The organism is Pseudomonas sp. FYR_2 (assembly GCF_043106425.1).
Taxonomy (GTDB): Bacteria; Pseudomonadota; Gammaproteobacteria; order Pseudomonadales; family Pseudomonadaceae; genus Aquipseudomonas; species Aquipseudomonas monteilii.
Genome location: NZ_JBICMM010000006.1, coordinates 56,836 through 139,433, shown reverse-complemented (window position 1 = coordinate 139,433; position 82,598 = coordinate 56,836). Strand labels below are relative to the sequence as shown.

The window sequence follows — 82,598 nt, the reverse complement described above, 5'->3', positions numbered from 1 at the left end:
TCTCACGCAAGTCTCGGCCTTGCCCAGATCCCTGTAGGAGCGGCTTTAGCCGCGAACACCGGCAACGCCGGTGCCATCCACCGCGCCACCTGCTTCAAATAACCCAAGCAATCATGAAATGTGCGTCATCTATGCCTGACGAATCGCGGAGCAATGCTACGCTCGCGGAAATACTCAGCACGGATACCCACCATGGAAATGAACTGGCACCAGGCTTTGCAAGAGAGCCTGAGCTGGCTGGCAATCGCCTCGTTCATCACCTTAGTCTGCTTCGCAGCAGCTGCCACACTGGCTGTGCGCTGCACGCGTTGGGGCAGCCAGTTCTGGCAGCTTGCCGGGCCCTATTTCAGTTTCAGGCGCAGTTGGCGGCCGCTGTTGGTGTTTGCGTTGCTGCTGGTGTTGACACTGTTCTCTGTACGGCTGAACGTGCTGTTCTCGTTCTGGTACAACGGCTTCTACAGCGCTTTGCAGGGCCTTGATCAAACCGCGTTCTGGTACTTGCTTGGCGTCTTTGCCGTACTGGCTACCATTCATGTGTTGCGCTCGCTGTTCACGTTCTATGTAACCCAGGCATTTAGCATTCATTGGCGGGTCTGGCTCACCGAGCGCCTGACCCACGACTGGATGAAAGGCGATGCCTACTACCGCGGCCAGTTCCTCGCCGAGCCGGTGGACAACCCCGACCAACGTATCGAGCTGGATATCAACGCCTTCGTCACCAACTCGGTGAGCCTGGCGTTGGGCGCGGTCAGTGCGCTGGTTTCGCTGGTGGCATTCACCGGCATTCTCTGGGGGCTGTCGGCACCGCTGACGGTGGCCGGGGTGGAGATCCCCCGGGCGATGGTGTTTGCCGTGTACCTGTATGTCATCGTCGCCACCTGGGTCGCCTTCCGCCTCGGGCGCCCATTGATCCGCCTGAATTTCCTCAACGAAAAACTCACTGCGAACTTCCGCTATGCGCTGATGCGCTTGCGTGAGAACGCCGAGAACATCGCCTTCTACCAAGGTGCTCAGGTGGAGCGGGGCACCTTGCTGGGCCGCTTCGCTGCCCTGATTGTGAATGCCTGGGCGCTGGTGTTCCGAAACCTCAAGTTCAGTGGCTTCAACCTGGGCGTCAGCCAGGTTGCCGTGGTGTTCCCGTTCATTCTGCAGGCGCCGCGTTTCTTCAGCGGAGCGATCAAGCTGGGCGACGTCATGCAAACGTCCCAGGCATTTGGCCAGGTGCAGGATTCGTTATCGTTCTTCCGTGAGTCATATGATGCGTTTGCCCAGTACCGGGCGACCCTCGACCGTCTGACCGGGTTTCTCGATGCCAATGAGCAGGCGAGCGCATTGCCACGCGTCCTGACCGAAGACCAGGCGCATGCGCTGCAGATCACCCGCCTGCAGGTGCTGCGTCCAGACGGGCACGCCCTTATTGCCGACCTGGACCTGAGCCTGCACGCGGGTCAGGCGCTTTTGATCAAAGGGCCATCGGGCAGTGGTAAAACCACGCTGCTGCGCGCCCTGGCGGGCCTTTGGCCGTATGCCGAAGGTGAGGTCAGGCGGCCAATGGGCCATCAGGCACTGTTCCTGTCGCAGCGCCCGTACCTGCCTCTGGGTGACTTGCGTACTGTCATTGCCTACCCGGCAGCCAGCAAGCCTGAGGATGAGGTGCGGATGCAGCAGGCGTTGCGCCAGGTGAACCTGGCTCACCTGGCCGAGCGCCTGGACGTCAGTTGCGACTGGTCACACATTCTTTCAGTGGGTGAGCAGCAGCGTCTGGCATTCGCCCGGGTACTGTTCAACCGGCCGCAGGTGGTGTTCCTCGACGAGTCCACCTCGGCGATGGACGAGGGCCTCGAACATGCCTTGTATGCGTTGTTGCGCTCGGAAATGCCGGGTGCACTGCTGGTCAGTGTCGGCCACCGCAGCACGCTGGCAGCGTTCCATACCCATCGGCTGGATGTGGATGGGCATGGCGGTTGGTCGTTGCTGGAGCAGGAGGCTGCGCTGGCCTAGTTTGCGTCCGGGTGCTGATCACCGTCCAGCACGGCGATCAGCCGGGCGCTTTCCAGGCTTAGCGCAGCAGTATCAACCCCGCCAAGGTGGCGCCAGCGAACCCCGCGCCCACCAGAAACGTTGCCTGAAATCCTGCGCCATCCCACAGCAACCCGGCTACCACGCTGGCGGCCAGCAGTGCCACGCCGGTCAGCAGGTTGAACAGGCCGAAGGCGGTACCACGCAGGTGGGCCGGGGCACTGTCGGCGATCATGGCCGCGAAGACACCTTGGCTGAAGCCCAGGTGCAGGCCCCAGGCCGCCACCCCCAGGGCCAGCCCGCCCCAGCCCGGTAGCAGGGCCAGCAGCAGGTCGGCAGCGATCAGCAAACCCAACCCGGCCATCAGCACGCCTCGGCGCCCCACCCGGTCCGACAGCACCCCGGCAGGGTAGGCCGACAGTGAGTAGGCCAGCGCCATCAAGACCAGCACCGCCGGCGCCCACAGCGGTGCCAGGCCCATGTCCTGGGCACGCAGCAGCAGGAACGCTTCGCTGAAACGAGCAAGGGTGAACACCGTTGCCAGGCCGATCAGTCGCCAATACGCCGACCCGAGTTGCACCAACTCGTGCAGTGCCAACGGTGTGCGCACCGGCCGTGCGGCAGGCGGCGTTTCAGGTTCGCGAACGAAGGCGATGAGAATGTACACCGCTACAAATGCCGGGATCACCGCTACCCAGAACACGGTTTGGAAATGGCTCGCGGTCAGCCACATCAGCACGATTGCCAACAACGGCCCGAGGAAGGCGCCCACGGTATCGAGCGCCTGGCGCAGGCCGAACGCCGCGCCTCGCAGCTCGGCGGGGGTGACATCGGCCACCAGCGCATCGCGCGGCGCCCCGCGAATGCCTTTACCGACCCGGTCCACGAAACGTGCTGCGGTCAGCCACTCCAGCCCGGAGGCAATGGGGAACACCGGCTTGGTCAGCGCAGCCAGGCCATAACCGAGCACCGTCAGCAGCTTGCGCTTGCCCAGCCGGTCGCTGAGGGCGCCGGAAAACACCTTGGTGATCGATCCGGTCGCTTCGGCAATGCCTTCGATAACGCCCACAGCGACTACCGACGTGCCGAGCACGGTAACCATGTACAGCGGCAGTAGCGCATGGATCATCTCCGAGGAGATATCCATGAACATCGACACGAAGCCCAGCGCCCAGACGCTACGAGGGATCTTCGGCAGGCTTCTGGAGGTATGTGCAGAGCGGCTGTCTTCATTGCTGCGCATCTGGGCTCCCGACAGAGTTGCTACGTTCGAAACTGTAAGAGCCTCCTTGCAGGATGCAAATCGGATGAGTGGGTAGCGGCAATGGCCAGTGTGCTCACCACCCAGGTCGCTGGGTGGTGGCGTGTAGCCTGAGCGCCGTGACACGCGCCGGTTGCCGAGGCTACTGCGCGGCCCGCCGCAGGCACGCTCGTTCAGGGGAGCCGTTACAGGCCCTGAAGCACTTCACGAAAAACGTCCGGGCGAGAAGCTGCAATGTGGAGTAGGGACCGAGCGGCACCTGATGGCGCGCGCCTACCTTGCTCCCACTCCTGAAGCGTGCGTACTGAAACGCCCAGCAACTCGGCAAACTTGAGCTGGGAGAGCCCCGTTTTGCTCCGTGCCTCGGCGGCCTTGGTCACCTCTATCTGATGTACTGCTCCATAGCGGCCAGCTTTCACGTTGCGTATGGATTCCAGCAACTCCTCACCGATGTTACGGCTGGCATCGCGCAGCATCAGCTCTTTTTCAGTCAGGGGCATGGTTGAGCTCCTTGGCAATCTTGCGCAACACATGCGCGGGTATGTTTTCAGTAGCGCTCTTGCAGTAAATAAGCAATGCGACCAAGGCGCCATTGGCGAGTTGGGCCGTGTAGATCACACGTGCTGCTCCTCGCTTGCCCTTGCCGTCCAGGCTCCAGCGCACCTTGCGGCATCCGCCTGAGCCGGGAATCACAGAGCCGGCATCGGGATCATTCGCAAGGTAGGACATGAAGGCTCCGTGCTCTTCTTCAGTCCAGTATTCAGGCCATTGCCTTGAGAAAAGTGGCGCTTCAATGATTGTCAGCATACTGCATCCCTACGTCTTTGACGTAGTTATTTTGCTATGTTCGGCTGAGCTCAAGAAGCGCAGGGATGTATCGACGGGTTTCTGATGAGCGTTGGCGCTGAAGTCGCCGGAGCCGCTGCGCGGCCTTCCGCAAGCAAGCCAACGCCTACAAGGCTGCGCAAGACTTCGTGCGTTGCGAACAGCAACTGCTCTACCTCGGGTTTCAGCAAAGTTCCGTTACAAACATGTAAACTTCGTAAATAAGATTTACTCGCATTTGCGTCTCTCTATATTTACCTCCCCTGTTGGCCACCAAACTGTGTTTGTGGGGCCGGTGGGCGAGGGCTCCCGGTTTCCAACAGGGATGTGCCTTTTCGCTCATGAATCGCAGGAGATGTACCCATGCAGTGCAGAACTTCACCCAATAGCCTGGCCCTGGCGTTCGTCGCGCTGGCGTCGCCGGCCATGATGGCCACCGCGGCTGAAGCCGAGGAGCAGCGTACGGGTGAGGTGCTGGAAGTGCCGGTCGCCGACAACGCGCTGGTGATCCAGGACACCCTGATCACCGCCGAGCGCGAGGCGCACCAGGCCTTGGGCTCGTCGATCATCACCGCCGAAGACATCAAGCGCCACCCGCCGACCAATGACCTGTCCGACATCATCCGCCGCGAGCCCGGCGTCAACCTGACCGGCAACAGCGCCAGCGGCGCACGGGGCAACAACCGTCAGATCGACCTGCGCGGCATGGGCCCGGAGAACACCTTGATTCTCATCGACGGCAAACCGTCCAGCGCCCGCAACGCCGTGCGTTATGGCTGGAACGGCGACCGCGATACCCGAGGTGAAACCAACTGGGTGCCGGCCGAAGCGGTCGAGCGCATCGAGATCCTGCGCGGCCCGGCTGCCGCACGCTACGGTTCCGGCGCCATGGGCGGGGTGGTCAACATCATCACCAAGCGCCCCACCGACGAACTCAAGGGCAGTGTCAGCCTGTATACACAACTGCCGGAAGACAGCGCCGAAGGCGCCAGCCGCCGCGCCAACTTCAACCTGGGTGGCGGCCTTACCGACAACCTCGGGTTCCGTCTGTATGGCGGCTTGGCCAAGACCGACGCCGACGACCTCGACATCAACGCCAACCACGCCAACAGCGCACTGGTTGCCGGACGCGAAGGTGTGCGCAACAAAGACATCAATGGCTTGCTGAGCTGGAAGCTCAACGACGAGCACCGCCTTGAAGCCAGTGCAGGCTACAGCCGTCAGGGCAACATCTACGCGGGCGACACGATGAACAGCAACGGCGGCAGCGATGTCGCGTTGATTTCCAGCCTGTATGGCCACGAAACCAACATCATGCAGCGCAGCACGTACGACCTGACCCACTTGGGCGACTTTACCTGGGGTACCAGCAAGACCACCCTGGCTTACGAGTACGTGCGTAACTGGCGCCTCAACGAGGGCCTGGCCGGTGGCCCGGAAGGGGCGATCAACGACAGCGGCGCGGCGATGTCGCGGCTGCGCAACACCCGTTTGAGCAGTGAGGTCAACCTGCCGTTCAGCATGGGCAGCACTGAACATGTGCTGACCTTGGGCGGTGAATACCTGTACGAGTCTCTCAATGACCAGGGCTCGTTCCGCCCGCAAAGCTTCGACCCGAGCGGTTCGGGCAATGATGCGATCAGCGGCTTCGATCGCAGCGATACGAAGATGACGGCCAGAAGCTATGCGTTGTTCGTCGAGGACAATATCGTCCTGGGTGATACGACCGTGACGCCCGGCCTGCGCTTCGACCATCACGAGATGTTTGGCGACAACTTCAGCCCAAGCCTGAACCTGTCGCACAAACTGACCGAGGCACTGTCGGTCAAGGGCGGCATTGCTCGTGCCTACAAGGTACCGAACCTGTACCAGTCCAACCCCAATTACCTGCTCTACAGCCGTGGCCAGGGCTGCAGTGTGCAGCAGACCAACTCCGGCGGCTGCTACCTGCAAGGTAATGCCGACCTCAAGCCAGAGATCAGCGTCAACAAGGAAATCGGCCTGCGGTACGACCGTGGCACCTGGCGTACCAGCGCGACCTATTTCCGCAACGACTACAAGAACAAGATCATCGGCGGGACCGATGTGCTCTACGCCATTAACAGCGGTCGCCGCGTGACCCAGTGGGAGAACGCGGGCGAAGCGCGGGTGGAAGGTATCGAAGGCAACTTCTTCATCGAACTGACGCCGACCCTGGACTGGAACACCAACCTGACCTGGATGCTCGACAACGACAACCGCGAAACCGGCGAGCCGCTGTCGGTGATCCCGGTGTACACCGTCAACACCACCCTCGACTGGCGGGCCACCGAGCAGCTGTCGTTCCAGGTAGCGGGCACCTACTTTGGCAAGCAGAAGTCACCGACCTACAACTACCGCACCCAGCAAGACTACGACAAGACCGCGCAGCAGGACGTCGAGGCGTATGGCCTGGTGGACGTGAGTGCCGGGTACAAGTTCAACGCCAACTACGACGTGCGGGTAGGCGTGAACAACGTGTTCGACAAGCAGATCCTGCGTGGCGGCAACGCCAGCAGCTCGGGGGCCAACACCTATAACCAGCCGGGCAGGGCGGTGTTTGCTGCGCTGAATATCAACTTCTGACAGCGGGGGCCGTTTTGCGGTCCGATCGCGACACAAGGCCGCTCCTACAGGCGATTCGCATTCCCTGTAGGAGCGGCCTTGTGTCGCGATCGGGCTGCAAAGCAGCCCCAGATGCCCTACCTGTCCATGCCACGGAGCCCCGATGATGAAAGCCCCCGCCTGGCTACAAATACTCTCCCGCAGCACCGCCGCACTGCTCGGCGGCTATGCCCTCAGCTACGCCGCCACTGCCTGCCTGGCCCGCATCCTGCCGCTGTCTGCCACCGACGCGGTCATCGTCGCGACCCTGCCCGCGTTCATTTTCTACACCGCCACCATCCTCTGGGCCTTCGCCAGCCATGATGCCTTGCGTGCCTGGGCGCCGCTGGTATTGGCCGTGCCCCTGGCCCTGGTCGGTTTCTGGCCGCAAATACTGGAGCGCCTGGCATGAAAAACACCTTCACCCAGTCGATGGCGTGGCTGCACACCTGGGCCGGCTTGATCTTTGGCTGGCTGCTGTTCGCCATTTTCGTTACCGGGACGCTGGCAGTGTTCGACAAGGAGCTCAACCACTGGATGCAGCCGGAGATCCCGGCTACTCAGGTGTCCCAGGCCGCCGCCGCGCAGCGTGCCATCGCCTACCTGCAGGCCCATGAGCCGAAGGCCGGCAACTGGGGCATCAGTCTGCCGAGCGAGCGCTCGCCAGGCCTGCGCGTGTCCACCGGCGAGCGGCGCTACGGTGGCGGCGTACAGCTCGACCCGCGCACCGGCGAAGCCATTGAGGTGCGTGACAGCGTCGGCGGCAACTTTTTCTTTCGCTTCCACTTCATCCTCGACCTGCCACGCAACTGGGGCATCTTCGTGGTCGGCGCGCTGGCACTGGTGATGCTGGCCGCATTGGTGACCGGCATCGTCATCCACAAGAAGATCTTCAAGGAGTTCTTCACCTTCCGGCCAAACAAGGGCCAGCGCTCGTGGCTGGATTTTCACAACGCCAGTGCGGTGCTGCTGCTGCCGTTCCACCTGATGATCACCTATACCGGCCTGGTGATCTTCATGCTCATTTATATCCCTGCCGGGGTGGATGCACGCTTTGCCGGTGACACCCGCGCCTACTTCCAGGCACAGGGTAATGCCCGCCTGGAGCAACCCCGTGGCCTGGCCAGGCAGCCGGCCACCCTGGTCGATGTGGCGCCGTTGCTGGCCCAGGCCGAGGCGCGTCTGGGGCCTATTGGCGGCTTGAACATTCGCAACCCCAACACTGCAGCGGCGCGTATCGAAATCCGCCCCGAACTGGGCAACCGCATCGCCCTCGCCAAGGGGCAGGCCATGGTTTTCGACGGCGTCAGCGGGGCGTTACTCAGCGATGTGCCTGAATGGCGTGCGGCACCGCTGACCCAACGGGTCATGGTCGGCCTGCACTTCGCCCAGTTCGGCGGTTACCCGATGCGCTGGCTGTACTTCATGTGCGGGTTGGTCAGTTGCCTGATGATCGCCAGCGGGTTGGTGTTGTTCTGCGTGAAGCGTGGGCGTAAATACGCCAGCGCCACCGCCGAAACATCGGCACGGCGTTGGCACCGGGTGGCCGAAGTGTGCAACGTGGGCTTTATCAGCGGCCTGCTGCTGGCATGCGTGGGGCTGCTGTGGGCCAGCCGTTTGCTACCGGTGGATTTGATGCAGCGGGAAAGCTGGGAAGTGCGCGCGTTCTTCGGCGTATGGCTGCTGGCGCTGTTGCATGCCGGCGTCAGGCCGGCGCGGTGCGCCTGGGTCGAACAACTGCTGCTGGCGGCATTGCTGTGCATCGGTCTGGGTGCATTTGGCGGCCTCGAAGACACGATGCGTATGGGCGTAGCGGGCTGTGCGCTGGTGCTGGGAGTGTTGCTTGGTCTGGTGGCCTGGCGGGTGTGGCAAGCACAGCCAGCGCAACAGAAGATCAGGGTGGGCCGGCAACAGAAGGAGGCCAAGGCATGATGATGTGGATCATAGGTGGCGTGGTGTTTGCCTACGCCGGCATGCTTGGGCTGTGCCAAGGGCTGGAGCGGCATTACAAGCAAGTGTGGAGCCGGGCGTGCCCACCCGCGCTGCGTGTCGGCCTGCGCAGTGCAGGTTGGTTGGCGTTGCTGGCCAGCCTGATGATGTGTGCCCAGGCCTGGGGCTGGGCCATGGGGCCGGTGGCCTGGTTCGGCGCGCTGTCGCTGGCGGGGTTGCTGCTGGTGATGCTGCTGCCGTACTGGCCGCGGATGGCGGTCGGGTTGGTGGCCGCGGTGCCGGTGTGGGGCCTGGTGTCACTGATAGCTTGACCGGGCCTCATCGCGGTAAAGGCTGGTACGACATAGTTGCAGCCAAAAGCTTCGCAGCGTGTTAAACCATGGGCCCCAGCCTGCTGCGAGAGAGCCCCGGTGAAAACCGTCCGCCTGACCCTGATCTGCCACGCCCTGACCCAGGCCCAGAAGGTCGGGCGCCTGCACCGGACAGATGACGGCATCTTGCCGTTAACGCAACAGCCCGACGCCATGCTGCCCGGCATGCAGCTGCTGGCTGCGCCAGAGCGGCGAGCCTGCGAGACGGCTACATGGCTGGCGGGGCAGGTGCAGGTCGAACCGGGCTTGGCCGATTGCGACCTGGGTCACTGGCAGGGGCTGGCGTTGAAGCAATTGCAGGCTGAGCAGCCTGGAGCATTGGCGCAATGGTTACAGGACCCGGCCAGTGCGCCGCACGGGGGGGAGTCGTTCGCCGCCCTGTGCCAGCGCCTGGCCGCCTGGCTGGCAGCCTTCGACAGGCCGGGCGATTGGCTGGCGGTGACCCACCCCATGGTCATGCGCGCTGTGTTGGTAGAGGTGTTGGGGTGCCCGATGAAGGCCAGCCAGCGTATCGACGTGCTTCCCCTGTCACGCCTGGATCTGAGTTTTACCGGGCAGTGGCGCCTGCGCCTGGAATGAGGCTCAGAACGCCAGCTTGTAGCCGATCAGCAGCAGCATCGCCGCCAGGCACGGGCGCAGTACGCGGTCGGAGATCCGCCCGGTGAGGTGGCTGCCCAGGTAGATGCCCGGCAGCGAGCCCAGCAGCAGGTAACCCAGCAGCGACCAGTCCATGTTGCCCATGCCCGCGTGGCCCAGCCCTGCTACCAGGGTAAGGGGCACGGCGTGGGCGATTTCGGTACCGACCAGGCGGCGGGTGACCAGGAACGGGTACAGCAGGAACAACGCCACAGTGCCCAGGGCGCCAGCACCGATGGAGGTGAGTGTGACCATTACCCCCAGCACAACGCCGGTGAGTACGGTGAGGATGTTCAGGCTGCGATCGCTGAGGTGGTAGTGGTCACCGGCATGACGGCTGGCAAAGGCCTGCAGGCGCGATTTGAACAGGATGGCCAGCGCGGTCAGGATCAGCACCACCGCCAGGCCTTGCTTGATGATGGCATTGAGCGCCGAGGTGTCGGTGTGCAGGGTGCTGAGGAACCACAGGGTCAGCGCAGCGGCGGGTACGCTGCCCAGGCTGAGCAGGCCGGTGATTTTCCAGTCGATGTTCTTCTGACGCGCATGCACCCAGACGCCACTGGCCTTGGTGATGGCGGCATAGAGCAGGTCGGTACCGACGGCCGTAGCCGGGTTGATGCCAAACCACAACAGGATCGGGGTCATCAGCGAGCCGCCACCGACGCCGGTCATGCCGACGATGAAACCCACGACCAGGCCAGCAATGGTGAAACCAAAAGAACCTACATCCATACGCTACTCGACTGCCCAACGTTGCCCGTTATCGGATGCAGCCAGCATATAGATTTTTTTATAGCCAAATAGACTTGTTCGTTATTAGGTTATAACCGAGGCGGCTTAACGATCCGTCATCACCACCATCACATGCGCATCGCCGCCGTCCTCGCTCTCGGACAGATAGATATGCCCCACCTGGCTGTCGAAATACGCCGTTTCCTGTGGCCCGATGCTCACCGCTTCGCCGGTTTCGAACTCGATGCGCACGCGCCCGCTCAGCACCAGGGCGAACTCTTGCCCGGGGTGGCGGATAAAGTCGTCGAACTGGCCGCGTTCACGGGCGATGATGCGGGCATAAGCCGGCGTCATACGCCGCTCGGGGAAGTCGCCGGCGATCGGGTGGTAGTCATAGGTGCCGGTCGAGTAGCCCGCTGCCGCCGGCAATGAATCGACCACCACGGTCACGGGCACCGGGGCGTTGACCGTGGCACCGGAGCGGAACAACTGGGCAATGTCGACATTCAGCGCCCGCGCAGCGGCGGCGAGCTTTTCATAGCTGACCGACACCTGTGCCAGCTCCATCTTCGACAAGGTGGACAGCGGTACGCCACTGGCTTCGGACAATTGCTTGAGGGTCATCTGGCGCGCCTTGCGCACCTGGCGCAGGCGCTGGCCGACTACGGCGCGGTCAAGCAGGGGTAGGGCAGCGGGCATTCAGCGTTCTCGGCATACGGCGTTGGTCGGGCATCTTACCTTGGACACTTGCGCATTTCTAAATTCTCATATATTAGAATTCTCATAAATGATAATTTTCTTGGCAGGAGCGTGCATGACCCCGATCTACGACACCCTGATCATCGGCGCCGGCATTGCCGGTGCCTCGCTGGGCTATCGCCTGGCTGACCAGCAGCGGGTGCTGCTGATCGAGCGCGAAGCACAGCCTGGCTACCATTCCACCGGGCGTTCGGCGGCCATGTTCATGGAGGCCTACGGCACTGCGCAGATCCAGGCGCTGACCCGCGCCAGCCGGGCCTTTTATGAAGCCCCGCCAGAGGGCTTCTGCGAGCACCCGCTGCTGGAGCCGCGCGGCTGCCTGTATGTGGCCAGCGTGGAGCAGCGCGAGCTGCTTGAGCAGGCCCACGCGCAGAACTTGGCCAATGGCACCGAGGTCAGCCTGCTTGACCGTGATGCCGCGCTGGCACTGGTCCCCAGCCTGCGCAGCGAAACCCTGGCGGGCGCAGTGCTGGAGCCGGGCGCGATGGACCTTGATGTGCATGCCTTGCACCAGGGCTTCTTGCGCGGTTATCGCGCTGCCGGTGGTGAGCTGCGCTGCAACGCCGAGCTGGTCCAGGCCGGGTATCTGGACAACCTGTGGCAGGTGGAATTGGCTGATGGCAGCCGTCTGCAGGCACGTCAGCTGGTCAATGCCGCGGGTGCCTGGGCGGACCGGGTGGCCGAGCAATGCGGTGTGGGGCGCATCGGCCTGCAACCGTGCCGGCGCAGTGCTTTCACCTTTCCTGGCCCTGCCGACCAGGACTTCGCCCGCTGGCCGGCGGTGATTGGTGTCGACGAAAGCTTCTACTTCAAACCCGACGCCGGGCAGTTGCTCGGTTCGCCTGCCAACGCCGACCCGGTAGAGCCGCAGGATGCTGCGCCGGAAGAGCTCGATGTGGCGTTGGGCATCTACAACATCGAAAACATGACCACCTTGACGATCCGCCGCCCCAGTCACACCTGGGCCGGGCTGCGATCGTTCGTTGCGGACGGCGACCTGGTGGTGGGTTTCGATGCACACGCCCCCGCGTTCTTCTGGCTGGCGGCGCAAGGTGGTTATGGCATCCAGTCGGCAGCGGGGGCTTCGCGCCTGGCCGCCGACCTGCTGCTTGGCCAGCCCCTGTGCTCCAGCCTTGTCAGCCAGGGCGTGGCGCCCGAGCGCCTGTCCCCAGCCCGTTTACAGCAACCTTGAAAGGAGCATCCCATGAGCAATGACATCCAGCGTTTCCCCAGCAGCCTGCCGTTCCCGTTTTCCCGTGCAGTGAAGGCCGGTGGTTTTCTGTTTCTCTCTGGCCAGGTGCCGATGAGCGCCAGCGGTGAAGTGGTGCGTGGCGACATCCAGGCCCAGACCCGCGCCGCCTGCGAGCGCATTGCCGAAAGCCTGGCGGCTTGCGGCGCGCGTTTCGACCAAGTGATAAAGGCCACGGTATGGCTGTCGGACATGAGCCACTTCGCCGGTTTCAACGAGGTGTACAAGGAGTTCTTCGGTGCCGCGTTGCCGGTGCGCTCGACAGTGGCCTCGGCGTTGGCGCTGGGGGTGGATGTGGAGATTGAAGTGCAGGCGTTTGTCGGCGATCTGTAACTGAGCGGAGGCCGCTCCCGCAAAAGCGATGCGGTGGCAGCAGGACAACAACAATAAATCCAGAGGTTCACATGCAAGAGCAGCTGAAGATTGCCGGCGCATTTGTCGGCGTGATCGTGGGGGCGGGCTTCGCTTCGGGGCGGGAACTGTTGTTGTTCTTTGTCGATTTTGGTGTGTGGGGGTTGGTGGGGGCACTGGTCAGTGCAGCCCTGTTTACCTTCCTTGGCATGGCCCTGGCCGGGTTGGGCAACCGCCAGCAGGCCACCTCGCACAAGGACGTGATACAGGCCATCTGCGGCCGCCACCTGGGCCTGTTCGTCGACTGGCTGATCACCTTTTTCATGTTCGCCGTCACGGTGGTCATGCTGGCCGGTGGTGGCGCGTTGCTGGAGCAGCAGTTCGGCATTCCGGCACTGACCGGCAGTGTGCTGGTGACGCTGGTGGTGGTGGCGATTGTGTGCCTGGACGTGCGCAAGGTGATCCTGGCCATCGGTGCCATCACACCGCTGTTGATCCTGGTGGCTTCGGCGATTGCACTGTACGCCGTGTTTACCCGTGCACAGAGCTTCGCCGCGCTCGACCAACTGGCCAGCCAGCAGCAGGCCGGTACCCGGCACTGGCTGTTGGGCGCGTTCCTGTATGTGTCGTACAACATCGTTGCCGGTGCGCCGATCCTGGCCATTCTGGGTGGTTCGGCCAAGGTCGAGAAAACCGCAGTGTGGGGTGGCCTGCTGGGTGGGGCGGCGCTGGGCGGCCTGATGCTGGTGATGAGTGCCGGGCTATTGTCGCGCCTGGACAGCGTGGCCGACTTGCCCATGCCGATGCTGTCGATTGCCAACGAAGTGTCACCGCTGCTGGGGGTGGTAATGTGCCTGATCATCTTCGGCATGATCGTCAACACGGCGGTGGGTACGATGTTTTCGTTCCTTTCGCGGCTGCTGCCGGCGGGCACGGCAACGTTCCGCTGGGGTTCGGTGATAACCGGGGTGGTGGCGTTTGGCTGCAGCCTGGTGGGGTTCATCAGTCTGGTGGGGGAGGTGTACCCGTTGTTTGGCTACCTGGGTTTCGTGCTGATGGCGGCGGTGTTGCTGGCCTGGGTGCGGCGGGGCAGGGCCACGAAAGCGGCTGTGGCATAAAAATGGGGCGCAGAGCGCCCCTCTTCGGGCCCATCAGATTCTGAAGCTGCCCACCAGCTGCTTCAAGCGCCCGGCCTGCTGGGCCAGCTGGTCGCAATGACGCAGGGTTTCGTTCAGGTTTTCCACGCCCTGCTGGTTCAGGGCGTTGATCTGGGTGATGTCCAGGTTGAGGCTCTCGACCACGGCGGTCTGCTCTTCGGTCGCGGTCGCCACAGACTGGTTCATGCCATCGATTTCGCCAATGCGCTGGGTCACGCTGGCCAGGCGTTCACCGGCCTGGTTGGCTACCTGCACGGTCTGCTCGCTGGACACCTGGCTGGTGTTCATGGTTTGCACCGCTTCGCGCGAGCCTACCTGCAGGCTGGTGATCATGCGGTGGATCTCTTCCGCCGACTCCTGGGTACGGTGTGCCAGGTTGCGCACTTCGTCGGCCACCACGGCAAAGCCACGGCCGGCTTCACCGGCACGGGCCGCCTCGATCGCGGCGTTCAGTGCCAGCAGGTTGGTCTGCTGCGAAATACCCTTGATCACGTCGAGAATCTTGCCGATTTCGTCGGTGCTGGCGTTGAGCGTTTCGATCTGCGCGCACGACTCGCTGATGCGCTGTGACAAGGCGGTCATGGCACTGATCGCCTCTTCCACCACTTCACGGCCGCCGTGTGCCTGCTCGCTGGCGCCGCTGGCATGCTGCGAAGCATCGGCGGCGTTGCGGGCGATTTCCTGGGTGGCGGCGCCCAGCTCGTTGATGGCTGCCGCGACACTGTTGGTGCGCATGCTTTGTTCTTCCGAGCCGGTGATCGACGCGTTGGATGCGCTGACCACCTTTTCCGACAGGTCGTGCACCAGGCGGGTGGCCGAGGACACTTCGCTGATCGAGGCATGGATGCGCTCGACGAAGCGGTTGAACGAGGTGGCCAGTTCGCCGAACTCGTCCTTGTTCTGCACGGTCAGGCGGCGGGTAAGGTCGCCTTCACCCTCGGCGATGTCGCGCATGGCTCGGCCCATGGCGGTCAGCGGGCTCATCAGCACCGGGATCAGCAGGCCGAGCAGGCCGGCGATGGCAGCCACGGCAATCAGCATGGCGATGATAGCCGAGGTACGGAACTGGCTGAGTGCGGCGTAAGCCTTGTCCTTGTCGATCGACAGGCCGATGTACCACTGCGCCGACGGCAGGCCGGCTACCGGGGCGAAGGAAATGATGCGGTCCTGGCCGTTGAGGGTGACATCCTGCAGGCCGGCGGCAATCCGCAGGTTGCTGCCAGGGTAGATGTCTTTGAGGTTCTTCATCACCTGCTCTTTGTCGGGGCTGACAATCACCTGGCCATTGGCGTCTGCCAGGAAGGCGTGGCCGATGCCGCCGAAGTCGACCGAGTTGATGATCTCGACCAGGGTGTCGAGGGTCACGTCACCGCCGACCACACCGATCAGCTCGCCGTTGCTTTTGCTCTTCACCGGGGTGGCGATGGTGACCATCAGGCCGCCGACCGCGCCTTGGTAGGGGGCGGTCAGCACGGTCTGCCCGGCACTGGCGGCGGCGCCATACCAAGGGCGCTGGCGCGGGTCGTAACCGGCAGGCATCTGGGCGTCCGGGCGCTGGGTGAACGCACCGTTGGCCTGGCCCAGGTAAGTGAACAGGAAATTACGCGTGTAGGACGGCTGCTCGATCAGCCCGGTCAGGGTCTCGCCGGCACCTTGCTGGCCGATGTCCTGGGCCAGGTTTTCCAGCACCAGGATGCGCCCGCTCATCCAGTTCTGCACGCTGCTGGCGGTCAGTGCACCGGATTGCTGCACCGACGCTTCGATGTTCTGGCGGATGGTGTTGCGTTGCAGGTAGTCGTTGTAGAGCGTGAACAGGGCAAATGCCAGGACCACGACGCCGCAGGCGCTGAGCAGGATCTTGTGGCGAAATTTCAGGTTCATGTTTCGAGACCTTGAGCCAATGAGGGGAGGGCGCAGCGCGCTCATGACGCACTGCGGGGCCTGTCGACCGGGATATCGGCTAAAGGGCTAAAAGATTGAAGTACTTACAGGAAATTCTTATGGCCGTTTCGACAGACGGTAATCAACGGTTACTCAACTGCTGGATCAACAGCCGTGCGGCTTGCTGCAGCGGTTGTTGCTTGCGCCACAAGATGTGTACCGGCAACTGCAACTCGTTGCGTGTATTGCGAAAACCCAGGCGCACCAGGCGTCCGCTGGCGAGCAGCGGCGCAACCCGCGACAACGGCAGGTCGCCCCAGCCCAGGCCTGCTTCCACCATTTGCAACGCCAGGTCGAAGCTGTCGGTTGACCAGTGCGCTGCGCCGATCAGCGGGCGCGGGTCGGCCATTGGCAGGTCGCGGCTGCGCACCAGAATCTGACGCACCTGGGTCAGGTCTTCGAGGTAATGGATGCGCCCCTCGCGCAAGGCCGGGTGGGCCGGCGACAGGGTGGCCACCAGCGACTCCATGCCGATGTGCTGGAAGCCTCGGCGGGCGTCGACCTGCAGGCCTGCAAAAGCCACGCAGAGGTCGGCGCGGCCACTGTCCAGCAGGTTCAGGGCTTCTTCCTGCGGGGCGCTGAGCAGGGCGATATCCAGCAGCGGATGGCGTTCGCCAAGGCGTGCGATGGCCGCCAGCAGTGGCCGGTGGTCGATGTCTGGTACCACGGCCAGAGTCAGGCTGCTTTCCAACCCTTTTGACAGCTCCAGTGCGTGTACCTGCAGCAAACCCAATTGTTCGCCAATCAGTCTGGCGTGTGGTTCCAGGGCCAGGGCTTGGGCAGTTGGGCGAACCTCACGCGAACCACGTTCGAACAAGCTGTAGCCCAGTTCCGCTTCAAGGTTGCCGATAGCCATGCTCACGGCTGAAGGCACGCGCTTGAGGGCGCGTGCGGCAGCAGAAAACGAACCGCAGTCGAGCACGGCTAGAAAAAGCTGGATGTTGTCGCTGGAAAAGTTCATGGCAGCCTCCTGTCAGTAGATCTGACAGCTGCTAACTTTTGCTGTCAAGCATGGTGAAGCATGATCGCGCCCCATCGTTTTTGTCATTGGAGGTAACCCCGAGTGCAGGGATTGAAACGCAAGCTGGTCTACGTAACTTTTTATGAACTGATCGGGTTGTGCATGTCGACCCTCGGGCTGGCTTACCTGTCGGACACCCAGGCGTCGCATACTGGGCCGCTGGCGGTGATGATCACCACCATCGCCATGTTCTGGAACCTGGTTTACAACACCTTGTTCGAAGGATGGGAGAGGCGCCAGGCCAAGCGTGGGCGCAGTGTGGCGCGGCGGGTGGCGCATGCCATCGGCTTTCAGCTGACGCTGGTGGTGTACCTGATTCCGCTGATTGCCTGGTGGCTCGACATGACACTGGTGGAGGCGTTGCTGGTGGACATGGCGTTCATCGTGCTGGTGCCTTGCTACACCTTTGCCTACAACTGGGCGTTTGATCGGGTGTTCGGGCTGCCAAGTTCCGCGATGGCCGCTGCCTGATGTTTCTCCTGTGCCGCCCCTAAGGCGGCAGGCGAATGATCAAAGGTGCTTGCTGCTTCACTTGCTGTTCTACCGGTTGCTCGACGGGCCGCGGCACACTGGCCAGCAAGCTGTCCTCAACCTGCCCCGACAGGTAGTACACCCCCGCCATGGCCCCGCTCTGGCGGTTTTCCATCAACTCCTGCCATTCCTGGTTCAGCGCCACGTTGAGGATCACCCGCAACTGTTCGACCATCTGCGGGTGATCGCGGTCATGGGTCATCATGCCGTAGCCGGCCGCCGCAATCGAAATCATCGCCCCCGCCACCTTGCCCACCGCCGACGCCACGGCACTGGCGATGCCGCGCGGGGCCAGGGTAGCGCCGAGCTTTTCGCTGGCCTGGGTGGCCACCGAGTTCAGCCCGACATCGGTTCTTCCGGGGCCTTTGCTGGCCTGCTCATGCAAGTGCTGGCGCATGGCTTGCCAGGCCGGTTGCTGGTCCAGCGACTTGGCCCGAAGCAGTTGATACAGGCTGGCATTACGCGCATCCGGCGGCCCCAGGTGGATGGCGGGGATGCGGTTGAGGCGCTGGCTGACCTGCTCGGGCGGCGCGTTGTAGCGGCTGATGATGGCGGGTAGCTGCTGGCCGAGCAGCTGCAGGTACAGCTCGCAGGCGCGGTCGCGGATGCCCTCGGGGTTGATCTGCTCGGCCACCGGTTCGATCACCCGCTCGTGGTATTGCTCCTGCAGGTACAGGGCCAGGCGCTTTTGCGCAGGTTCACGGCCTTCACCGCTGTCGAGCTTGTACCAGGCCACTTTGAGGGTGAGCCACTGCTGGGTCCAGTAACCGGTGAACCAAGGGATGAAGTCGCTTTCGGTGCGCTGTTGTACCTGCTCCTTCCATACCCGCATGGAGCGCCGGGCATAGTCGTTGGCCGAGCCGGCGGCGCCGACCGAAGCGTCGATCAGTTCCTGGTCGATGCGTTGCCAGGCGGCGGGCGTGAGCGCTGCGGGCGGTGGCGGGGCAGGCGGACGCTTGCTCGCGCAGCCGGTCAGGGCCAACAGCAGGCACAGCAACAGAAGGACTCGAGCACTCACGCAACCGCCTCCCTGATAGAGGCTGGGGTGGTTCTCGTAGTATAGGGTGGGGTTGTTGGGGCTGCTGCGCTGGCCATCGCTCGCTCAGCACAGACATAAGTTTCTGTCGGGACGCAGTCTCTGTGGGAGCGGGCTTGCCCGCGAACACGGGCGAAGCCCGTGCCATCGACCGCGTCAGCTTCTTCGCGGGCAAGCCCGCTCCCACAGCGGAACGCTGATTCATTCCAGGTCGAGCTTTTCTTCCAGGCGGTCCAGGTGCTTGTGCATCAAATCCAGCGCGGCCTCGGCATCGCCTTGCTCCACGGCATCAATGATGGCCGCATGCTCTTCCCATGCACAGTGGTCGCAGCACGGTGATTCGTAGCGGGCGATGATCAGCGAGGTCATCGGCACCAGCCCATTGAGGAACCGTGCCAGCGGCGCATTGGCCGCCACCTGCGCCAGTTTCAGGTGAAACTCACCGCCCAGGCGGATCGCCGCGCAGCGTTCACCGCTTTCGTGGTGCTGGCGCTCGCGCTCTACCAGTTGCCGCAGCTGGCGCACCTGCGCCGGACGGGCGCGCTGGGTGGCCAGGGTAATCAGCGTGGTTTCGGCCAGGCGCCGGGCACTGAGCACCTGACGTGCCTGATCCGGGTCGGGCGCGGCCAGGTGCGCGGTGTGGCTGGGGCGCTGCACCACCACCTGCTGGTCGGACAGCCGCCCAAGCACACGACGAATCACGGTGCGACTGACACCAAAGGCATGGCCCAGCGCCTGCTCGGGCAGCAGCGCGCCCGGAGGCAGGCGCTGTTCGAGAATGGCGTCGAACAGCCGGGGGTAGATCTGCTCGGCCGACAGGCGGGTTTCGCCGGCCGCAAGCAGGGCGGGCAGGTGAGGGGCGGCGTTCATGGTCGCTCTCCTGGGGTCATGGATGCGGGTGTTCGTCCGGGATGTTCAGCGAAATGCCCATGCGCTGGCCTTCGGCGAGGATGTGCTGGCGCATCTGGGCACTGGCCTGGGCGCTGTTGCGTTCACGTATGGCACGTACCACTGCTTCGTTCTCCTTCAGCCGAGCCGCCAGGTGCTCGGGCGAGTTGCGCAGCATGTCGGCGCTCTGTTTCAGGGCATTGCCGGTCTGCTGCACAACGCTCTGGAAGATCGGGTTGGTGGTGAGCGCGAACAGCGCTTCATGGAAGGCGATGTAGGCCTTCACGCCGGCTTCGCTGTCATCGGCCTCCAGCGCTTCGCGCATGTCCATCAGGGTCAGGCGTAACTGGCCGATGTCCTGGCTGTTGGCCGATTGCGCCACCAGGCCAACGATGAAGGGCTCAAGGGTGTAGCGCAGTTCCAGTACGTCGGCCAGGCTGGCCGCAGCGCTGGTGTCGATGCCGGGTTCCTCGAGGGTGGCATCGGCGTCCAGTACCAGTACGCCCTTGCCTGGCAACGAGCGGACCAGGCCCAGGGTCTCCAGCACGGTCACCGCTTCGCGCAGGCTAGGGCGGCTGATGCCCAGTTGTTCGGCCAGCTCGCGCTGGCCCGGCAACATGTCGCCGCTGCGCCATTGGCCCCGGGCCAAGGCCTGGCGCAGTTTTTCCACCACTGAGTTGACGACGGTCGATGAGCTGATCACGGTTCGCTCCTGCAAGGGCCGGCATGATCGCCGGCCGCTCTGGTTCAGAATTCCTGTTGATGGTGCGTGTTGGGCTGTTTGCGCGGCGTGGGGGCAAAGCCGGGTTTGCCGTCGAGCACGTTCTGCGCGCGCTCCAGGTCAATGTCCTTTTCCCAGCGGGCGATGGCCACGGTGGCCACGCAGTTGCCAATCAGGTTGGTCAATGCCCGGCCGATGCCCATGAACCAGTCCACTGCCAGCACCAGCACCAGGCCAACCACCGGAATCGCGGGTACGGCGGTCAAGGTGGCGGCCAGGATGACCAGCGCCGAGCCTGGGATGCCGTGAGCGCCCTTGGAAGTCACCAGGGACACCAGCAGAATGGTCAGCAGGTCGGTCATTTCCAGCGGCGTGCCGGTGGCGTTGGCGATGAACACGATGGCCAGGGTCAGGTAGATGGAGAAGCCGTCGAGGTTGAACGAGTAACCCGTCGGGATCACCAGGCCGACGGTGGAGCTGCCAATGCCCAGGTGCTCCAGCTTGCGCATGATCTGCGGCAGCACGGCGTCGGAAGAGGCGGTGCCCAGCACGATGGTCAGCTCTTCACGCAGGTACTTGATGAGCGGCAACAGCTTCAGGCCCGACAGGCGCATGACCGTCCCCAGCACGATCAGCACGAAGCCGGCACAGGTCAGGTAGAACAGTGCGACCAGCCCGCCCAGGTGCTGCAGCGATTCCAGGCCGTATTTGCTGGTGGTGAAGGCGATGGCGCCGAACACGCCGATCGGCGCCAGGCGCACGATCATGCCCATGATGCGGAAGATCACATGGCTCAGCTCGTTGATCAGCCGCGAAATGCCGGCGGCCGAGTCACCCACCAGGTTCAGCGCACTGCCGAACAGGACCGAGAACAACAGCACCTGAAGAATGTTGTTGTCAGCGAAGGCACCGATCACCGAGGTGGGGATCAGGTCCATGAAGAACGCCGTGGCGCCGTGAATGTGCTGGCCGCGCTCGGCCAGGCCGTTGGCATCGGCGGTGGACAGCTGGTCCAGGTGAATGTTGGCACCGCTACCAATGCCACTGCTGAAGGCGAACACCAGGCCGATCACCAGCGCCAGGGTGGTCAGCACTTCGAAGTAGATCACTGACTTCAGGCCGATGCGCCCGACCTTTTTCAGGTCGCCCGCGCCGGAGATACCGCTGACCACCACGCAAAATACGATCAGGCCGATGAGCATCTTGATCAGCTTGATGAAGCCGTCGCCAAGGGGTTTGAGTTGCAGGGAAAGGTCGGGAAAGCTGAGACCGCAGGCGATGCCGAGGGCAAGGCCGAGCACGACTTGCAGGAAGATCGAACGCGAGCACCATTTGAGCATGGGATTGATCTCTGATCGGTGTCCTTGCTTCGGTAGCCGCACGGGGCGAAAGAGCGCAGGACTTAATTATTGTGGTCTTACCGGTTTGTTCAGCGCGAGGCCATAAAAGCGCGAAAAATCCGACTTTGCAAGGGTTTTCGGCCTTACCGGTCTGACCAGTTATGGGGCAATCTGGCCTGCCAGGCTCTACTTCAGTGCATGCCGTGAAGTGGGTAGGCGCGAATCAGTTCAGGGCTTGGCCAGTGCCTGCTCCACTGCTGCAATCAGCTTGCCAAGATCCTTGGGCGGGGCGTTGTGAATGACGCCGAACAGGTAGGCGCGCTGCTCCTCTTCGTCGTCCGGCTCGGCGAAGAAGTCCTTGGGTTTGACGCCCAGCACCTGAGCAAACGCCATGAGTGCATCGATGCTGGGGGTATAGGTACTGGTTTCGAAGCGGCTGATGGTCTTGGGATCGAAGCCGGTCCGTTCGGCCAGTTGTGCCTGGGTCAGGCCCGCCAGCTTGCGGTAGCGGCGCAGGGCGGTACCCAAAGCTGATCTCGTCATCACTTAATTCCCATTTAGAATCAAGAACTTAACGATATCTATCAGCATGGCGCAACGCCATGATTGATCACCTTTGTTTTATTTATGTGATGAATTTCGTAGAATTCAGTGCTTGACCGGTCAGTCATCGTCAACTTCCCTGTGTGGTTCGGCCTCGTGCCCCAACGGCGGGAAGCACATGTGCCATTTGGAGCGGATCGCTACGGATCGGTTCCGGTGGCTGTCGATGGGCTGGGTACCGGCACGTCAGTGAATGGAGTCTCATCGTGCGTCTCAACTTGCCGGTTACCCCGGTCGAGCAACGTTTTCCCCCTGATCAGCGGCTGATTTCTGCTACCGATACCGCCAGCCTGATCACCTACTGCAACCCCGAATTCGCCGCTATCAGCGGCTACAGCGAGGCCGAGCTGATCGGTAGCCCGCACAACCTGGTGCGCCACCCGGACATGCCGCCGGCGGTGTACGCGTTGATGTGGCGCTACCTGAAAGCTGGCAAGAGCTGGATGGGCATCGTCAAGAACCGTTGCCGTAACGGCGACTACTACTGGGTCAACGCTTACGTCACGCCGATCCTCGAAGGCGGGCGTGTGGTCGGCTACGAGTCGGTTCGGGTGTGCCCCACGCGTGAGCAGGTGGCCCGTGCCGAAGCCCTGTATGCGCGGCTGCGTAATGGCCAGGCGGCATTGTCGGTGCCGCGTCGGCTGAGCTTGCTGGCGCAGGCGCTGGCCTTGCCACTGGCGGGCGGGCTGCTGGCACTGGGTGTCAACCAGTTGTGGCCTGGCCTGGTGGGGCAGGGGCTGACCCTGGGGCTGTTCCTGGCCTACGGCCTGTGGGCACGCGATGCCCTTGGCCGGCAGTTGCAGCAGGTTGTGCAAGGCGCCGACGGTGCCTTCGCCGACCCGGTTGCAGCCTTGACCTACAGCGACTTGCCGGGTGCCGCCGGGCAACTGCAACTGATGCTGATCAGCGAAGAGGCACGCCTGAAAACCGCATTGACGCGGTTAAGCGACCTGGCCGGGCAAATGGCCGTGGCCGCCCACGATGCCGGGCAGCTGTCGCGCGGCACCGAGGCCGCGCTGCTGGAGCAACGCGCCGAAACCGACCTGAGCGCCACGGCGATGAACCAGATGGCCGCCTCCATCGGTGAAGTGGCCAACCATGTCCAGTTGACCGCCGCCGAGGCACACACCGCGCACCTGCTGGCCGAGCAGGGCAGCCAGGTGGCAGATGCCAGCGGTGCAGCCATTCGTACCTTGGCCAGCACCGTGACGCAGATCAACCAGGCGGTCAGCCAGCTGGCCGGTCAGACCGGTGCCATCGCGGAGGCTGCCGGAATGATCCGCGGCATTGCCGAGCAAACCAACCTGCTCGCCCTCAACGCAGCCATCGAGGCAGCGCGTGCGGGCGAGCAAGGGCGCGGCTTTGCCGTGGTTGCCGATGAAGTGCGGGCGCTGGCCGACAAGACCCGCCAGTCGACCCTGCATATCCAGGCCATCATCGATGCGCTGCGCAGTGGCGCCGAAGAAGCCGTGGCGATCGCCAGCCAGGGCATCGAAGGTGCCGAGCTGGGTGTTGCCCAGGTGCAGGAAGCGCGACAGGCGCTGCATGGCATTCGCGATGCGGTGCAGCGCATCAGTGACATGAGCCAGCAGATGGCGACCGCTTCGCAGCAGCAGTCGGCAGTGGCCGAAGACGTTTCGCGGCAGATCAACGGCGTAGCCGGTATTGCCCAGCACAGCGCCCACAGCGCCAACGTCGCCGCCTCGCGCGGCGCCGAACTGGAACAGGTGTGCGCCGGATTGCGCGCCCTGGTGGAGCGCTTCAACCGCTAAGGCAGGATGCTTTATGGATGATATCTATCGCGCGGCCGTGGACGCGGCCGCGATCTTTTCGGAAACCGACCTGCGTGGGAACATCACCTACGTCAACCAGCAGTTCTGCAGCATCTCGGGCTATAGCCGCGAGGAGCTGCTGGGTGCCAACCACCGCATCCTCAACTCCGGCCTGCACGAGCCGGCGTTCTTCGTTGGCATGTGGCGGGCCCTGGCCGCCGGGCGGGTGTGGAAGGGCGAGATCTGCAACCGGTCCAAGGACGGTTCGCTGTACTGGGTCGACAGCACCATGGTGCCCTTGGTCGACCCGCTGACCGGCCTGGTGCGCAAGTACGTGTCGATCCGCTTTGACGTCACCGAGAAGCGCCAACTGCTGCACACCTTGCAATGGCGGGTGGGGCACGATGTGCTCACGGGCCTGCCCAATCGCGCCTACCTGTCCGACCTATTGAATCAGGCCCTGGCCTACTCGCGGCGTGAAGACATCCCGCTGGCGGTGTGCATGCTCGACCTGGATGGCTTCAAGGCGGTCAACGACGGTTACGGGCACGCGGTGGGCGACCTGCTGCTGGTGGAAGTGGCCCAGCGCCTGAAGCGCATCCTGCGCGGGGGTGACGCCGTGGCCCGGTTGTCGGGCGACGAGTTCGTGCTGATCCTGCGCGACGTCGATGATGAGCGAAAGCTGCATACAGCCCTGCGGCGGGTTTTGCGGGCATTGGCGGTGCCCTGTGTGGTTCGGGGGCACACGCTGTCGCTCAGCGCCAGTATTGGCGTGACCCTGTACCCGCTGGATGACGAAGATGCCGATACCCTGGTGCGTCATGCCGACCAGGCCATGTATGTGGCCAAGCAGCGCGGGCGCAACCGGTATCACGTGTTCGACGTGTCGCAGGAGCAGGAGCTCAAGGCCACTCACCAGACAGTGGCGCGGGTGCGACGGGCCCTTAACAACCAAGAGCTTTGCCTTTACTACCAGCCCAAGGTCAACCTGCGCAGCGGCCAGGTGCTGGGCTTCGAGGGCTTGCTGCGCTGGCAGCGGCCAGGCCGTGGCGTGGTGCCGCCCGGCGATTTCCTGCCTTGGGTAGAGCAGACCGACCTGATCGTTGAGATCGGCGAGTGGGTGCTCGATCAGGCCTTGACCCAGTTGCAGGCCTGGCAGCAGCAAGGGCAGCCCTGGTCACTGAGTGTGAACATCGCCGCGCGGCATTTGCAGCGCAGTGACTTTGCCGAGCGCCTGCAGCAGCTGCTGGCAGCGTACCCGGCGGTGGACCCGGCCAGGCTGGACCTGGAAATTGTCGAATCCGTGGCCATCGACAACCTGCAGCACGTCAGCCGTTGTCTGGACGCCTGCCGCGCACTGGGCGTGCGCTTCTCGCTGGACGATTTCGGCACCGGCTATTCGTCGTTGAGTTACCTGAAACGCTTGCCGACCCAGACGATCAAGATCGATCAGTCGTTCGTGCGTGACATCCTCCATGATCAGGACGACCTGGCGCTGACAGCGGCGGTGATCGGCCTGGCCCGGGCCTTTGGCCGGGAGGTGATCGCCGAGGGGCTGGAGAGCGTCGAGCACGGCCGGGTGCTGATGGGGCTGGGCTGCGAGCTGGCGCAGGGGTACTGCATTGCCCGGCCGATGCCGGCCGGTGAAGTGCAAGCCTGGGCACAGGCTTACCGGCAACCGGTGCAGTGGCGTAATCCGTGAGTGGCCGTGCAGGTCAATAGATTCATCGCTCACGCAGCCGCTTGTAGAGGGTGGTCCGGCTGATCCCCAGGCCGCGCGCCACTGCTGACAGGTTGCCATTGGCGTGTTCAACCAGCGTCTGCAGGTCTACCGCATCGGTCGCCACCCGCACAGGCACTTGCAACTCGGCCAGAAACCCTGCAGGCAGGTGCTCGACGCCGACTGGCCCGTTGCCCGCCAAGGCCAGTGCCACCTGCAGCACACTGACCAGTTCGCGCACATTGCCAGGCCAGGGGTGCTGATCGAGCAACTCGATAATGGCCGGGGGCAGCCGCGCCGGTTGCCCAGGCTCGCGGTAGCGGGCATGCACCTGGTCGATCAACTGCCGCCGGTCTGCACGCTCGCGCAGCGGCGGCAGCACCACTGTCAGCCCGGCAATGCGGTAGTACAAATCCTGACGAAAGCGCCCGGCACGCACCTCTTCGGCCAGGTCGCGGTTGCTTGCCGACACCACGCGGATATCCACCGCCACCGGTTCGCCGCTGCCCAGCGGCTGGATGCTGCGCGATTGCAACACGCGCAGCAGGCGGGCCTGGGTAGGCAGCGGCATGTCGCCGATTTCGTCGAGAAACAGGATGCCGTGGTCGGCCTTGCGGATCAGCCCCGGGTTGCCTTTGTGGTGGGCACCGGTGAACGCGCCTTTGTCGTAGCCGAACAGCTCCGACTCCACCAGTTCGGCCGGGATTGCCGCGCAGTTTACGGCGACCAAGGGCTTGTCGGCGCGGCTGCTGGCACGGTGCAGGGTTTCCACGAACACTTCCTTGCCCACACCGGTTTCACCCTGCACCAACACTGGAATGTCCTTTTCCAGCAGCAGGCCGGCCTGCACTCGCGCTTTTTCCAGGCGCGGCTCGCCGTTGTCAGGTTCAGGGCGGCGGGGCGTTTCGCGTGGCGGTTGCCACTGACAATGAAAGCGGTTGCGCCCGGTGGCCTGGAGGGCGAAGGGCTGTTGTCGGGGATGGCTGAGCAACTGCTGCAGGGGCAACTGGAACAGCTGCTCGATGTTCTGCTGCAGCGGGTTGCCGCCGAGCAGGCTGTCGGCCCGGTGGTTGGCGGCCAGCACCTGCCCATGCTCATCGAACACCAGCAGGCCGGCCCAAGGGCTGTCGAGGTTGTCGGAGGCGCTGTTGAAGATCAGTTGTGCATGCTGGTCGGCATGCGCGGCGAGGATCAGGCGGTTTTCCAGGCTCTGGCCCATCATGCGGACCAGGCCCAGTGTCTGGCTGGTCGGCAGATAGCCGTCGCTGGCCACGTCGAACACCCCGACCAGTTGCCGTGCAGCGTCGAACAGGGGGGCGGCGGCGCTGGACATGTAGCGGTTCTGGCGCAGGAAGTGCTCGTCCTGGCCGACGTGAATGGCCTGGGCACAAATCAGCGCGGTGCCCAAGGCATTGGTGCCAACGCCGCGCTCGTGCCAGTGGGCGCCGGCGCTGAAGCCATGCTGCTGGCGCGGCTCGATGAAACGCCGCGAACCCCAGCTGTCGAGCAGGCAGCCGCTGGCATCGGCCAGCATCACCAGGTAGCTGGCGTTGCCCAGCAGGTGTGCATATTGCGGCAGCACTTCCTCGCGGGTCAGGCGCAGCAGGGCCTGGCGTTTTTCCAGCAGTTCGCTGAGTTCGGCGCGGGTCAGGCAGTCGAAGTCCGGTGCGTGCTGCGGTTGCAAACCGTGATCGCGGCAGCGGGCCCAGGATGCCTGGATGAGCTGGGCGTGGGTCGAAGCGGATGCGGCCATGGGCCTGTCCTGTGTGGTTGTTGTTATGGGCGGACCGCTGTTCAGTGTTGTTCACGGGTGTTCATTGTCAAACCGGCAGGTGTTCAGTTGTTCAGTGATTGTGTTCACTTGTGAACCTCCGATTTGCGTGGCATGCCGCCCAGGCCCCGAGCCAGAGCATCGGGGAGCAACTGGCACGGAACTGGCTGTGCCTGGCAGACAACAACGACAAGAAGGCCATGCCATGTCCCTGGTGCTGGAGCAGGTCAGCCGCAGCGTCGACAACCAACCGTGGATCGTCGAGGCCTCGCTGCGTTTCGAACCTGGTTCGTTCAACGTGCTGCTGGGCCGCACCCTGGCTGGCAAGACCAGCCTGATGCGCCTGATGGCCGGGCTCGATTGCCCGGACCGGGGCCGGGTGCTGATGGATGGCCAGGACGTGACGGGTGTGCCGGTGCGCCAGCGCAACGTGTCGATGGTGTACCAGCAGTTCATCAATTACCCGACCTTGAGCGTGTACGAAAACATCGCCTCGCCACTGCGCCAGGCGCGCATGGCCGAGGCGGACATCCGCAGGCGTGTGCAGGAAACCGCCGAGATGTTGCGCATCGAAACCTACCTGCAGCGCCTGCCGCTGGAGCTGTCCGGCGGCCAGCAGCAACGCACGGCGATGGCCCGGGCGTTGGTCAAGGATGCCTCGCTGATCCTCTTTGACGAGCCGTTGGTCAACCTCGACTACAAGTTGCGCGAAGGCCTGCGCCAGGAGCTTCGCGAGCTGTTCGCGGTGCGCCACTGCATTGCTGTTTACGCCACCACCGAGCCCAACGAGGCGCTGGCGCTGGGCGGCACCACCACCCTTGTGCATGAGGGCCGTATCGTGCAAAGCGGTCCCACCGCCGAGGTGTATCAGCGCCCGGGCAGTGTGCTGGCGGCCGAGCTGTTCTCCGAGCCGCCGATCAACCTGGTGCCTGGCCGTATCAGTGGCAACGAGGTGAGCCTGGCCCAGGCCGTGCATTTTGCCCGCAATGCCGACTTGCAGGCGCTTGCCGAAGGCGACTACCGCTTTGGCGTGCGCCCCAGCCATATCACCCTGGTGCCGGCCCACGACGATGACCTGGAACTGGCGGTGCTGGTGGAGCTGGCCGAGATCAGCGGTTCCGAAACCTTTCTGCATGTGCGCAACGAGCATTGGCGCATGATCCTGCACCTGCCCGGGGTGCACGAATACCAGGTGGACACGCCGATCCGCGTGTTCATCCCCACCCACAAGCTGTTCGTCTTCGACAGCGCCGGGGCCTTGGTGCAGGCCCCGGGGCTGCGCCAGGCAAGGAGAGGGTGATGGCTGAAATCCGCCTGCGCCAACTGGCGCACAGTTACAGTCGCCAGCCCGCCAGCGAGGCGGACTATGCCCTGCACGCGCTGGAGCATGTATGGGAGCAGGGCGGCGCCTACGCGTTGCTTGGGCCGTCGGGCTGCGGCAAGTCGACTTTGCTCAACATCATTTCCGGGCTGCTGACGCCGTCCCATGGCGAGGTGCTGTTCGACGGCAAACCGGTCAACCAGCTGTCACCGCAAGCGCGCAACATTGCCCAGGTGTTCCAGTTCCCGGTGGTGTACGACACCATGACGGTGTTCGACAACCTGGCCTTCCCCTTGCGCAACCAGGGGCTGGATGAAGCCCGGGTGCGTGCCCGGGTGGAAGAAATTGCCGAGGTGCTCGACCTGTCTGCCGTGTTGCGCAGGAAGGCGCGCAACCTCAGCGCGGACGAAAAGCAGAAAGTCTCCATGGGCCGCGGCCTGGTGCGCGATGACGTGTCGGCGATCCTGTTCGACGAGCCGCTGACGGTGATCGACCCGCACCTGAAGTGGAAGCTGCGGCGCAAGCTGAAGCAGATTCACGAGCAGTTCAATATCACCATGATCTACGTCACCCACGACCAGCTGGAGGCATCGACCTTCGCTGACAAGATCGCAGTGATGCACGGTGGCCGCATCGTTCAGTTCGGCACCCCGCGTGAGCTGTTCGAGCGGCCTCGGCATACCTTTGTCGGCTACTTCATCGGCAGCCCGGGCATGAACCTGATCGAGGTGCGCGCCGAAGCCGATGGGGTGGCGTTTGGTGATGTCCACCTGGCTTTGCCCGATGGCCTGCGCGAACGGCTGGCGGCAACGACAGGCGGGCGCTTGCAAGTGGGCATCCGGCCAGAATTCGTGCAGCTGTGGGACAGCCCGTTCGATGACGCCATCCCCGCACGCGTCCTGGATATCGAAGACCTGGGCACCTACCGCATCGTCACCATCGAAGCAGGCGGTGTCGCGCTGAAGGTGCGCCTGGGCGAGGACCGCCCGTTGCCTGTGGATCAGGCCTGGGTCAGCTTCCCGGCGCAGTGGTTGATGCTGTACGTCGACGATGTGCTGCTGGAGGCCGGGCCATGAACAAAGTGCCGAACAACAAGGCCTGGTGGCTGGTGCTGCCGGTGTTCCTGCTGGTGGCGTTCAGCGCGGTGGTACCGATGATGACCGTGGTCAACTACTCGGTGCAGGATATTTTCGACCAGTCCAACCGCTACTTCGTCGGTGCCGACTGGTACCGCCAGGTGCTGCGCGACCCGGCGTTGCATGACGCGCTGCTGCGCCAGTTCATTTATTCCGCCTGCGTGCTGCTGATCGAGATCCCACTGGGCATCGGCATTGCCCTGACCATGCCGACCAAGGGGCGCATGGCGTCGGTGTGCCTGATCGTCATGGCCATCCCGCTGCTGATCCCGTGGAACGTGGTGGGCACCATCTGGCAGATCTTCGGCCGTGCCGACATCGGCCTGCTTGGCGCTACCCTGGCCAAGCTCGGGGTCAGCTACAATTACGCCGGCGACCCGTTCGACGCCTGGCTTACGGTGCTGGTGATGGACGTATGGCATTGGACGTCACTGGTGGCACTGCTGTGCTATTCGGGCCTGCGCGCCATCCCTGACGTGTACTACCAGGCCGCGCGTATCGACCGTGCTTCGGGCTGGGCGGTGTTCCGCCATATCCAGCTGCCCAAGCTGAAGAACGTGCTGCTCATCGCGGTGATGCTGCGCTTCATGGACAGCTTCATGATCTACACAGAGCCGTTCGTGCTGACCGGTGGCGGGCCGGGTAACGCCACCACTTTCCTCAGCCAGACCCTCACGCGCATGGCCGTGGGGCAGTTCGACCTGGGCCCGGCGGCGGCGTTCTCGCTGGTGTACTTCCTGATCATCCTGCTGGTGTCGTGGCTGTTCTACACAGCCATGACCCATGCCGACAAGGACTAGCCCATGAGCACGCGCAAAACGCTGGCCTTGCTGCTTTATTTCTTTTTCCTGCTGGTGCCGATCTACTGGCTGCTGAACATGTCGTTCAAGAGCAACACCGAAATCCTGGGCGGCCTGACCCTGTGGCCGCAGGCATTCACCCTCGACAACTACCGGGTGATTTTCACCGATGCCAGCTGGTACAGCGGTTACATCAACTCGCTGTACTACGTGTGCCTGAACACGCTGATTTCGTTGCTGGTGGCGCTGCCGGCGGCCTATGCCTTCTCGCGCTACCGCTTCCTAGGCGACCGGCACCTGTTCTTCTGGCTGCTGACCAACCGCATGGCGCCCCCGGCGGTGTTCCTGCTGCCGTTCTTCCAGTTGTACTCGTCGATCGGCCTGTTCGACACCCATATTGCTGTTGCCCTGGCCCATTGCCTGTTCAACGTGCCGTTGGCAGTGTGGATCCTAGAGGGTTTCATGTCGGGCGTGCCAAAGGAAATCGACGAAACGGCCTACATCGACGGCTACAGCTTTCCGCGCTTCTTCATGAAGATCTTCATTCCGCTGATTGGCTCCGGTATCGGCGTGACGGCGTTTTTCTGCTTCATGTTTTCCTGGGTCGAGCTGCTGCTGGCGCGCACCCTGACCTCGGTGAATGCCAAGCCGATTGCTGCCGTGATGACCCGCACCGTGTCGGCCTCGGGTATCGACTGGGGGGTGCTGGCGGCGGCGGGGGTGCTGACCATTTTGCCGGGCATGCTGGTGATCTGGTTCGTGCGCAACCATGTGGCCAAGGGCTTTGCCCTGGGCCGGGTGTGAGGAGGGCAACGCATGGAATGGATGGCCTGGACCTTGCCGACGGCGCTGTTCTTCGCCGCCGTTGGCGTGCTGCTGCTGGGCATGACCCTGCTTGAGCTGCGCCGCCCTTGCGTGGCGCGGCGGGGCTTCTTGCCGCTGGTCACCAGCCGGGGTGACCGCTTGTTCATCGGCCTGCTGGCCAGCGCCTACCTGCATTTGCTGGTGGTTGGCGTCAGCGAGTGGCCGTTGTGGGTGGCCTCGCTGCTGTCGCTGGCGTGGCTGGTGGTGGTGCTGCGCTGGGGCTGAGCGAGCGGCCCTGTGGAATAACAGAAACGGGAGATCACAATGTTCGATAACAAGCACAAGACGCGACATTTGACCCTGGCCGCGTTGCTGGTGCTGACCAGCGTGCATGGCACAGCCTGGGCTGACCAATACGAGGATGCAGCGAAGAAGTGGCTAGGCAGCGAGTTCAAGCCTTCGACGCTGACCCCGGAACAGCAGATGGCCGAGATGAAGTGGTTCATCAAGGCCGCAGAGCCGTTCCGTGGCATGAAGATCAACGTGGTGTCTGAAACCATCACCACCCATGAATACGAGTCCAAGGTGCTGGCCAAGGCCTTCAGCGAAATCACCGGCATCCAGCTGACCCACGACCTGCTCCAGGAAGGCGACGTGGTGGAGAAACTGCAGACACAGATGCAGTCGGACAAGAACATCTACGACGGCTGGGTCAACGACTCCGACCTGATCGGTACGCACTTTCGCTACGGCAAGGTGGAATCGATCACCGACCTGATGGCCAACGAAGGCAAGGACTACACCTCGCCGACCCTCGACCTGAAGGACTTTATCGGCATTTCCTTCACCACTGCACCGGATGGCAAGGTCTACCAGTTGCCCGACCAGCAGTTCGCCAACCTGTACTGGTTCCGCGCCGACTGGTTCGAGCGGCCGGAGCTTAAAACCAAATTCAAGGAAAAGTACGGCTACGAGCTGGGTGTGCCGGTGAACTGGTCGGCCTATGAAGACATTGCCAAGTTCTTTACCGAAGACGTCAAGGAAATCGACGGCAAGCGCGTCTATGGCCATATGGACTACGGCAAGAAAGACCCGTCGCTGGGCTGGCGCTTCACGGATGCCTGGTTCTCCATGGCCGGCGGTGGCGACAAAGGGCTGCCCAACGGCCTGCCGGTGGATGAATGGGGCATTCGCGTGGAGGACTGCCACCCGGTGGGCTCCAGTGTCACCCGTGGCGGCGACACCAACGGCCCGGCCGCTGTATATGCCACCCAGAAGTACGTGGACTGGATGCGTGCCTATGCGCCCAAGGAAGCGCAGGGCATGACCTTCTCCGAGGCGGGGCCGGTGCCGGCGCAGGGCAACATCGCCCAGCAGATCTTCTGGTACACCGCGTTTACCGCCGACATGACCAAGCCCGGATTGCCGGTGGTGAATGCCGATGGCACACCGAAGTGGCGCATGGCGCCCTCGCCGAAGGGGCCTTATTGGGAGGAGGGGATGAAGCTGGGCTATCAGGACACGGGTTCGTGGACGTTCTTCAAGTCCACCCCCGAGAAGCAACGCCTGGCAGCGTGGCTGTATGCCCAGTTCGTCACCTCCAAGACGGTGTCGCTGAAGAAGACCATCGTCGGCCTGACGCCGATTCGTGAGTCGGACATCAACTCCCAGGCCATGACCGACCTCGCGCCCAAGCTCGGTGGGCTGGTCGAGTTCTACCGCAGCCCGGCACGGGTGCAGTGGACGCCCACTGGCACCAACGTGCCGGATTATCCGCGCTTGGCGCAGCTGTGGTGGAGCCACATTGCCGAAGTGGCCAGTGGCGAGAAGACCCCGCAGGAAGCGCTGGATGGCCTGGCGCGGGACCAGGACCGCATGATGGAACGTTTGCAGCGGTCCAATGCCCAGGCCACCTGTGCGCCCAAGCTGAACCCGGAGAAGGATGCCCAGTACTGGTTCGACCAGCCCGGTGCACCGAAACCGAAGTTGGCCAACGAGAAGCCCAAGGGCGAGACAGTCAGCTACAACGAGCTGTTGAAGTCGTGGGAGGCGGCCAGGAAGTAATTGGCTGAGTACCACGTTGGCTTCTTCGCGGGCTCGCCCGCACACAGGTACTGCATCGCTCTCAAGGGGAGTGGGGTTCCTGTGGGGGCGGGCAAGCCCGCGAAGAGGCCAGCAAGGCCAATGTATGAACCACAGGCAAAAAAAACGGCACCTGCCAGAGGTGCCGTTTTCATTTCACGCCGACTTACTTGTGCAGCTCTTCCGCCGCATACAGCGTGTTTTCCAGCAGGCAGGCACGGGTCATCGGCCCGACGCCACCCGGCACCGGCGTGATCCAGCCGGCACGTGGCAGGGCGGTCTCGTAGACCACGTCGCCGACCAGCTTGCCGTCTTCCTGGCGGTTGATACCCACGTCGATGACGATAGCGCCTTCCTTGACCCACTCACCCTTGACCAGGCCCGGCTTGCCGGCAGCCACGACCACCAGGTCGGCGCGCCCGACATGGCCAGCCAGGTCCTTGGTGAAGCGGTGGCAGACGGTGACGGTGCAGCCGGCCAGCAGCAGTTCCATGGCCATCGGGCGACCCACGATGTTGGACGCGCCGACGATCACTGCGTTCATGCCGTACAGGTCCTGACCGGTGCTTTCCAGCAGGGTCATGATGCCTTTCGGCGTGCACGGGCGCAGCAGCGGGATGCGCTGGGCCAGGCGGCCGATGTTGTATGGGTGGAAGCCGTCCACATCCTTGTCCGGGCGAATGCGCTCGAGCAGCAGCGAGGCGTCCAGGTGCGCCGGCAGCGGCAACTGCAGCAGGATGCCGTCGACAGCCGGGTCGTCATTGAGGCGGTCGATCAGCTCGGTCAGGGCCTGCTGCGAGGTTTCGCTGGGCAGGTCGAACGCCTGCGAAATGAAGCCGACCTCTTCGCAGTCCTTGCGCTTGTGCGAGACATAGACTTGGGAGGCGGGGTCGGTGCCGACCAGGATCACTGCCAGGCCCGGCGTACGCAGGCCTTGCTGGCGACGCTCCACGACACGTTGAGCGATCTGCTTGCGCAGGTTGGCGGCGATCGCCTTGCCATCGATTAGGTGTGCAGTCATAGACGCGTGATTAACCATCGAGAAGGAAACAATAAAGAGCGCGCATTCTCGCACGACACGGCCCACGGGCAAAGGCGGGTGGTCGGGCAAATCCCCTAACCCCTTAAATAATTTAAATTTTTTTTAAAAAGGTGTTGACGAGTTACAGGGTCGACTATAAGATTCGCCGCACTTGTCGGGCACAGCCTAGCACTGGTTGGCTAAGTCGGGCAGAATGAGTGGTTTAGCAGTTATCTGTTAAGGTCTCGTTCGGTTAGGCTTCAAGCTTAAGCGCCCGTAGCTCAGCTGGATAGAGCATCCGCCTTCTAAGCGGATGGTCGCAGGTTCGAGTCCTGCCGGGTGCGCCATTAGGCAGCTTTGGCACGCAAGTAGCTGTAATGCAATATGGTGGGCGTAGCTCAGTTGGTAGAGCGCTGGATTGTGATTCCAGTTGTCGTGGGTTCGATTCCCATCGTCCACCCCATATTCTTCAAGGGCGCCTCGATAGCATCTGGCGCCTTTGTTTTAAGCGTTACGCGGACGTGGTGAAATTGGTAGACACACTGGATTTAGGTTCCAGCGGCGCAAGCTGTAAGAGTTCGAGTCTCTTCGTCCGCACCATGCTTCTGTAAGGTTGTACCGCAACATCGCAAGACTGCAATATGGTGGGCGTAGCTCAGTTGGTAGAGCGCTGGATTGTGATTCCAGTTGTCGTGGGTTCGATTCCCATCGTCCACCCCATATTCTTGAAAAGGCGCCTTGATCGTGAGATCGGGCGCCTTTTTGTTTTGGGGTTGTGGTGGTGTGGATGCCTTGGGTGCCCTGGCGCTCGATCTCGCAGGCGCTGAAAATGTCATGGCGAACCACCTTCCGGCCAAATCGCATCCCCGCCCCTTGTAATCCTCTAGTGACACCCCAATAAAAGCTGTTAGATTTCAGCCGGTTGAAACACCGGCCTGCTTGACAGGCAGAGGAATAGCCCGATGATTGCAAAAGAAGCCCGTCAGGCCCTGGCGCTGCAGCGCTTTGCCGAAGCCAACCCGCAGCTGCTCGAGGAGATCCGCGAGCTGGATGCGCGCGAACAGGCCCAGCAGATCGAGTGGGCGTTCGAAGATGCCGCCGACGAGCAGGGCATTCAGCCTTGGGAGCTTGCGCTGCAACTGATCGCCGAAACCCCGGAGCAGCTGCAGGCCATGCGCCTGGAAACGCACCGTGACGTGGCCGAGGCGCTGGGGATGGAATGGGAAGAGTACTGCCAGTTCAACGAAATCGACCCTGAATAAAGGAAGCGAAATCGTTGTTGGCAGTTGTTTGACAAGGTATTTCGGCTGTAGGGCGCCCCGGGTGTCGTGCGGCCCTTATTGAAACAGGCCTGGCGGTGCGCCGTGCGGGCCTTGAAAGTTAATCGACCGGCGTGGTTTCCCGTCGTCCCGAGTGGGGTGACTTCTGCTGCGCGACTCACTAGAATGCTTGCCCTTGATTCTGGAGTCGGGCTAACGCCGGCTAACGTCTGTGCAACGAGGAATATCCATGCAAGTTTCTGTTGAAAACACTTCCGCTCTCGAGCGCCGCATGACCATCGCCGTTCCGGCCGAGCGCGTCGAGAACGAAGTCAACAAGCGTCTGCAACAGACTGCCAAGCGCGCCAAAGTTGCCGGCTTCCGCCCAGGCAAGGTGCCAATGAGCGTGATCCGTCAGCGCTTCGAGGCCGATGCCCGTCAAGAGGCTTTCGGTGACCTGGTCCAGGCTTCCTTCTACGAAGCCATCGTCGAGCAGAAGCTGAACCCGGCTGGCGCTCCGGCTGTAGAGCCCAAGTCCTTCGAAAAGGGCAAGGACCTGGAATTCGTCGCCATCTTCGAAGTGTTCCCTGAGTTCACCGTTGCCGGCCTGGAGTCGATCAACGTCGAGCGCCTGAGCGCCGAAGTGGCTGACGCCGACCTTGACAACATGCTGGAAGTGCTGCGCAAGCAGAACACCCGCTTTGAAGCCGTTGAGCGCGCCGCGCAGAACGACGACCAGGTCAACATCGACTTCGTTGGCAAGGTTGACGGTGAAGTGTTCGCCGGTGGTTCGGCCAAGGGCACCCAGCTGGTACTGGGCTCCGGCCGCATGATCCCGGGCTTCGAAGACGGCCTGGTTGGCGCCAAGGCTGGCGAAGAGCGCGTTGTCAACGTGACCTTCCCAGAGGACTACCAGAACCTGGACCTGGCTGGCAAAGCCGCCGAGTTCACCATCACCGTCAACAGCGTTGCCGCCCCTGTGCTGCCAGAGCTGAACGAAGAATTCTTCGCCCAGTTCGGCATCAAGGAATCGACCCTGGAAGGCTTCCGCGCCGAAGTTCGCAAGAACATGGAGCGTGAACTGCGTCAGGCGATCAAGACCAAGGTCAAGAACCAGGTCATGGACGGTCTGCTGGCCGCCAACCCGATCGAAGTGCCAAAAGCCCTGCTGGAAAACGAAGTCAACCGTCTGCGCGTGCAGGCTGTTCAGCAGTTCGGTGGCAACATCAAGCCAGAGCAACTGCCAGCCGAGCTGTTCGAAGAGCAAGCCAAGCGCCGTGTTGTGTTGGGCCTGATCGTTGCTGAAGTGGTCAAGCAGTTCGAACTGAAGCCGGACGACGCCAAGGTTCGCGAAATGATCGAAGAAATGGCTTCGGCTTACCAAGAGCCTGAGCAGGTCATCGCCTGGTACTACAAGAACGACCAGCAACTGAACGAAGTGCGTTCGGTTGTGCTGGAAGAACAAGTTGTAGATACTGTTCTGCAGAAAGCGACTGTGACCGACAAGTCGGTCTCGTACGAAGATGCCGTTAAACCAGCACAGGCTCCTGCCGAAGCTGAGTAATACGGTTCTCTCGTAGGAAACCCCCACAAGCCAGCCTTCGAGCTGGCTTGTGCGTATTCAAGCCATGACTATTTGGGAGTGAGCGCAGGACATGTCCCGCAATTCTTATATTCAGCAGAGCTCTGACATCCAGGCCGCAGGCGGCCTGGTCCCGATGGTTATCGAGCAGTCCGCCCGTGGCGAACGCGCTTACGACATCTACTCGCGCCTGTTGAAGGAGCGTGTAATTTTCCTGGTCGGCCCGGTAGAGGACTACATGGCCAACCTCGTCGTTGCGCAACTGCTGTTCCTTGAGGCTGAAAACCCGGACAAGGATATCCATCTGTACATCAACTCGCCGGGTGGCTCCGTCACCGCCGGCATGTCGATTTACGACACCATGCAGTTCATCAAGCCGGACGTTTCGACCATCTGCATCGGCCAGGCCTGCAGCATGGGCGCCTTCCTGCTGGCTGCCGGTGCCAAAGGCAAGCGTCACTGCTTGCCGAACTCGCGCGTGATGATTCACCAGCCGTTGGGCGGCTTCCAGGGGCAGGCGACCGATATCGAGATCCATGCCCAGGAAATCCTCAATATCAAGGCCCGTCTGAATGAGCTGCTGGCCTACCACACCGGCCAGGACCTCGAGACTATCAAGCGCGACACCGAGCGTGACAACTTCATGAGCGCCTCGCGCGCGGCCGAGTACGGCCTGATCGACTCGGTCTACGACAAGCGGCAACTGGCCTCCTGAACCGGGGTGCCAGAGCAGGTAGGTGCGCAAAGCGCCTACCTGCGGACTTGAAAAAGCCCGCAATTGCCTTCATCTTGTGTTGCAAGCCTACCGGATTGGATCGATCGAATGACTGACACCCGTAACGGCGAGGACAGCGGCAAATTGCTTTATTGCTCCTTCTGCGGCAAAAGCCAGCACGAAGTGCGCAAACTGATTGCCGGGCCCTCGGTATTTATCTGCGACGAGTGCGTCGACCTGTGCAATGACATCATCCGTGAGGAGGTGCAGGAAGCCCAGGCCGAGAGCAGCGCGCACAAATTGCCTTCGCCGAAAGAAATCAGCGGCATCCTGGACCAGTACGTCATTGGTCAGGAGCGCGCGAAGAAGGTGCTGGCCGTAGCGGTGTACAACCACTACAAGCGCCTGAACCAGCGTGACAAGAAGGGTGACGAAGTCGAACTGGGCAAGAGCAATATCCTGCTCATCGGGCCGACCGGCTCGGGCAAGACCCTGCTCGCCGAAACCCTGGCACGCCTGTTGAACGTACCGTTCACCATTGCCGACGCGACCACCCTGACCGAAGCCGGTTATGTGGGTGAGGACGTCGAGAACATCATCCAGAAGCTGTTGCAGAAGTGCGACTACGACGTGGAAAAGGCCCAGATGGGCATTGTCTACATCGACGAGATCGACAAGATCTCGCGCAAGTCGGACAACCCGTCCATCACCCGTGACGTTTCGGGCGAGGGCGTGCAGCAGGCGTTGTTGAAACTGATCGAAGGCACCGTGGCTTCGGTTCCGCCGCAAGGTGGCCGTAAACACCCGCAACAGGAATTCCTGCAGGTTGATACCCGCAACATCCTGTTCATCTGTGGTGGTGCGTTCTCGGGCCTGGAAAAGGTTATCCAGAACCGCTCTACCAAAGGTGGTATCGGTTTTGGCGCCGAAGTGCGCAGCAAGGAAGAGGGCAAGAAGGTTGGCGAGTCCCTGCGTGAGGTCGAGCCGGACGATCTGGTCAAGTTTGGCCTGATTCCGGAATTCGTCGGCCGTCTGCCGGTGCTGGCGACCCTCGACGAGCTGGACGAGGCTGCGCTGATGCAGATTCTCACCGAGCCGAAGAATGCCCTGACCAAGCAGTACGCCAAGCTGTTCGAGATGGAAAGCGTCGACCTCGAGTTCCGCAGTGACGCACTCAAGGCCGTTGCCCGCAAGGCCCTGGAGCGCAAGACTGGCGCCCGTGGCCTGCGTTCGATCCTCGAAGGCGTGCTGCTCGACACCATGTACGAGATCCCTTCGAAGAAGGACGTCAGCAAGGTGGTGATCGATGAGAGCGTCATCGAGGGTACCTCGCAGCCGCTGATGATCTACGAGAACAGCGAGCCGCAAGCCAAGGCCGCGCCAGACGCCTGATTCAGGCAAAGGCCGGTTCACGGTTGCAAGCAAGGAGGGGGCCTACGGGCCCCTTTCTGCTTTTCCTGCGCTAGCGCTTGTAATTTCCCAAGCGTGCCCCCACATTAGGTCCAAGCATCATTTCCACCGGTTTCCGGCCATAAGGCCGCTGTAGAGGCGAAATCATGAAGACCACCCTCGACTTGCCTCTTTTGCCATTGCGCGATGTCGTTGTTTACCCGCACATGGTTATCCCGCTGTTCGTGGGGCGCGAAAAATCCATCGAGGCCCTTGAGGCCGCGATGACGGGCGAAAAGCAGATCCTTCTGCTGGCCCAGAAAAACCCGGCCGACGACGACCCCGGCGAGGACGCCCTGTACCGCGTCGGTACCGTGGCCACCGTGCTGCAACTGTTGAAGCTGCCTGATGGCACCGTCAAGGTGCTGGTCGAAGGCGAGCAGCGTGGCGCTGTCGAGCGTTTCACCGAAGTAGAAGGGCACATCCGTGCCGAAGTCTCCCTGATCGACGAAACCGACGCCGCCGAGCGCGAGTCGGAAGTGTTCGTGCGAACGTTGCTGTCGCAGTTCGAGCAGTACGTACAACTGGGCAAGAAGGTCCCTGCCGAAGTGCTGTCTTCGCTGAACAGCATCGAAGAGCCAGGGCGTCTGGTCGACACCATGGCCGCCCACATGGCCCTGAAGATCGAACAGAAGCAGGAAATTCTCGAAATCGTCGACCTGCCAACCCGTGTCGAGCACGTGCTGGCGCTGCTGGATGCCGAAATCGACCTGCTGCAGGTCGAAAAACGCATTCGCGGCCGGGTCAAGAAGCAGATGGAGCGCAGCCAGCGCGAGTACTACCTGAATGAGCAGATGAAGGCCATTCAGAAAGAACTCGGCGATGGCGATGAAGGCCACAACGAAGTCGAAGAGCTGAAAAAGCGCATCGAAGCCGCTGGCCTGCCCAAGGATGCCCTCACCAAGGCCCAGGCCGAGCTGAACAAGCTCAAGCAGATGTCGCCAATGTCGGCCGAGGCCACCGTGGTGCGTTCGTACCTCGACTGGCTCGTGCAGGTGCCGTGGAAGGCCCAGAGCAAAGTGCGCCTGGACCTGGCCAAGGCCGAGGAAATTCTCGATGCCGACCACTATGGCCTGGAAGAGGTCAAGGAACGCATCCTCGAATACCTTGCCGTGCAAAAGCGCGTCAAGAAAATCCGTGGCCCGGTGCTGTGCCTGGTCGGCCCTCCCGGCGTTGGCAAGACCTCGCTGGCCGAGTCGATAGCGGCCGCTACCAACCGCAAGTTCGTGCGCATGGCCTTGGGTGGCGTACGTGACGAAGCCGAAATTCGTGGTCACCGCCGCACCTACATTGGCTCCATGCCAGGCCGTCTCATCCAGAAGATGACCAAGGTGGGCGTGCGCAACCCGCTGTTCCTGCTCGACGAAATCGACAAAATGGGCAGCGACATGCGTGGCGACCCGGCCTCGGCGCTGCTGGAAGTGCTCGACCCGGAGCAAAACCACAACTTCAACGACCATTACCTGGAGGTTGACTACGACCTCTCGGATGTGATGTTCCTGTGCACCTCGAACTCGATGAACATCCCGCCGGCGCTGCTCGACCGTATGGAAGTCATCCGCCTGCCGGGCTACACCGAGGACGAGAAGATCAACATCGCGGTCAAGTACCTGGTGCCCAAGCAGGTCAAGGCCAACGGCTTGAAGAAAGAAGAGTTGGAAGTCGACGTTTCGGCGATCCGCGACATCATCCGTTATTACACCCGCGAAGCCGGTGTGCGGGGCCTGGAGCGGCAAATCGCCAAGGTCTGCCGCAAGGTGGTCAAGGAACATACCGGGCAGAAGCAGGTCAAGGTCAAGGTGGCCAGCGAGCAGCTGGAACACCTGCTGGGCGTGCGCAAGTTCCGCTACGGCCTGGCCGAGCAGCAGGACCAGATCGGCCAGGTCACCGGCCTGGCCTGGACCCAGGTGGGCGGCGAACTGCTGACCATCGAAGCCGTGGTCATCCCCGGCAAGGGCCAGCTGATCAAGACCGGCTCGTTGGGCGATGTGATGGTCGAGTCGATCACTGCCGCACAGACCGTGGTGCGTAGCCGCGCCCGCAGCCTGGGTATTGCCGCCGACTTTCACGAGAAGCATGACGTGCATATCCACATGCCGGAAGGCGCTACGCCGAAGGATGGGCCAAGTGCCGGTATCGGCATGTGCACCGCGCTGGTGTCGGCGCTGACGCAGATTCCGGTGCGCGCCGATGTGGCCATGACCGGCGAAATCACCCTGCGTGGCCAAGTGCTGGCCATTGGCGGGTTGAAGGAAAAGCTGCTGGCGGCACACCGTGGCGGGATCAAGACGGTGATCATTCCCGAGGAGAATGTTCGCGATTTGAAGGAGATTCCTGAAAATATCAAAGAGGATCTGCAGATCAAACCGGTCAAATGGATTGACGAAGTCCTGCAAATTGCGCTGCAATACGCCCCGGAGCCCTTGCCAGATGTGGCTCCGGAGATTGTCGCGAAAGATGAAAAGCGCGACGGCGATGCTAAGGAAAGAATCAGCACGCATTAGTAGTTTTTAGCTGGGGGGCTTTCCTTGACAGTTTTTTCGGGGCCTTGCTATAAAGCGGCACGCTATTGTCATCAGGCCACCCAGCGCACGTTTCATAAGCTTTTCATTACATACTTAGAAACAAACTCAATAGAGAAATAAGGGGACTTAGAGTGAACAAGTCGGAACTGATTGACGCTATCGCCGCATCTGCTGACATCCCGAAAGCTGTAGCCGGCCGTGCGCTGGACGCAGTCATCGAATCCGTCACCGGCGCCCTGAAGCAAGGTGACGATGTGGTACTGGTTGGCTTCGGTACCTTCTCGGTCAAGGAGCGCGCCGAGCGCACCGGCCGTAACCCGCAAACCGGCAAGGCGATCAAGATCGAAGCCGCCAAGGTTCCAGGTTTCAAGGCAGGCAAAGGCCTGAAAGACGCCGTCAACTAAGTCGTCTTTCAGCCGGACCCGGCCTGGCCTGGTCCGAGCACGGTGATGGCGGGGCGCAAACGTTCCCGCCTGACACGTTTGCTAAGCAAAGGCGCATCCTCGGATGCGCCTTTCTTTTATCAGGATTCTACCCACGCTCCGCGGTTGTCGACGCAGTGGTACAGCCGTTTCTGGGGGACGCATGCTGCAAAATATCAGGGACAATTCACAAGGTTGGATTGCCAAGACCATCATCGGCCTTATCGTCGTGTTGATGGCGTTGACCGGCTTTGAAGCCATTTTCCAGGCCGCCACCCATAGCCAGGACGCCGCCAAGGTGAACGGCCAGACCATCAGCCAGAATGAGCTGAGCCAGGCCGCCGACATGCAGCGCCGTCAGCTGATGCAACAGTTGGGCAAGGATTTCGACCCGGCGCTGCTGGATGACAAATTGCTGCGTGAAGAGGCCCTCAAGGGCCTGATCAGCCGCAAGCTGCTGCTGCAAGGCGCCGAAGATGCCAAGTTCGCCTTCTCCGAGGCCGCGCTGGATCAGGTGATCCTGCAGACGCCGGAATTCCAGGTGGACGGCAAGTTCAGTGCTGACCGTTTCGACCAGGTCATCCGCCAGATGGGCTACGGCCGCATGCAGTTCCGTGACATGCTCGCCGAGGAAATGCTCATCGGCCAGCTGCGCACCGGCCTGGCCGGCAGCAGCTTCGTCACCGACCAGCAGGTGGATGCTTTCGCCCGCCTGGAGAAGCAGACCCGCGACTTCGCTTCCCTGACCTTCAAGGCCGACCCGGCCTCGGTCAAGGTCAGCGACGAAGAGGTCAAGGCGCACTACGACCAGCACGCCAAGGAGTTCATGTCGCCTGACCAGGTGGTGATCGACTACATCGAGCTGAAGAAGTCGGCGTTCTTCGACCAGGTCAACGTGACCGACGAAGAGCTCAAGGCTCAGTACGAGAAGGACATCGCCAACCTCGCGGAACAGCGCCATGCCGCGCACATCCTCATCGAGGTCAACGACAAAGTCACCGATGCCCAGGCCAAGGCCCGTGCTGAAGAGATTGAGCAGCGTCTGGCCAAGGGTGAAGACTTTGCCGCATTGGCCAAGGAATTCTCTCAGGACCCTGGCTCGGCCAACAACGGTGGTGACCTCGGCTTCGCCGGCCCGGGTGTGTACGACCCCGCCTTTGAAGAGGCGCTGTACAAGCTGCAGGAGGGCCAGGTATCGACCCCGGTACGCACCGAGTTCGGCTACCACCTGATCAAGCTGCTGGGCGTGCAAGCACCGGAAGTGCCGAGCTTCGCCAGCCTGAAGGACAAACTGACCCGCGACCTGAAGATCCCGTTGGTCGAGCAGCGCTACGTCGACGCCAGCAAGCAGTTGCAGGATGCGGCCTACGAGGCCTCCGACCTGGCTCAGCCGGCCCAGGACCTGAACCTCAAGGTGCACACCTCCGCAGCCTTCGGCCGCGAGGGTGGTGAAGGCATCACTGCCAACCGTTCGGTGGTACAGGCTGCGTTCTCAGAAGAAGTGCTGGACGAAGGTGCCAACAGCACCGCCATCGAGCTCGACCCGGAAACCACCGTGGTACTGCGTGTCAAGGAGCACCGCAAGCCGGAGCAACTGCCGCTGGAGGCCGTGGCCAAGAACATCAGCGAGCAGCTGGCCAAAGACAAGGCGACCGCCGAACTCAAGGCCAAGGCAGACAAGCTGATTGCCGGCCTGCGTGATGGCTCCATCGCACCGGGCAGCGTGCATGAAGGGCAGGGCTGGAAGGCCTATGAGGCTGTTACCCGTGGCGAGGACGGTATTGACCCGGCCGAACTGCAGGCACTGTTCCGCCTCGGCAAGCCGCAGGCCAAGGCCAAGCCGGTTTACGGCAGCGTAGTGCTGCGTGACGGTAGCCTGGTGGTGCTGCAGCTCAAGGGTGTTAACGAAGGCGCTACCGCCACCGACGAAGAGAAGCAGCAGATCCGCCGCTACCTCGCGTCGCGTGCTGGCCAGCAGGACTTTGCGGCTTATCGCAAGCAGCTGGAAGCCAATGCAGACATCACCCGTTACTAAGGTGATCGTTGCATGAAGAAACAGGCCGCCTCGTGCGGCCTGTTTCATTTGTGTCGCCTGTAGCGGCCTCTTAGCGGGCAAGCCTGCTCCCACAGGATAACCACAAGCCTGAATACTGTGGGATCCCTGTGGGGGCAGGCTTGCCCGCTAAGAGGCCGCTACAGGCGCTATAGAACTTACCGTTTCACTCCCTCGTAATTATCGAGCGTATCCCGCGCAATCTCCCGCCCCAGGGCAATCAGCTCCGGCGCCTTGTAAAACTCGAAAAACCGGCACACCCGCTTGGGCACGTTGATCAGTACATCCGGTGGATAGCCGGCGATCTTGTACTGCGCCAGCGAGGTTTGCATCACTTCGAAGCTCTGGTTGATCAAATCCAGCAGCGAAGCCGGCCCCACGTTGTCAATGATGAACGAGCCGGTCGCCGACTTGGGCGCCCCCTCGCGCTCGGGGGCCGCTGCCGGTTGCTGGCCTTCCGGGTTGGCGGCATCTGCCAGCCACGGGTTCGGCGGCGCCAGCCCTTCGGCAACGATCTCCTTTTCGATGCGTATCAGCTCCTCTGCCGGCTTGCGCCGGAACGGCAGGCGAGAGCCCAACGAGCTCAGCAGGGAGTCAAAACGCATCTTGAACGCCGCCGGGCGCTCGATCACCGGCAATTGATACTGCTTCTGGTTGGTGGCGTTGAGGTTGACCGCGATGATCAGGTCACAGTGGCTGGACACCACCGGCACGATCGGTAGCGGGTTGAGGATGCCGCCGTCTACCAGCATGCGATTGCCCTGCATCACTGGCGTGAACAGGCTCGGGATGGCCGCCGAGGCGCGCATGGCCTGGTGCAGGCAACCCTCCTGAAACCAGATTTCCTGCTGGTTGGTGAGGTCGGCGGCAACCGCCGTGTAGGGGATGCGCAGTTGTTCGATGTTGATCTCGCCGACGATCTTGCGGATCTGCCCGAACACCTTGTCGCCACGAATGGCGCCGAGGCGAAAGCTCACGTCTACCAGGCGCAGTACATCCAGGTAGTCGAGGCTCTCGATCCAGTTGCGGTAGTCTTCCAGCTTGCCGGCGGCGTAGATGCCGCCAATCACCGCCCCCATGGAGCAACCGGCGATGCAGGCGATGTCGTAGCCCCGGCGCTCGATTTCCTCAATCACGCCAATGTGCGCATATCCCCGGGCGCCGCCCGATCCCAATACCAGTGCCACGCGTTTACTCATGAACATTCCTCGGGCCGTGCAACCATGGTCCTACAATGCACCCTTGGCGGCCTGTGCTTCAATGTAGATCGCGCTGAGCTACTGTGATAATGCTGGCCACGCAAAGTTGGCTGGGCCGGGCACTTTTCAGTTGCCCGGGCGTCGAACAGCCACCGTTTTTTTACCATTGAGGTCATACCGATGAAAGCCTGGATCTGCCTTCCACTGATTGCCCTGGCCTTGGCAGGCTGCGCGGGCAAGACGGCCTACCGTGACAGCTGCGCCACCCAGCTGGATGCCGCCTGGAAGGAGCTGGACCTGGCCAAGGCCGAAGGCTTTGCCGGTGCCGTGAGCTACTCCAAAGCCTTGTCGCTGCTGACCGGCGCGAAGACCCAGCAGCAGTTCGAAGGCTACGAAAGCTGTACCCGCAAGGCTGAGAAGGCGCGGTTCTACATTCGTGAGTCTCGCGCCGGGCGCTGACCGAGGAGCGTCTTATGTCTGCCATGCTCGATCATGTAGTTGCCCAGATGCTGGCCGTGCAGGTACGCCTGCTGGCGTGTCGCGAGCGCCTGGCTGTCAATACCGACAGCGAGGCGCTGCATGACCTGCGTATCACCTTGCGCCGTCTGCGCAGCCTGCTCAGGCCCCTGCGCGGGCTGCCTGGCGTGGAACAGCTGGAGGATGCCGCCAGGGCCTTGGGTACCCTGACCACGCCGCTGCGCGATCGTGAGGTGCTGGCAGCCGAACTGATCGGGCGCGGCCACGTCGCGGTCGGGCAGCGGCGCCTGGAAGGGCGGGACAGGACCTTCGCCAGTGTCGCTGCCAGCCCGCAGCTGGCGCGTGTGTTGGCGATTGTCGACGCGTTTCCGTTGTTTCTGCGGGCAGCCGGCCGCGAGGGGCTGACCCGGTCACTGGGCAAGCGCATCGACAAGCGCCTGGTCAAGCAGTGGCGTACATTGCGCAAAGCCTTGCAGGATCCGGCTCACGACCGTCACCGCCTGCGCTTGCTGATCAAGCGTGCGCGCTATGGCGATGAAGCGTATCCACAGCTTGATCACGCCGGGAAAAAGCTACAGCGCTTGCTGAAAAAGGCGCAGGGCGACCTGGGGGGCTGGCATGACCGCCTGCAGTGGCTGCTGCAGGCGCGCGACCATGCAGACCTCGCCCCCTGCCAGGCCGACTGGGAGCAAGAGTTGCACGAAGCCGAGCGCCAGTCGGACGTGACGCTGGATGCCTTGTTGCAGGCACTGGCGCGGCGTTAGCCCGAACAATGACCGATATGCGGGCTGATCGCCCAGGGTTTGCTGGCTAGGATGGGCCGACCCTTTCTACAGGCAGGAGTCGGCCCATGAATTTCAACCAACTACTCGACGCTGTGCGAGCCAACCCGCAAGCCGTCAGCATCCCCCCCAGCTGGGCCCAGGGCCGCGCTGCCTTTGGCGGGCTGATGGCGGCCATGGTCTATGAGGCCATGCGCCTGAAGCTCACCGACAGCCGCCCGGTGCGCTCGCTGGCCATCAGCTTCGTAGCGCCTGCGGCCGCGGACGTGCCAATTCGCTTCGAGGTGGAGGTGCTGCGTGAAGGCAAGGCTGTCAGCACCTTGCTGGGCCGCGCGGTCCAGGATGGCCAGGTGGTGACCTTGGTGCAAGGCAATTTCGGCGCGGGGCGGCCATCTGTGGTCGATGTACCGGCATTACCGGCCATGGAAATGAAAGCGCTTGAAGACGCCGCACCCGAACTGCCCTACATCAAGGGCGTCACACCCGAGTTCATGCGCCATGTTGCCTTGCGCTGGGCGGTGGGCGGGTTGCCGTTCAGTGGCAATCAGTCGCGCAAGATGGGCGGTTGGGTGCGGTTGCGGGATGTGGCAGAAGACCAGGTCAATGAAGCACACCTGCTGGCGCTGGTCGATGCCTGGCCGCCGAGCCTGATGCCGTTTCTCAAGCAACCGGCTGCAGGCAGTACGCTGACCTGGACCATCGAGTTCATCCAGCCTACGGCGAAATTGTCGACCTTGGACTGGTGCCGCTATTGCGTGGAAACCGAACATGCGCGGGACGGGTATGGGCATGCGGCGGCCGCCCTTTGGACGGCAGAGGGCGAGTTGCTGGCCCTGAGCCGACAGACCGTGACCGTATTTGCCTGATCACCCCTGGGAGCACTGCGTGCTCCTTTCGCGACGCAAGGCCGCTCCCTCAGGGACTGCGCGATTCCTGTGGGAACGGCCTTACGTCACGATTGGGCTGCAAAGCAGCCTCTTGGCATCAATGCCGGTGTTTATGCCGCTCCCGCCAGGCCTTCCACCACGCCCCGCTCAGCACAAAGCGTGGAAAGGTAATGAACTGCTCGGTCAGCAATCGCTGCACGGCGTCCTGACGATTGGCGAACGGCTCAGGCTGCTCGGCTTCCAGCCGGTGCCCCTGGCGCTGCAAGCCAAGCCCCGCAATCAGGGCGATCACGCCAACAGCAATCTGCCCCAGGTCCAGGGCGAACAGGCCGGACAGAACCAACAGCGCGCCAAGGATGAACAGCGGCACGGCAATCAGGTGCAGCACCAGGTTAGCCGGGTGGCGGTGGTTATGGTGGTAGCCACGCCATTGCCAGGCGGGCAGGTTGGGCAGACGCTTGCTCATGGGCATTTCCTCACAGTCGTGCCCAAAGCTTAGTGCGGCCCCCGGGCGGGGGCCAATCGAGGCTGGCTATGGTGACTATAGCTTGAGCTGGCCAATGGCCTTGCTGAGTTCGCCGGCCAGGGTCGCCAGTTCGCTGCTGGTGGTGGCCGAGCCCACCGTCTGCTGCACGGTCTGCTCGGTGACATCGCGGATGCTCACCACGGCGCGGTTCATTTCCTCAGCCACCTGGCTTTGTTGCTCGGCGGCCACGGCGATCTGGGTGTTGCTTTCGCGCATCTGCGCCACTGCGCCGGTAATCTCGGCCAGCGCTTCGCCGGCCTCCTGGGCTTGTCGCACGCAGTCGTCGGCTTTGTAAGAGCTTTCCTGCATGAACTCCACCGCATCGCGGGTGCCCGATTGCAGGGCCGAGACCATGGTGGTGATTTCGTCGGTAGAGGTTTGCACGCGCTTGGCCAGGTTGCGCACCTCATCGGCCACCACGGCAAAGCCGCGCCCCAGGTCGCCAGCACGCGCCGCTTCGATGGCAGCGTTGAGCGCCAGCAGGTTGGTTTGCTCGGCGATGCTGTGGATCACGCTGACCACGCCGTTGATCTTCTGGCTGTCGTCGGCCAGCTGGCGAATCATTTCGGCAGTTTGCTGCACGCCGCTGGAAAGCCCGGAAATCGAGTCCTGTACCCGGCTGACCACCTCTTTGCCACTGCCGGCCAAGGTGTCGGCGGTTTGCGACAGGTCGCGGGTGGCGCCGGCATGCTGGGCGATGTGGTGTACCGTCGCCGACATTTCGTTGATGGCGGTGGCGGCCTGGTCGGTTTCGCTTTGCTGGCCGAGCATGCCGTGGCGCACGTCGCTCATGCTGGCGGCCAGGCGTGCGGCGCCGGAGTCCAATTGTGCCGCCGTGTGGGCGACCGTGCTGACGACCCGGTGGTAGGTGGCCTGCATGGCATTGAAGGCCCCGGCCATCTGGCCGACCTCGTCGCCGCAGGCCAGCGGCACGCGGGCAGCCAGGTCACCGGTTTTCTCCACATGCAGCATCACGTCTTTCAAGGTGTTGAGCTGGCTGAGCAGGAAGCGGATCAGCAACTGCGAAGCGCCAAGCATGGCCAGCATCAGGATCAGCACGCACACCGCGTAGTTACTGAATCGGTCGAAGAACACCTGGCGCAGGCTTGGCGACTGGGCCACCACGGCCACGTGCTGGTCACCGTTGCGCAGCACCTGTGCGCCGCGCAGCGGGTTTTCTCCGAGGACCCAGGCGCCTAGCAGTTCGACCCAGCCTTGGGCGTTGCGCAGGGGGTCGAGCGCCTCACCGGCGAACGTCGGCGTTTGCCCCGCAGGCCAACTGATGACATTGGCAAGGCGGGGCAGTGCTTGCCCAGCCGGCCAGGCGGCTATCAGCTGGGCCTGCGCGGCCGCCTGGGCCTGCGCGGCCTCGGCGCGGGCGCGTTGCTCCAGATGCACGGCGTAGAGCACCAGCAGTAAGGTCGTGACAAAGGCCACCGCGTTGACGGCCCAGAATTTGTACTTCAGGGAAACGTTGCTAAGCCAGGCACCCATGGGCAGGTCTTCTCTGAGTTGAGCGGAAACAATATTGGCAAGGTGCCATCATTGTGCCTGTATCTACTCAGCAAGATGTTGATACATATCAACGGCCCGAACGCAGGGCTCAGGGAAGCTGGAAGAATGCCCGCGCCGTTGCGGTGGTATGGGCAGCCGTATGCTCGGTTGATTCGCCCCGGTGCAAGGCGACCTCACGCAGCACCTCTGGCAAAAACGCCGGCTCGTTGCGCCCGTTCTTCGGCTTGGGCCGAAGGCTGCGTGGCAGCAGGTAGGGGGCGTCGCTTTCCAGCATCAGCCGGCCTTCGGCAATGTTGCCTACCAGCGGGTGCAGATGAGTGCCACGGCGTTCGTCGCAGATCCAGCCGGTAATGCCGATGTGCAGGTCCATGTCCAGGTAGGCGAACAGCGCCTTGCGTTCGCCGGTAAAGCAGTGCACCACCGCGCCGGTCAGGTGGTCGCGGTAATCCTTCAGGATTGCCAGCAAACGCTCGCTGGCATCGCGCTCATGCAGGAACACCGGCAGGCGCAGTTCCGCAGCCAGGGCCAGCTGGGCTTCCAGGGCTTTTTCCTGCAGCGGGCGAGGGGAGAAGTCGCGGTTGAAATCCAGGCCGCATTCGCCCACCGCACGCACGCGCGGCTCATTCAGCAGTTGGCGCAACTGGCGCTCGCTACTGGCATCCCAGGCCTTGGCATCGTGAGGGTGTACGCCTGCCGTGGCGAACAGGTGCGCGCCGCTGTTATCCAGCTGCTGGCACAGCTCCAGTGCCTGCTCGCTGACCGCCAGGCTGGTGCCTGTCAGCACCATTTGCGTTACACCGGCTTCAAGCGCGCGCTCGACAATGGCTGCCTGCTGGTCGTGGAAACTGCTGTTGGTCAGGTTGACGCCGATATCGATCAGTTGCATGGTGCTATCTCGTGCCGCGGGGCGGCCAGCATAGCAAAAACCGCGTTTTTCTGAAAAAACCAAGAACTTCATGCTGTTGCCGTGGTCTTTTACCGTCATTTCTCACTTGGCGGTGCAAGCCATGGATGCGCCCACCGACCACGGACACGTTTTCGCATGCTGCGATGCTGGCTCACCTTCCTGTTCACGCTCGGGCTGACGATTGGGCTGACCCTGCCCGGTGCCGCCCATGCGCGCGCGCCGGGGCCGCAGCAGAATATGCCGCCTGCCAAGGTGCGCGACCTACAACAGATCCGCTCCAGCCAGGTGCTGCGGGTGTTGGTCAATCAAAGCCGTAACAGCTCAGGCGAGGTCAAGGGTGAGCCGGTCGGTATCGAATACTATCGCCTGCGCGCCCTGGAGCATTACCTCAATGCCCGTGCCGCCGATGGCCAGGAGATTCAACTCAAGCTCATCCCACGCGCCAAGGAACAACTGCTGGGCGCACTGGCTCGCGGCGAGGGTGACCTGGCAGCGCCGGGCGAGCTGCTTGACCCCGGCACCGTGCGCGGCGTCAGCAGCAGTGCGCCAATTCTCGACCAAGTGCCGCTGACGCTGGTGGGGCGCAAGGGCGAGCGAAGCTTCAGCAAGGTCGAACAGCTTTCCGGGCGTACCGTGGCCTTGACCAGTGCCAGTGCCGCCGGGCCGCTGATCCAGCAGGCCAACCAGCAACTGGCCCTGCGCAAACGGCCGCCGATCAAGGTGGAGTGGGTCGACTCAACGCTGGCGGTAGAGGATGTGCTGGAGATGGTGCAGGCGGGCATCTATCACCTGACAGTGGTCGAGCAACCCATTGCCCGGCGCTGGGCGCGGGTGATGCCACGCCTGCGCCTGGACACCCGGGTGCACCTGGGGGCGCCGCAGGCCATGCGTTGGTATGTAGGGCGCGATGCACCGCAATTGCTGGCCACGGTCGACCGTTTCCTGCAGGGCTACCGTGCACCGGACAACCAGGATGCCGCCTTCGAGCGCATCTACCGCCGCCAGTACCGGGTGCACAACCCGTTGGCCAGCAAGGACCGTCAGCGCCTGGCCTCGGTGCGTGCAGTGCTGCAGAAGCATGGCCAGGCGCAGCAGATCGATTGGCTCAACCTGGCCGCGCTGGCCTTCAAGGAGTCCACCCTCAACCCGGCCGCGCGTGGCACTGGCGGTGCCCACGGCTTGATGCAGATAACGCCTTCGGCGGCCCAGCGGGTAGGGGTGAGCAACACCGCCACGGTAGATGGCAATGTACAAGCCAGTGCCCGTTACCTGGCGCTAATCCGCCGCAAGTTCTTTGCCAGCCCCAAGATCAACGAGCGTGAACGCATGGCCTTTGTACTGGCGGCCTACAACCTCGGCCCCGAGCGGGTCCAGGCCATGCGTGCCGAGGCCCGGCGGCGTGGCCTCAATGGCAACCAGTGGTTCTTCCAGACCGAGCGCATTGCCATGGAGCAGGTCGGCATGGGGCCGGTCAACTTCGTCAATAGCGTCAACAAGTACTTCCTGGCGTTCAACCGCGAGCGTGCGGTGCTGGAGCGCGTAGCAAAGCGTTGAGAAATCGATTTTATCGATTGTTATGTTGGGGTTTTTGCGATTTTCATATCTATTGAATTGATTATGATAGCGCCCATCCCAACACAACTTCTCCGCTTCAAGGACGCTTCGACATGAACAACACGACCCTCCACGCCCTGTTCTCCACCCGCGCCGGCGCTGGCCTCAGCGTTATCCGCATCCTGGTTGGCATCATCTTCATGGCGCATGGCGCGCAAAAACTGTTCGGCCTGTTTGGCGGTTATGGCCTGGAAGGTACCGGCCAGTGGATGGAAAGCATCGGCCTGGCGCCGGGTTACCTGATGGCCTTGCTGTCCGGCAGTGCCGAATTCTTCGGCGGCCTGGCCCTGGTGATCGGCCTGCTGGCCCGCCCGGCGGCTCTGGCGCTGACCGTGACCCTGGTGGTGGCGATCTTCTCGGTGCATATCGGCAACGGCCTGTTCATGTCCAATAACGGCTATGAGTTCGCCCTGGCCCTGCTGGCGGGCACTGTCGCCGTCATGATCGAAGGCGCTGGCCGCTTCTCGCTGGACCGCCTGATCGCCCGGTAACCCGCTGCAAGCTTTGAGCTACAAGCCGCAAGCAAGAGCGGGCCAATACTCGGCCTGCTTTTGCTTGCGGCTTGTAGCTTGCAACTTGTGGCTCATCGCTCTAGCATACCGCCTGCGCCGATTTAAACAGCTACTTGCGGGGCGCAGGAAAGCCCCCATCCGGGTTATCCGAAATACCGCTAAAGCGCTGGTTCGGTGACGCCTCCCACCGCTGCCCAGCGGGATTCGCGAGGCGGAGAGAAGCTCCATGAGTTGCCCACGTACCAGTGTCTGTTTAAGCCCATTGCCTGCCAACCAGGCGTCCCGCACACCGCGCATTCTGCTCGGCGGCCAGCATCAGCCCACCCTTTTGCGTCACCTCGAAGGCCTGTCCCGGCGCAAGGGCCAGGCACGCGCTTTTCTGATTCAGTTTGCCGAAACCGGCTGCCGCCTGGCGCAGTACGGCAATGACCGTTTTGACCTGGCCGTCATCCAGGCTCCGGCGCAGGATGAGGCCGCAGACGTTATTGGCCACCTCACCCGTATCGCGCGCCAAGGCCTGATTACCCGCCGTTAAGGAGTGCGCTGTTGAGCACCAACATCATTACCACGGAAGGCCATGAGGCGCTGAAGAAAGAGCTGGACCACCTGTGGCGGGTATATCGCCCGGAGATCACTCAGAAGGTTGCCTGGGCGGCATCCCTGGGGGATCGCAGCGAAAACGCCGACTACCAGTACAACAAGAAGCTGCTGCGCGAAATCGACCGCAGGGTGCGTTATCTGCGAAAGCGTCTTGAAGATGTGAAGGTGGTGGCTTATTCGCCGCAGCAGGAAGGCAAGGTGTTTTTCGGCGCCTGGGTCGAGATCGAGAATGATGATGGCGAGGCCATGAAGTTTCGCATTGTCGGTTATGACGAAATCTACGGGCGCAACGACTACATCTCGATCGATTCGCCCATGGCCCGTGCCTTGTTGAAGAAGGAAGAGGGCGATGAGGTGGTGGTGCATACACCTACCGGTGAAGCGACCTGGTATGTGAGCAGCATCAGCTACGGACAGTGATTATGGGTTGCCTGTACCGGCCTCTTCGCGGGTAACCATCAGCTCTCCCGCAAAACCGCCAGCGGGCTCGCATTCAATGCCCGCCGCGTCCCCAGCACCCCCGCGCCTCCCACCAGCAGCGCCCCCGCCAGCGGCAACACAAGCAGCCAAGGATGCGGGCTCCACTGCAAATCGAAGGCATAGCGATACAGCACCAGGGTAATCAGTTCACAACCCACTGCCGCCAACAGCCCACTGGCCGCACCCAGCAAACCGAACTCGATACGCCGCGCCTTCACCAGCAATGGCCGCGCCGCCCCTAGCGCACGCAGCAAAGCGCCTTGGCGAATGCGTTCGTCCAGCGTTGCCTGCAAGCCGGCGAACAGCACCGCCAGCCCGGCCGCCAGCACGAACAGCAGCACATACTCCACCGCCAGGGTCACCTGGGCGAGGATGCTGCGCAACTGGTCGAGCAAGGCGTCCACCTGCAGGATGGTCACCGCCGGAAATGCCCGCGACAGCGCCACCACATCCAGGTCGTGGCCGGGTGCCAGGTAGAAACTGGTCAGGTAAGTGGTCGGCAACCCCTGCAGCGTGCCGGGCTGGAAGATCATGTAGAAGTTCGGCTGGAAGCTGTCCCAATGCACGCTGCGCAGGCTGCTGACCCGGGCCTGGCGCTGCTGGCCGCCGATGTCGAAGGTCAGCAGGTCGCCGATGTGTAGTTTCAGGCTGGTGGCCAGTTCCGCTTCCACCGAAACACCGGGAATTTCGCTGTCGGCCGGCAAGGCTTGCCACCAACTGCCAGCAGTGAGTTGATTGCCTTCGGGCAGTTCGGCGGCCCAGGTCAGGCTAAGGTCTCGCTGCACGGCGCGTTCACCCGCCGAGTCTTTGCTGACAACTTGCTGCACCGGCTGCTCGTTGATTTGCACCAGGCGCCCGGGCGTAACCGGGTAAAGCGGCGCCGAGGCTGCATTGACCTGGTGCAGGCGTTGCGCGAACGGTTCGCGGTCATCCGGCAGGATGTTCAGGGCGAAATGGTTGGGTGCATCCTTGGGCAGTTGGGCTTGCCAGGTGTCGAGCAGTTCGGCGCGCAGCAGGGCGACCAGGGCCATGGCCAGCAAGATCAGGCCGAAGGCCAGGGCCTGGCCGGCGGCGGCCGTGGGGTGACGCAGCAGCTGGCCCAACCCCAGGCGCCAGGTCAGCGGTGCGCCGGCCAGCAACTGGCGCAGGCTGCGCAAACCGAGCAACAGCAGGCCGCCGAGCAACAATGCGGCGACCAGACCGCCACCGAGCAGGGCGAAGGTGAGCAGCAGGTCAAGGCTCAGCCGCCACATGATCAGGCCCAAGGCAAACAGCGCGGCGCCATACACCAGCCAGCTGCTGGGCGGTATCGGCAGCAGGTCGCGGCGCAGCACCCGCAGCGGGGGCACCTGGCCCAGTGCAGCGATCGGCGGCAGGGCGAAACCGGCCAGTGCCACCAGCCCGGTACCGATGCCGGCCAGGGCGGGTACGATACCTCCAGCAGGCACCACGCTTGGCAACAGCCCCTGCAGCAGGCGGAACAGGCCCAGCTGGGCCAGCCAGCCGAGCAGAGCACCGGCCAGGGCGGCGACCAGGCCGAGCATGGCCATTTGCAGGCAATACAGTCCCAGTGCCTGACGGCGCGACAGGCCCAGGCAGCGCAGCAGGGCGCTGGCGTCCAGGCGGCGTGCGGCATAGCGGCTGGCCGACAGGGCCACGGCCACGCCCGCCAGCAGTACCGCCACCAGGCTGGCCATGTTCAGGTAGCGTTCGGCCTTGCCCAGTGCGCCGCCGATCTGCTGGTTGCCATCGCGGGTGTCGCGCAGGCGCTGGTTGGCGGCCAGGTCTTTTTCAACGGCCTGGCGGTATTGGGCCAGAGCCTCGGTATCGCCACGCCACAGGTCGCGGTAGGTAACCCGGCTACCCGGCTGAATGACGCCAGTGGCCTCGAGGTCGGCCAGGTTCATCATCACCCGGGGGGTAAGGCTGTAGAAGTTGTTGGCGCGGTCAGGTTCGTAGGTCAGCACGCGGCTCATGCGCAGGGTTTTCATGCCCACGTCGATGCTGTCGCCAATCGCCAGCCCCAAGGCGGCCAGCAGGCGGGGCTCGACCCATGCCTCGCCAGGTGCCGGGCCGCCGCCTGGGGTTTCCTCGGCATAGGGTGCCGCTGCGCTGCGTACTTGCCCACGTAGCGGGTAGGCGCCATCGGCAGCCTTTACACTGGACAGCTGGATGCCATTGTCGCCGCCTACCACGCTGGTGAATTCGACCAGCTGTGCATGGCGCAAGCCAAGTGCCGTGCCGGTATCGATCTGCTGTGCACGGGCCGGGGCGCTGCCCTGCAGCACCAGGTCGGCGCCCAGGAATTCACTGGCGCGCAGCTGCATGGCGCCGTTGAGGCGGGCGCCGAAATAGCCGATGGCGGTGCTGGCCGCCACGGCCACCAGCAGGGCAAAGAACAACACGCGTACTTCGCTGGCGCGAATGTCGCGCAGCAGCTGGCGCAGGGCCAGGCCGCACAGGCGGGACAACGGCATGTGGGTCATCAGGCCTCCACCGGGGCCACCAGGCGCCCCGCGTCCAGGCGGATCTGGCGGCGGCAGCGCCGGGCCAGGCGTTCGTCATGGGTGACGAGCACCAGGGTGGTACCGCGCTCCTTGTTCAGCTCAAACAGTAAATCGCTGATGCGCTCGCCCGTGTGGCTGTCGAGGTTGCCTGTGGGCTCGTCGGCAAACAGCACCGCCGGTTGTGCCGCGAAGGCGCGGGCGATAGCAACCCGCTGCTGCTCACCGCCTGACAGTTGACGGGGCGTGTGGCTCAGGCGCTTGCCGAGGCCGACCCGTTCCAGCAGGGTGCGCGCATGTTCGCGGGCATCCCGGCGGCCGTCCAGCTCCAATGGCAGCATCACGTTTTCCAGGGCGTTGAGGCTGTCGAGCAGCTGGAACGACTGGAACACGAAGCCCACATGTTCGGCGCGCACGCGGGCGCGCTGGTCTTCATCCAGGGGGCCCAGGTCATGGCCGGCAAGGATGACCTGGCCGGCGCTGGGCTGATCGAGGCCGGCAAGCAAACCGAGCAGGGTCGACTTGCCGGAGCCCGAGGCGCCGACGATAGCCAGGCTGTCGCCTTGGGCCAGGTCGAGGGAGAGTGCGTGAAGGATGGTCAGGTCACCTTCCGCGCTGGAGACCACTTTGCTAAGGTTCTGCGCAACGAGAATGCTGGGGCCCATGGAGAATCCGATGCGAGTGTGGTGGTTGAGTGCCGGTCTGGCCCTGTATTGCCTGGCCCAGAGCGCGGCGGCGGGAACACTGCTGGTTGTTGGCGATAGTATCAGCGCCGGTTTTGGCCTGGATAGCCGCCAGGGTTGGGTCTCTTTGTTGCAGACCCGGCTCAAGGACGAAGGTTTCGACGATAAAGTGGTCAACGCCTCGATCAGCGGTGACACCAGTGCAGGTGGCCAGGCGCGGCTACCGGCGCTGCTTGCAGCCCATAAACCGAGCTTGGTGGTGCTGGAGCTGGGCGGTAACGATGGCTTGCGTGGGCAGCCGCCTGCGCAATTGCAACAAAATCTTGCCTCGATGATTGAAAGCGCGCGCCAGGCCGGCGCCAAGGTGGTGCTGCTGGGCATGCGCCTGCCGCCCAATTATGGCGTGCGCTATACCACCGCATTCGCCAAGGTGTATGAACAGCTGGCGGCGGATAAACAGGTGCCATTGGTGCCGTTTTTCCTCGAAGGAATAGGGGGCGTGCCTGAGTTGATGCAGGCCGATGGCATCCACCCGGCCCAGGGTGCCCAGCAGCGTTTGCTGGAAAATGCCTGGCCGGCGATAAAACCCTTGCTCTGACGCTTTAAACGGGGCCGGCTTTCGGCTAATGTTGCGCCCCCCGTTTCGAGTGCCCCCGATGCCGCGCCCTGCCTGGTCCCTGTATGCCTACCAACTGATCGAGCCTGATGAGCAGCTCGACCTGTTCGCCTGCCAGGAAATCCGCGTTCACCTGGTGGCTCGCCAGCTTGAGCTGGGCGTGCCGGTAGACCGCACCTTGTGCGGCGGCCTGCTGCCTGCGCAGCCGCGCTGGTCGGCCGTGCCGCGCGCCATCTACCGTGACAGCCGCCTGTGTGACCTGTGCCGTGCCATCCTCGATGCCCAGCGGCGCGGCATGCGCCCGGTCTGGCCAGAGCTGCAGGCCAGCTGAACGGCAAGCACCTTTCATCATCTGAAACGCTTGCATGGGCGCCAATGCCTCCCGCTTGCATCAAGGCGGGTGTACAATCGTTCCTCTTGACCTATCTTTCGAAGGATTTACCGGATGTTGCCGCGCTTTCCTGCCGTCACCCGTAGCCTGTCCCTGGCCGCCCTGCTGGTAGCGGGCCCCGCTGCTGCGCTGGAATTGCCACTGCCACCGCCCGGTGAAGACATCGTCGGCCAGGTGCATACGATCAAGGCCAAGTACGAGGACACGTTCGCCGATATCGGCACCGCCAACGACCTCGGCTACCTGGAAATGATCGCCGCCAACCCGGGCGTCGACCCGTGGCTGCCGGGCGCCGGTACCGAGATCATCCTGCCGACCCGCTACATCCTGCCGCCGGGCCCGCGTGAAGGTATCGTCATCAACCTGGCCGAGTACCGTCTGTATTACTTCCCGAAAGGTCAGAACGTAGTGCATACCTTCCCGCTGGGTATTGGCCGTGAGGGGTGGGGTTCGCCGATCGCCAACACCAAGATCACCGCCAAGACGCCGAACCCGACCTGGACGCCGCCTGCCTCCATCCGTAAAGAACACGCCGCAGACGGTGACATCCTGCCGGCTGTGGTGCCGGCAGGTCCGGATAACCCGCTGGGGCCGTTCAAGTTCACCTTGGGCGTACCGGGCTACCTGATCCATGGGTCGAACAAGAAGTTCGGCATCGGCATGCGTACCAGCCACGGTTGCTTCCGCATGCTCAACAACAACGTGTTGGAACTGTCGAAGATGGTGCCGGTCGGTACGCCGGTACGCATCATCAACGAGCCCTACAAGTTTGGTATCAGTGGCGGCAAGGTCTATCTGGAGGCGCACACGCCGCTGGACGACCAGGGTAACCCGTCGGTGGTCGACAAACACACTGCGGTTATCAACGCTTTGCTCAAGCGGGAAGACCTGGCCAACAACCTGCGCATGAACTGGGACATGGTGCGTGACGTGGTGGCTGCAGAAGATGGCATGCCGGTAGAAATTGCCGTGCCGGTGCAAAACCAGGGCAATGCGCCGATGGTGACGAGCATACCGCCCGAACTGCAGTAAGGTATTCGCGACACACCCGGGCCCGCCTTAGTGCGGGCCTTTTCGTATCTGCGTGACGCGTTTGCCTTGTTTGCAGGCAATAAAAAAGCCGACCCACAAGTGGGTCGGCTCCATAACAATCCGTGAGGATTATTACTTGCGGCTGGCTTTGTCCAGCATACGCAGGGCGCGCTCGTTGGCTTCGTCAGCGGTCTGCTGAGCCTTCTGAGCGGCTGCCAGTGCATCGTCAGCCTTACGGTAGGCTTCGTCAGCACGAGCTTGAGCGCGAGCTGCTGCGTCTTCAGTCGCAGTCAGACGAGCTTCGGTTTCTTTGGATACGCTGCTGCAACCGGTAGCCAGAACTGCGGCCAGAGCCAGAGCAGAGAATTTCAGAACGTTGTTCATCGTGTTCCCCTTCAAGGACTTTCTATTAAATAGCCATCTCTCAGGAAAAGAGAAACTGGCCGGCGTACATAGTACCCATTACTTGTAGTAAGTAAACTGACTGAGCGCAAGAACTGCAAAAAAAATGTTGCTTGACGCCGTGCCGACAAGATTTGCGACGCGTGTGTGAAAAAAACGTGCAGGGCTCGCAAGCGGTTGTACTACAGGAACTTTTTTGTTGAACTAAGGGTGACTTTAACTGTCCTTCGACGTCTTAAGCCCTACAACATCCGGTGGCTGTTGAACGTGCAGGGAAGAGTCGCTTTCCGGGCATTTTCGCCATTTTTAGCCGCTACCACCTTGAGCAATCCCGTTTACGGCGCCTACTATCTTGTGAGTGCCAGAGAATCCGAACGATTGCAATCGTCCAGAGGTCGAAGGGGCAACAGGTGGCATAGAGGATTCTGTGCCGGATAAACCACCATCGGTGAAGGTATGGGTCTGCCGAGAAGACCTGCGAGGAGTAGTGATGAGCGAAGCGCTGACCATCCACCATGACCAGGCCGGTCATCAGTTCGAGACCAACGTGGACGGTCATCGTGCCTATCTGACGTACATGGATCTGGGCAAGCAGACGCTGGACATCTATCGCACCTTCGTGCCGAACGCCTTGCGGGGCCGCGGGATTGCCGCCGCGTTGACCGAGCAGGCCTTGGCGTACGCCGAACAGATGGGCTACACGGTCATTCCGTCCTGCTCGTATGTGGAACGCTACATGGAGCGTCAGCAGCGGCATTCCAGCAAGGCCTGAGCTGCCGAAAGGCAGCAGATACAAAAACGCCGGGCAATGCCCGGCGTTTTGTTTATTGCAATGCTCAGCCGCGCTTACGCTGCGGTAGCACGTCCTTCAGCTTGGTACGCATGCTGCGCAGGGTTTTCTCGGTAGCCGACCAGTCGATGCAGGCATCGGTGATCGAGACGCCATACTGCAGCTCTTCCAGGTTTTTCGGGATCGACTGGCAGCCCCAGTTCAGATGGCTCTCGACCATCAGGCCGATGATCGACTGGTTGCCTTCGAGGATCTGGTTGGCAACGTTCTCCATCACCAGCGGTTGCAGGGCCGGGTCCTTGTTGGAGTTGGCGTGGCTGCAATCGACCATGATGTTGGCCTTGATCCTGGCTTTGGCCAGGTCCTGCTCGCACAGGGCGACGCTGACCGAGTCGTAGTTCGGCTTGCCGTTGCCGCCGCGCAGTACCACGTGGCCGTAAGGGTTACCCTTGGTGGTGACGATCGACACGCCGCCTTCCTGGTTGATGCCAAGGAAGCGGTGTGGTTTGGACACCGACTGCAGGGCGTTGATGGCAACGGTCAGGCCGCCGTCGGTGCCGTTCTTGAAGCCGACCGCCGAAGACAGGCCCGAGGCCATCTCGCGGTGGGTTTGCGATTCGGTGGTGCGGGCACCGATGGCCGACCAGCTGATCAGGTCTTGCAGGTATTGCGGCGAAATCGGGTCGAGCGCCTCGGTGGCGGTCGGCAGGCCCATCTCGGCCAGGTCCAGCAGCAGCTGACGGCCAATGTGCAGGCCGTCCTGGATCTTGAACGAGTCATCCAGGTACGGGTCGTTGATCAGGCCTTTCCAGCCCACGGTGGTGCGTGGCTTTTCGAAGTACACGCGCATGACCAGGTACAGCGTATCGGACACTTCTTCGGCCAGCACCTTCAGGCGCTCGGCGTACTCGTGGGCGGCCTTGATGTCGTGGATGGAGCAAGGGCCGACCACGACGAACAGGCGATGGTCCTTGCCGTCGAGAATATTGCGCACCACTTCACGGCCGGCAGTCACGGTCTGCAGGGCCTTGGCGCTGAGGGGGATTTCCTTCTTGAGCTGATCGGGGGTGATCAGGGTCTCGTTGGAGGCAACGTTCAAGTCATCGATCGGTAAATCAGCCATCGTGTTACTCGTCAGGTCACGGGTGCCGGCCGCCAGCTATCCCCGTGCGGCCCAGCAGCAAGAATATTCGCAGCGGGGAGCCGAACCTTAGCGCGTTACAGGTGGCGCGACAATGGGCTTGGCCCAGTCATTGTGGGGTTTTTCCCTGATCAAGTGCGTTGAGCGCGAATGGGCTGCCCAGCGCTGCGTAACCTGTGTAAAAAGAGGGCTGACTTTATACTCGGAGATCGGCATGCATCCGCACACCCCTCGCATCGGAATCATCGGCAGTGGCGCCATCGGCGGCTTCTATGGGTTGATGCTGGCCCGGGCCGGTTTCGATGTGCATTTTCTGTTGCGCAGCGAGTACCAGGCCGTCAGTGAGCAAGGGCTGACCCTGGACAGTGATGTGCATGGTGCGTTGCAGATGCAGGTACAAACCTATGCCAGTGCCGCCGACATGCCGCCTTGCGACTGGTTGCTGATCGGTGCCAAGGCCACCAGCAATGATCAGCTGGCACCGCTGATCGTGCAGGCCGGCGCATCCGGCGCCAAGGTTGTACTGCTGCAGAACGGTCTGGGCGTGGAGGAGCAATTGCGCCCGGCCTTGCGTAGCGACATGCACCTGCTGGGCGGCCTGTGCTTTATCTGTGTCAACCGTCATGCGCCAGGCGTGATCCGCCATCAGGCACTCGGAGCTGTCAACCTGGGTTACCACAGTGGGCCGGCAAGTGATGGCGGTGCTGCGCTGGTCGGTGAGGGGGTGGCGTTGTTCAAACGCGCGGGCATCGATTCGCAGGCCATGCCAAATCTCGACTCGGCGCGCTGGCAGAAGCTGGTGTGGAACGTGCCCTACAATGGCCTGTCTGTGCTGCTGGGGGCCAGCACCACGCCGCTGATGGCAGACAGCCACAGCCGTGATCTCATCCAGGCATTGATGGCCGAGGTGGTGCAGGGCGCCGCAGCCTGTGGCCACGTGTTGCCCGAGGGCTATGCCGAGCACTTGTTCCAGGTGACCGAGCGCATGCCCGACTACTGGCCAAGCATGTATCACGACCATACGTTCAAACGCCCACTGGAATTGCAGGCCATCTATGCCGAGCCGCTGGCCCGTGCGCGTGCGGCAGGCTGCTGCTTGCCGCGTATGGAAATGCTCTATCAGTCGCTGAGCTTCCTCGACAGCAACCACCGGCCTCACTGAGGGCGGCACTGACCTCGGCTGAGCGCTTCAGCCCGCGCCAGTAGCGCGCCGGACGGCAAAGCGTGCATCCGGCGCGCTGCTAAGCTGAAGCTTGCTCTGCCGCTGCGGCAGTCGAGGAGGTCGAATGATCCGCTCCATGCTGTACGCCACCGACCTCGGTGTCTACGCACCTTTTGTGATGCAACACGCGCTGGCCCTGGCGCGTACGTTCAATGCCGAGTTGTATGTGATCCATGCAGTGGAACCCATGGGGCAGTTCGCCGAATCCCTCCTGCAAAGCTACCTTGATGAGCAGACGCTCGACCAGTTGCACAGCCAGGGCGTGAACACGGTGATGGCCAACATCGAGCAGCGCGTGCTGGAAAACTTTCGTGATGAGCTGGGCGAGGAGGCCGACCTCGCGGTGATCAAGGCGGTGCGGGTGCGCCAGGGTGACCCCGCGCAGGTAATCCTTGACCAGGCACAACGGTTGAGTGTCGACCTGCTGATTTTCGGCAGCCACAGCGCCGGTGCCGGCGTGGATGTGCCCCTTGGGCGAACGGCGGTTCGGCTGCTGCAGCTGTCACCGGTGCCGGTGTACATGGTGCCGTTGGCGCAGCACTTGGGGCGTAGGAAAGCATGAAGATGGCTGTAGGCTGTTTCCGGGGGCATGTAACAAAATTGTTCTAGATTTATTTCCAGAACCACTAATATAGTTATATATCGTCGCTGCCTGCTGCCGCGGACTCATCGCTGAACCGAGGGGAACCTATGAAGCTTCAACAACTGCGCTACATCTGGGAAGTGGCGCACCATGACCTCAACGTCTCCGCGACGGCGCAGAGCCTGTATACCTCCCAGCCAGGTATCAGCAAGCAGATTCGCCTGCTCGAAGACGAACTGGGTGTTGAAGTCTTTGCGCGTAGCGGCAAGCACCTGACCCGCGTCACGCCGGCCGGCGAGCGCATCATCAATACCGCTGGCGAAATCCTGCGCAAGGTCGAAAGCATCAAGCAGATTGCCCAGGAGTTCTCTAACGAGAAGAAGGGCACGCTGTCCATCGCCACTACCCACACCCAGGCGCGCTATGCCTTGCCGCCGGTGATCAGCAGCTTCATCAAGCAGTACCCGGAAGTGTCCCTGCACATGCACCAGGGGTCGCCCATGCAGATCGCCGAGATGGCAGCAGACGGCACGGTAGATTTCGCCATCGCCACCGAGGCCCTGGAGCTGTTCGGCGACCTGATCATGATGCCGTGCTACAAGTGGAACCGTTGCGTGGTGGTGCCGCAGGGTCACCCGCTGGCCAAGCTGCCGAAACTCACTCTGGAAGCGGTTGCCGAATACCCGATCGTTACCTATGTGTTCGGCTTTACCGGGCGCTCGAAGCTGGACGAAGCGTTCAACCACCGCGGCCTCACGCCGAAAGTGGTGTTCACTGCGGCCGACGCCGACGTTATCAAGACCTATGTGCGCCTGGGGCTGGGCGTGGGTATCGTCGCGGGCATGGCTGTGGATGCCAAGCTCGACAGTGACCTGGTGGCGCTGGATGCCAGCGAGCTGTTCGAGGCCAGTATCACGAAGATCGGCTTCCGCCGTGGCACCTTCCTGCGTGGCTTCATGTGCGACTTCATCGAGAAGTTCGCCCCGCACCTGACCCGCGAAGTGATGGCCAAGGCCATTCAGTGCCATAACAAGCAGGAGCTGGAAGAGCTGTTCGAAGGTGTCGAACTGCCGGTGCACTGAAAGCAGCTACGAGCTTTAAGCTGCAAGCTTCAAGAAAAGGCAGTCCATCTACGGGCTGCTTTTTTCTTGTGGCTTGCAGCTTGTAACTTAAAGCTCCTTATCAGGCCTTGCTGATCAGGTTGCCCGCGTGCAACCCGCATTCCTTCTGTGTCGACTCTTCCCACCACCAGCGCCCCTCGCGCTCATGCTGATTCGGCAGTACCGGCCGGGTGCAAGGCTCGCAGCCAATGCTGATGAAGCCTCGTTCATGCAGGCTGTTGTACGGCAGCTCAAGCATGCGGATATAACCCCACACTTCCTCGCTGCTCATCTGCGCCAGCGGGTTGAACTTGTACAGCGTGCGCTCGGGTGTGGAGAAGGCGCTGTCGATTTCCAGTGCCGCGACCTGGCTGCGGGTGCCCGGGCTCTGGTCGCGGCGCTGGCCGGTGGCCCAGGCGCGCACGCTAGCCAGCTTGCGGCGCAGCGGTTCGATCTTGCGGATGCCGCAGCACTCGCCGTGGCCGTCCTTGTAGAAGCTGAACAGGCCCTTTTCTTTCACGAACGGGTCAAGCTTGTCGCGGTCCGGGCTGAGGATTTCGATTGGCAGGTTGTACTGCTCGCGAACCTGGTCGATGAACCGGTAGGTCTCCGGGTGGAGTCGGCCGGTGTCGAGGCTGAACACCTTGACCTGCTTGTTCAGCTTCCAGGCCATGTCGACCAGCACCACGTCCTCGGCGCCGCTGAAAGAAATCCACAGGTCATCGCCAAAGTGCTCGAAGGCAAGCTTGAGGATGTCCTGCGGGGACTTGTTGGCATAGGTCGCGGCCAGGGCGGCGACGTCGAAGGGTTGGCTCATCAGGCGGTTTCCATCTTGGCTGTGGCGCTGTGCGCTCGTAGTAAGGTGATGGTAACAAAAAAACGCGGGCTAGACGGACTCACAAGCCCTGCAAGGTCTGCATCAACACCCGCACTTTGGCGATCGACTCTTCATATTCGGCTTGCCATTCGGAGTCGGCCACGACCGCGCCGCCACCCCAGCAGCTGACCTGGCCGTCTTTGACCAGCAGGCTGCGAATGGCAATCGAGCTGTCCATCTCGCCGCGCACATCCACATACAGCAGCGAGCCGCAGTACAGCGCCCGGCGCGCGGGTTCCAGCTCGTCGATGATCTGCATGGCGCGAATTTTCGGCGCGCCGGTGATCGAGCCGCCGGGGAAGCTGTCGCCGATCAGGTCCAGGGCATCCTTGTCGTTGGCAAGCTGGCCAGTGACACTGCTGACCAGGTGATGGACGTTGGGGTAGCTCTCCAGGCTGAACAGCTCCGGTACTTTCACCGAGCCGATTTCGCAGGTGCGCCCCAGGTCGTTGCGCAGCAGGTCGACGATCATCAGGTTTTCCGAGCGGTCCTTGGGGCTGCGCAGCAGCTCCTCGGCATTGCGTGCGTCTTCACCTGGGTCGCTGGCGCGCGGACGGGTGCCTTTGATTGGCCGGGTTTCCACCTGGCCCTGGCTGACACGGATGAAGCGCTCGGGCGAGAAGCTCAGCAAGGCGCTGCCGTCAGCCAATTGCTGGTAGCCGGAAAACGGCGTGGGGCATGCCTTGCGCAGGGCCTGGTAGGCTCGCCAGGGGTCGCCCTGGCAGGGGGCGCGGAAGCGTTGAGTCAGGTTGATCTGGTAGCAGTCACCGGCCTGGATGTAGCGCTGTACCTGGTCGAAAGCGGCTTTGTACTGTTCCGGCTGCAGGTCACCCGCCATTGGGGCGAGCAACTGGAAATCACCGGTTTCGGTGCAGCTACTGCCTTCGAACAGGCTGATCAGGCGTTCTCGCTCGTCGCTTGCCAGGCTCGGGTGGAACACCAGCTGGCTGGTGCCGTGCAGGTGGTCGCTGACCAGTGCCCAAGCGTAGAGGCCCAGTTGCGCGTCAGGTAGGCCGAGGTCGTCCACAGCCAGGCTTGGCAGGTGTTCCAGTCGGCGGCCGAAGTCGTAGCTCAGGTAGCCGATCAGGCCACCGGCAAAGGGCAGCTCAACGCCCTTGGGCAAGCTGGCGTGGCCCAGTTGCGCCAGGCCGGCACGCAGACGCTGAAGGAATGCGCGGCCGTCTTCATCGAACTGTGCTTGCAACTGTTGCAGCGGCCAGGCGCTGAGCAGGTCGAAGCGACCGCGTTCGGCGCTGGGGCGGGCGCTGTCGAGCAGGATCGCGCCGGGGGCCAGGCGCAGGCGGGCGAAATAGGCAGCAGGGTCGGGCTGGTAGGGCAGGGGGTGCAGCGTACAGGTCGGCATCAGTGTGGACGGCGATGTAAAAGCGAGGAGGGCGATTGTAGACCTGTGTAGGAAAAGCGCCTAGCACTGGGCGCGACATTCAACATTGTGTTTTATGCAGGGACCGCACAGCGGTCCCAATATTTCAGCGGTTAGGCACGTGCCCGAACAACCCCTGCGCTACACGAACGCGCTGTTCGGCATCTTCGGTAATGCCGTCCTTCGCCAGTGCTTCGATGTGCGCTTCGATGGCATGGGTGCGCTGGGTCAGGCCGCAGTCGTTGGCAATCTGGATGTTCAGGCCCGGGCGGGCGTTAAGTTCCAGAATCAGCGGGCCTTTGTCCTGGTCCAGCACCATGTCCACGCCAATGTAGCCCAGGCCGCACAGCTCATAGCAGCCGGCCGCCAGCTTCATGAAGCCGTCCCAGTTCGGCAGTTGCACGCCGTCCACCGCATTGGTGGTGTCCGGGTGCTTGCTGATGATGTTGTTCAGCCAGGTACCGCGCAGGGTCACGCCGGTGGCTAGGTCGACACCCACGCCGATGGCGCCCTGGTGCAGGTTGGCCTTGCCGCCGGACTGGCGGGTCGGCAGGCGCAGCATGGCCATGACCGGGTAGCCCATCAGCACGATGATGCGGATGTCCGGCACGCCTTCGTAGCTGATGCTCTTGAAGATCTGGTCGGGGGTGACCCGGTATTCGATCAGTGCGCGGTCGCGGTGGCCGCCCAGCGAGTACAGGCCGGTGAGGATGCTCGAAATCTGGTGCTCGATTTCCTCATGGCTGATGATCCTCCCCGACACGGTGCGGTAGCGGTCCTCGAAGCGGTCAGCGATGACCAGGATGCCATCACCGCCGGCACCCTGCGCCGGCTTGATGACGAAGTCGCTGCGCCCGCCAATGATCTGGTCGAGCTTTTCAATCTCTTTTTCGGTCTCGATGATGCCGTACATTTCCGGCACATGGATGCCGGCCGCCAGGGCACGCTCCTTGGTGATGATCTTGTCGTCGACGATCGGGTACAGGTGGCGCTTGTTGTACTTCAACACGTAGTCCGCGTTGCGCCGGTTGATACCCATGATGCCCCGGGCCTCCAGGGCTTTCCACGTCTTGATCAGGCCAAACATCAGGCGTCAGCCTTCTTCAGGAATGCCTTGAAGCGCACGAGCTCGGTGAGGCGGTAGCCGCGGTAGCGGCCCATCGCCAGCATGAAGCCCACCAGGATCAACAACACGGCAGGGAAGGTGAACACGAAGTACACCAGTTCCGGCACCATCATCAGCAGGTGCGCAAGCGATGCGGCGAACAGGGTGCCGATGGCCACTTTCATGGCATGGCCACCGCCACGTTCTTCCCAGGTAATGGACAGGCGTTCGATGGTCATGGTCAGGATCACCATCGGGAACAATGCCACCGACAGCCCGCGCTCCAGGCCCAGCTTGTGGCTGAACAGGCTGATGGCGGCGATCAGCACCACGACAAAGGTGAGTACCACCGACAGGCGCGGCAGCATCTGCAGCTTGAGGTGTTCCAGGTACGAGCGCAGTGACAGGCCCAAGGCCGTGATGACCGTGAACAGCACGATGCCGAAGCCCAGCTGGGTCTCGCGGAAGGCCAGGGCGATCAGCACCGGGGTGAAGGTGCCCAGGGTCTGCAGGCCGATCAGGTTGCGCAATACCAGGATCACCAGCACGCCGATCGGGATCATCACCATGATCATGAAGGTTTGCTGGGTTTGCAGCGGCAAGCCGTACAGCGAGTATTCGAGGAAGTCGGCGTCGGTGTTCTCGTCGGTCAGCTTGGCCAGGCGGATGGCGTTCATCTCGCTGTTGTTCATGCTGAAGGTGACGTTGGCCTTCTTGCCGCCATCGACGGTAATCAGGTTGTCGTCACCGGTCCACCACAGCAGGCGGTCGCTGGGCAGGCCCTGCTCGCCGGTGTCCGGGTTGAAGTACAGCCAGTCGTTACCGTTGAAGCTGCGCAGCCACAGCTCAGGGGTTTGCGGGGTATCGGCCACCAGGCGGATGGTGTGCACCTTCTCCATCGGCACATGGGCGATCGACAGCAGCAGGTCGATGATCTGGGCCTTTTTCATTGGCGAGGTGTCGCCGGCCAGCAGCAGCTTGACGTTGTCGTCGTTGAGGTTGTTGACCCGCTTGATGGTCTCGCTGACGAAGGTCTCGACGTCGGCGGAGTGCTGGCGAATCGGCGCCATCAGGGCTTCGGCGGCAATCTTCTCGGGGCCTTCGATCGCCAGGCTGTCACGGAAGGTCGGGCCTTTGACGGTGGTCTTCTCGTTGCTGTAGCGCTTGGTCAGCACCAGGCGGTAGTACAGGGTCTGGTTGCCGCTGGCGCGGCGGGCCGACCAGGTAACCTTGCGGTTGCCGTCGGCGCGGTTGACGCTGACCCCGTAGTTGTTGGAGATGAAGCTCTCGTTAAGGCTGACGTAGTCGCGGTTCAGCGGTGGCACGAACATCTGCACCTTGACCGGGTCCTTGGTGCTGGCCACGAACTCGACCTTGGCGTCGATGTTCCACAGGTCGTCGGTTTCATCCTCGGTCACCGGGATGCCGAGGAAGAAGATCTGATAAGCCGTGACCGCCACGCCCAGTAGCACCAGGACGGTGATCAGGACTTTCAGATGGAGGGTAAGAGAGCGCATCGGGATTACTCTGCTTTGGGAGCGTCGGTGGCACAGGCAGGTTTGCCGGCCGCATATTTAAGGCTTGGGTCGACCAGCGCGTCGAAGTGCTTGAGCGCCTCGGAGCCGATCAGCAGCGGGAACTGGAACGCGCTGCGGTCGGTGAGGTTGACTTCGATGGTGCGCATGGCCTGGCCCAGGCAGATTTCGAGTTCGATGACCGGGCGGGCGGTATAGGCCTTGCCCGATTCGGCATCATAGTCGCCGGCCCGGCGCTTGATCTTGCTCACGCGTGCCAGTGGGCGCTCGATCGGGTGCGAGTGCGCCGCATCGATGGCCAGGTAGAAGCGCACCCAGCTTTCGCCGTTGCGCTTGAAACGCTTGATGTCGCGGGCGCTGAGCGATGCGGTCTTGGCACCGGTGTCGAGCTTGGCGGCCACTTCCAGGTCCAGGTCGCCCAGGCGGGCGTATTCGTTGAGACCATACACGGTCTTGCCCGCCGCCTGGCCAAGGGCCGGTAGCAGGGTGAGGCATAGCAGCAATAAAACGGGTGTAAGTCTCATAATCCTGGCGCGGTGCGGTGCAAGGTTCGGGCTATGTTAAGGGCAAGGCGACTGGCAACGACTGCGCAAGCTTCCTCGTTTATCTGTCAACAAGCATGAATGGATGACAGACAGGCTATCCATACCCCATCGGAGGCGCGGCATTCTATCACGCCGACGTCTTGACGCCAGCGGTGCGCGATCTGACAGCATCGAGAGGGTGATAGTTCGTTCTTAGACGATTGTCGACAATATTCATTTTGTCTTTGACTTGGAGGGCTCTGTTCGTTAATTTCTGGCGAAGAGTTTTTCAAGGTGTCGACAATATGCAGGACCTTTCCACCCCCAGCCCGGTGCAGGCAGACGAAACGGAAACCCTTTCCGAAAACGTCTTCCGGCGCATCCAGGCGGCCATCGTCAAAGGTGAAATCGCCCCTGGCAGCAAGATCTCCGAGCCGGAGCTGGCGCGCACCTATGGCATCAGCCGCGGGCCGCTGCGCGAGGCCATTCACCGCCTTGAAGGCCAGCGCCTGCTGGTGCGCGTGCCGCATGTGGGGGCGCGGGTTGTGTCACTCAACCACGCCGAGCTGATCGAGCTGTATGAAATCCGTGAATCGCTCGAAGGCATGGCCTGCCGGCTGGCCGCCGAGCGCATGAGCCAGGCAGACATCGACGAGCTGCGCCGGGTGCTCGACACCCACGAGCGCGATGCCGCGTTCCAGGCCGGCCTGGGTTATTACCAGCAGGAAGGCGACTACGACTTCCATTACCGGATTATCCAGGGCAGCGGCAACCAGACCCTGGTCAAGATGCTGTGTGGCGAGCTGTACCAGCTGGTGCGCATGTACCGCATCCAGTTCTCGGCCACGCCCAACCGCCCACGCCAGGCGTTTTCCGAGCACCACCGCATTCTCGATGCCATCGCCGACCGTGACGGCGAACTGGCCGAACTCCTGATGCGCCGCCACATCGGCGCGTCCAAGCGCAATATCGAGCGTCACTACCTGGACGCCCACAACAACAGCCCACGAGGTGAGAAATGACTGTGAAGAGCACCCCCGGTCAGCGTTTCCGCGATGCCGTTGCCGCTGAGCACCCGCTGCAGGTGGTTGGCACCATCAACGCCAACCATGCCCTGCTGGCCAAGCGCGCCGGCTTCAAGGCCATCTACCTGTCCGGTGGCGGCGTGGCCGCCGGCTCCCTGGGCCTGCCGGACCTGGGCATCAGTGGCCTGGACGACGTGCTCACTGACGTGCGCCGTATCACCGACGTGTGCGACCTGCCGTTGCTGGTGGATGTCGACACCGGCTTCGGTGCCTCGGCCTTCAACGTTGCCCGCACCGTGCGTTCGATGAGCAAGTTCGGTGCTGCCGCCATCCATATCGAGGACCAGGTGGGCGCCAAGCGCTGTGGTCACCGCCCGAACAAGGAAATCGTCAGCCAGCAGGAAATGGTCGACCGCATCAAGGCCGCCGTCGATGCCCGCACTGATGACAGCTTCGTGATCATGGCGCGTACCGATGCCCTGGCCGTCGAAGGCCTGAACGCGGCCCTGGACCGTGCCGAGGCCTGTATCGAAGCGGGCGCCGACATGATCTTCCCGGAAGCCATCACCGAACTGCAGATGTACAAGACGTTCGCTGACCGGGTGAAGGCACCGATCCTGGCCAACATCACCGAGTTCGGCGCCACGCCGCTGTACACCACCGAAGAGCTGGCCTCGGTTGACGTGTCGCTGGTGCTGTACCCGCTGTCGGCGTTCCGTGCCATGAACAAGGCAGCCGAGAATGTGTACACCGCGCTGCGCCGCGACGGCACGCAGAAAAACGTGATCGACACCATGCAGACCCGCATGGAGCTCTACGATGCCATTGGTTACCACGCCTTCGAGCAGAGCCTCGATGCGCTGTTTGCCCAGAAGAAGGGCTGAGCAACACCCCGAATTAGCCAGAAAGCATCCATAACAAATTCAAGAAAGGAGAATCACCGTGGCCGAAGCAAAAGTACTCAGTGGTGCAGGCCTGCGCGGCCAAGTGGCTGGCCAGACCGCACTGTCGACCGTGGGCCAGGCCGGTGCCGGGCTGACCTACCGTGGTTATGACGTGCGTGACCTGGCGGCCGGTGCCGAATTCGAAGAAGTCGCCTACCTGCTGCTGTACGGCGAGCTGCCAACCCAGGCCGAGCTGGCGGATTACAAGCGCAAGCTCAAGGGCCTGCGTGACCTGCCGCAAGCACTGAAGGAAGTGCTGGAGCGCATCCCGCGTGACGCTCACCCGATGGACGTGATGCGCACGGGTTGCTCCGTGCTGGGCACCCTGGAGCCCGAGCTCACCTTCGAGGCCCAGCGCGACAAGACTGACCGCTTGCTGGCACTGTTCCCGGCCGTGATGTGCTACTGGTACCGCTTCACCCATGAGGGTGTGCGCATCGATTGCACCAGCGACGAAGACACCCTCGGTGGCCACTTCCTGCACCTGCTGCATGGCAAGAAGCCGAGCGCGCTGCACGTCAAGGTGATGAACGTGTCGCTGATCCTCTACGCCGAGCACGAGTTCAACGCCTCGACCTTCACTGCCCGCGTCTGTGCCTCGACCCTGTCCGACCTGTACTCCTGCGTCACCGCTGCCATCGGCTCGCTGCGCGGCCCGCTGCACGGCGGTGCCAATGAGGCGGCCATGGAGCTGATCGAGCGTTTCCAGAGCCCGCAGGACGCCACCGCCGAGCTGCTGCGCATGCTGGAGCGCAAGGACAAGATCATGGGCTTTGGCCACGCGATCTACAAAGAGTCCGACCCGCGCAACGAGGTGATCAAGGGCTGGTCGAAGCAGTTGGCCGACGAAGTGGGTGACAAGGTGCTGTACCCGGTTTCCGAAGCCATCGACAAGACCATGTGGGAGCAGAAACGCCTGTTCCCCAATGCCGATTTCTACCATGCTTCGGCGTACCACTTCATGGGCATTCCGACCAAGCTGTTCACCCCGATCTTCGTCTGCTCGCGTCTGACCGGCTGGGCGGCGCATGTCTTCGAGCAGCGCGCCAACAACCGCATCATCCGCCCGAGTGCCGAATATGTCGGCGTCGAGCAGCGCCAGTTCGTGCCGATCGAACAGCGCTGAACAGAAATAGAGAGGCAACCCGTTTCCCCTGTGGGAGCGGGCTTGCCCGCGAATGCGCCCGACCGGGCAACAGCGGAGCACCTGCTGACGCATGCGCGGGCAAGCCCGCTCCTACAAGGGTGCGGCGGAGCTTTCCGAATCCTTGACCGAGCCTGAACAATGAATACTGCATACCGCAAAAACCTGCCAGGCACCGACCTGGACTACTTCGATGCCCGTGCGGCGGTCGAGGCGATCAAGCCCGGCGCCTACGACGGCCTGCCATACACCTCCCGCGTGCTCGCCGAAAACCTGGTGCGCCGCTGCGATCCGGCCACCCTCGATGCCTCGCTGAGCCAACTGATCGAGCGCAAGCGCGACCTCGACTTCCCTTGGTTCCCGGCCCGCGTGGTGTGCCACGACATCCTCGGCCAGACCGCGCTAGTCGACCTCGCCGGCCTGCGTGATGCCATTGCCGACAAAGGCGGTGACCCGGCCGCGGTCAACCCGGTGGTGCCGGTGCAGCTGATCGTCGACCACTCGCTGGCCGTCGAGTGCGGTGGCTTCGACCCGCAGGCGTTCGAAAAGAACCGCGCCATCGAAGACCGCCGCAACGAAGACCGCTTCCACTTCATCAACTGGACCAAGAAAGCGTTCAAGAACGTCGACGTGATCCAGCCGGGCAACGGCATCATGCACCAGATCAACCTGGAGAAGATGTCGCCAGTCATCCACAACGACCGTGGCGTGGCCTACCCGGACACCTGCGTCGGCACCGACAGCCACACGCCCCATGTCGACGCCCTGGGCGTAATCGCCATAGGCGTCGGCGGGCTGGAAGCCGAGAACGTGATGCTGGGCCGTGCCTCGTGGATGCGCCTGCCGGAAATTGTCGGCGTCGAACTGACCGGCAAGCTGGCACCGAACATCACCGCCACCGACCTGGTGCTGGCCCTGACCGAGTTCCTGCGCAAGCAGAAAGTCGTTGGCGCGTACCTGGAGTTCCATGGCGAGGGTGCCCGTGCCCTGACCTTGGGCGACCGCGCCACCATCTCCAACATGGCCCCGGAATACGGCGCCACTGCAGCCATGTTCGCCATTGACCAGCAGACCATCGATTACCTGCGCCTGACCGGTCGCGAAGAGCAGCAGGTCAAGCTGGTCGAGACCTACGCCAAGGCCGCCGGCCTGTGGGCCGACAGCCTGGGCGCCGCCGTCTACGAGCGCACCCTGAGCTTCGACCTGTCGAGCGTGGTGCGCAACATGGCCGGGCCGTCCAACCCACACGCACGCGTGGCCACCAGCGACCTGGCGGCCAAAGGCATCGCCGGCAGTTGGGAAGAAGTACCGGGGCAAATGCCTGACGGCGCGGTGATCATCGCCGCCATCACCAGCTGCACCAACACCAGCAACCCGCGCAACGTGATTGCCGCAGGCCTGCTGGCGCGCAATGCCAACAAGCTGGGCCTGGCCCGCAAACCCTGGGTCAAGTCGTCGCTGGCACCGGGCTCCAAGGCCGTGCAGCTGTACCTGGAAGAGGCGGGGCTGGAGAAGGAGCTGGAGCAACTGGGCTTTGGTATCGTCGCCTTTGCCTGCACCACCTGCAACGGCATGTCCGGCGCCCTGGACCCGCTAATCCAGCAAGAAATCATCGACCGCGACCTGTACGCCACCGCCGTGCTGTCGGGTAACCGTAACTTCGACGGGCGTATCCACCCGTATGCCAAGCAGGCCTTCCTGGCGTCCCCGCCACTGGTGGTGGCCTATGCCATTGCCGGCACCATCCGCTTCGATATCGAGAAGGATGTGCTGGGTGTGGTCGATGGCAAGGAAATCCGCCTCAAGGATATCTGGCCGAGCGATGAAGAGATCGACGCCGTGGTGCGTGCTGCGGTCAAGCCAGAGCAGTTCCGCAAGGTGTACATCCCGATGTTCGCCATCGAGGAAGACCGTGGACCGAAGGTGGCGCCGCTGTACGACTGGCGCCCGATGAGCACCTACATCCGCCGCCCGCCCTATTGGGAAGGTGCCCTGGCCGGTGAGCGCACCCTGCGCGGCATGCGCCCGCTGGCGGTGTTGCCGGACAACATCACCACCGACCACCTGTCGCCGTCCAACGCCATCATGCTCGACAGTGCCGCTGGCGAGTACCTGGCGAAAATGGGCTTGCCGGAAGAAGACTTCAACTCCTACGCCACCCACCGTGGCGACCACCTGACCGCCCAGCGTGCCACCTTCGCCAACCCCAAGCTGTTCAACGAAATGGTGCGCAAGGAAGACGGCAGCGTAAGGCAGGGTTCGCTGGCGCGTATCGAGCCGGAAGGCAAGGTCACCCGCATGTGGGAAGCCATCGAAACCTACATGCAGCGCAAGCAGCCGCTGATCATCGTGGCCGGCGCCGATTACGGCCAGGGTTCGTCCCGTGACTGGGCGGCCAAGGGCGTGCGGTTGGCGGGTGTCGAGGCGATCGTGGCCGAAGGCTTCGAGCGCATTCACCGTACCAACCTGGTGGGCATGGGCGTGCTGCCGCTGGAGTTCAAGCCGGGCACCGACCGCAAGACCCTGGGCCTGGACGGTAGCGAGACGTATGACGTGCTGGGCGCGCGTACGCCGCGGGCGACTCTGACCCTGATGGTTACCCGCAGCAATGGTGAGCGCCTGGAAGTGCCGGTGACCTGCCGCCTGGATACCGCCGAGGAAGTGTCGATCTACGAGGCGGGTGGCGTGCTGCAGCGTTTTGCCCAGGACTTCCTCGAAGCAACCGCTTGAACAGGACTTGAACATGGCACATGTACCGCAAGTAAAAATCCCCGCCACCTACATCCGTGGCGGCACCAGCAAGGGTGTGTTCTTCCGCCTGCAAGACCTGCCCGAGCAGGCGCAAATCCCGGGGCCGGCCCGCGATGCGCTGCTGTTGCGGGTAATCGGTAGCCCCGACCCTTACGGCAAGCAGATCGACGGCATGGGCGGTGCCACCTCCAGCACCAGCAAGACCGTGATCCTGTCGCGAAGCATCAAGCCCGGGCATGATGTGGACTACCTGTTCGGCCAGGTCAGTATCGACAAGGCGTTTGTCGACTGGAGCGGCAACTGCGGCAACCTGTCTGCGGCGGTCGGTTCGTTCGCCATCAGCAGTGGCCTGGTGAGCGCGGCGCGCATTCCACGCAACGGTATCGCCACGGTGCGCATCTGGCAGGCCAACATCGGCAAGACCATCATCGCCCATGTGCCGATCACCGAAGGTGAAGTGCAGGAAACCGGCGATTTCGAGCTGGACGGGGTGACCTTCCCGGCGGCCGAGGTGCAGCTGGAGTTTCTCGACCCGGCAGCCGACGAAGACGGTGACGGCGGTTCGATGTTCCCGACCGGTAACCTGGTCGATGAGCTGGAGGTGCCGGGCGTAGGCACGTTCAAGGCCACCCTGATCAACGCCGGCATTCCTACCATCTTTGTCAATGCGGCCGATATCGGTTACACCGGTGCTGAACTGCAGGATGCCATCAACGGGGACCCTCAGGCGCTGCTGCGCTTCGAGACCATTCGCGCTTACGGTGCCGTGCGCATGGGCCTTATTGAAAACGTCGACCAGGCAGCCGGACGTCAGCACACACCAAAAGTGGCGTTCGTTGCGCCGCCGAGCACCTACACTGCGTCCAGTGGCAAGGCGGTGCAAGCGGGTGATATCGACCTGCTGGTGCGCGCCTTGTCCATGGGTAAGCTGCACCATGCGATGATGGGGACGGCTGCGGTGGCGATTGGCACTGCGGCGGCCATTCCGGGCACGCTGGTCAACCTCGCGGCTGGCGGGGGGGAGCGTAGCGCCGTGCGTTTCGGCCACCCCTCGGGCACCTTGCGGGTCGGGGCCGAGGCGCGTCAGGTGAATGGTGAGTGGACAGTGACCAAGGCAATCATGAGCCGCAGTGCTCGCGTGCTGATGGAGGGCTGGGTTCGCGTGCCTGGCGATAGCTTCTAACGCACCAATGGCGCTCGGCTTCAAGAGGGGCTGCACAGCAGCCCCCTTTCACAGGAGCTGCATATGAGCGCCAACGTTGACCTGAACGACCGCCCGGACTACGACCGAGTGCTGCAAACCCTGGCCGACTACGCCCTCGGCTACCGGGTCGATTCCGCCGAAGCCCTCGACACCGCACGCAACTGCCTGATGGACACCTTGGGCTGCGGCCTGCTGGCCCTGCGCTTTCCCGAATGTACCAAGCTGCTCGGTCCTCAGGTTGAAGGCACGTTGGTGCCCAATGGTGCCCGCGTCCCCGGTACCGCCTACCGGCTCGACCCGGTCAAGGCGGCCTGGGACATTGGCTGCACCGTGCGCTGGCTGGATTACAACGACACCTGGCTGGCAGCCGAATGGGCTCACCCCTCGGACAACCTGGGCGGTATCCTGGCCGTTGCCGATCACCTGTCGCAGAAGCGTGTGGCCGCTGGTGAAAAACCGCTGCTGATGCGTGATGTGCTCGAAGCCATGGTCATGGCCCATGAGATCCAGGGTGTGCTGGCACTGGAAAACGCGTTCAACCGTGTCGGTCTCGATCATGTCATTTTGGTGAAAGTGGCCTCGACTGCCGTGTGCGCCAGGTTGATGGGCGCCAACCGCGAGCAGATGCTCTCGGCGTTGTCCCATGCCTTCGTCGATGGCCAGGCCCTGCGCACCTATCGGCATGCGCCCAATGCCGGCTCACGCAAGTCCTGGGCGGCGGGTGATGCGTCCAGCCGTGGCGTGCGCCTGGCCGATATCGCCCTGCGCGGTGAGATGGGCGTACCGGGTGTGCTCACGGCCCCACAGTGGGGCTTCTACGACGTATCGTTCAGCCATACCAACAAGGACCTGGCGCTCAAGCCCGCCGGGCAGTACGAACTGCGTCTGCCTCAGGCCCTGGGCAGCTACGTGATGGAAAATGTGCTGTTCAAGGTCAGCTTCCCCGCCGAATTTCACGCCCAGACTGCCTGCGAAGCGGCGGTCACCCTGCACCCACGGGTGCGTAACCGCCTGCATGAAATCGACCGCATCGTCATCACCACCCAGGAGTCGGCAATCCGCATCATTTCCAAGAGCGGCCCGCTGGCCAATGCCGCTGACCGTGACCACTGTTTGCAGTACATGGTGGCAGTGCCGTTGATCTTCGGGCATCTGGTGGCGGAGCACTATGAAGACACCTTCCATGCCAACCACCCCAGCATCGACCGCCTGCGCGAGAAGATGGAAGTGGTGGAAGACCCGCGCTTCAGCCGCGAGTACCTCGAGCCGGACAAGCGCTCGATCGCCAATGCGCTGCAGGTGTTCTTCAAGGATGGCAGCAGTACCGAGCAGGTGGTGGTGGAATACCCGATCGGGCACCGGCGGCGGCGAGGGGAGGGCATACCCCTGCTGGAGGCCAAGTTCAGGGCCAACCTGGCAACGCGGTTTGCGCGGCAGCGGTGTGGGGAGGTGCTGGAAGTGTGCAAGGACCAGCAAATGCTGGAAGCGATGGCGGTGCACCGCTTTGTGGATTTGTTCGTGATCTGAGCGGGTGTGAGCAGGCAAATGAAAAAGCCCCGGCATCGCTGCCGGGGCTTTCTTTTACAGCGTGTAACTCAGCTTACGCCTGAACCACCGGGATCTTGGCGTTGGCTGCCGCTTCGCGGAACTCGGCGATCTGGTCGAAGCTCAGGTAGCGGTAAACGTCGGCAGCCATGCTGTCGATGTCTTTCGCGTACTGCATGTACTCTTCGACGGTCGGCAGCTTGCCGATGATCGAAGCGACAGCAGCCAGCTCGGCCGATGCCAGGTACACGTTGGTGGCGTCGCCCAGACGGTTCGGGAAGTTACGGGTCGAGGTGGAGACCACGGTCGAACCGGTCTGAACACGTGCCTGGTTACCCATGCACAGCGAGCAGCCTGGCATTTCCATGCGCGCACCGGCCTTGCCGTAGATGCCGTAGTAGCCTTCTTCGGTCAGCTGGTGGGCGTCCATCTTGGTTGGCGGGGCCAGCCACAGACGGGTCGGAATACCGCCCTTGACCTTTTCCAGCAGCTTGCCGGCAGCGCGGAAGTGACCGATGTTGGTCATGCACGAGCCGATGAACACTTCGTCGATCTTCTCGCCCTGTACCGAAGACAGCAGGCGGGCATCGTCCGGGTCGTTCGGCGCGCAGAGCACAGGCTCTTTGACGTCGGCCAGGTCGATTTCGATGATTTCGGCGTATTCGGCATCGGCGTCGGCCGACAGCAGCTCAGGCTTGGCCAGCCAGGCTTCCATGGCCTGGGCGCGGCGCTCCAGGGTGCGGGCATCGCCGTAGCCTTCGCCGATCATCCAGCGCAGCAGGGTGATGTTGGACTGCAGGTACTCGGCGATGGCCTTCTCTGGCAGTTTGATGGTGCAACCGGCAGCAGAACGCTCAGCCGAGGCGTCGGACAGCTCGAAGGCTTGCTCGACGGTCAGTTCGTCCAGGCCTTCGATTTCCAGGATGCGGCCGGAGAAGGCGTTTTTCTTGCCTTTCTTCTCGACGGTCAGCAGGCCTTGCTGGATGGCGTAGTAAGGGATCGCATGCACCAGGTCACGCAGGGTGATGCCAGGTTGCAGTTTGCCCTTGAAGCGCACCAGGATCGACTCTGGCATGTCCAGCGGCATGACGCCGGTGGCAGCGGCGAAGGCTACCAGGCCGGAACCGGCCGGGAACGAGATGCCGATCGGGAAGCGGGTGTGCGAGTCGCCACCGGTACCCACGGTGTCAGGCATCAGCATGCGGTTCAGCCAGCTGTGGATGATGCCGTCGCCCGGGCGCAGCGACACGCCGCCACGGGTGCGGATGAAGTCTGGCAGGGTGTGGTGGGTGGTGACGTCGATCGGCTTCGGATAGGCCGCGGTGTGGCAGAACGACTGCATGACCAGGTCAGCGGAGAAGCCCAGGCAAGCCAGGTCTTTCAGCTCGTCACGGGTCATCGGGCCAGTGGTGTCCTGGGAGCCGACGGTGGTCATCTTAGGCTCGCAGTAGGCACCCGGGCGCACGCCCTGGCCTTCTGGCAGGCCACAGGCACGGCCGACCATCTTCTGCGCCAGGGTGAAGCCCTTGCCGGTGTCGGCAGGCTGCTCTGGCTTCTTGAACAGGTCCGATGGGCCCTGGCCCAGCTCGGCGCGTGCTTTTTCGGTCAGGCCACGGCCGACGATCAGCGGGATGCGGCCGCCAGCGCGGACTTCATCCAGCAATACTTCGGTTTTCAGCGCGAACTCGGTAACCAGCTCGTCGCTGCCGTGGCGGCGCACTTCACCTTTGAACGGGTACACGTCGATGACGTCGCCCATGGCCAGGTTGGTGCAGTCGAATTCGATCGGCAGGGCGCCGGCGTCTTCCATGGTGTTGTAGAAGATCGGGGCGATCTTGGTGCCGAAGCAGAAGCCGCCGGCGCGCTTGTTCGGCACGTACGGGATGTCGTCACCGAAGAACCACAGCACCGAGTTGGTGGCGGATTTACGCGACGAACCGGTACCGACCACGTCACCGACGTAGGCAACCGGGAAGCCTTTGGCCTTGACGGCTTCGATCTGGGCCAGCGGGCCGACCGAACCTGGCTGCGACGGCTCGATGCCGTCACGGGCCATTTTCAGCATGGCCAGGGCGTGCAGCGGGATGTCAGGGCGCGACCAGGCGTCCGGGGCAGGGGACAGGTCGTCGGTGTTGGTCTCGCCAGGCACCTTGAACACGGTCAGGGTGTACTTGTCGGCGATGGCCGGGCGCGAGGTGAACCACTCGCCGGCAGCCCAGGACTCCAGGACGGCCTTGGCGTGGACGTTGCCCGCCTTGGCTTTTTCGGCCACGTCGTGGAAGGCATCGAACATCAGCAGGGTGTGCTTGAGCTGTTCGGCCGCGACGGCGCCCAGTTCGGCGTCATCCAGCAGTGCGACCAGCGTTTCGATGTTGTAGCCGCCCTGCATGGTGCCCAGCAGTTCGGTGGCGTGCTTGCGGTCGATCAGTGGCGACTTGGCTTCGCCCTTGGCGACGGCGGAGAGGAAAGCAGCCTTGACGTAGGCAGCTTCGTCGACCCCTGGCGGTACGCGGTTGGTGATCAGGTCTACGAGGAAGGCTTCTTCGCCGGCCGGCGGGTTTTTCAGCAGCTCGACCAGGCCTGCAGTTTGTTCGGCGTTCAGCGGCTGGGGCACGATACCCAGGGCGGCACGCTCTTCGATGTGTTTGCGGTAGGCTTCAAGCACAGTTATTTCCCTCATCAGTGGTCCCTAAAGGGGGTCCGGGACGCTCATCCAGCATTCCATGCACCCATGCGCTGCTACGGCTTTGTGGGCCGCCCAGCCAGGGTCGCAAAGAATCCTTACAGAAGCTGCTTTCAAAGTTTTACGCCTGCAGAACGGGGAGCTGATGAGGGCTGGCGCGGGCATGCGAGGGGTGCATGGCCCGGGCCAACGCCGTTCTACCGGATTAACTGTGCTCGTGACGCTTTGAAAACAGCTTCCAACGGACATTGTTGCCTTTGAAAAGGCGGGATGATTCTACGGCAAAAAAAGCCTGAAGGTAAGGCGCAGAAGATGACTTTAACGAGTGACCCTGGTTAGACAAAGGGCTAACATGGGGCCGTGTTCCACCGCCAAGCTGTTGTTTTTCATGTCCAACAAGTCCATCAAGACCCCTTGCGTCGGCCTGTGCTCCACGGTGTACGGAGACACGGTGTGCCGTGGCTGCAAGCGCTTCCACCACGAAGTGATCAACTGGAACGGCTACGACGACGCGCAGAAGCGCGCGGTATGGCTGCGCCTTGAGCAGTTGCTGGTGCAGGTGATGATGGCCAAGCTGGAGGTGTTCGACAAAGGCTTGCTGCGCCAGCAGCTGGAACAGCGCTCCATCCGCTTTGTCGAGCAGCAGTCGGCGTATTGCTGGGCGTACCAGTTGATTGCCCGTGGGGCGCGGATGATCCGGGACCTTGAGGCCTATGGCATGGTCTTGCTGCCAGAGTTCCGTGACTGGGAACTGCCGCAATTGCGCGATGCCATCGACCGCGAATTCTTCCTGCTTTCAGAAGCGCATTACCAGCGCTACATCGCGCCAAGTTTCCTGCGTGATGCCTTGCAGTCGGGGCATGGCTGAAACTATTTGATAAAGCTGCTGGTCTCTTCGCGGGCAAGCCCGCTCCGACAGCATTACCACTGCTCTTGATGGCGTGATGTACCTGTGGGAGCGGGCTTGCCCGCGAAGAGGCCAGTGAAGCGACCGAATCAGTCGCCGGTGTATTCACACCCGCTGGTGCAGGTTTCGTGGATGCGCACCTTCGACAGCTCTGGCATCAGCGGTTTGACCTGCTCCCAGATCCACTTGGCGATCACTTCACTGGTGGGGTTTTCCAGGCCCGGGATGTCGTTCAGGTAGTTGTGGTCCAGCTTGTCATAGATTGGCTTGAAGATCGCCTTGACCTCGGCGAAGTCGCGAATCCAGCCGGTGTGCGGGTCCAGCGGGCCGGTCAGGTGCAGGCCGACCTTGAACGAATGGCCATGCAGGCGGCCGCATTTGTGCCCTTCAGGGACGTGGGGCAGGCGGTGAGCCGATTCGAATGTAAATTCCTTGAAGATTTCCACGCTGTCATAACTCTGTGCGAATCAATAATGCTCGCAGTCTACCAGCATGCCCGCTACAAGGCTTGCAGGTGTTCATGCAACCGCCCGGTGGTGTGGTCTTGACCTGAGCTATCATGGCG

The 82,598-nt window shown here is 62.7% G+C and carries 73 protein-coding genes, 4 tRNA genes and 4 pseudogenes; 51 read left to right on the top strand and 30 right to left on the bottom strand.

The window, feature by feature from the left end:
- Window positions 1-192 precede the first annotated feature (192 nt).
- Window positions 193-2,001: an ABC transporter ATP-binding protein/permease gene (locus tag ACF8R4_RS01460; protein ID WP_060498407.1), complete on the top strand. Its 1,809-nt coding sequence runs from the start codon at window positions 193-195 to the stop codon at window positions 1,999-2,001.
- Between the two features lie 58 nt (window positions 2,002-2,059).
- Here ACF8R4_RS01460 and ACF8R4_RS01455 read toward each other — a convergent pair whose 3' ends face one another.
- The 3 genes from ACF8R4_RS01455 to ACF8R4_RS01445 all read right to left on the bottom strand — a co-directional run bounded on the left by ACF8R4_RS01455 (window position 2,060) and on the right by ACF8R4_RS01445 (window position 4,087).
- Window positions 2,060-3,262 carry an MFS transporter gene (locus ACF8R4_RS01455; protein ID WP_060498406.1) on the bottom strand — a complete coding sequence of 401 codons (1,203 nt, stop codon included), beginning with the start codon at window positions 3,260-3,262 and terminating at the stop codon, window positions 2,060-2,062.
- Between the two features lie 203 nt (window positions 3,263-3,465).
- On the bottom strand, window positions 3,466-3,780 hold the full coding sequence (locus ACF8R4_RS01450) for a DNA-binding transcriptional regulator (RefSeq protein WP_060498405.1): 315 nt from the start codon (window positions 3,778-3,780) through the stop codon (window positions 3,466-3,468).
- Window positions 3,767-4,087: a transcriptional regulator gene (locus ACF8R4_RS01445; RefSeq protein ID WP_164524355.1), complete on the bottom strand. Its 321-nt coding sequence runs from the start codon at window positions 4,085-4,087 to the stop codon at window positions 3,767-3,769. The genes ACF8R4_RS01450 and ACF8R4_RS01445 overlap by 14 nt, the downstream gene beginning before the upstream one ends.
- A gap of 381 nt (window positions 4,088-4,468) precedes the next feature.
- Between ACF8R4_RS01445 and ACF8R4_RS01440 the strand changes: the two genes are divergently transcribed.
- From ACF8R4_RS01440 to ACF8R4_RS01420, 5 genes are all read left to right on the top strand, one after another.
- Window positions 4,469-6,709: a TonB-dependent siderophore receptor gene (locus tag ACF8R4_RS01440; protein ID WP_392491536.1), complete on the top strand. Its 2,241-nt coding sequence runs from the start codon at window positions 4,469-4,471 to the stop codon at window positions 6,707-6,709.
- A 142-nt stretch (window positions 6,710-6,851) separates the two neighbouring features.
- Window positions 6,852-7,139 (top strand): hypothetical protein, encoded by a 288-nt coding sequence (locus ACF8R4_RS01435; protein WP_060498403.1) that lies wholly within the window; start codon window positions 6,852-6,854, stop codon window positions 7,137-7,139.
- Window positions 7,136-8,659, top strand: a complete 1,524-nt coding sequence (locus ACF8R4_RS01430; RefSeq protein WP_392491534.1) for a PepSY-associated TM helix domain-containing protein — start codon at window positions 7,136-7,138, stop codon at window positions 8,657-8,659. The genes ACF8R4_RS01435 and ACF8R4_RS01430 overlap by 4 nt, the downstream gene beginning before the upstream one ends.
- Window positions 8,656-8,988 (top strand): DUF3325 domain-containing protein, encoded by a 333-nt coding sequence (locus tag ACF8R4_RS01425; protein WP_060498401.1) that lies wholly within the window; start codon window positions 8,656-8,658, stop codon window positions 8,986-8,988. Before ACF8R4_RS01430 ends, ACF8R4_RS01425 begins: the two co-directional genes overlap by 4 nt.
- A 99-nt stretch (window positions 8,989-9,087) precedes the next feature.
- Window positions 9,088-9,627 carry a histidine phosphatase family protein gene (locus tag ACF8R4_RS01420; protein ID WP_060498400.1) on the top strand — a complete coding sequence of 180 codons (540 nt, stop codon included), beginning with the start codon at window positions 9,088-9,090 and terminating at the stop codon, window positions 9,625-9,627.
- 3 nt (window positions 9,628-9,630) lie between these two features.
- Here the strand turns inward: ACF8R4_RS01420 and ACF8R4_RS01415 are convergent, their stop codons facing one another.
- Window positions 9,631-10,416: a sulfite exporter TauE/SafE family protein gene (locus ACF8R4_RS01415; RefSeq protein WP_012271535.1), complete on the bottom strand. Its 786-nt coding sequence runs from the start codon at window positions 10,414-10,416 to the stop codon at window positions 9,631-9,633.
- A gap of 105 nt (window positions 10,417-10,521) precedes the next feature.
- On the bottom strand, window positions 10,522-11,115 hold the full coding sequence (locus ACF8R4_RS01410; RefSeq protein WP_016714792.1) for a helix-turn-helix domain-containing protein: 594 nt from the start codon (window positions 11,113-11,115) through the stop codon (window positions 10,522-10,524).
- A 115-nt stretch (window positions 11,116-11,230) separates the two neighbouring features.
- Between ACF8R4_RS01410 and ACF8R4_RS01405 the strand changes: the two genes are divergently transcribed.
- From ACF8R4_RS01405 to ACF8R4_RS01395, 3 genes are all read left to right on the top strand, one after another.
- A complete protein-coding gene (locus tag ACF8R4_RS01405) occupies window positions 11,231-12,367 on the top strand; it encodes an FAD-binding oxidoreductase (RefSeq protein ID WP_060498399.1) in 1,137 nt (378 codons plus the stop codon).
- Between the two features lie 12 nt (window positions 12,368-12,379).
- Window positions 12,380-12,757 carry a RidA family protein gene (locus ACF8R4_RS01400; RefSeq protein WP_060498398.1) on the top strand — a complete coding sequence of 126 codons (378 nt, stop codon included), beginning with the start codon at window positions 12,380-12,382 and terminating at the stop codon, window positions 12,755-12,757.
- Between the two features lie 71 nt (window positions 12,758-12,828).
- Entirely contained in the window at window positions 12,829-13,893 is a 1,065-nt protein-coding gene (locus tag ACF8R4_RS01395) for a hypothetical protein (protein WP_060498397.1), read from the top strand.
- Window positions 13,894-13,926: 33 nt separating this feature from the next.
- Here the strand turns inward: ACF8R4_RS01395 and mcpA (ACF8R4_RS01390) are convergent.
- The 3 genes and pseudogenes from mcpA (ACF8R4_RS01390) to ACF8R4_RS01380 all read right to left on the bottom strand — a co-directional run.
- Window positions 13,927-14,523 (bottom strand): annotated as a pseudogene (gene mcpA / locus ACF8R4_RS01390) (methyl-accepting chemotaxis protein McpA); the annotation flags it as partial.
- Between the two features lie 258 nt (window positions 14,524-14,781).
- Window positions 14,782-15,813: pseudogene (gene mcpA, locus ACF8R4_RS01385) on the bottom strand (methyl-accepting chemotaxis protein McpA); the annotation flags it as partial.
- A 142-nt stretch (window positions 15,814-15,955) separates the two neighbouring features.
- Window positions 15,956-16,834: a LysR family transcriptional regulator gene (locus ACF8R4_RS01380; RefSeq protein WP_060498395.1), complete on the bottom strand. Its 879-nt coding sequence runs from the start codon at window positions 16,832-16,834 to the stop codon at window positions 15,956-15,958.
- 102 nt (window positions 16,835-16,936) lie between these two features.
- On the opposite strand from ACF8R4_RS01380, the gene ACF8R4_RS01375 reads away from it, so the two are divergent.
- Window positions 16,937-17,365: a PACE efflux transporter gene (locus ACF8R4_RS01375; RefSeq protein ID WP_060498394.1), complete on the top strand. Its 429-nt coding sequence runs from the start codon at window positions 16,937-16,939 to the stop codon at window positions 17,363-17,365.
- A 19-nt stretch (window positions 17,366-17,384) separates the two neighbouring features.
- Here ACF8R4_RS01375 and ACF8R4_RS01370 read toward each other — a convergent pair whose 3' ends face one another.
- The 5 genes from ACF8R4_RS01370 to ACF8R4_RS01350 all read right to left on the bottom strand — a co-directional run bounded on the left by ACF8R4_RS01370 (window position 17,385) and on the right by ACF8R4_RS01350 (window position 21,953).
- Window positions 17,385-18,443: a hypothetical protein gene (locus ACF8R4_RS01370; protein ID WP_060498393.1), complete on the bottom strand. Its 1,059-nt coding sequence runs from the start codon at window positions 18,441-18,443 to the stop codon at window positions 17,385-17,387.
- 219 nt (window positions 18,444-18,662) lie between these two features.
- Complete coding sequence (locus ACF8R4_RS01365) at window positions 18,663-19,331, bottom strand: GntR family transcriptional regulator (RefSeq protein ID WP_060498392.1); 669 nt, start codon at window positions 19,329-19,331, stop codon at window positions 18,663-18,665.
- A gap of 16 nt (window positions 19,332-19,347) precedes the next feature.
- Window positions 19,348-20,052, bottom strand: a complete 705-nt coding sequence (locus ACF8R4_RS01360) for a FadR/GntR family transcriptional regulator (protein ID WP_104835180.1) — start codon at window positions 20,050-20,052, stop codon at window positions 19,348-19,350.
- A gap of 44 nt (window positions 20,053-20,096) precedes the next feature.
- Complete coding sequence (locus ACF8R4_RS01355) at window positions 20,097-21,410, bottom strand: C4-dicarboxylate transporter DctA (RefSeq protein WP_016714783.1); 1,314 nt, start codon at window positions 21,408-21,410, stop codon at window positions 20,097-20,099.
- A gap of 228 nt (window positions 21,411-21,638) precedes the next feature.
- Complete coding sequence (locus tag ACF8R4_RS01350; RefSeq protein WP_028699651.1) at window positions 21,639-21,953, bottom strand: helix-turn-helix domain-containing protein; 315 nt, start codon at window positions 21,951-21,953, stop codon at window positions 21,639-21,641.
- 143 nt (window positions 21,954-22,096) lie between these two features.
- On the opposite strand from ACF8R4_RS01350, the pseudogene ACF8R4_RS01345 reads away from it, so the two are divergent.
- The 3 genes and pseudogenes from ACF8R4_RS01345 to ACF8R4_RS01335 form a co-directional block, all read left to right on the top strand.
- Window positions 22,097-22,501 (top strand): annotated as a pseudogene (locus ACF8R4_RS01345) (PAS domain-containing protein); the annotation flags it as partial.
- A gap of 789 nt (window positions 22,502-23,290) precedes the next feature.
- Window positions 23,291-23,785 (top strand): annotated as a pseudogene (locus tag ACF8R4_RS01340) (methyl-accepting chemotaxis protein); the annotation flags it as partial.
- 13 nt (window positions 23,786-23,798) lie between these two features.
- Entirely contained in the window at window positions 23,799-25,487 is a 1,689-nt protein-coding gene (locus tag ACF8R4_RS01335; RefSeq protein WP_060498389.1) for a bifunctional diguanylate cyclase/phosphodiesterase, read from the top strand.
- A gap of 22 nt (window positions 25,488-25,509) precedes the next feature.
- On the opposite strand, the gene ACF8R4_RS01330 is transcribed toward ACF8R4_RS01335, so the two are convergent.
- Window positions 25,510-27,258 (bottom strand): sigma-54-dependent Fis family transcriptional regulator, encoded by a 1,749-nt coding sequence (locus tag ACF8R4_RS01330; RefSeq protein ID WP_060498388.1) that lies wholly within the window; start codon window positions 27,256-27,258, stop codon window positions 25,510-25,512.
- A gap of 223 nt (window positions 27,259-27,481) precedes the next feature.
- On the opposite strand from ACF8R4_RS01330, the gene ACF8R4_RS01325 reads away from it, so the two are divergent.
- Genes ACF8R4_RS01325 through ACF8R4_RS01300 form a run of 6 tightly spaced genes read left to right on the top strand, consistent with a single transcriptional unit; the run spans window position 27,482 to window position 33,401 of the window.
- On the top strand, window positions 27,482-28,576 hold the full coding sequence (locus tag ACF8R4_RS01325) for an ABC transporter ATP-binding protein (protein ID WP_060498387.1): 1,095 nt from the start codon (window positions 27,482-27,484) through the stop codon (window positions 28,574-28,576).
- Entirely contained in the window at window positions 28,576-29,673 is a 1,098-nt protein-coding gene (locus ACF8R4_RS01320) for an ABC transporter ATP-binding protein (protein WP_060498386.1), read from the top strand. Before ACF8R4_RS01325 ends, ACF8R4_RS01320 begins: the two co-directional genes overlap by 1 nt.
- The gene (locus ACF8R4_RS01315; RefSeq protein WP_016714776.1) at window positions 29,670-30,533 is read left to right on the top strand and encodes a carbohydrate ABC transporter permease; all 864 of its coding nucleotides are present in this window, start codon (window positions 29,670-29,672) and stop codon (window positions 30,531-30,533) included. Before ACF8R4_RS01320 ends, ACF8R4_RS01315 begins: the two co-directional genes overlap by 4 nt.
- Window positions 30,534-30,536: 3 nt before the next feature.
- Window positions 30,537-31,337, top strand: a complete 801-nt coding sequence (locus tag ACF8R4_RS01310) for a carbohydrate ABC transporter permease (RefSeq protein ID WP_016714775.1) — start codon at window positions 30,537-30,539, stop codon at window positions 31,335-31,337.
- Between the two features lie 12 nt (window positions 31,338-31,349).
- Complete coding sequence (locus ACF8R4_RS01305; RefSeq protein WP_060498385.1) at window positions 31,350-31,622, top strand: DUF2160 domain-containing protein; 273 nt, start codon at window positions 31,350-31,352, stop codon at window positions 31,620-31,622.
- Window positions 31,623-31,661: 39 nt separating this feature from the next.
- Complete coding sequence (locus ACF8R4_RS01300) at window positions 31,662-33,401, top strand: ABC transporter substrate-binding protein (RefSeq protein WP_060498384.1); 1,740 nt, start codon at window positions 31,662-31,664, stop codon at window positions 33,399-33,401.
- Between the two features lie 184 nt (window positions 33,402-33,585).
- Here ACF8R4_RS01300 and folD read toward each other — a convergent pair whose 3' ends face one another.
- Window positions 33,586-34,440 (bottom strand): bifunctional methylenetetrahydrofolate dehydrogenase/methenyltetrahydrofolate cyclohydrolase FolD, encoded by an 855-nt coding sequence (folD, locus tag ACF8R4_RS01295; protein WP_060498383.1) that lies wholly within the window; start codon window positions 34,438-34,440, stop codon window positions 33,586-33,588.
- A gap of 270 nt (window positions 34,441-34,710) precedes the next feature.
- Here folD and ACF8R4_RS01290 point away from each other — a divergent pair.
- From ACF8R4_RS01290 to ACF8R4_RS01240, 11 genes are all read left to right on the top strand, one after another.
- Window positions 34,711-34,787, top strand: a tRNA-Arg gene (locus ACF8R4_RS01290).
- Window positions 34,788-34,827: 40 nt separating this feature from the next.
- Window positions 34,828-34,903 (top strand) — tRNA-His (locus ACF8R4_RS01285).
- Window positions 34,904-34,955: 52 nt separating this feature from the next.
- Window positions 34,956-35,040, top strand: a tRNA-Leu gene (locus ACF8R4_RS01280).
- Between the two features lie 44 nt (window positions 35,041-35,084).
- Window positions 35,085-35,160 (top strand) — tRNA-His (locus ACF8R4_RS01275).
- 242 nt (window positions 35,161-35,402) lie between these two features.
- On the top strand, window positions 35,403-35,702 hold the full coding sequence (locus ACF8R4_RS01270; protein ID WP_060498382.1) for a DUF6388 family protein: 300 nt from the start codon (window positions 35,403-35,405) through the stop codon (window positions 35,700-35,702).
- Window positions 35,703-35,949: 247 nt separating this feature from the next.
- A complete protein-coding gene (tig, locus tag ACF8R4_RS01265; RefSeq protein ID WP_104835176.1) occupies window positions 35,950-37,263 on the top strand; it encodes a trigger factor in 1,314 nt (437 codons plus the stop codon).
- A gap of 91 nt (window positions 37,264-37,354) precedes the next feature.
- Window positions 37,355-37,996 (top strand): ATP-dependent Clp endopeptidase proteolytic subunit ClpP, encoded by a 642-nt coding sequence (clpP, locus tag ACF8R4_RS01260; RefSeq protein WP_003259400.1) that lies wholly within the window; start codon window positions 37,355-37,357, stop codon window positions 37,994-37,996.
- 108 nt (window positions 37,997-38,104) lie between these two features.
- On the top strand, window positions 38,105-39,388 hold the full coding sequence (gene clpX / locus ACF8R4_RS01255) for an ATP-dependent Clp protease ATP-binding subunit ClpX (protein WP_003250242.1): 1,284 nt from the start codon (window positions 38,105-38,107) through the stop codon (window positions 39,386-39,388).
- 164 nt (window positions 39,389-39,552) lie between these two features.
- Window positions 39,553-41,949 carry an endopeptidase La gene (lon, locus tag ACF8R4_RS01250; RefSeq protein WP_104835174.1) on the top strand — a complete coding sequence of 799 codons (2,397 nt, stop codon included), beginning with the start codon at window positions 39,553-39,555 and terminating at the stop codon, window positions 41,947-41,949.
- Between the two features lie 152 nt (window positions 41,950-42,101).
- Window positions 42,102-42,374 carry a nucleoid-associated protein HU-beta gene (gene hupB / locus ACF8R4_RS01245; protein WP_003250246.1) on the top strand — a complete coding sequence of 91 codons (273 nt, stop codon included), beginning with the start codon at window positions 42,102-42,104 and terminating at the stop codon, window positions 42,372-42,374.
- 181 nt (window positions 42,375-42,555) lie between these two features.
- Window positions 42,556-44,427 (top strand): SurA N-terminal domain-containing protein, encoded by a 1,872-nt coding sequence (locus ACF8R4_RS01240; RefSeq protein WP_060498380.1) that lies wholly within the window; start codon window positions 42,556-42,558, stop codon window positions 44,425-44,427.
- 176 nt (window positions 44,428-44,603) lie between these two features.
- Here ACF8R4_RS01240 and ACF8R4_RS01235 read toward each other — a convergent pair whose 3' ends face one another.
- Window positions 44,604-45,644, bottom strand: coding sequence for a patatin-like phospholipase family protein (locus ACF8R4_RS01235; RefSeq protein WP_060498379.1), 1,041 nt, complete (start codon window positions 45,642-45,644; stop codon window positions 44,604-44,606).
- 180 nt (window positions 45,645-45,824) lie between these two features.
- Between ACF8R4_RS01235 and ACF8R4_RS01230 the strand changes: the two genes are divergently transcribed.
- The 3 genes from ACF8R4_RS01230 to ACF8R4_RS01220 all read left to right on the top strand — a co-directional run bounded on the left by ACF8R4_RS01230 (window position 45,825) and on the right by ACF8R4_RS01220 (window position 47,769).
- Window positions 45,825-46,103, top strand: a complete 279-nt coding sequence (locus ACF8R4_RS01230) for a lipoprotein (protein ID WP_003250254.1) — start codon at window positions 45,825-45,827, stop codon at window positions 46,101-46,103.
- 14 nt (window positions 46,104-46,117) lie between these two features.
- Window positions 46,118-46,885, top strand: a complete 768-nt coding sequence (locus tag ACF8R4_RS01225) for a CHAD domain-containing protein (RefSeq protein ID WP_392491523.1) — start codon at window positions 46,118-46,120, stop codon at window positions 46,883-46,885.
- 86 nt (window positions 46,886-46,971) lie between these two features.
- The gene (locus tag ACF8R4_RS01220; RefSeq protein WP_060498377.1) at window positions 46,972-47,769 is read left to right on the top strand and encodes an acyl-CoA thioesterase II; all 798 of its coding nucleotides are present in this window, start codon (window positions 46,972-46,974) and stop codon (window positions 47,767-47,769) included.
- A 118-nt stretch (window positions 47,770-47,887) separates the two neighbouring features.
- On the opposite strand, the gene ACF8R4_RS01215 is transcribed toward ACF8R4_RS01220, so the two are convergent.
- The 3 genes from ACF8R4_RS01215 to ACF8R4_RS01205 form a co-directional block, all read right to left on the bottom strand.
- Window positions 47,888-48,256 carry an Mpo1-like protein gene (locus ACF8R4_RS01215; RefSeq protein WP_060498376.1) on the bottom strand — a complete coding sequence of 123 codons (369 nt, stop codon included), beginning with the start codon at window positions 48,254-48,256 and terminating at the stop codon, window positions 47,888-47,890.
- A gap of 75 nt (window positions 48,257-48,331) precedes the next feature.
- Complete coding sequence (locus ACF8R4_RS01210; RefSeq protein WP_392491521.1) at window positions 48,332-49,810, bottom strand: methyl-accepting chemotaxis protein; 1,479 nt, start codon at window positions 49,808-49,810, stop codon at window positions 48,332-48,334.
- A gap of 109 nt (window positions 49,811-49,919) precedes the next feature.
- The gene (locus tag ACF8R4_RS01205) at window positions 49,920-50,717 is read right to left on the bottom strand and encodes a TatD family hydrolase (protein ID WP_392491519.1); all 798 of its coding nucleotides are present in this window, start codon (window positions 50,715-50,717) and stop codon (window positions 49,920-49,922) included.
- 156 nt (window positions 50,718-50,873) lie between these two features.
- On the opposite strand from ACF8R4_RS01205, the gene ACF8R4_RS01200 reads away from it, so the two are divergent.
- The 4 genes from ACF8R4_RS01200 (at window position 50,874) to greB (ending at window position 53,884) form a co-directional block, all read left to right on the top strand.
- Window positions 50,874-52,292 carry a transglycosylase SLT domain-containing protein gene (locus ACF8R4_RS01200; RefSeq protein WP_200929249.1) on the top strand — a complete coding sequence of 473 codons (1,419 nt, stop codon included), beginning with the start codon at window positions 50,874-50,876 and terminating at the stop codon, window positions 52,290-52,292.
- A 113-nt stretch (window positions 52,293-52,405) separates the two neighbouring features.
- A complete protein-coding gene (locus ACF8R4_RS01195; protein WP_392491518.1) occupies window positions 52,406-52,843 on the top strand; it encodes a DoxX family protein in 438 nt (145 codons plus the stop codon).
- Between the two features lie 247 nt (window positions 52,844-53,090).
- Complete coding sequence (locus ACF8R4_RS01190; protein WP_060498372.1) at window positions 53,091-53,399, top strand: hypothetical protein; 309 nt, start codon at window positions 53,091-53,093, stop codon at window positions 53,397-53,399.
- 11 nt (window positions 53,400-53,410) lie between these two features.
- The gene (greB, locus tag ACF8R4_RS01185) at window positions 53,411-53,884 is read left to right on the top strand and encodes a transcription elongation factor GreB (RefSeq protein ID WP_060498371.1); all 474 of its coding nucleotides are present in this window, start codon (window positions 53,411-53,413) and stop codon (window positions 53,882-53,884) included.
- A gap of 38 nt (window positions 53,885-53,922) precedes the next feature.
- Here greB and ACF8R4_RS01180 read toward each other — a convergent pair whose 3' ends face one another.
- Complete coding sequence (locus tag ACF8R4_RS01180) at window positions 53,923-56,430, bottom strand: ABC transporter permease (RefSeq protein ID WP_156867201.1); 2,508 nt, start codon at window positions 56,428-56,430, stop codon at window positions 53,923-53,925.
- On the bottom strand, window positions 56,430-57,113 hold the full coding sequence (locus ACF8R4_RS01175) for an ABC transporter ATP-binding protein (RefSeq protein ID WP_060498369.1): 684 nt from the start codon (window positions 57,111-57,113) through the stop codon (window positions 56,430-56,432). Before ACF8R4_RS01175 ends, ACF8R4_RS01180 begins: the two co-directional genes overlap by 1 nt.
- Window positions 57,114-57,123: 10 nt before the next feature.
- Here ACF8R4_RS01175 and ACF8R4_RS01170 point away from each other — a divergent pair, with 10 nt between their 5' ends.
- The 3 genes from ACF8R4_RS01170 (at window position 57,124) to ACF8R4_RS01160 (ending at window position 59,170) form a co-directional block, all read left to right on the top strand.
- Window positions 57,124-57,729 (top strand): arylesterase, encoded by a 606-nt coding sequence (locus ACF8R4_RS01170; protein ID WP_060498368.1) that lies wholly within the window; start codon window positions 57,124-57,126, stop codon window positions 57,727-57,729.
- Window positions 57,730-57,787: 58 nt separating this feature from the next.
- On the top strand, window positions 57,788-58,078 hold the full coding sequence (locus ACF8R4_RS01165; protein ID WP_016714754.1) for a hypothetical protein: 291 nt from the start codon (window positions 57,788-57,790) through the stop codon (window positions 58,076-58,078).
- 114 nt (window positions 58,079-58,192) lie between these two features.
- Entirely contained in the window at window positions 58,193-59,170 is a 978-nt protein-coding gene (locus ACF8R4_RS01160; protein ID WP_060498367.1) for a L,D-transpeptidase family protein, read from the top strand.
- A 132-nt stretch (window positions 59,171-59,302) separates the two neighbouring features.
- Here the strand turns inward: ACF8R4_RS01160 and oprI are convergent, their stop codons facing one another.
- The gene (oprI, locus tag ACF8R4_RS01155) at window positions 59,303-59,554 is read right to left on the bottom strand and encodes an outer membrane lipoprotei OprI (protein ID WP_003259780.1); all 252 of its coding nucleotides are present in this window, start codon (window positions 59,552-59,554) and stop codon (window positions 59,303-59,305) included.
- Between the two features lie 508 nt (window positions 59,555-60,062).
- Here oprI and ACF8R4_RS01150 point away from each other — a divergent pair.
- Window positions 60,063-60,344, top strand: a complete 282-nt coding sequence (locus ACF8R4_RS01150) for a GNAT family N-acetyltransferase (RefSeq protein ID WP_016714752.1) — start codon at window positions 60,063-60,065, stop codon at window positions 60,342-60,344.
- A 64-nt stretch (window positions 60,345-60,408) separates the two neighbouring features.
- On the opposite strand, the gene ACF8R4_RS01145 is transcribed toward ACF8R4_RS01150, so the two are convergent.
- Window positions 60,409-61,485, bottom strand: a complete 1,077-nt coding sequence (locus ACF8R4_RS01145) for a 3-deoxy-7-phosphoheptulonate synthase (RefSeq protein WP_019097589.1) — start codon at window positions 61,483-61,485, stop codon at window positions 60,409-60,411.
- A 232-nt stretch (window positions 61,486-61,717) separates the two neighbouring features.
- Between ACF8R4_RS01145 and ACF8R4_RS01140 the strand changes: the two genes are divergently transcribed.
- The 3 genes from ACF8R4_RS01140 to cysB all read left to right on the top strand — a co-directional run bounded on the left by ACF8R4_RS01140 (window position 61,718) and on the right by cysB (window position 64,390).
- Window positions 61,718-62,665: a putative 2-dehydropantoate 2-reductase gene (locus ACF8R4_RS01140; protein WP_060498366.1), complete on the top strand. Its 948-nt coding sequence runs from the start codon at window positions 61,718-61,720 to the stop codon at window positions 62,663-62,665.
- Between the two features lie 124 nt (window positions 62,666-62,789).
- Entirely contained in the window at window positions 62,790-63,287 is a 498-nt protein-coding gene (locus ACF8R4_RS01135) for a universal stress protein (protein WP_016714749.1), read from the top strand.
- Window positions 63,288-63,415: 128 nt separating this feature from the next.
- On the top strand, window positions 63,416-64,390 hold the full coding sequence (gene cysB / locus ACF8R4_RS01130) for an HTH-type transcriptional regulator CysB (protein WP_010953293.1): 975 nt from the start codon (window positions 63,416-63,418) through the stop codon (window positions 64,388-64,390).
- A 100-nt stretch (window positions 64,391-64,490) separates the two neighbouring features.
- Here the strand turns inward: cysB and ACF8R4_RS01125 are convergent, their stop codons facing one another.
- The 5 genes from ACF8R4_RS01125 to ACF8R4_RS01105 all read right to left on the bottom strand — a co-directional run bounded on the left by ACF8R4_RS01125 (window position 64,491) and on the right by ACF8R4_RS01105 (window position 69,830).
- Entirely contained in the window at window positions 64,491-65,225 is a 735-nt protein-coding gene (locus tag ACF8R4_RS01125) for a phosphoadenylyl-sulfate reductase (RefSeq protein WP_060498365.1), read from the bottom strand.
- Between the two features lie 79 nt (window positions 65,226-65,304).
- Window positions 65,305-66,648 (bottom strand): aminodeoxychorismate synthase component I, encoded by a 1,344-nt coding sequence (pabB, locus tag ACF8R4_RS01120; RefSeq protein WP_392491513.1) that lies wholly within the window; start codon window positions 66,646-66,648, stop codon window positions 65,305-65,307.
- Between the two features lie 124 nt (window positions 66,649-66,772).
- Complete coding sequence (locus tag ACF8R4_RS01115; protein WP_060498363.1) at window positions 66,773-67,753, bottom strand: alpha-L-glutamate ligase-like protein; 981 nt, start codon at window positions 67,751-67,753, stop codon at window positions 66,773-66,775.
- A complete protein-coding gene (locus ACF8R4_RS01110; RefSeq protein WP_016714745.1) occupies window positions 67,753-69,288 on the bottom strand; it encodes an inactive transglutaminase family protein in 1,536 nt (511 codons plus the stop codon). Before ACF8R4_RS01110 ends, ACF8R4_RS01115 begins: the two co-directional genes overlap by 1 nt.
- 5 nt (window positions 69,289-69,293) lie before the next feature.
- Entirely contained in the window at window positions 69,294-69,830 is a 537-nt protein-coding gene (locus ACF8R4_RS01105) for an ATP-dependent zinc protease (protein ID WP_223624794.1), read from the bottom strand.
- A gap of 305 nt (window positions 69,831-70,135) precedes the next feature.
- On the opposite strand from ACF8R4_RS01105, the gene ACF8R4_RS01100 reads away from it, so the two are divergent.
- From ACF8R4_RS01100 to prpD, 6 genes are all read left to right on the top strand, one after another.
- Window positions 70,136-70,852, top strand: a complete 717-nt coding sequence (locus tag ACF8R4_RS01100; protein ID WP_016714744.1) for a GntR family transcriptional regulator — start codon at window positions 70,136-70,138, stop codon at window positions 70,850-70,852.
- Complete coding sequence (gene prpB / locus ACF8R4_RS01095; protein ID WP_016714743.1) at window positions 70,849-71,739, top strand: methylisocitrate lyase; 891 nt, start codon at window positions 70,849-70,851, stop codon at window positions 71,737-71,739. Before ACF8R4_RS01100 ends, prpB begins: the two co-directional genes overlap by 4 nt.
- Window positions 71,740-71,797: 58 nt before the next feature.
- Window positions 71,798-72,925 carry a 2-methylcitrate synthase gene (prpC, locus tag ACF8R4_RS01090; RefSeq protein WP_060498361.1) on the top strand — a complete coding sequence of 376 codons (1,128 nt, stop codon included), beginning with the start codon at window positions 71,798-71,800 and terminating at the stop codon, window positions 72,923-72,925.
- 159 nt (window positions 72,926-73,084) lie between these two features.
- Window positions 73,085-75,673: a Fe/S-dependent 2-methylisocitrate dehydratase AcnD gene (acnD, locus tag ACF8R4_RS01085; protein ID WP_392491510.1), complete on the top strand. Its 2,589-nt coding sequence runs from the start codon at window positions 73,085-73,087 to the stop codon at window positions 75,671-75,673.
- Window positions 75,674-75,686: 13 nt separating this feature from the next.
- The gene (prpF, locus tag ACF8R4_RS01080) at window positions 75,687-76,877 is read left to right on the top strand and encodes a 2-methylaconitate cis-trans isomerase PrpF (protein ID WP_060498359.1); all 1,191 of its coding nucleotides are present in this window, start codon (window positions 75,687-75,689) and stop codon (window positions 76,875-76,877) included.
- Window positions 76,878-76,940: 63 nt separating this feature from the next.
- Window positions 76,941-78,425, top strand: coding sequence for a 2-methylcitrate dehydratase (gene prpD, locus ACF8R4_RS01075; RefSeq protein ID WP_104835164.1), 1,485 nt, complete (start codon window positions 76,941-76,943; stop codon window positions 78,423-78,425).
- 73 nt (window positions 78,426-78,498) lie between these two features.
- Here the strand turns inward: prpD and acnB are convergent, their stop codons facing one another.
- Complete coding sequence (acnB, locus tag ACF8R4_RS01070) at window positions 78,499-81,108, bottom strand: bifunctional aconitate hydratase 2/2-methylisocitrate dehydratase (protein ID WP_060498357.1); 2,610 nt, start codon at window positions 81,106-81,108, stop codon at window positions 78,499-78,501.
- A 406-nt stretch (window positions 81,109-81,514) separates the two neighbouring features.
- Between acnB and ACF8R4_RS01065 the strand changes: the two genes are divergently transcribed.
- The gene (locus ACF8R4_RS01065) at window positions 81,515-81,994 is read left to right on the top strand and encodes a DUF1289 domain-containing protein (RefSeq protein ID WP_392491507.1); all 480 of its coding nucleotides are present in this window, start codon (window positions 81,515-81,517) and stop codon (window positions 81,992-81,994) included.
- A gap of 128 nt (window positions 81,995-82,122) precedes the next feature.
- Here ACF8R4_RS01065 and queD read toward each other — a convergent pair whose 3' ends face one another.
- Window positions 82,123-82,479 carry a 6-carboxytetrahydropterin synthase QueD gene (gene queD, locus ACF8R4_RS01060; protein ID WP_060498355.1) on the bottom strand — a complete coding sequence of 119 codons (357 nt, stop codon included), beginning with the start codon at window positions 82,477-82,479 and terminating at the stop codon, window positions 82,123-82,125.
- Between the last annotated feature and the right edge of the window lie 119 nt (window positions 82,480-82,598).

Excerpts from the sequence above, each read along its gene's own strand:
- clpX (WP_003250242.1), top strand. The coding sequence starts at position 38,105 with ATGACTGACACCCGTAACGGCGAGGACAGCGGCAAATTGCTTTATTGC.
- ACF8R4_RS01350 (WP_028699651.1), bottom strand. The coding sequence starts at position 21,953 with ATGACGAGATCAGCTTTGGGTACCGCCCTGCGCCGCTACCGCAAGCTG.
- tig (WP_104835176.1), top strand. The coding sequence starts at position 35,950 with ATGCAAGTTTCTGTTGAAAACACTTCCGCTCTCGAGCGCCGCATGACC.
- ACF8R4_RS01310 (WP_016714775.1), top strand. The coding sequence starts at position 30,537 with ATGAGCACGCGCAAAACGCTGGCCTTGCTGCTTTATTTCTTTTTCCTG.
- lon (WP_104835174.1), top strand. The coding sequence starts at position 39,553 with ATGAAGACCACCCTCGACTTGCCTCTTTTGCCATTGCGCGATGTCGTT.
- ACF8R4_RS01170 (WP_060498368.1), top strand. The coding sequence starts at position 57,124 with ATGCGAGTGTGGTGGTTGAGTGCCGGTCTGGCCCTGTATTGCCTGGCC.
- ACF8R4_RS01320 (WP_060498386.1), top strand. The coding sequence starts at position 28,576 with ATGGCTGAAATCCGCCTGCGCCAACTGGCGCACAGTTACAGTCGCCAG.
- cysB (WP_010953293.1), top strand. The coding sequence starts at position 63,416 with ATGAAGCTTCAACAACTGCGCTACATCTGGGAAGTGGCGCACCATGAC.
- ACF8R4_RS01190 (WP_060498372.1), top strand. The coding sequence starts at position 53,091 with ATGAGTTGCCCACGTACCAGTGTCTGTTTAAGCCCATTGCCTGCCAAC.
- ACF8R4_RS01400 (WP_060498398.1), top strand. The coding sequence starts at position 12,380 with ATGAGCAATGACATCCAGCGTTTCCCCAGCAGCCTGCCGTTCCCGTTT.
- ACF8R4_RS01450 (WP_060498405.1), bottom strand. The coding sequence starts at position 3,780 with ATGCCCCTGACTGAAAAAGAGCTGATGCTGCGCGATGCCAGCCGTAAC.
- ACF8R4_RS01365 (WP_060498392.1), bottom strand. The coding sequence starts at position 19,331 with ATGAACGCCGCCCCTCACCTGCCCGCCCTGCTTGCGGCCGGCGAAACC.
- folD (WP_060498383.1), bottom strand. The coding sequence starts at position 34,440 with ATGACTGCACACCTAATCGATGGCAAGGCGATCGCCGCCAACCTGCGC.
- pabB (WP_392491513.1), bottom strand. The coding sequence starts at position 66,648 with ATGCCGACCTGTACGCTGCACCCCCTGCCCTACCAGCCCGACCCTGCT.
- ACF8R4_RS01315 (WP_016714776.1), top strand. The coding sequence starts at position 29,670 with ATGAACAAAGTGCCGAACAACAAGGCCTGGTGGCTGGTGCTGCCGGTG.
- ACF8R4_RS01460 (WP_060498407.1), top strand. The coding sequence starts at position 193 with ATGGAAATGAACTGGCACCAGGCTTTGCAAGAGAGCCTGAGCTGGCTG.
- ACF8R4_RS01240 (WP_060498380.1), top strand. The coding sequence starts at position 42,556 with ATGCTGCAAAATATCAGGGACAATTCACAAGGTTGGATTGCCAAGACC.
- ACF8R4_RS01165 (WP_016714754.1), top strand. The coding sequence starts at position 57,788 with ATGCCGCGCCCTGCCTGGTCCCTGTATGCCTACCAACTGATCGAGCCT.
- prpB (WP_016714743.1), top strand. The coding sequence starts at position 70,849 with ATGACTGTGAAGAGCACCCCCGGTCAGCGTTTCCGCGATGCCGTTGCC.
- ACF8R4_RS01305 (WP_060498385.1), top strand. The coding sequence starts at position 31,350 with ATGGAATGGATGGCCTGGACCTTGCCGACGGCGCTGTTCTTCGCCGCC.
- ACF8R4_RS01230 (WP_003250254.1), top strand. The coding sequence starts at position 45,825 with ATGAAAGCCTGGATCTGCCTTCCACTGATTGCCCTGGCCTTGGCAGGC.
- ACF8R4_RS01145 (WP_019097589.1), bottom strand. The coding sequence starts at position 61,485 with ATGGCTGATTTACCGATCGATGACTTGAACGTTGCCTCCAACGAGACC.
- ACF8R4_RS01335 (WP_060498389.1), top strand. The coding sequence starts at position 23,799 with ATGGATGATATCTATCGCGCGGCCGTGGACGCGGCCGCGATCTTTTCG.
- ACF8R4_RS01380 (WP_060498395.1), bottom strand. The coding sequence starts at position 16,834 with ATGAACTTTTCCAGCGACAACATCCAGCTTTTTCTAGCCGTGCTCGAC.
- ACF8R4_RS01225 (WP_392491523.1), top strand. The coding sequence starts at position 46,118 with ATGTCTGCCATGCTCGATCATGTAGTTGCCCAGATGCTGGCCGTGCAG.
- ACF8R4_RS01330 (WP_060498388.1), bottom strand. The coding sequence starts at position 27,258 with ATGGCCGCATCCGCTTCGACCCACGCCCAGCTCATCCAGGCATCCTGG.
- prpF (WP_060498359.1), top strand. The coding sequence starts at position 75,687 with ATGGCACATGTACCGCAAGTAAAAATCCCCGCCACCTACATCCGTGGC.
- ACF8R4_RS01140 (WP_060498366.1), top strand. The coding sequence starts at position 61,718 with ATGCATCCGCACACCCCTCGCATCGGAATCATCGGCAGTGGCGCCATC.
- ACF8R4_RS01205 (WP_392491519.1), bottom strand. The coding sequence starts at position 50,717 with ATGCAACTGATCGATATCGGCGTCAACCTGACCAACAGCAGTTTCCAC.
- ACF8R4_RS01405 (WP_060498399.1), top strand. The coding sequence starts at position 11,231 with ATGACCCCGATCTACGACACCCTGATCATCGGCGCCGGCATTGCCGGT.
- ACF8R4_RS01195 (WP_392491518.1), top strand. The coding sequence starts at position 52,406 with ATGAACAACACGACCCTCCACGCCCTGTTCTCCACCCGCGCCGGCGCT.
- ACF8R4_RS01410 (WP_016714792.1), bottom strand. The coding sequence starts at position 11,115 with ATGCCCGCTGCCCTACCCCTGCTTGACCGCGCCGTAGTCGGCCAGCGC.
- ACF8R4_RS01445 (WP_164524355.1), bottom strand. The coding sequence starts at position 4,087 with ATGCTGACAATCATTGAAGCGCCACTTTTCTCAAGGCAATGGCCTGAA.
- ACF8R4_RS01220 (WP_060498377.1), top strand. The coding sequence starts at position 46,972 with ATGAATTTCAACCAACTACTCGACGCTGTGCGAGCCAACCCGCAAGCC.
- prpD (WP_104835164.1), top strand. The coding sequence starts at position 76,941 with ATGAGCGCCAACGTTGACCTGAACGACCGCCCGGACTACGACCGAGTG.
- ACF8R4_RS01160 (WP_060498367.1), top strand. The coding sequence starts at position 58,193 with ATGTTGCCGCGCTTTCCTGCCGTCACCCGTAGCCTGTCCCTGGCCGCC.
- ACF8R4_RS01210 (WP_392491521.1), bottom strand. The coding sequence starts at position 49,810 with ATGGGTGCCTGGCTTAGCAACGTTTCCCTGAAGTACAAATTCTGGGCC.
- clpP (WP_003259400.1), top strand. The coding sequence starts at position 37,355 with ATGTCCCGCAATTCTTATATTCAGCAGAGCTCTGACATCCAGGCCGCA.
- ACF8R4_RS01430 (WP_392491534.1), top strand. The coding sequence starts at position 7,136 with ATGAAAAACACCTTCACCCAGTCGATGGCGTGGCTGCACACCTGGGCC.
- oprI (WP_003259780.1), bottom strand. The coding sequence starts at position 59,554 with ATGAACAACGTTCTGAAATTCTCTGCTCTGGCTCTGGCCGCAGTTCTG.
- ACF8R4_RS01200 (WP_200929249.1), top strand. The coding sequence starts at position 50,874 with ATGCTGCGATGCTGGCTCACCTTCCTGTTCACGCTCGGGCTGACGATT.
- ACF8R4_RS01435 (WP_060498403.1), top strand. The coding sequence starts at position 6,852 with ATGATGAAAGCCCCCGCCTGGCTACAAATACTCTCCCGCAGCACCGCC.
- ACF8R4_RS01455 (WP_060498406.1), bottom strand. The coding sequence starts at position 3,262 with ATGCGCAGCAATGAAGACAGCCGCTCTGCACATACCTCCAGAAGCCTG.
- ACF8R4_RS01110 (WP_016714745.1), bottom strand. The coding sequence starts at position 69,288 with ATGCGCTCTCTTACCCTCCATCTGAAAGTCCTGATCACCGTCCTGGTG.
- ACF8R4_RS01180 (WP_156867201.1), bottom strand. The coding sequence starts at position 56,430 with ATGACCCACATGCCGTTGTCCCGCCTGTGCGGCCTGGCCCTGCGCCAG.
- ACF8R4_RS01355 (WP_016714783.1), bottom strand. The coding sequence starts at position 21,410 with ATGCTCAAATGGTGCTCGCGTTCGATCTTCCTGCAAGTCGTGCTCGGC.
- ACF8R4_RS01135 (WP_016714749.1), top strand. The coding sequence starts at position 62,790 with ATGATCCGCTCCATGCTGTACGCCACCGACCTCGGTGTCTACGCACCT.
- ACF8R4_RS01150 (WP_016714752.1), top strand. The coding sequence starts at position 60,063 with ATGAGCGAAGCGCTGACCATCCACCATGACCAGGCCGGTCATCAGTTC.
- ACF8R4_RS01125 (WP_060498365.1), bottom strand. The coding sequence starts at position 65,225 with ATGAGCCAACCCTTCGACGTCGCCGCCCTGGCCGCGACCTATGCCAAC.
- ACF8R4_RS01105 (WP_223624794.1), bottom strand. The coding sequence starts at position 69,830 with ATGAGACTTACACCCGTTTTATTGCTGCTATGCCTCACCCTGCTACCG.
- ACF8R4_RS01235 (WP_060498379.1), bottom strand. The coding sequence starts at position 45,644 with ATGAGTAAACGCGTGGCACTGGTATTGGGATCGGGCGGCGCCCGGGGA.
- ACF8R4_RS01175 (WP_060498369.1), bottom strand. The coding sequence starts at position 57,113 with ATGGGCCCCAGCATTCTCGTTGCGCAGAACCTTAGCAAAGTGGTCTCC.
- ACF8R4_RS01440 (WP_392491536.1), top strand. The coding sequence starts at position 4,469 with ATGCAGTGCAGAACTTCACCCAATAGCCTGGCCCTGGCGTTCGTCGCG.
- ACF8R4_RS01325 (WP_060498387.1), top strand. The coding sequence starts at position 27,482 with ATGTCCCTGGTGCTGGAGCAGGTCAGCCGCAGCGTCGACAACCAACCG.
- ACF8R4_RS01300 (WP_060498384.1), top strand. The coding sequence starts at position 31,662 with ATGTTCGATAACAAGCACAAGACGCGACATTTGACCCTGGCCGCGTTG.
- ACF8R4_RS01115 (WP_060498363.1), bottom strand. The coding sequence starts at position 67,753 with ATGTTTGGCCTGATCAAGACGTGGAAAGCCCTGGAGGCCCGGGGCATC.
- ACF8R4_RS01395 (WP_060498397.1), top strand. The coding sequence starts at position 12,829 with ATGCAAGAGCAGCTGAAGATTGCCGGCGCATTTGTCGGCGTGATCGTG.
- ACF8R4_RS01415 (WP_012271535.1), bottom strand. The coding sequence starts at position 10,416 with ATGGATGTAGGTTCTTTTGGTTTCACCATTGCTGGCCTGGTCGTGGGT.
- ACF8R4_RS01270 (WP_060498382.1), top strand. The coding sequence starts at position 35,403 with ATGATTGCAAAAGAAGCCCGTCAGGCCCTGGCGCTGCAGCGCTTTGCC.
- acnD (WP_392491510.1), top strand. The coding sequence starts at position 73,085 with ATGAATACTGCATACCGCAAAAACCTGCCAGGCACCGACCTGGACTAC.
- ACF8R4_RS01100 (WP_016714744.1), top strand. The coding sequence starts at position 70,136 with ATGCAGGACCTTTCCACCCCCAGCCCGGTGCAGGCAGACGAAACGGAA.
- ACF8R4_RS01065 (WP_392491507.1), top strand. The coding sequence starts at position 81,515 with ATGTCCAACAAGTCCATCAAGACCCCTTGCGTCGGCCTGTGCTCCACG.
- ACF8R4_RS01425 (WP_060498401.1), top strand. The coding sequence starts at position 8,656 with ATGATGATGTGGATCATAGGTGGCGTGGTGTTTGCCTACGCCGGCATG.
- ACF8R4_RS01215 (WP_060498376.1), bottom strand. The coding sequence starts at position 48,256 with ATGAGCAAGCGTCTGCCCAACCTGCCCGCCTGGCAATGGCGTGGCTAC.